The sequence below is a fragment of the Nocardioides pollutisoli genome, from assembly GCF_040045055.1.
Classification (GTDB): Bacteria; Actinomycetota; Actinomycetes; order Propionibacteriales; family Nocardioidaceae; genus Nocardioides; species Nocardioides tweenelious.
On the sequence record NZ_JBDZDU010000001.1, the window covers coordinates 2,042,956 to 2,154,619 of the forward strand.

Genomic DNA, 111,664 nt, shown 5'->3' on the forward strand with positions numbered 1-111,664 from the left:
GTGGCCATGCTGTCGATGATCCGCCGGCCCAGGTCCTCGTCGCCGGCGAGCGAGTGGGTGCCCGGCTCGGGCTGGCAGCGTCCGCCGGCCAGCCGGATGAACGCCTCGCGGTCCATCCGCAGGGTCACGGTCGAGTCGGTGGGCACGGACGTGAGGCGCTCGCCCCGGCCGGCGTCGTTGACCGTGAAGGCGGACGCCTCGCTGCCCTCGAGCTCGAGCACCACGACGGTCCCGGCAGGCGCCCCGACCTTCTTGGCGACCACGTAGCCCAGGCTCTCGGCGAGGTAGTCGGCCGTGTGCCGGGCCGCGGCCGAGTCCATGCCCCCGGGGCGGTCCACCGCGCGGCGGATGTCCTGCTCGTGCATCCAGACGTCGAGGGGCCGGTTGCGCAGCAACGTGCGCCAGTCCCACCCGACGCCCCCGAAGATCGGCTCGGGCTTGGCGGACGCATCGGTCGGCGGGTCCGCGAGCAGCGTCGTGTGGCGCGCGACGGCCGACGACCGGATCTCGTTGATGATCGCGTCGGGACTGGCGTCCCGGCGGGTCACGACACCGATCTCGGTGTAGAGGCCCATGAAGCCGGAGACGTGCGCCGGCTCGCCCACGTCGGCTGTCTCCTCCGGGTTGCCCGCGAGGATCGACTCGAGGTGTGCGACGTGGGACGCGACCGCCTTGACGTCCCATCCCGGGAGGTCGGTCGGCGTCGACCACTCGTCCTCCGACAGCTCCTCGAGGAGCTCGGTGAACTCGTTGATCGCCTGCCACCAGACCTCGACGTACGCGCTGAGCAGCTCCTGGTCCGTCATGGCCAGCACCCTAGAGGGTGCTCGGGATCAGGCGCGCAGGCGTACGACGAGCACGGCGACGTCGTCCGCGAGCTGCTCGCCGACCAGGTCGCCGAGCACGCCGTCGAGGAACTCCTCCACGCCGAGACCGCGGTGCTTCTGCACTGCCGAGGCCAGCCGGTCGAGGCCGGTGGCGAGGTCCTCACCGCGCCGCTCGACGAGCCCGTCGGTGTAGAGCAGGAGCATCGCCCCGGGGGCGATCTCGGTGCGGTGGTCGGTCCTCGTGCTCTGGGGGTCGACCCCCACGAGCAGGTCCGGCGGGCCGCCCTCGATGAAGTCGAGCGTGCCGTCAGCGGTCACCAGGATCGGCGGGGGATGACCGGCGTTGGTCCAGAGCAGGGTCCGGCTGGCGCCCTCGACGCTCGCGGGCTCGACCCGCGCGTAGACGAGGCTCGCGATGCCGTCCACGTCCAGGTCGCGCAACGCCCGGTCGAGCCGGTGCACGTGGGCCGCCGGGGTGTCGTCGACCGCCCACGCGATCGAGCGCAGCATGGTCCGGAGCTGGCCCATGACCGCCGCGGCCGCGATGTCGTGACCGACCACGTCGCCGATCATCAGACCGGTCGCGCCCGAGGGCATCGCCACCGCGTCGTACCAGTCCCCGCCCACCTGGTCGCGCGACGCCGCGGGACGGTAGCGGGCGGCGAGCTCCAGGCAGCCGGACTCGGGCAGGGTCGGCAGCAGCGCGCTCTGCAGGGTCACCAGCGCGTCGAGGCGCTCCTGCAGGAGCGAGGCTCGCTGCACGGCCTGGGCGGAGTACGACGCGAGCGCCTCGATGGTGACCCGGTCCTCGTCGGACAGGGCGTGCCTGCCATCCCAGATCAGGGCCAGCGTCCCGAGGACTGCGCCCCGGCTGATCAGCGGCTGGAAGGTGCGCGCGTCGCCGACCTGCTCGACCGTGTCGAGGTGCGGGTAGATCGCGTTCTGGATCTCCTTGCTGCTGAAGTACTCCGGGCTGCCGTGCACCGCGGCGCCACCCATGGGGTTGGTCGCGTCCAGGGGGAGCACGGCGTTGCGCAGGGCCGAGAGCCAGCGCGTCTCCGGCGGCGCGACGAAGGTCAGCACCTCGGTGTCGAGGCCCTGGCCGGTGAGGTCGTCGGAGCCGCGGAGCCAGATCCCGGCGTGGAGGCAGCCCAGCTGGTCGACGGCGATCTTCTCGACGGCCTGCGCGACGTCGCTCATGGTCCGGGTCGTCGAGAGGCCCTCGCTCAGGGCGAGCAGCACGCGGCTGCGGTGGGAGAGGTCCTGGGCGGCGCTCTCACCGAGCGCCGCGAGCTCGCGCAGCCCGCGCTGGGCGATCTCGGCCGAGCAGGCGGACGCCAGGTCCTCGAGCATCTCGATCTGGCTCTCGGTCCAGTCCTGGGGCTCGCCTCCGACCGCGCACAGCGAGCCGACGATCGCTCCCGTGTGGTCGGTGATCGGCCAGCCGGCGTAGGAGATCAGGCCGAGGTCGGGGATCGCGAGGTTGTCGCGGAGCCGGTCGTCCTCGCGGGCGTCGCGGACGATGAGCGGGCCCTGCTCGATGACCACGTGCTTGCAGAAGGAGTGCGAGAGCGGGCTCTCCCGGTCGCGCTGGAGGTCCTCCGGGAGTCCGCAGGCGCCGGGGAAGACGGCCCGGTCGGACTCGATGATCGTGACGGTTGCTGCGCCCACGCCCAGCACCCGGCACACCATGCGGGCGTACCGGTCGAACGACGGGTCACCGTGCCCCGCTCCTGCCACCGCCATCGACTCCCGCTCCTGTTGAGCCGACCCTAACGGTGTGCTGGGACCCCCGTTGCAGATCCTGCGATCCTCACCCCGCCGGGTGGCTCAGCCGCGGGCGAGCTTCACCGCGATGGCCAGCATGGTGAGGCCGATCAGGAGGTCGAGGACCTGCCACGCCCGAGGGCTCGAGAGGAAGCGGCTGGCATAGCGCGCGCCGAAGCCGAGACCGCAGAACCACAGCGTGCTCGCCACGCAGGCGCCGACCGCGAACCACCAGCGCCCGGTCGAGCCCTCGTGGTTGGCGATCGACCCGAGGAGCAGCACCGTGTCGAGGTAGACGTGCGGGTTCAACCAGGTCAGGGCGAGCGCCTTCCCGGCGACGCCACGGCGGCCCACAGTTCGCGCCTCGGCGGCGTGCAGCGACTCGCCGGACCGGGCGCGGAGCAGCGAGCTCACGCCGTACCAGCCGAGGAAGGCGACCCCCAGCCAGCGCACGACGTCGAGGACCCACGGTGCGTGCTCGACGATCGACCCGATGCCGCTGACGCCGGCGAAGATGAGCACGACGTCGGAGAGCGTGCAGATCGCGACCACGATCCCGACGTGCTCCCGGGCCAGTCCCTGGCGCAGCACGTAGGCGTTCTGGGCGCCGATGGCCACGATGAGGGTCAGGCCGGTGATGAGGCCGGCGAAGGTCGAGTCGAGCACCCGGCCACGCTAGGGGTCGCAGTGGAGTGAAGGCCAACGAAAGAATCTGTCGAACCATTAGCATCGCTTCATGGACCTCGCCCCGCAGCAGCTGGCCGCCCTGGTCGCGATCGCCGACCGCGGGACGTTCGAGGCGGCGGCGCGTCAGCTGCACGTCACGCCGTCTGCCGTCAGCCAGCGGATCCGCGCTCTCGAGTCCCAGGTCGGCCGGGTGGTCGTGCGGCGTACGACGCCGTGCACGCCGACGCCAGCGGGCGAGGTGCTGCTGCGGCTCGCCCGCCAGAGCCAGCTCCTGCACGACGAGGTGCAGTCGGCGCTGGCCGACGGGCACGGCCCGCGGGTGGACCTGCCGCTCGCCGTCAACGCCGACTCCCTCGCCACCTGGTTCCGCGCCGTCGTCGGCGAGGTGGCGGGCTGGCCGAACGTCGCGCTCCGGCTGCACGTGGAGGACCAGGCCTTCTCGGCGGGTCTGCTGCGCGGCGGTGACGTGCTGGCGGCCGTGACCTCCGACCCGACCGCGGTCCAGGGCTGCTCGGTGGAGCCGCTCGGCACCCTGCGCTACGTCCCGGCCGCGACCCCGGAGGTCGTCGCGCGTTGGCGACGCGGCCGCGGTCCCGACTGGGCGGCGATGCCGATGGTGGTCTTCAACGAGAAGGACTCGCTGCAGCACGACGTGCTGACGGCCCGCGGTGTCGGTGAGCCGCCCGTCGTGCACCGAGTGCCGACGTCGGCGGACTTCCTGGAGGCGGTGTGCCTCGGGCTCGGGTGGGGGATGGTGCCGGAACCCCAGCTGGACGACCGCCTGGTGCCGTTGGTGAGCCGGCTGCACGTCGACGTGGCGCTGCACTGGCAGCGCTGGCGGCTCGACTCACCCGTGCTCGACCGACTCACCGACGCCGTTCGTCGGGCGGCCCGGTCGAGCCTTCGCTGACGGCTCAGGTCACTGCGGCGGCGGACCCGGCTGCACGCGTCGCTCCTCGACGTACGTCGCCTTCTGCCGCTGCTTGTTGATCACCAGGGACAGCACGATGGCCAGGATCCCCACGAGCAGGAAGATCCAGCCCAGGGTGTCACCAGCGACGTTGTCCGAGATGCTGTCCGGCAGCGTGACCGCTCCGGTGATCCCGATCAGGCCGAGCACGATCAGGACGATGCCTACTCCGATTCCCATGCCGACCTTGTGCCCGGCACCGTCCGCGCTGAAACTGCCCCGAAATGCCGAGTCGGCGCAGTGTCAGGCTGACACTGCGCCGACTCGGCAAGCGGTGGATCAGAAAGCGGACTCGTCGAGGTCCATGATCGACAGGTCGACCGACTCGGCGAGAGCGCGCTCCGCGGTGATCTTCGGCAGCAGGTTCTGCGCGAAGAACTGCGCGGCCGCGACCTTGCCCTCGTAGAACGCCTTGTCCTTGCCCGGGTCGCCGCCGAGCTTCTCCAGGGCGACCTCGGCCTGGCGCAGCAGCAGCCACGAGCAGACGACGTCACCGAGGACCATCAGCAGGCGGCTGGTGTTGAGGCCGACCTTGTAGATGTTGCGGGTGTCCTCCTGCGACGACATGAGCGTCTCGATCATCGTCGCGACGATCGCCTGGGCGTCGTCGAGGGCCGTCGCGAGCAGCGCACGCTCGTTCTTGAGGCGACCGTTGCCGGCCTCGCTCTCGATGAACGCCGAGATCTCGCCCGCGAGGTGCCCGAGCGCGGTGCCCTGGTCCTTGACGATCTTGCGGAAGAAGAAGTCCTGGCCCTGGATCGCGGTCGTGCCCTCGTAGAGGGTGTCGATCTTGGCGTCGCGGACGTACTGCTCGATGGGGTACTCCTGCAGGAAGCCGGAGCCACCGAAGGTCTGCAGCGACTCGGTGCCGAGCAGCACCCACGAGCGCTCCGAGCCGTAGCCCTTCACGATCGGGAGCAGCAGGTCGTTGACCTTCTCGGCCAGCTCGTCCCGCTCGCCGTTGTGCTCGGCGATCTGGACCTTGTCCTGCCACGACGCCGTGTAGAGCACCAGGGCGCGCATCGCCTCGGCGAACGACTTCTGCGTCATCAGCGAGCGGCGTACGTCGGGGTGGTGGGTGATCGTGACCCGCGGTGCCGTCTTGTCGGCGGACTGCGCGAGGTCGGCGCCCTGGACGCGCTCCTTGGCGAACTCGAGCGCGTTGAGGTAGCCGGTCGAGAGGGTGGCGATGGCCTTGGTGCCGACCATCATCCGGGCGTTCTCGATGACCTGGAACATCTGTGCGATGCCGTTGTGGACCTCGCCGAGGAGGTAGCCGACGGCGGGCTCGCCGCCGCCGACCGACGGGTCGCCGAAGGTGACCTCGCAGGTGTTGGAGACCTTGATGCCCATCTTGTGCTCGACGTTGGTCACGTAGGCGCCGTTGCGCTCGCCCAGCTCGCCGGTCTCCACGTCGAAGTGGAACTTCGGCACGATGAAGAGGGAGAGGCCCTTGGTGCCGGGACCGCCGGCGCCCTCGACGCCGACCGGGCGGGCCAGCACCATGTGGATGATGTTGTCGCTCAGGTCGGACTCGGCCGAGGTGATGAAGCGCTTGACGCCCTCGATGTTCCAGGTGCCGTCGTCGTTGAGCGTGGCCTTGGTGCGGCCGGCGCCGACGTCGGACCCGGCGTCGGGCTCGGTCAGCACCATCGTGGTGACCCAGCCCTTGTCGACCATCAGCTGGGCGATCTTCTGGTCACGCTCGTTGCCGTTGCGCTGGACCACGCCCGCGAACATCGGCGCGGCGCCGTACATCCAGATGGCGGGGTTGGCGCCGAGGACGAGCTCGCCCATCGCCCAGCAGAAGCTGGACGGGGCCGGGGTGCCGCCGAGCTCGGCCATGGTGGTGAGGCGCCAGTACTCGGCGTCCATCCAGGCCTGGTAGCTCTTCTTGAAGGCGGCCGGCACGGGCGCGGTGTTGGTCTTCGGGTCGAAGACGGGCGGGTTCCGGTCGGAGTCGACGAACGACTCGGCCAGGTCCTCGCGGGCCAGGCGGTCGACCTCGGCGAGGATCGAGCGGGCGGTCTCGCCGTCGACCTCGCTGAACGGGCCGGTGCCGAGGATCTCGTCGCGCCCGAGGACCTCGAAGAGGTTGAACTCGATGTCGCGGATGTTGCTCTTGTAGTGGCTCACAGCCCCACCTTCGCGTTGCGTACTGGTCGGTAACTTCATGATACGTACCGACCGGTAACCCAGCAAGACGGGGTTGACAGCATCACGATCTCGATTGACTATCAAGTCACTAGAGTTTATCGACAGAAGGCTTCCCCATGCGCAAGCTCGTGCTCCTCGCCCTGGTCGGTCTGGCCGCCCAGCTCGTCGACGGATCGCTCGGGATGGGCTACGGCGTCACCTCGGCCACCCTGCTCGTGGCCGGCGGGCTCGGGCCGGCGGCCGCGTCAGCCGCGATCCACTTCTCCGAGATCGGGACCTCCCTGGTCTCGGGCATCTCGCACCAGGCGCTCGGCAACGTCGACTGGCGCACCGTCGGCATCCTCGCGGCGCCCGGCTTCGTCGGGGCCTTCGCCGGGGCGACGTTGCTGGTCCACCTCGACGTCGCCGTCTCGCGACCGGTGGTGGCCGCGATCCTCCTCGGCCTCGGGGTCTACGTGACCTGGCGGTTCCTCACGCTGCGGAAGCTCCGCTTCCAGACGCGACCCTCGGCCCGGTTCCTCGCGCCGATGGGGTTCGTCGCCGGCACGCTGGACGCGGTCGGCGGCGGTGGCTGGGGTCCGGTCGGCACCACCACGATGCTGTCCTCGGGGCGCCTCGAGCCGCGCAAGGTCGTCGGCTCGGTCGACACCGCCGAGTTCGTCGTGACCATCGGTGCCTCGCTGGGTTTCCTGACCGCGCTCGGCAGCCAGGGCATCGACTGGGCCTTCGCCGCGGCACTGCTGGTCGGCGGCGTGGTCGCCGCGCCGATCGCCGCGACGCTGGTCCGCTTCATGCCGCCCCGGGTCCTCGGTGTGGCGGCCGGCGGCGTGATCGTGCTGACCAACCTCAAGACCCTCGCCGAGGTCGCCGACGTCCCCGGCATGACCGTCGCACTGCTCGCGTCGATGGTCTTCACGCTCTGGGTGCTGTGGGTCGCCTACGCGATCAAGCTCGAGCAGGCCGAGCGCGAGGGGGGTGTCGGCCGGCCGCAGGACCGGGTCCGGGCGCACCTGGCGAGCTGACGCGCGACGCCCGCAAGGCGTGAAGGTCGACTGAACAAGTCAACACATCTGACACACTGGACGCATGCGAGTTTCCGCCAAGTCCGACTACGCCCTGCGTGCGCTGATCGAGATGGCGTCGCGCGAGGACGGTCGCGCGGTGAGCGCGGAGGAGCTCGGTCGGCGCCAGGAGATCCCGCACGGGTTCCTGCAGGCGATCCTGGCCGACCTCCGTCGGGCCGGCGTGGTGATGTCGCAGCGGGGTCAGTCCGGCGGGTGGCGGATGGGTCGTCCGGCCACCGAGGTCTCGGTCGCCGACGTCATCCGCGCCGTCGACGGGCCCCTGGTCTCCGTCTACGGCCTGCGGCCTGAGGCCGTCACCTACAACGAGACCGCCGACGTCCTCCAGCACGTCTGGATCGCGGCGCGCTACTCGCTGCGCGACGTCTTCGAGCAGGTCTCGATCCAGCAGCTCGCCGACGGTGCGCTGCCGGACGCCGTGACGTCGCGCACCGCCAGCGAAGACGCCTGGCAGCCGCACTAACCGTCACCGGCTCTCGGCCAGCCGGCGCTTGAGCTTCTTGCGCTTCTTCTCCAGCTTGGCGTTGCGCGACTGCAGCGCCTCGTTGTGCTCACGCAGCCGCGCGACCTCGACGAGCACGTCGGCCAGCACGTCGGTCGTCACCGAGAGACGCTCGTCGAGCGGGACGTCGTCAGGCAGGCTCGCCCCCGGGTCCGGAGGGCCCGGCAGCAGTGCGGTGGTGTCGCCCCGGACGTCGTACCCGCCCTCGGCGAGCTGCTTGCGCCAGCGCTCTCCGATCTCGAGCAGCTCGTCGTGGAGGTCCGCCGGCGTCGCCGGTCGGCCGACGTCCTGGACGGTCGCACCCTCCGAGAGGTAGCGACGCACGACGGTCCGCTGGGTGCGGGTGTCGAGCCGGCCGTCGACCGCGCGGTTGACGCTGCGCAGCACGGCGATGCCGGTGGTGTCCGGTCCCGCGGCGGCCGCGCTCGTGAGCGGCAAGCGGGTCGCGTCGAAGCCCACGATCTCGCCGAAGGCGGTCCACGCCGTCTCGTGCGGGTCCGGGTCGTCGGCCGACACCACGATCACGTGCACCCGCTGAGGTCGGCGTACGGCGTGGGCCCAGCGGGCCAGCACGTCGACGAGGTCCTGACCGGCCCAGAACCGCTGCGCCTGGTCGTGCGCGCGGGCAGGGTCCATCACCCGCTTGCGGAACTTCGCGAACGACGCCGACCGGCCGGCCTCGACCGAGCCCGCCCAGGCGGCGACGAGCTGGCTGCCGAGGTCGCGTGCGGTCACGACGACGTGCACCTCGAAACCGGAGAGGGTGTCGAGCAGCAGGTCGATCTGCGGCGGTGTGCAGGCGGCGAGCAGCTCGTGGCTGAAGACCACGTCACCCTTGCCCCTGTGGGCTTGGCGGCAGATCTCGGCCCACGCGCCCTCGACCTCGCGCCGCTGGTAGCCCCACGCCTCGTGGTCGCGGCGGATCTCGATGGCGGCCCGGAACATCTCCTCCGCGGAGATCGCCGGGTGCCGGATGCCGAGCTCCTCGAGGGTGTCGGCGTGCTCGGCCAGGGCCGAGTCGAGGAAGGCGCCTCCGGTGCGGGGGAGGCCGATGTGCAGGTAGGCCTTGCGTCGTCCCATGACCGCACGGTCGCAGCCCCGTGCGGACGGCCGGTGAACGACGCATGACGGCCGAGGGGTAGAACGTGTTCCAGTTCCGCGCCTAGGATGCGGTCATGATCACCTCCGACGCCATCACCTGGACGGCTGCGAACGACGAGCACCCGGCGCGGACCGCCTCCCAGCGGTCCTACTCGGCCGTCGCCAAGGGCGACCTCGCCGAGTGGCTCACGGTCTACGCCGAGGACGCGGTCCTCGAGGACCCGGTCGGTCCGTCGATGTTCGACCCCGACGGCAACGGCCATCGCGGGCACGACGGCATCTCGGCGTTCTGGAACCTGGCGATCGCGCCGATCGAGAAGTTCGAGTTCGAGATCTACGAGTCCTTCGCCAACCCCGGCAGCAACACGTGCGCCAACATCGGCCGGATCAAGACGTCGTTCCCCGACGGGAGCTACACCGTGACCGACCTGATCATGGTGTACGTCGTGCACGACGACGGCCGGGTCGCGTCGATGAAGGCCTTCTGGGAGCCCGAGCGGACGATGGCGAGCTTCACGAAGCCGTGACCGTCGCGGCCGGCCACTGCCGCAGGGTCGCGTCGAGCGCGTCGAGGATCCGCGACCAGCTCTCGGCCGCGGCGGGTGGGCTGTGGTCGAAGCTGCCGCTGAGCTCCAGGTCGGCGAAGCCGTGGAAGACACTGCCGAGCAGGCGTACGGCGTGCACGGTGTCGGTCTCGTCGAGCGCGTACCCGCGCAGGATCGAACGCGTCAGCGCGGCGTGCCGACGACCCGCTTCGACGGCGGGGGAGTCCGCGGACAACGGGACCCGGGTGGCGGCGTACCGCCCCGGATGGGCTCGCGCGTAGTCGCGGTAGGTGGCCGCGAACGCGACGAGGGCCTCCTTGCCGGAGCGCCCGGCGAGCGACTCGGCGGCGAGGTCGGCGAGCTCGGTGAGCGCGAGCGCGGCGATGCCCTCGCGGAGGTCGGCGGAGCCGGCGACGTGGGAGTAGAGGCTGGCGACCTTCACGTCGAAGCTGCGCGCGACCGCCGAGAGCGTGACGGCGCCGAGGCCGTCCTCGTCGGCGAGATCGGCCGCGGCGCGGACCACCCGGTCGGTCGTGAGTCCTGCTCGGGGCACGGGGCTCCTTGGTGCCATAGGGATTTGCCTAAAGCCTATAGGAACCGTACCGTCGGTGCACGTGGAACCCCTGACCGACACCGAGATCCGCGCCTCCTTCGTCAACTGCTCGAAGGGCGAGGCGAAGCGGCTGAACCTGCCGCGCGACCTGGGTGAGACGGCCTGGTCGGACCTGGACTACCTCGGGTGGCGCGACCCGCAGGCGCCGGCGCGCGGCTACCTCGTCGCCGAGCACGACGGCCGCCCGTGCGGGATCGTCCTGCGTGCCCCGGGCGTCGGTGTCGGGCGTCGGGCGTCGATGTGCTCGCTCTGCATGACGGTGCGCTCTGGCGGGGTCGCGCTGATGGTCGCGCCGCGCGCCGGGAAGGCGGGCCAGCACGGCCACTCGGTCGGGACGCCCATGTGCGCCGACCTGGCCTGCTCGCTCTACGTGCGCGGCAAGCTGTCGGCGTCGAGCCCCGTCCTGCAGGAGACGCTGACGACCGAGCAGCGGATCGACCGGCTCGTCGGCAACGTCGGCACGTTCGTCGCGCGGGTGCTGCGCGACGGGTAGCCGCTCAGACGGTCGTGTGTGCGGCGACCCACTCGACGAGCGGTCGCAGGGCACGCCAGTCGTCGCGGACGATGTCGAGCACCTCGGGCGTGTGGATCACCGGCTCGAAGCCGATCTGGTGACCGGCGACCAGCGACTTGTGGCGCAGCAGCTCGATCCGCGGGTGGTCCGCGTCGTACCCCCGCGGCGTGGTCTTGAGCCGGTCGCCACCGATCTCGAAACCCTTTCGCTGCACCGCCTTCAGGATCTTCTCGAGCTCGGGTCCGAACCGATCGTGGGCGACGGCCTCGCGGAACGCCGCAAGGCGCGGCCCGCTCGCCTCGTAGAAGCCGGCGCCCGTGCGCACCCCGCGCGGTGACAGCTCGACGTACCAACCGGTCGCCTCACCGACGCGGACGAACGCGCCCTGGTGGGTCTTGTACGGCGTCTTGTCCTTCGCGAAGCGGACGTCGCGGTAGGGGCGGAAGATCTTCCCGGCGCCGAACTCGGGCTCGAGCGCCGAGCAGAGGGCCGTCATCGGCGCCTTCACGGCCTCGGCGTAGACCTGCTTGTGCTTCTCCCAGAACGCCTTGGTGTTGTCGACCTCGAGGTCGTCGTAGAAGTCGAGTCCCGCGACGGGGAACCCGGCGAAGCCGTCAGTCACCCGATCAGCCTACGAGGGGCTGCGGGGCGAGGCGGCGGCGCCCGCTGCAACACCGCCGCCCCGCGGAGGGAGCCGGATCCCCGTGTTCCGGCTCCTCTCAGGTCCAACGCAGCACTGCGGCAGGAGTGACGGGTTGTGCTCAGGAGAGTGCGGCTGTCACCTGTTTGTCACCCTTTGAGGTGAAGGCGCTGACCGTGATCGCGCCTCCGCCGCAGCGCGGTTCGGCGAGGAACGCCTGACCGGACGGGGACTCGTAGGCGACCGTCAGGCCGTCGGCCGGGGTCCAGCGCATCAGCGCGGCAGGGTCGCCCTGGCGCTGCGGGTCCCGCACGAAGTACGACGCGCCGGCGCACCACGTCAGCGAGCCCGACGTACCGGGCCCGAGGTCGTAGTAGCCGTCGCCGGCGCGTGCGTAGAAGTGCGCGCGCTCGATCGCCTGCTCCTTCGGGACCACCGACCAGACCGCTCCGTCGTCGATGAGCAGGCCGTCCCACGCGGTGCAGTCGGGCACTCCCGTGAACGGTGTCGTGGTCGTGCCGTCGAGGGTCACCACCGTGCGGCACGACGGGCGCGAGTCGTCGAAGGTGAGCACCGAGTCTCCGGCGGGCGTGACGTGGGCGCCGTTGAAGCCGCTGCGCGCCGGCGCACACCAGCCCAGGGTCGACTTCTGGGTCGCGAGGTCGACGGTCGCGGTGCAGTACTTGCCGTCGGCGACGGTCGCATGGATGAGCCGACCCTCGCCGAGCGACCACGTGCCGCCGTTGGTCGTGGGCACGTCGGAGCGTCCGTCGATCGCGAAGCTCTTCCCGGTCGCGAGGTCCGTGACGCGGGCGATCGCGGGCTTCTGCTCGGCGCGGTCCTGGAGCACGACGACGGCGTAGTCGTCGTCGATCAGCGCGTCGGAGACCTTGCGGCCGCTGGTCGCGAAGCCGCTCGATCCGCTCGGCCCGTCGAGCGACGCCGCGCCGCCGCTGACCGTGAGGGTCCAGCCGTTGCCGGAGGTCGTCACCGTCTTGGCGGTCGGGCCGGGGACCGGCGTCCAGTCGAGCGGGGACGTCTCCGGCGTGAGCGGGGCGGGCTGGTCGGACGTGCCGCCGCTCGGGGTCGTCGACTCGGACGGCGTGGCGGTCGCCGAGGTCGCCGGAGCCGAGGGGGTCGACGATGCCGCGGTCGGGCTCGGCGACGGGGTCGGCGTGGGCTCGGCCTGCGGGGCGTCGCTGCCGCACGCGCCCAGCACGAGGGCGAGCGACGCGGCCACGGCGTACGGCGCGAGGCGGCGTACGCGCATCAGACGCCGACGTTGTGCTGGAAGTGAGCCTCGTTGCCGCGGTAGCTCTTGTAGGCCTGGCGCCACTGGACGCGGGCGATGTAGGGCTCCGAGGGGTCGAACCGCTGCTGGTTCCACGGCTCGAAGTAGCTCAGCGTCGTCGGTCCCTTGCCGTTCTTGTCGTAGCCGCGACCGACCTGGTAGTGCCCGGAGGCGTCGTCGTCGAGGTAGGGGTAGAAGCGCTTGAGCAGGACCGGGTGGAGGACGACCGGCGCCTTGTAGTCGTAGATGTGACGCATCATCAGCAACATCCACTGCTTGAACTTCCAGTCCCCGATGTCGAGGGTCACGTAGGGACCGGCGTGGTCCTTGTCGTCCCACCCGGTGCTCTGGTTGACGACGCGGACCATGTCCGTGATGCCGGTGCCGGCAGACGTGGTGTGCAGCTTCGCTGCCCAGTGGTCCTGGCTCTTGGCCGTGCCCTGCCAGCCCCACGCGATCATCTGCATCGAGGTCGGGCCGCACCAGTAGGTGCGGGTCTGCTCGGCGACGTGGGTCTTGTCGAGGATGGCGAACTTCTTCGGGTAGTCCGCGCGGGTCTTCACCGGCGGGGACACGGTGGTCGGCGTGCCGCTGGCCGTCGGGGTCGCGCTCGGCGCCTTGGTCGGGCTCTTCGTCGGCGTCGCGGTGGGGCTCTTGCTGGGGCTCTTCGTCGGGGACTTGGTCGGGGACTTGGTGGGGGTCGCCGATGCCGTCGCGGTGGCCTTCGGCTTCAGTCGCGTCGTGGTGGCGACCGGCACCCGGGCCTCGGGGTGGGTGGCGAGGAAGTCGGCGGGGAGCGGCACGCCCTGGATCTGGTGGCGGAGCAGCCAGACCTTGGCCACGGACTGCGCTGCCATCTCGAGCTCGGCGCGCTCGGCCTTGGCGCGGGCGGCGGGGTTCATCCGGGCTGCGTGCTCGAGGAGGGCGGCCGGGCCGAGGTCGCCGGTGTTGATGCGCGTCGAACCGGAGCGCTCGGCGACCCGGGCGGCCCGGGTCATCCGCTCGCGGACCTGCGCCTGGGTGGCGTCGGTCCAGCCGGTGCCGAGGCAGTAGCGCTGGCCGTCGAAGTCGGCGCACCGGACCAGCTGGTCGGCGAGGTCGACCGCCGAGGCCTTGCTGCCGATCCGGCCGACCGCGCGCCCCTCGCTGACGACTCGGTCGATCTCGGCCTGCATGGCCGGGGTGACCTTCGAGATCCCGGCGGTCAGTGCCGGCCGGTAGGCGTCCGCCTTGGACCCGTCCGAGGGTCGGATCGCGCCCTCGTCGTCATCCCCGCGGGGGATGAACGGGATGGCGGCGAGCATCAGGACCAGCGCCGCGCCGATCGCGATGGTGCGTGGACGGGGACGAGACATGCCAGAAACCTCGAGACGTGGGGAAGAGTCACTCCACTGTCCACAATCGTCACTCGCATAGTCAAGCGAAGCACCAGCCACACACGTAACAGATTTGTGACCTTGTCTGGACTGTGAACGACGAAGCCCCTAGCCATCGTGGCTAGGGGCTGTCAGGAGCATTGGAGCGGATGACGAGATTCGAACTCGCGACATCGACGTTGGGCCGAGCGTCGCGCTCGGGTGAGTGCGACTTCGGGGGAACTGGAGCGGATGACGAGATTCGAACTCGCGACATCGACCTTGGGAAGGTCGCGCTCTACCAGCTGAGCTACATCCGCAGGGATCGCGGAGATCCTAGTCGAGCCGGCCGAGCGTCGGGTACCTCGGGTCGAGGCCGTCGCCGGACGAGCGGCCGGTCAGCCGGCGGTGCACCCAGGGGAGGGCCATCTCGCGTGCCCAGGTGAGGTTCTCGCGGCGCCGTTCCGCTCCGGTCGGGACAGGGCGGTCGACCAGCGGCAGTGGTCGGAGGTCGTGCTCGACGCCGAGGACATCGAGCACCTCGGTCGCCATCCGCTGGTGACCGGCGGGTCCCATGTGCATCCGGTCCGGGTCCCAGTAGCGCCAGTCGCGGTACTCCCGCAGCTTCCAGAAGTCGACCACGCTCGCGCCGTGCCGGGCGGCGCTGTCGCGGACGAACTCGTTGTAGAGGGCGAACCGGCCGCGCAGGGGCCGGTAGATCGCCGAGCCGCCCGGGTCGAACGCCGTGAAGACGAGCAGCCGGGCGCCGGTGTCGGCGAGGCGACCGAGCGCGACGTCGTACCTCTCGGCCAGGGCGTCGATGTCGACCTTGGGCCGGAGGATGTCGTTGGCGCCGGCGTAGATCGTGATCAGGTCGGGCGCGAGGGCGAGGGCCGGCTCGAGCTGCTCGTCGAGGATCGGGCCGAGCTTGCGTCCGCGGATCGCCAGGTTGGCGTAGCCGAAGTCGTCGCTGGTCGAGCCCAGGACCTCGGCGACGCGGTCGGCCCAGCCGCGCAGGCCGTTGGGTCGGTCCGGGTCGGGGTCGCCGACGCCCTCGGTGAAGGAGTCGCCCAGCGCGACGTACCGGTGGAAGCTCACCGGCCCATTCTCACGGTCGGTCCAAGGCCCACCGCGGCCGGGGCAGGCCCGGTAGGTTGACCGCGTGCTGCTGTCAGACCGCGACATCCTGACCCAGATCGACGCCGGCCGCATCGCGATGGACCCCTGGGATCCGGCGATGCTGCAGCCGTCGTCCATCGACGTGCGTCTCGACCGGTTCTTCCGGGTCTTCGAGAACCACCGGTACCCCCACATCGACCCGGCGGCCGACCAGTCCGACCTGACCCGCGAGGTCGAGCCGGACGGTGACGAGCCTTTCATCCTGCACCCGGGTGAGTTCGTGCTGGGGTCGACGTACGAGGTCGTGTCGCTGCCCGACGACATCGCCGCGCGGGTCGAGGGCAAGTCGTCGCTGGGGCGGCTGGGCCTGCTCACCCACGCGACCGCAGGCTTCGTGGACCCGGGCTTCTCCGGCCACGTGACGCTCGAGCTCGCCAACGTCGCGACGCTGCCGATCAAGCTCTACCCCGGCATGAAGATCGGCCAGTTCTGCTTCTTCCAGCTGACCTCGCCGAGCGAGCACCCCTACGGCTCGGAGAAGTACGGGTCGCGCTACCAGGGTCAGCGCGGGCCGACCCCGTCGCGCTCGTTCCAGAACTTCCACCGCACCCAGATCTAGATCCTCACGAGGTTAGGCTAACCTAACTTCGTGACCACGACCCAGAGTGCGCTGCCGCTGATCCTCGACACCGTCGAGGTGGTGCGCGTCGACCGGCTGTCGCCGTCCTTCGTCCGGTTCGAGCTCGGCGGAGCGTGTCTCGCCGAGTTCGGCGTCGAGGGTCCGACGTACGACCAGCGCATCAAGCTGGTCTTCCCGGGCGTGCCCGGCGGTCCGCCGCCGTCCTTCGACGGCGTCGACGAGTCGTGGTGGGAGTCCTGGCAGTCCCGGCCCGAGGACGAGCGCGGTCACATGCGCACCTACACGGTCCGCGGCGTCGTCGGCGAGGGTGTGGAGACCCGGCTGGTCGTCGACATCGTCGTGCACCCCGACGACCACGGGGACGTCGGTCCCGGCTGCGCCTGGGCCGCTCGTGCGCGCGAGGGTGACCGGCTGGTGGTGCTCGCGCCCCGCCGCGGCCACGAGTACGGCGGCATCGAGTTCCGGCCGGGTACGGCGAACCGGCTGCTGCTCGCGGGTGACGAGACCGCGGTCCCTGCGATCTGCGCGGTGCTCGAGCAGCTGCCGGCCACCGCACGGGGGGCGGCGTTCCTGGAGGTGCCGGTCGGTGCGGACGTCCTGACCGTCCAGCACCCGGAAGGGGTCGAGGTGGTGTGGCTGCCCCGTGACGGCGAGCCCCACGGGAGCCGCCTGCACGCCGCCGTGCTCGACCACCTCGGGGCGCCGTTCGTGTCCGCGGTGGATGTCGACGAGGTCGACCCCGACCTGTGGGAGACCCCGACGTACTCCTCCTCCGGCGAGGACGTGGACTCCGCGATCAGCGTGGTGGGTCACGACCTCGACGACGTCTACGCGTGGATCGCGGGGGAGTCGGCCGTCGTGACCGGGTTGCGCCGCGCCCTGGTCAAGCAGCTCGAGATGGACCGCCGCCAGGTCGCCTTCATGGGCTACTGGCGCCGCGGTGTCTCGATGGCCTAGCCGGTCCTAGGTGTCGATCCGGTCGGCGATCCGGCGCAGCCGCTGCGCCAGCAGGTGCCGGTGGGCGGTGGCGGGGATCTTGGGGACCGAGGCGCGCGCCGCGCGCTCGGCGAGCAGCTGTCGGTTGATCTCGGCCTCGAGCATCGCGCTGGTGTAGTCCATGGCAGTTCTCCTTGGCTGGTGGTGGGGGTCAGACCTGGCTGAGGACGATGTCGCCGCTCACGGTGCGGGCGCGGACCTCGACGTGGTCGGCGCCGGCTGCGGGCTCTCCGACGCCGACCAGTGACGAGCGGACGTCGCCGGCGACGGTGGTGATGTCGGTCCAGACGGGGGTGCCGGCGGGTACGCCGACCCGCACGTCGCTGGAGGCTCCCTTGAAGGTGAGCCGACCGCGCTGCACGGACCGGACGACCAGGTCGCCGCTGCCCGTGGTCATCGAGACGTCGTGGGCCGAGCGGACGATCTCGACGTCGCCGGAGCCGGTCTTGATCACGGTGGCGCCCTGAGCGGCGCCGATCTTGACGTCGCCTGACCCGGTCGAGGCGGCCATCGTGGCGTCGGCCTGACCGATCTCGACGTCGCCGGACCCGCTCTTGACCCGGAGATCGGCGATCGCCGCCTCGACCGTGATGTCGCCGGACCCGGTCTCCACGGTCGCGGGTGCCGTCACCGTGTCGAGCGTGACGTTGCCCGATCCGCTCTTGAGACGGCCGCCGTTGACGCTGCCGGTGACGGAGATGTCCGCGCTCCCGGTCTTGATGGTGACGTCGCTGCCGGTGGGGACCGTGATGGTCACGTCGAGGCGGCTGTCGCCTCCCAGGAAGCCGCCCCGGTGCCGCGGTGCGACGACGGTGATCTGGTCTCCGGACTGGAGGACCGAGACCTGCTCGGCGTCGCGGCCGGCGATGTCGACGCGCGACTCGGTGGTGTCGGTCGCCGTGACTGCGACCGAGCCCTTGCCGATCTCGGTGAAGAGGTGGACGGGACGGTGGGTCTCGAAGTGGTGGGTCGTCATCTCTGCGCTCCGGTGTGAGGGTGTGGTCGTCCGCGGGGCCGGCCGGTGCCGGTCCCGTGTGCCGTACGTGGGGCGGGGTCGGGTCAGACCCAGCCGGTCATCCGCTTGCTGCCGCGCTTGGGGCCGCCGGACGGGAACGGGTCGTTGCCGCCGAAGAACGGGATGCTGGACAGGTCGATGTCGACGTTGATCGCCGAGTCACCGCGGGTCGCGGCGCGCACCAGGTTGACCAGCCAGGTGTTGAGCGAGTGCCCGGACCGGTTCGCCAGCTCCTCGGCCCGGGCCTTGACCGACTCGGGGATGCGGAGGGTGATCCGGGCGACGTTGCCGTCGTCGTCGGTCTCGTCCGCGGGCGGTGGGCCCGCCTGAGCCGCCGGCTCGGGGGCGAGGGGGGCGGTGTGGACCGCGAACTCGAGCTCGCGGCCGTTGAGCCGGACGTCGACGCCGCCGGACGGCATCTCGGCGGTGATCTCGGCCGCGGCCTGGGAGACCGCCTCCATCAGGGCCAGGCGGGCCGCCGGGTCGAGCGCGTAGCCGAGTCGCTCGGTGACCTCCTTGGCCTCGGGTCCCGCGGCCTCCGCTGCCGCGACCAGGTCGCGGCGGAGGCTCTCGACGTACGGCGTGATGTCCATGTGCACCACGATGACATCATCGTGACATCACGTCAAGCACGTTCTGACATCACGCTCGATCGAGGGTGTTTGTTGTGGATCACAACGGGGCACGAACACCGATGGTGCATCCGGGCCACGCCACCGGATCGGTGCATGAGAGGCGCACTAGATGTCGAGTCCGACAGTTCTCGCGAGCACGATCATCGATGCTCACTTCGTCGACTACCTGATCATCCTGATGTATTTCGCTGTCGTCCTCGGGATCGGAGTCCTGGCTCGACGGCAGGTCTCCGACTCCCTCGACTTCTTCCTCTCCGGCAGATCGCTGCCCGCGTGGGTGACCGGCCTGGCCTTCATCTCGGCCAACCTCGGCGCCGTCGAGATCATGGGCATGTCGGCCAACGGTGCGCAGTTCGGCATCCCGACCGTGCACTACTTCTGGGTCGGGGCGATCCCGGCGATGCTCTTCCTCGGCGTCGTGATGATGCCCTTCTACTACGGCTCGAAGGTGCGCTCGGTCCCCGAGTTCATGTTCAAGCGGTTCGGCACCGGCGCACACCTGGTCAACGCGATCTCCTTCGCGGTCGCCCAGCTCCTGATCGCCGGCATCAACCTCTTCCTGCTCGGCAGCATCGTGCACGCGCTGCTGGGCTGGCCGCTGTGGGTGGCGCTGATCGTCGCGGCGATCATCGTGCTCTCCTACATCACCCTCGGTGGCTTGAGCGCCGCGATCTACAACGAGGTCCTGCAGTTCTTCGTGATCGTCGCCGCCCTGCTCCCGCTGACCCTGATCGGCCTCCACCGCATCGGTGGATGGGACGGCCTGACCAACGGGATCACGGACGCCGCCGACAAGAACCCCGACACGATCGCGCCGGCCGCCGAGCAGCTCAACTCGTGGCCCGGCAACGCGTTGACCGGCTTCACCTCCGACTTCTGGTCGATCGTCGGCATCGTGTTCGGCCTCGGCTTCGTGCTCTCCTTCGGCTACTGGACCACGAACTTCGTCGAGGTCCAGCGAGCGATGGCCTCGGACTCGATCTCCTCGGCGCGCAAGACGCCGATCATCGGCGCCTTCCCGAAGATGTTCGTCCCCTTCATCACGATCGTGCCCGGCATGATCGCCGCCGTCATGGTCACCGAGATCGCTCAGGTGAAGACCGGTGCTTCCGTCCCAGGAGGGTCATCGGGCGACGGGGTCACCTACAACGACTCGTTGCTCTACCTGATGCGTGACGTGCTGCCCAACGGTCTGCTCGGGGTGGCGATCACCGGTCTGCTGGCGGCCTTCATGGCCGGCATGGCGGCCAACATCTCGGCGTTCAACACGGTGTGGAGCTATGACCTCTGGCAGCGCTACATCGTCAAGGAGCGCAGCGACAACTACTACCTCGTCGTCGGCCGCATCGCGACGGTCGCCGCGGTGGTCATCGCCATCTTCACCGCGACGCTCGCGTCCAACTACTCCAACATCATGACCTACCTGCAGACCCTGTTCGGGTTCTTCAACGCGCCGCTGTTCGCCACGTTCATCGTCGGCATGTTCTGGAAGCGGATGACGCCGACCGCAGGTTGGGTGGGTCTGGTGGCCGGAACCGTCGCTGCTGTCGTCGTCGGTGTCGCCAGCGAGGACGCGCTCGGCTCGCTGAGCCAGGGTTGGATCGGGATCAGCGGTCAGGGTGCATCGTTCGTCGCGGCCGGTGCTGCCTTCGTCGTCGACGTCGTGCTCAGCGTGCTCGTCTCGATGGTGACCCGACCGAAGCCGTACGCCGAGCTCCGCGGGCTCGTCTACTCGGAGACGCCGCGCGAGGACCTGGTCGACCCGAACGAGGCCAGCCGTCCGTGGTACCAACGAACCATCCCTCTCGCCGTCGTGGCGCTGGTCATGGTCGTCATCTTGAACGTGCTCTTCTGAGGAGGCTGACATGCCACGGAACCAACACACCGCAGGTGCCTTCGACATCCGCAACATCATCGGTGGGCTCATCGGGCTGTACGGCGTCGTCCTCACCGTCATGGGGATCTTCGGCGACGAGGAGGGCGACAAGACCGGCGACGTGAACGCCAACCTCTGGGCCGGACTGGTCATGCTCGCGATCGGAGCGGGGTTCCTCATCTGGGCGCGTGTGCGTCCGGTGATCGTGCCCCCCGAGACCTCGACGGGTCAGGACAGCGACGGGTAGAGCGTCACGGCGTCGATGACGTCACCGTGCCGGACCAGGTCGACCCGAAGCGGGCAGCTGGTCCGGCCGGCCGGCGCGGCGATCGTGAACGACAGCGCGTCGGCACCCGCCGCGGGCGCTGCCGGCCTCCCGCAGTCCGTCCCGCCGCGGCCGACCGACAGGACGGGCATCGCGTAGGTGAGCGGGTGCTCGCCCACCAGAGCCACCCGGTCGGTGGCCTTGCGCACCTGCGCCGGGACGCCCGTGTCGGCCCACTGCGACAGGTCGTCCGCGCCGGACAGCGAGGTCCCCGATCCGTCGCCGACGCGGACGACGACCTCGGATGAGAACGACGGCGCCGGACCGCGCCCGTTGAGGAAGTCCACGAACGCCCACGAGTCCTCGATGTCCCCGTAGTCGCTGAGGCAGGAGACGTCCGCCGGGATGGACGTGTAGACCGTGATCGCGTCCCCGGGGGCGTACGTCGCTCCGGTCGGTGGGTCGCTGGCGATGACACGGTCCTGGATCTCGCACGCACGGAACGGCTCGAGCTTCACCTTCAGCCCGCGGGCATCGAGCATGGCGCGGGCAGTGGTGCCGTCGTACCCGAACAGCGAGGGCACCTGGTCGGCCCGCAGCAGGTCGGCGGGCTGCTCGTCGTCGGGTGCCATCACGACCGCGGCCACCCCGACGGCGATCGCGACCACTGCTGCCGCGGCCACCAGCCAGGGCCACCGGGCGCGTGGGCTGTCCGCGGGTGGTCCGAGAGCTGCGACGCGCAACGCCTCGAGCACCACCGGATCGGGGTCCTCGGCCCGGCGGATCCGGCGCCGGTTGGCCTCCAGCACCTGGTGGACCAGGACCGGGGCCTCGTCCTCCGGCACGCCGAGGTCGTCGGCGGCACGCAGCAGCGCGTACCACCGCGCGTCGAGGTACTCGCGAGGATCCATGTCGTCTCCTGTTCGGAGCCAACGCTAGGACCGGATGGTGAGAACGACGAACGGGTCGTGCGCCTGCGCGCACGACCCGTCCGGTCGATCAGATGTCGAAGAGCGATCCGGTCTCGTGGATGTCCACGTCGGTCTTCGGCTGGTGGGCGTCGCCGCCGGCCTGCGGCTGCTCCTTCTTCGCCTCCGGCTCCTCGGCAGGCTCTGCCTCGGGCTCCGGCTCGGGCTCCGGCTCCGGTGCGGCGGCGGGCTCGTCACTCGCAGCCGCGGTGGCCGCGGCACTCAGGGCAGCCGGATCGGGCTTCCCGGAGTCGACGGGCTCCGGCTCGGGCGCCGGCTCAGCCTCCGGCTCGGCCTTGTCCTCCGGTTCGGGCTCGGGCTGGTCGGCAGCTGCCTCGGGCTCCGGCTCCTCGTCGGCGGCGGGAGTCTCGACGGGCTCGGCCGCCGGAGCCGGCTCGGGTGCGGCGATGTCGAAGAGGGAGCCGCCCTCGGGGATCTCGGTCGACGGCGTCGCCGCGGCAGCGGGTGCGGTCTCCGACTCCTCCTTCGCCTCAGGCTCAGGCTCGGGCTCGTCGGCAGCCGCCTCGGGCTCCGGGTCCTCGTCGGCGGCGGGAGTCTCGACGGGCTCGGCCGCCGGAGCGGGCTCGGGCGCGGCGATGTCGAACAGGGAGCCGCCCTCGGGGATCTCGGTCGACGGGGTCGCCGCGGCAGCGGGTGCGTCCTTCGGCTCCTCCTTCGGCTCTTCCTTCGCCTCGGGCTCCGGCTCCGCTTCGGGCTCCGGCTCCGCTTCGGGCTCGGCCTTGTCCTCCGGCTCGGGCTCCGGCTCGGCTTCCTCCGCGGCAGGTTCGTCGGCGGCGATGTCGAAGAGCGAACCGCCCGAGCCCAGGTCCGCAGCGGGCTTCGCCTCGGTCTTGTCCTCGGCCTCGGTCTTGGCCTCGGGTGCGGGTGCCTCGACCGGCTCGGACTTCGCCTCCTCGGCGGCAGGTTCGTCGGCGGAGATGTCGAAGAGCGACCCGCCCGACGAGGCGGGCTTCTCGTCCTTTGTGGGCTCCGCCTTCGGCTCTTCCTTCGCCGCGGGCTCGCTCGCAGGCTCGGTCTCCGGTTCGCCGACGTCGAAGAGCGAACCACCGGACGAGGCGGGCTTCGCGGCCTGCGCCTCCTCCTCGACGCTCTTGTCCTCGGCGGCGGTCTCCGGCTCCTCGGTGGGGGTGTCGAAGAGCGACGACCCACCGCTGGCCTTGGCAGCCGGTCCGGCATCGGCCGTCTCGGTGACGGTGTCCTCGGTGGGGGTGTCCTCGGTGGGGGTGTCCTCGGTCGCTGCCGGCTCGGGGTCCTTCGTTTTCGTGGCGGCGGCCGGGGCGGCAGCAGGTGCGGCCCCCGGCTTCACCTTGGTGGCGACCTCGCCCTTCACCGATGCGAGCAGCATCTGCGCGACGTCGAGGACCTCGACCTCCTCGCGGGCCTCGCCCTTCGCCTGCTCGGCGGTCAGCCCGTCGGAGAGCATCACGCGGCAGAAGGGGCAGCCGACGGCGATCTGGTCGGCGCCGGTGCCGACGGCCTCCTTGGTGCGGTTGACGTTGATCCGCTCGCCGAGGTTCTCCTCCATCCACATGCGCGCGCCGCCGGCGCCGCAGCAGAAGGACCGCTCGGAGTTGCGCTCCATCTCCACGAACTCAGCGCCGGGCAGCACCTGGAGCAGCTCGCGGGGCGGCGTGTAGACGCCGTTGTGGCGGCCGATGTAGCAGGGGTCGTGGTAGGTGATCGAGCGCTTGTGCGCGCCCTCACCGTCCTTGACCGGCGTCAGCTTGCCCTCGCGCACGAGGCGGTTGAGCAGCTGGGTGTGGTGCACGACCTCGAGCTCGACGCCGAAGTCCTTGTACTCGTTCTTGAGCGTGTTGAAGCAGTGGGCGCAGGTCGAGACGACCTTCTTGACCTTGAACTCCTTGAAGGTCTCGACGTTCTGCTGCGCGAGGCCCTGGAAGACGAACTCGTTGCCGGCGCGACGGGCGGGGTCACCGGTGCAGGTCTCCCCGTTGCCGAGCACCCCGAAGGAGACACCGGCGATGTCGAGCAGCTCGGCCACGGCGCGGGTGGTCTTCTTCGCGCGGTCCTCGTAGGCGCCGGCGCAGCCGACCCAGAAGAGCCAGTCGACCTCGTCGAGCGACTCGATCGTCTCGCCGACGACCTTGACCTCGAAGTCGAGTCCCTTCGCCCAGTCCATGCGCGCGTTCGGCGACATGTTCCAGGGGTTGCCCTTGTTCTCCAGGCCCTTGAAGAGGCCGTTGAGCTCGGCGGGGAAGTTCGACTCGACCAGGACCTGGTAGCGGCGCATGTCGATGATGTGGTCGACGTGCTCGATGTCGACGGGGCACTGCTGCACGCAGGCGCCGCACGACGTGCACGACCAGAGCACGTCCTCGTCGATGACGAACTCACCGCCGGGCGGGTTGTAGAACCAGTCGGTCACGTCGGTCCCGGCGCCGGCCGCAGCGTCGGCGTCCGTCTTGCCGATCAGGGTGCGCGCCATCGTCTGGTCGTTGCCCTCGGCGTCGTCGGCCGGCGCGCCCGCGGTGGTGTACGCCGCCTCGCGCAGGCCCATGATCAGCAGCTTGGGCGACAGCGGCTTCTCGGTGTTCCACGCGGGGCACTGCGACTGGCAGCGGCCGCACTCGGTGCAGGTCGTGAAGTCGAGGATGCCCTTCCAGCTGAAGTCCTGGATCGAACCGACCCCGAGCGTGGAGTCCTCGTCGAGGTCGTCGATGTCGTCGAGGGTGATCGGCTTGCCGTCGGACGTCAGCGGCTTGAGGGCGCCCAGCGCCGTACGGCCCGAGGAGTCGCGCTTGAACCAGATGTTGAACCACGCGGTGAACCGGTGCCAGGCGACGCCCATCGTGATGTTGCGGGCGATCACGAACAGCCACACCATCGCGAGCACGATCTTGAACATCGCGATGAAGAAGATGATGTTCTCGAGCGTGCTGACGGTGTCGGGGTAGAGCACGTCCCCGAAGAACGAGCTGATCGGGAAGTGGAACCGCGTGAAGTGGTCGAGGTGCTCGCCCTTGGCGTTGCCGAGGTTGTACTCCGCGCCGCGGATGAAGAGAATCGCCGAGCCCTCGAGCAGCGCCATCGCCTCGACGAAGTAGGCCTGCCAGAAGGTGGAGCCGTAGAAGCGGCTCTGGCGACCGAGCCGGCGCGGGTGGTTGATCTGCCGGTAGACGATCAGGAAGACGATGCCGACCGTGCTGAGGACGCCGAGCCCCTCGATGACCCACTCGTAGAGGAAGAAGTGGCCGATGAGCGGCAGCGCGAACTCGGGGTCGAAGAGCTGGAAGTACGCCGTGAACACCGACGCACTCAGCACGATGAAGCCGAGGTAGACGAACCAGTGCATGATCCCGACCCAGTGCCACTGCAGCATCCGGGTGTGGAGGAACGTCTCCTTGAGCATCGTGACCGTGCGCTTGCCGGGCCGGTCGCTGCGGTTCAACGCAGGCTGGCCCTGCCGGAGCACGCGCAGCATGCTCCGGACGGCCACGACGAGCGCGGCGACCGCGACGACCGTGACGGCGAGCGAGACGACGATGGCGAAGATCTGCATGGAGCGGGACTCCCTCGAGCGGCGGCAGTCGGGCGGGACGACGCCGTACGGCGCGCCGTGAGCCTAGTTCCCCACGGATCGCCGCGTCAGTCCCGGTCGGGCGTGAGAAGAATCCTACCGGCAGGTAACTTCAGGCTCGCTGGACCCCGGTGACCTGGCCGGACCGCGAGAACCTCACCGTCATCATCACCTTCGGCGACGAGCCGGTCTTGGCGCAGAAGGAGTACGTCGAGCCGAGCCGCTCGTAGGGCTGGCCGACCGCCTCCATCACGGCCTTCGTGGTCATCCCTCGATGGATCAGCGACGTCGCCTTCGAGACGGTCTTGCGGTTGCCCGGGTTGCGGCACGAGTCGGCCGCGATGCCCTCGGCGCGCTCCCACATCTGCAGGTAGGCCTCGGCCCCACGGGCCATGTCGTCCTGGATCTCGGCGCCGTCGCCGGAGTGCTGCTGGTCGGCGACCTCCGTCAGGTCCTGGATCCAGTCGGGGTAGAGGCCGTACTGCGCGACCCCGTCGGCGTTGATGTCGTAGACGCGCTCGCCGGCGTGCTGCTTCTCGATCGTGACGCCGTTGATGCCCCTGAAGGGGTAGGTCACCGGGTTGGCCACGTCGGTGCCGCGCGGGTCGCCCTGGGCGCCGAGACCGTTCATGTCGGCGCCGTAGCCGATGCCCCAGTAGTAGCGCTTGTCGGCCCAGCCGACGTGGGCGCGCCACTTCTCGACGAAGCCGGTCGAGTCGCCGGCGTACGGCGTGATGAACCCGCCCGCCTCGTAGATCCGCGGGTAGGCGTCAGGCGTCGACCAGGAGTGCGAGGAGACGATGCCGGGGTAGCCGAGCTGGTCGATCTCGTCGAGGGACGACTGCCGGGCCTTCACGCTCATGTGGTCGGGGTCGAAGATCATGTGCCGCTCGGCGAGGCCCTTGATCGTGTACTCGCCCAGGGTCGTCAGGCCGCGGCTGTTGCAGTGGTCCGGCGGCGGGTAGACGGGAGTCGCAGGCAGGTTGAGCGGGTCGAAGAGCTTGCCGATCGCGCCGAAGAGGGCGTCCTGCTGCCCGGCCGAGATGTCGGGCGCCGCCAGCTGGTTGTGGTCGTGGGCGGCCGGGTCGGCGGGCTCGCAGTGCTTCATGTCCCAGAAGGAGCCGGTCTCGAGGAAGTTCGCGGCGTTGACCGCCGCCCCCACCTCGCCGTTGTCGCCGGCGATGCCGGACAGCGCGTTGTCGAACTTGTTGACCAGCTCCATCTGCCGCACGCCCATCTTCTTCACGGCGTCGAGCTGGGTGTCGAGGTTCTCGGGCGTGCAGGCGGCTGCCGGGACGTCGCCACCGGGCAGCGCCTTGAAGGTGCAGCCGAAGGGCACGCTGGTCTCGATGCCCATGATCACGGCCATCTTCCCGGCGTTGATCACCTGGCGGGCCTGGAAGGGGTTCTTCACGATCCGGTAGAAGCCCTTGCCCGGACCGCCGAACTGGGCGTCGATGTAGTCCTGCATCTTGTACATGTCCTGCGCCTGCAGGCGGACGGAGTCCATGTCGTCGCACGAGTTGTGCTTGATCGGGTAGAGCTGGCACAGCTGGTTGTTCTCGACGAGCAGGTTGACGAAGATCCGCTGCCCACCGCGCCACGACCGCTCGAGCCAGCGGTAGTAGGTGCCCTCGTGGGTCAGCGAGTTGGGCGCCGGCCAGTCCTTGAAGGTCGGCCAGCCGACCGGGTCGTGGTGGGGCTCGCCGGAGAGCACCGACTCCAGCACGCCGCCGTACCCACCGGTGGCGGTGTGGTCGGGGCAGTCGACGAGGGCGTACGGCGCGCCGTACTGGTCCCACGGCTTGCCGCAGTGGACGTCGCCACCGAGGAACTCGAACGCCATTCCGTGGGTGTGGGCGTCGACGTAGCCCCGCACCTCCTGGTACGGCGTGATGCCCGCGTGCGGGTTGCCGACGACGTCGATCTGCGACTCGGGGTAGGCGGAGCAGCCGGTCGTGCGGGTCAGCGTGAAGCGGTCCGCGCCGTCGATGCTCAGCGCGCCGCTGTCGTTGGTGAACGCGAACGTGGAGCCGGTCTTCGTGGCCTCCCACACCGTGTCGGCGCCGGGGTCGTCGGCGCGCGCGCCGTCGGCGGTCACGAAGGTCCGGTCGACGTCGTAGAGGAGGTAGGTGCCCAGGTCGGTGGGCTTGAAGTAGATCGGGTCGCCTGCGAGCGAGTAGCAGCCGTTGGCCATCGCGTAGCGGTCCTGCGGGTGGAGCTGCCGGGGCTGCATGACCGGCACGGTCGTGAGCCGCGGGTCGGGGAGGTTGCGCTCCTGCTCGACGTACGCCGCACTCGCGGCCTTCTCGGCAGCGGTCGTCGGGTCGTGCGTGTCCTTGCCGAGGTCGCCCGCGCGGGACAGGGCGTTCTTGTCGGACGCGAGGTTGCCGAGGGCGTTCTGCGCGAACGCGTAGCGGGCGTTGAGGCTGCCCTCGCGGACCCCGGCGGCTCCGCCGAGGGCGATCGCGCCGGCGAGGACGGCGATCGCGGTGACGACGGCGACGGAGAGCCGCCGCCCGGATCGGGTGGAGGTGGGTTCCCTGCGCATCTGCGGCCCCTTCGCGGTCGAGCTCGCGGGTCCAACGACGAGCCGTGTCCGAAGTCACCGGAAGTAGAACAAGTTTCAGAAACGCCGGGTGACGTCCGTCACCATGCCCCAGACTTCAAGACGCAAACGATTGTCCAGACACCCGGAGGTCCCTCGTGCCCCGTCGTTCACGCATCCTCGCTGCGGCGCTCGCCGCCATCGCCGCCCTCGTGGTCGGCCTGCTCGCCGGCCAGGCCGGCGCGGCCCAGGTCAAGCCGCCCGCCAACGTCAAGGGTCTGAAGATCCTGCTCACCAACGACGACTCCGTGCAGGGGGTGAAGGCGGACGGCGAGGACGGCAAGGGCCTCTACGAGCTCCGCAAGGCGCTCTGCGCTGCGGGTGCGGACGTGATCGTCGTCGGCCCCTGGGGCCAGCAGAGCGGCCAGGGCGGCCGGATCACCACCAGCCGGACCGCCGGGCTCACGGTCACCAAGGCGACCGTCCCCGAGGCGTACGCCGGGGACTGCGCGTCGGCCGCGTCCGCTGGACCCGTCTACGGCGTCTGCAACAGCAACACCGCGTGCGTCGCGGACTCGCCCAGCGCCTCCCCGGCCGACACCGTGCGGATCGGCGTGAAGAACTTCCTCCCGGCCACCTACTGGCCGAAGGGTCCGGACGTGGTCCTCACGGGCATCAACTGGGGTCAGAACGTCGGCACCGTGGTCACCCACTCCGGCACCACCAACGCAGCGGTCACGGCGCACGAGCTCGGTGTGCCCGCCATCGCCTTCAGCGAGGCGCTGCCGAGCGACATCGGCGACCTGATCGCCTGCGCGACGCAGGGCATCGGCTGCCCCGAGTACACCGCGGCGGCCGCCTTCGGCGTCAAGCTCCTCGGCAAGGTCCGCGGGGCCGGCCTGCTCAAGCCCTCGACGCTGCTCAACGTCAACTACCCGCACCTCGCCGACGGTCAGAAGGTCGGCAAGCCGGTCCTGAACGTGCTCGGCAACGGGGACATGACCGAGCTCGCCTGGAGCGGCTCGGCGACCAAGGACGGCGCGACCTACTCGCTCGGCATCCCGACCGACCGGAAGTCGACCAACAAGAACGCCGACACCGAGGCGCTGCGTGCCGGGAAGATCTCGATCGTCCCGATGGACGGCGACTGGACGCTCTCCGCGGCGCCCAAGTCCCTGCAGGCGATCGTCAAGGCGCTGGGCTGACATCGAGGGTGGTGGCCGGCCTTCGACCGAGGCCGGCCACCGCTGCCAGGATCAGCACCCCACCGAGCACGCCGGCGAGGCCGAGCCGCTCGTCGAGGACCACCGCAGCGAGGACCGCTGCCGTGAGGGGCTCCAGCAGGGTCGCGATGACGGCCGAGCTGCCGGGCGCCGTGCGCAGCCCGGAGTAGAAGAGCAGGTAGGCCAGCGCCATCGTGAGCACGCCGAGGTAGACCAGCGTGCCGGCGACCACGGGGTCGCCCCACGCGCTCGCCCCCGACCCCGTCATCATCGCCAGCGGTGCCAGGGCGATCGCCCCGACCGTCGTGCTCGCCGTCGCGAGGCCGAGAGGCCCGGTCGACTGGGCGAGGCCGTGACCGACCAGGGTCGTCAGCGCGTACGCCGTACCGGACCCGATCGACGCGAGCACGCCCCAGACCGGGTGCGGGCCGCCGGCGGACCCCGCGGAGACGCTGACCAGCACCAGCCCGACCAGGGCGGCGCCGAGGACCAGGAGGTCGCCGGCACCCGGCGCCCGGCGTCGCCGGATGCTCTCGACGACCGTGACCAGCACCGGCGCCAGTCCGAGGCTGACCACGGTCGACACCGTCACGCCGACGGCGACGACGGCGGCGAAGTAGAGGGCTTGGTACGTCGCGGTGGCGACGCCGATCAGCAGCGCGCGGCCGGGGTGTCGGCGGACCAGGCCACGCAGGTCGCCGAGCTGGCGCAGCACCGCCGCGGCGACCAGCAGGGCGATCGCGCCGATGACCATCCGCCAGGCGCTGATCGCGACCACCGACATCGGCTCGGCGTCGCGGATGACGTGCACCGCGAGTCCGCCGGTGCCCCAGAGGACGCCCGCGAGGGAGATCTGGAGCAGGCCGATCCGAGCAGCCGCCCCGCTCACCCGCCGATCCTGCGGGTGAGGGCGACGGCCGTGTCGGAGACCGCCTTGCGCAGGCCGCCCGGGTCGACGGTGTCCGGGTAGGTGACCGCCACTGCAGCGACCGGGTGCTCGTTGTGGTCGAGCACGGCGACCGCGATGCTCGCCAGTCCCGGTGTGATCTCGCCGTCCTCGACGGCGTACCCCCGTTGCCGCGTGTCCGAGAGCACCGTGCGCAGCGCGCTCAGCGTCCGGGGCCCCTGCCCGTGCCGGTCGACGAAGTCGGACGCGCTCGAGTAGAGCGCTCGCACCTGGCTCGGAGGGAGCAGGGCGAGCACCGCACGACCGCTCGCGGTGAGGTGCGCGGGCAGCCGGACGCCCACGTCCGTGACGAGCGGCGGGCGGCCCGGCGCCCGCTCCTCGATCACGTAGAGCACCTCGCGACCGTGCAGCACCGCGAGGTGGGCGGACTGGCCCACCCGGTCGACCAGCAGCGCGAGCGGCCTCCGGGCCAGGCGCTGCAGCGGCTCCTGGCGGGCGTAGCCACTGCCCAGCTCGAACGCCGCGAGCCCGAGCCCGTAGCGGTGCTCGTCGACGAGGTGGACGACGAAGCCCTCCTCGATCATCGCGTTGAGGAGGTGGTACGTCGTGCTCCGCGGCAGGTCGCACGCGCGCATGATCCGGTCGAGCGGCACCGGGTCGGGCTGGCCGGCCAGGAACCGCAGCACCCGCAGCGTGCGGGTCGCGGCGGGCACCTGGCTCATGCCAAGAAGATTAGGGCTCCCGGGGCTGGGGCGGGATCGGGCGGTAGTCGTCGGACCGGTGGTCGACGTCGGGGTCGACCGCGTCGGCCTCGCGCACGACGTCCTCCCGCCGTGCGTCCTCGACCTGCAGCTCGTGCTCGGCCTCCGCGACCGCCTGCTCCGCTCGCTCGACCTCGGCCCGGGCCTCGTCGGCGCGCGCCTGCGCGGCCGCGGTCTTCTGGGCCTTCGCCTCGATGGCGGCGGCCTGGGCGGCTGCCTCGGCGCGGAGCTCCTCGGCGTGGGCTCGCCGACGCTCGTTGCGACGGCTGCTCAGGGTGACGGCGACGCCGACGACGACGAGCGCGACGACCGCGATGACGACGACGGTGATGGTGATGGTCATGGGTTCCCTCCCTGGGATCTCTGACGACCCGTACCCGCAAACGTGCGGGCGAACCCTAGGAGAGCTCGCGTTCCTCGCGAGCCGGGACCAGCGGCAGGGCCACCAGCGGGAAGAGCGCGCCGATCGCGAAGGCCGCGGCGTACCCGGCGTGGGTGACGGCGAGGCCGGCCAGCGGGGGTACGGCGGAGGCGGCGAGGAACTGGGCGGTGTTCTGGACGCCGAGCGCCCGGCCGGACCAGAACGGGCCGGCCCGTTCGGCGACGGCGGTGAACGCCAGTCCGTTGTCGGCCACGGTCACCAGCGTGGCGACGACGACCAGGAGCACCGCGACGCCGAGGTCCAGGGCAGCAGTCAGCCCGAGCAGGCCCATCGTGGCGGTCGCGGCGATCGCGACCCAGCGCAGCGGGCGCATCCGGCTGCCGACCACGTCGGAGAGGTGGCCGACCCCGATCCGGCCCAGTGCGCCGGCGACCTGGGCGATCGCGACCACGGCCCCCGCGGCCGCGGGGTGCCACCCGCGGTCCTGGACGAGCCAGACGAGCGCGAAGGTCCACACCAGGAACTGCGGCACCACGAGGAGCACCGACACCCCGTGGATGCGGGCCAGGTAGCTGTCCTGGCGGTAGGGGTTCGCGACGGACTCACCGGTCCGGGTGGTCGGTCGGGGCGGGTCGATCACCAGTGCGGCGACCAGCACGGCCGCCAGCGCACAGGCGATCGTCGGCACCCACAGCGCCGCGTGCACGCCGTACGCGTGGGCCACGACGGCGATCGAGATCGCGGCGACACCGACACCGACCGGCTGCGCCATCTGCCGGATGCCCATGGCCAGACCCCGACGCTCGGGCGGGAACCAGCCGACCACGACCCGGCCGCTCGCGGCGTTCGTGCTCGCGGCGGCCCCGCCGGCGAAGAACAAGGTGACGACGAGGAGTCCGGTGCCGGACGTGATGGCGCTGGCGGCCCCGAAAACGACGGTCGCGGTGAGTCCGGTCAGCAGCACGAACCGCTCACCACGCCGGTCGGTGACCGCGCCCCAGGCGACCAGCGTCAGCATCACGCCGATCGTCGGCGCGGCGGCGACCAGGCCTGCCCGGGCCAGGCTCATGCCCTGGGCGTGCAGGGTCGGGATCAAGAACGCCGGTCCGTGCATCATCACGGCCGCCGCGGCCTGCGCGAGCGTGCTCGCGCCCAGCATCGACCAGCGCCGGGCGGCGCTGACAGAAACAGGACGGGCGGCGGTGACGGTCACGTGGACCAGTCAACGCCGCCCGTCTCGTCGTACGACGCCGCGTCTTGCAGGGTGACCTGTGAGAAGGACGACCCCGGGCAGTGCGACGTGGGGATCAGTGCTTGCTGGGCTTGGCGATGCGCAGCTTGGCGGTCGCCAGGTCGATGACCCCGCCGCTGCCGTCGAGCAGGGTGATCCGGACGCCGACGACCTTGATCCCGCCCGGCGTCTTCGTGACGACACCGCGCTCGATCTTGGCCACGCCGGGGATCGTGATCGTGTCGGTGTCGGGGAAGGTCTGGTCCTGGCCGTTGGCAGTGATCGTGCCGACCTGGGTGCCCTTGATGGAGCGGTTCAGGCCTGCGGCGGTGCGCGTGACGTTGGCCTGTCCGACGATCGCCTTGATCGACAGCTGGTCGCCGAGCTTGAACGACGCGACGGTGCTGCGCTCGAAGCCCCACGCCTTCTTCTGGGTCTGCTCGGCGCGCTGCTCGTTGTGGAGTCCGGTCGCGGTGACCTGGTCCTGGCCGCTGGCACCGGCCAGGGTCTTCTGCTGCACCTTGCCGCCCGTGCCCTTGCAGGGCATCACCGACAGCGGGTTGCGACCGAGGTCCAGGGTCTCGCCGCCGAGCTTGCCGCTCAGGCCGGCTGCGGAGCCGCTGAAGAGGCCGCTGATGATGCCGTCGCTGATCTTGGCGAAGGCGTGGGCGATCCGCACGGTGGAGTGGCTGGCCGTGAGCTCGACCTTCAGGCCGTTGGCGTAGGCGCCCGCCGAGTGGCGGTGCTTGTGCACGTTGGAGTGGCCGATCGTGACGGTGCCGAAGCCGGGGATCTCGGTCGGGTTGCCGGGCGCCGGGATCGGAAGCGTCTGGGCGGGGCCCGCCGCGGGCTTGAACGTGAGGCCGCCGATGTCGGTGTTGGTCTCGGTGTGGAAGCCCTTCGCGTCGTGGAACGCGCGGGCGGTGGTGGTGACGGCGTCGATCAGCAGGGTGCCGAGCGGCGAGTCGCTCAGCCGGACGGCGCCGACCGAGTGGCGCGACCAGGACGAGGTGACGCCGGCCTTCTGGGTCGTCCAGACCTTGGTCGTGACGGCGGAGAGGGTGCCCAGGCCGGGCAGCTCGCTCTCGGCCTGGTGGTTGGTCTTCGCCTTGCCGGCGTCGTTGGTGCAGCTGATGACCTGGTAGGCGGAGGTGCCCGACTTGCCCGGGATGTCACCGCCCTGGACCCGGGTGCCGTAGCCGGACGTCTGCAGGGCGAAGGACGTCGGGGTGAGCTGCGGCTTCGCAGCCTGGTGACCGCTCGTGGTCGCGGCCGTCGCCTGGCCGGTGCCGAGTGCGGCGACGGTCAGACCGAGTGCCACGGCCACGGTGGTACTGGCGGTGATGAGAGTCGTTCGGGTGCTGCGCATGGTCCCTCCCTGGGATCTGATGAACCGGCGACGCCCCCACCCGCGGTCCGAGATGTGTTCCATTTGTCCCCCACTGCTAGAGGGACAAACGCGCCCCGAAGGGTGAGGTGACGCAGATGTGACGGTCGTCTCACGTGGTTCTCGGATCCCAGACAGATGCTGCTCGACCGGGGTGGTCGCCCTGCAGGAGGGCGGCGAGGATTGCGGCATGACTGCTGCGCCGCCCACCACTGTCGCCCTCGGCGTCGGCCCGGTGTCCTTCGACGACCTGCTCTCCGTCGCCCGTGACGGCGCTCCCGTCCGCCTCACCGAGGATGCGGTCGCCGCCGTCGAGCGGGCTCGCGGCGTGATCGACGAGCTGTCCGCCGGAGCCACCCCCGTGTACGGCGTCTCGACCGGGTTCGGCGCGCTCGCCACCCGCCACATCCCGACCGACATGCGCGCCCAGCTGCAGCGCTCGCTGGTGCGTTCGCACGCCGCCGGGTCGGGTCCGGAAGTCGAGCGCGAGGTGGTCCGCGGGCTGATGCTGCTGCGGCTCTCGACGCTGGCGACCGGCCACACCGGCGTGCGGGTCGAGACCGCGCAGCTGCTCGCCGGCCTCCTGTCGGCCGGCATCACGCCGGTGGTCCGGGAGTACGGCTCGCTCGGCTGCTCGGGCGATCTCGCCCCGCTGTCCCACTGCGCGTTGGCGCTGATGGGCGAGGGCGACGTACGGGATGCCAGCGGCACGCTGATGCCGGCTGCCCAGGCGCTCGAGGCCGCCGGTCTCGCGCCCGTCGAGCTGGCCGCCAAGGAGGGCCTGGCGCTGATCAACGGCACCGACGGCATGCTCGGCATGCTGGTCATGGCGATCGCCGACCTGCGGATGCTGCTGCGGACGGCCGACATCGCGGCGGCCATGTCGGTCGAGGGCCAGCTCGGCACCGACCGGGTCTTCGCCCCGGAGCTGCAGGCGATCCGGCCGCACCCCGGGCAGGCGCTGTCGGCCGCCAACCTCACCGCGCTGCTGAAGGACTCGGGCGTCGTCGCCTCCCACCGGGGCCCCGACTGCAACCGGGTCCAGGACGCCTACTCGCTGCGCTGCTCCCCGCAGGTGCACGGCGCCGCGCGCGACACCGTCGAGCACGCCGCCTCGGTCGCGTCGATCGAGCTCCGCTCCGCCGTCGACAACCCGGTGGTCCTCGGCGACACCGTCGAGTCCAACGGCAACTTCCACGGCGCGCCCCTCGCCTACGTGCTCGACTTCCTCGCGATCATCGCCGCCGACGTGGCGTCGATCAGCGAGCGTCGTACCGACCGCTTCCTGGACAAGGCACGCAACCACGGGTTGCCGCCGTTCCTCGCCGACGACCCGGGTGTCGACAGCGGCCACATGATCGCGCAGTACACCCAGGCCGCGATCGTCTCGGAGCTCAAGCGGCTGGCCGTGCCCGCGTCGGTCGACTCGATCCCGTCCAGCGCCATGCAGGAGGACCACGTGTCGATGGGCTGGTCGGCCGCCCGCAAGCTGCGCCGCTCCGTCGACGGCCTCACCCGCGTCGTCGCGATCGAGGTGCTCACCGCCGCCCGCGCGCTCGACCTGCGCCGGCCGCTCGAGCCGTCGCCGGCGACCGGAGCGGTCATCGACCTGCTGCGGTCCTCCGGCATCGAGGGTCCGGGCCCCGACCGTCACCTCTCGCCCGAGATCGAGGCCGCCGTCGCCCTGGTCGCGTCGGGCGCCGTCCTGTCCGCTGCTGAGTCCGTGATCGGAGAACTGCGATGAACGACCGTCTGCCCATCCACGCTGCCCATGGCACCGAGCTGACCGCGAAGTCGTGGCAGACCGAGGCGCCGCTGCGGATGCTGATGAACAACCTCGACCCCGAGAACGCCGAGCGTCCCGAGGACCTCGTCGTCTACGGCGGCACCGGCAAGGCGGCGCGCAACTGGGAGTCGTACGACGCCCTCGTGCGCACCCTGACCACGCTCGAGGACGACGAGACGATGCTCGTGCAGTCGGGCAAGCCGGTCGGCGTGATGCGCACCCATGAATGGGCACCTCGCGTCCTCATCGCCAACTCCAACCTCGTGGGCGACTGGGCCAACTGGGAGGAGTTCCGCCGGCTCGAGGACCTCGGCCTGACGATGTACGGCCAGATGACGGCCGGCTCGTGGATCTACATCGGCACCCAGGGCATCCTGCAGGGCACCTTCGAGACCTTCGCTGCCGTGGCCGACAAGCTAGCCCGAAGGGCGTCGGTCCCTGAGGAGGGCGCGCTAGCGCCCGTCTCGAAGGGCGCAGGGACGCTCGCGGGCACCATCACGGTGACCGCCGGGCTCGGTGGCATGGGTGGCGCGCAGCCGCTCGCCGTGACCATGAACGACGGCGTCGTGATCTGCATCGAGTGCGACCAGAGCCGGATCCAGCGCCGGATCGACCACCGCTACCTCGACGTCCAGGCGGCGTCGCTGGAGGAGGCCGTGGCGCTGGCGGTCGAGGCCCGCGACGAGCGCCGCCCGCTCTCGATCGGCGTGCTCGGCAATGCGGCCGAGATGCTGCCGGAGCTCCTCGACTCCGGTGCGCCGATCGACATCGTCACCGACCAGACCTCCGCGCACGACCCGCTCTTCTACCTGCCGATCGGCGTGCCGTTCGAGGAGTGGGAGGCCCGTCGTACGGCGGACCCGGCCGGCTTCACCAAGGAGGCACAGGCCGCGATGGCCGCGCACGTCCGCGCGATGGTGGAGTTCCAGGACAGGGGCGCCGAGGTCTTCGACTACGGCAACTCCATCCGCGACGAGGCGCGCAAGGGCGGCTACGACCGCGCCTTCGAGTTCCCGGGCTTCGTGCCGGCGTACATCCGACCGCTCTTCTGCGAGGGCAAGGGCCCCTTCCGCTGGGCCGCCCTGTCCGGCGACCCGGCCGACATCGCCGCGACCGACAAGGCGATCCTCGAGCTCTTCCCCGACAACGAGCGGCTGCACAAGTGGATCACCATGGCCGGTGAGCGGGTCGCCTTCCAGGGTCTGCCTGCTCGCATCTGCTGGCTGGGGTACGGCGAGCGCCACCTGGCCGGCCTGAAGTTCAACGAGATGGTGGCGTCCGGTGAGCTCAAGGCCCCGATCGTGATCGGTCGCGACCACCTCGACTGCGGCTCGGTCGCCTCGCCCTACCGCGAGACCGAGGCGATGCTCGACGGCTCCGACGCGATCGCCGACTGGGCGCTGCTCAACGCGCTGGTCAACACCGCGTCGGGTGCGTCGTGGGTGTCGATCCACCACGGCGGTGGCGTCGGCATGGGTCGCTCCATCCACGCCGGTCAGGTCTGCGTCGCCGACGGCACCGAGCTCGCCGCCCAGAAGATCGAGCGGGTGCTCACCAACGACCCAGGCATGGGCGTCATCCGCCACGTCGACGCGGGTTACGACCGCGCAGCCGAGGTGGCTGCTGAGCGAGGCGTCCGCATCCCGATGTCCGAGTCGTCTCGCGCCCAGCAGAGCTAGGTCATCGGCACGACCGCCCGGACGTGGCGCTGACGCAGGACCTCTGCGCGGCCGAGTGCCGTGCGGACGGGGTGCTGCTCAGCCCGTGGGCCAGGACGGTCACCGAACCGACTCCCGGCGTGCCGGACGTCGCGCTGCCACCGTTCGCGCCCGAGGTGCACCCGCCGGCGAGGGCGATCGTGTGGTCGCCGGGCTCGACGACGTCGTCGGTGACGCCGCTGAGGGCGATGGCCGGGAACCCGTTGTAGTCGAAGCTGATCGTGAGCGCCTCGCCGAGCTGGATCGAGCTGGACACGATCGGGGTCCCGTCGACCTGGATCCACCACCGCACGAAGCTCGCGGTCGGGCACTGGAGCTGACCGCTCCCGGTGAAGTCGACCAGCAGTCGGCCGGGCTGTGACGTGGTGAACGTCGTGCTGGAGGTGGTGACGCCGACCGGCGGGATCGTCGGCTCGGCCCCCAGTGCGACGACCTGGTTGACCTCGTCCTTCGTCAGGTAGGCCGCGGCCGGCCGCCCGTGGAGCTTCTTGGAGTCCGGCGCCCTGGCGATGATGTTGGTGGGCAGCTGCCCGGTGCGCTTGCTGGTCGCGACCAGCTTGCCTGCGCGGGAGTGCTTGCTGGCGCCTGCCCCCACGGCGTGCAAGTGGTCGACGGTGTCGGCATTCAGGGCCTTGGCGAGAGCGGGACCGCCGGCGAAGCCGACAGACATGGCGAGCGCGGCCACCGACAGCACGACGGTGACCCGGTTCCCCGTACGGGGTGCTGTGTTTGGCATGCGCTCAGGGTCCGTCCGCCGGCGGGTCTCCGGCATGGCCCAGGCGGGCCGTATCTGGTGGCACGTTCGGTGGCTGCAGCGTGTGTCACAGTGGCTTCGTGACCCAGCAGCCGGCCCGGTCCCGGGCGACCCTGACCGACATCAGCTCCCGCGCGTGGGAGCACCCGGCCGATCGTGGTGCGCTGGTCGCGCTGCGCAAGCTCAAGGGCTTCGACACCGTGCTCAAGGCGATGTCGGGGCTCTTCAACGAGCGCGCCGTACGCCTCGTGTTCCTCGGGTCGGCCATCCGCGTCGACGACCGGCAGTTCCCCGGCCTGCACCGGATCCTCGGCGAGGTCGGCCGCACGCTCGACGCCCCCGAGCTGCCCGAGCTCTACGTCGTGTCCAACCCGGTCCTGGGTGCGATGACGATCGGCATGAACAAGCCCTTCATCGTGATGAACTCCGGCCTCGTCGACCTCCTCGACGAGGACGAGCTGCGGTTCGTGGTCGCCCACGAGCTCGGCCACGCGATGAGCGGCCACGCGGTCTACCAGACGCTGCTGCAGCGGCTGCTGCAGTTCTCCGGCGTGCTGAGCGCGATCCCGCTGAGCGGCCTCGGCGTACGCGCGATCGTGGCCGCCCTCTACGAGTGGTCGCGCAAGTCGGAGCTGTCCGCGGACCGCGCCGGCCTGCTCGCCACGCAGGACCCGGCCACGGCGTTCCGCGTGCACATGAAGCTCGCCAGCGGCGGCCACCTCGAGGATCTCGACGCGACGTCGTTCTTCGCCCAGGGGCAGGAGTACGACGAGGCCGACCTGCGTGACTCGGTGCTGAAGATGCTGCTGGTCGAGAACCGGTCGCACCCGTTCGCCGTGGTCCGCGCCTCCGAGCTGCGCCGGTGGGTCGACTCGGGGGAGTACACCGCGGTCCTCGGTGGCGACTACCCCCGCCGTCAGGACGACGACGAGGCGAAGGTGTCCGACGCCGCGAAGGCCGCGGCCAAGAGCTACTCCGAGGCCTTCCAGCAGAGCCAGGACGCCGTCGGCAAGATGGTCCACGACATGGCGGGCCTCCTCGGCAGCGCCAAGCTCTGGCTGGACGAGCAGCTGCGGCGGGGCGAGCGCTGACGTCGCTCGCGGAGCTCGTCGAGAGGGTCCCGGTCGGCTGGTCGACCGCGACGTACGCCGGCCGTCGCTACGGCGTGACCAAGACGCTGCGCGCCGACGGACGTGCCGTGTCGGTCTACGCCGAGGAGCTCGGCGGCACCGACGTGGTCAGCACCAACGTCTACCTCGCCGACGCCGGACCGGAGCTGCGGCCCTGCGAGATGCCCGCCGAGAAGGTGCTCGCGTTCCTGCGGGACGCGGAGTTCGCCCCGGCTCAGGCGGACTGACGCGCGAGGAACGCCGAGAGCGGGCCCGGCATCTCGGCGGCCCGCTCGCCCCAGTCGTAGACCGAGCAGGTGCCGGCGACCAGGTCGTGCAGGGCGCGGTGCTCGCGCTGCACCAGGATCATCAGGAAGCCGATGCCGAACAGCAGCGCGCTGATCGGGAAGGCGAGCGTGCGGACGAAGGCCTGCCGGACGGTCAGCGGACTGCCGTCGGCGCCCACCACGCGGATGCCGACGATGCCCTTGCCCAGCGTGCGACCGGCGACGGCGTGCGACGTGAACGAGTAGATGAACGCCCAGACCGCCAGGGCGGCGATGGCCAGGGGCCCGCTGCCGTCGAGGTCGTCGACGGAGCGGTTGGTGAAGATGTTCAGGAGGAAGGTGAGCCCGGCGATGCCGAGGGTGTACGACGTGGTGATGATCGCGACGTCCAGGGCGGCGGACGACGCCCGCGTGACGGCTCCGGCGTAGTGGCCGCTGACGGAGAGCCGTGGCTGGTCGTCGGGTCCCGCCGGCGGCGCCAGCAGGAGAGGCGGCCCGACCGGCTGGGTGTCGGGGTCGCGACGCAGCAGCCGGCAGAGGAAGCGGTCGATGATCACGTCGAGCGCGACGAGCTGGCGGCGTACGAGGTCGATGGCGGAGCCGGCGAGCTGGTTGGTGCTCTCCGCGACCAGCTGCGGCACGCCTGACCGCCGGACGAGCCCCTCGAGGTCGACGTCGGCCAGCAGGGCCTCGATGTCGACCTTGCTGAGCAGGGCGTTGAGGTCGACGCGGTCGAGCAGCGCGTTCATGTCCACGCGGCCGATGAGCGCGTCGGGGTCGACGCGGGACATCAGCTCGTCGGGGTCGACCCGGGCCAGCAGAGCACCGACGTCGACGCGGGCCATCAAGTCGTTGGGGTCGATCCGCGCCAGGAGCGCGTCCACGTCGACGCGGGCGAGCAGGGCGTCCATGTCGACGCGGTCGAGCAGGACGTCCGGCTCGATCCGGCCGAGCAGCTCGTTGAGGTCGACCCGGGCCAGCAGCGCGTTCATGTCGATCCGCGCGAGGAGGGCGTCGGCGTCGATCCGGGAGATCAGCGCGTCGACGTCGACCTGGTCCAGCAGGATGTCGGGGTCGACGAGGTCGACCATCCGGCCGGTGACTCCGCCGGTGATCCGGTGGAGGAGCCCGCGGCCCTCCGATCCGGTGTCCGCCATGATCGGACGCTATCGGGTCGCGGGGCTTTCCAGGATCATCGTGATCGGCCCGTCGTTGACCGACGTGACGGCCATGTCCGCGCCGAAGACACCGGTCGCGACCTCGGCGCCGAGGGTGCGGAGCTCCGCGCAGACCGCGTCGTACATCGGCTCGCTCACCGGGCCGGGCGCCGCGGCCTGCCACGTGGGGCGCCGGCCCTTGCGGGCGTCGCCGTACAGCGTGAACTGGCTGACCACGAGGACGGGGGCGTGTACGTCGGACGCGGACTGCTCGTCGCGCAGGATGCGCAGGTCCCAGATCTTGCGCGCGATCCAGGTGACGTCGCCGGGGCCGTCGTCGTGGGTGACGCCGAGGTAGACCAGCAGCCCGGCACCCTCGATCGCGCCGACGGTCTCGCCGTCGACGACCACGCTGGCGCCGAGGACGCGCTGGACGACGGCTCTCATCAGCCCTGCAGGGCCTGGATCGCCTCGTGGATGTCGAGGGTGCGGCGGGCCGACTCGACGTGGAGGTTCTCGACCATCCGACCGTTGTAGGTCACGACGCCTGAGCCCTTCCCGTCCTCGAAGGCCTGGATGAGGCCGCGGGCGTCCTCGACCGCCTGCTCACTGGGAGCGAAGGCGGCGTTGGCGCCCTCGACCTGACCGGGGTGGATCAGCGTCTTGCCGTCGAAGCCCATCTGACGGCCCTGCTCGCACTCCGCCAGGAAGCCCTCGGTGTCCTTCACGTCGTTGTAGACGCCGTCGAGGATCGCGATGCCCGCCGCGCGGGCGGCGAGCAGTGCGGTGTGGAGGCTGGGCAGGATCGGCGCGCGGCCGGGCACGTGCTCGGCGTACAGCTCCTTGACGAGGTCGTTGGTGCCGAGCACGAACGCCGTGAGCCGCTCGCTCGCGCGGGCGATCGCGAGGGCGTCGAGGATCGCGACCGGGGTCTCGACCATCGCCCACAGCTTGGTGTGGTCGGGGGCTCCCGCCTTCTCGAGGGCGGCCACGAGCTGCTGCACCTCGGCGGCGCTGTTGACCTTCGGCACGACGACCGCGTCCGGCCCGGCCTGGGCCGCGGCGACGATGTCGGCGTCGTGCCACTCGGTGCCGATGCCGTTGGCGCGGATGGTGAGGGTGCGCCGGCCGTACTCACCGCTGCTCACCGCGGCGGCCGCGGCCTCGCGGGCGGCGGGCTTGGCGTCGGGGGCGACGGCGTCCTCGAGGTCGAAGATGACGGCGTCGATCGGCAGGGTCTTGGCCTTCTCCAGCGCCTTGGCGTTGGAGCTGGGCATGTAGAGGACGCTGCGCAGCGGGGTGAACTCGCTCATGCCTCGATCCCTTCGTACGCCGCCTTGAGGTCGGGGTCGATCGCGGCGAGCTGCTCGGCGAGCTCGACCATCACGAGGCACTGCTTGAGGGAGGCGTCGTCCTCCATCTTGCCGTCGAGCATCACCGCGCCGGTGCCGTCACCCATGGCCGCGACGACGCGGCGCGCGTGCGCGACGTCCTCGACGCTCGGGCTGAAGACCCGGTTGGCGATGGCGATCTGCTTGGGGTGCAGGCTCCAGGTGCCGACGCAGCCGAGCAGGAAGGCGTTGCGGAACTGGTCCTCGCAGGCGACCACGTCGGTGATGTCCCCGAACGGGCCGTAGTAGGGGTAGATGCCGTGCATTGCGCAGGCATCGACCATCCGGGCGATCGTGTAGTGCCAGAGGTCCTGCTGGTACGTCGTACGCGCGGCGTCGTAGTCGGCGACGCCGAGCTCGTTCTTGGGCGGGTCCTGGCGGACCAGGTAGCCGGGGTGGCCGCCACCGACGCGGGTGGTCTTCATCCGGCGGTCGGCCGCGAGGTCGGCCGGGCCGAGCGAGATGCCCTGCATGCGCGGGCTGGCGCCGCAGATCTCCTCGACGCTCGCGACGCCGCGGGCGGTCTCGAGGATCGCGTGGACGAGGATCGGCCGGTCCAGGCCGGCCTTGGCCTCGAGCTGGGCGAGCAGCCGGTCGACGTAGTGGATGTCCTCGGCGCCCTGCACCTTCGGCACCATGACGACGTCGAGCTTGTCGCCGATCTCGGTGACCAGGGTGGTCAGGTCGTCGAGCGCCCACGGGCTGTCGAGCGAGTTGATCCGGGTCCACAGCTGCGTGGGACCGAAGTCGGTGCTCTTGGCGATGTCGACCAGGCCCTGACGGGCGGCCAGCTTGTTGTCGGCCTTGATCGCGTCCTCGAGGTTGCCGAGCAGGACGTCGACGGTGCCGACCATGTCCGGGATCTTGGCGGCCATCTTCGCGTTGCTCGGGTCGAAGAAGTGGATCGCCCGGCTCGGGCGTGCCGGGATCTCCGTCAACGGTGTCGGCGCCCCCACCGCGAGGGGTCGGAAGAAGTCCTTGGCACTGCGCGATCCACTCATGGGCCGGAACGTAGCAGCGGATTGCTACTCGTCGGTATGACGGATCTGACAGCCGTGGCGCGCGTGAGACTCAGGAGTAGGTGTAGAAGCCGCGGCCGGACTTGCGACCGAGCAGACCCGCGTCGACCATCCGCTGGAGGAGCGGGGGAGCGGCGTACAGCGGCTCCTTGAACTCCTCGTAGAGCGACTCGGCGACGGCCTTGGTGGTGTCGAGGCCGATCAGGTCGGCCAGCGCGAGCGGCCCCTGCGGGTGGGCGGCGCCGAGCACGAGGCCGCGGTCGATGTCCTCGGCGGTGGCGAAGCCGGACTCCATCATCCGGATCGCGGAGAGGATGAAGGGGATCAGCAGCGCGTTGACGACGAAGCCCGCGCGGTCCTGGCAGTCGATCGCCTGCTTGCCCAGCGAGCCCTCGACCCAGGCGCGGGAACGGGCGGTCGTGTCGTCGGAGGTCAGCAGCGACGGGACGAGCTCGACGAGCTGCAGCACCGGCACCGGGTTGAAGAAGTGGATGCCGATGACCTGGGTCGGCCGCGACGTGACGACGCCGAGCTTCATGATCGGGATCGAGGAGGTGTTGGACGCCAGGATCGCGTCGGGCGCCTCGACGATCGTGTCGAGCGACTTGAAGAGCGAGACCTTGGCGGCCTCGTCCTCGACGATCGCCTCGACCACGACCTCGCGGTCGGCCACGGCATCCAGGTCGGTCTCGACCCGGATCAGGGAGAGCACGTCGGACGCCGATGCGATCTTGCCCTTGGACTCGGCCCGGACCAGCGACTTCTCCAGCCGGCCGAGCGCCACCTTCGCGGCGTCCTCGGTGGACTCGATCACGATCACGTCGTGCCCGGCGCGGGCGCTGACCTCGGCGATGCCCGACCCCATCAGGCCGCCGCCGACCACTGCCACGTTCTTCATGCTTCTCCCTCGTTCTTGGAGCGTCGATTCCACCAGTGCCGCTTCGGAGGCGGTGCGGCGGGTTCGGTCCGGCGTACGCGGCGGGCGGCTCGACGATCGGCCCAGGCGGCGATCGTGGCGTCGACGTCGCGGGGCATCGTGATCAGCGGCGGCCCCTGGCTGAGGGAGTAGCGCGCCTTGATCACGCGCTCGTTGAAGTCCTCGACCTCGCGGCGTACGTCGCGCTCGACGTTGATCTTGTCGAGGCGCTCGTCGAGCTCGGCGTCCTCCTTGCGCAGCGCGATGCTGGGCGGGAGCACGACGATCCGCTCGCGCTCGACCAGCTTCTTCACCCACCAGTCCGGGTCGTGCTCGGTCCCGAGCCCCTCGATCGGCTTGCCGGCGCCGGCCAGGTTGTCGAACGCCCCGCGCTCCTGCGCCTGCCGGATCTGCAGGTCGACCCAGGTGTTCTGATGCTGGATCCGGGCGGCGGCAGCTGCCCGGTCGGCCTCGCGGCTACGGGGCTGGTCCTGCTCGGGCTCATCGGGCATCGGGCACCACCTCCTGCCCGGTCCAGGTTACTGAACGAGCGGTACGGCGGGCTCCTCGGCGACGTTCTTCGGCAGCTTGAGCAGCGCCAGGGCGGCGAGCAGGGCCGCCACCGCGCAGACCGACCACACGGTGAGGTAGCCCGACAGCGGGGCGTGGCCCTCGGTCGGGTCGTCGATGGTGCCGGTCGCCGAGAGCGCGATCGCGAAGATCGCGGAGGCGATCGCGCCGCCGATGGTCTTGGTCGCGTTGGTCATGCCGGTCGCGAAGCCGGTGCGCTCGGGCGGGGCCGCGGCGGCGGCTGTGGCGGGCAGGGCGGCGACCAGCGCGCCCGACCCGAGTCCGGCGACCGCCATGTTGATCAGCGCCTGCCAGGTCTCGTGGTGGAAGGGCAGCCACAGGGCGTAGCCGAGGGCGACGAGCAGCGACGAGCAGACCAGCGCGTTGCGCGGGCCGACCAGGCGTGTCGTCAGCGGCAGCGTGAACGCGCCGATCGCCAGGAAGATGACGTAGACGCCGATCAGCGTCGACACGAAGCCGGCGCTCGCGCCGAGGCCGTAGCCCGCGACGTCGGGATCGGTGCGCGCGAACGTCGACAGCGGGATCTGCGCGCCGAGCACCGACATGCCGAAGAGGAACGCCGTGAGCTGCACCGGCCACTGACCCGGGGTGCGCAGCAGGCGGACGTCGATCAGCGGCTCCTCCTGGCCGAGCTCGTAGCGGGTGAACGGCAGCAGCGACAGCAGGCCGAGGGCCACCAGCAGCCAGGCGAGGAGGCTGTCCACGCCCTGCGCCCGCACCACGATCAGGCCGCCCATCACCAGGCCGATCGACGCCGTGATGAGAAGCAGGCCGCCGACGTCGATGCCGCCGGTGGCGGTGCCCTCCATGTCCTCGATGCCGAACCAGATCACCACGAGGACCGCCGTCACGACGATGGCCGGCAGGGCGAGCAGCACGGTCATCGAGGTCGCCTCGACGAGCGCTCCCGAGGTGACCGCGCCGATGATCACGGCGAGCTCCAGCGCGCCGACCAGGATGCCGGCGGCGCGACGGGTCAGCGCGTGCTGACGGCCGGTGCCCGCCGTACGCCGGTAGATGATGGCGACCTCGAGCGGCAGCCAGACGACGTACGCCCCCTGCAGGGCGGAGCCGACGAGGAAGGTCGAGAAGGACGGCGCGAAGGCCATCACCCAGGAGCCGAGGGCGGTGACGGCCGTCGAGAGCAGCAGGACCTTCTTGTGGCCGACCAGGTCGCCCATCCGCGCGAGCGGGGGTACGACGAGCGCCGACACGATCAGCTGCGCGGCCTCGAACCAGTTGACGTCGGCGTCCGCGATGCCGAGGTGGTCGGCGATGTCGCTGAAGATCGGCGTGTAGTAGCCCTGCAGGACACCGCTCGCGAGCTCGACGCAGACGAGGAAGCCGACGATCGCGAAGAGACTGCGGGCCCGGGGGTCGAGCGCACGGGGTGCGCCGCTCGGGGCACTGGTCATCGGGGACGTCCTCTCACAGGTCACAGCTGGGTCGGGGCCCCCGGAGCAGCGCCCGTGCGTCGTACCGCGCCAGGTGCGGGACCATCAGCCGCCCACCCTCGCGCTGGTAGATCTTCGCGCCCGCCTCGGCCACCGTCCAGAGGTCACCGTGCGGGTCGAACTCCAGGTCCTCGGTGCCCGGGGCGACGGCGACCCGACGACCGCTCGGCAGCCGCAGGATCCCACACCGTGTGTTGCTCTGCGTGAGGTAGAGGCCGCGGTCGGTCTGGGTGCCGCCCTGCAGCCAGCGGATCCCGCGCGAGCGGTGGTCGGCGTTGCTCGACGCGATCTCGATGACGCCCGGCTGCATGAGGTCGTCGATGCGGAACCACTCGACGTCGCCGCGCCGGCCGTCGAAGTTGAAGGACCCGATGCCGAGCTGCCCGTCGGCGTCGACGAGCGACGAACCGCGCAACGGCTTGACGATGCTCCAGACCCGCTCGACCGGGTTCTGGTCGGTGCCGACGAGGTCGGGGTCGAGCAGCCAGAGCCGCATCGTCTCCAGCACCCACAGGCCCTCGTCGGTGATGGCGAGACCGCCGCCGTGCCGGCAGTACGTCGTCTCGCGGCCGGGGACCGCACCCTCGATCGGGGTGATGCCGGTGATCCGCTTGCCGGTCCGCTTCGACACCTGCATCAGCACGCACTGGCGGTCGCCGACCTGGTTGTCGTAGCGGAAGCCGCTGACCCACACCGTGTCCCCGTCGAGCGCCAGGCCCTGCGGGGTGAAGCGGTTGTCGGCGCCGGCCAGCCAGTACGCCGCGCACAGGGTGTTGCTGCCCGGGTAGGTCGGCAGCACCGTCGGTCCGTAGTGGAGCCTGGCGCCGCGGACCTGGTCGTAGGTCACGCCGTGGCAGCCGGCGCGACCGGGCTCCCGATCGGCTGCCGGTGTCCCCTCGTCGGAGCCGCTCGTGCACCCGGCCGCCACGAGGACGAACACGAGCAGCAGGAGCAGGCGACGGATCATGCAGGCAGGCTCTCGATGAGGCGGCGGTACCAGCGGATCCCGTCGAGGAACGCGTCGACACCGAGGTGCTCGTCGTACGAGTGGATCGACTGGCGCTGCGCCTTGTCCATCCGGAACGGCGCGAACCGGTAGACGCGGTCGCAGATCCTCGTGAAGAAGCGGGAGTCGGTGGCGGCCATCATCACGTACGGCGCCGGGAACGAGTCCGGGAAGACCTCGGTGATGCAGCACTCGAGCAGGCGGAACGCCTCGTCGTCGTACGGCGAGACCGGGCTCGGCTCGTTCTGCTCGACGACCTCGATCTGCACCTGGTCGTCATCGATCGCCTTGCGCACGTGCTCGAGGACGCCGGCGACGGTGTCGCCGACCATGATCCGGATGTTGACGCCGGCGCGGGCGGTGCTCGCGATGACGTTGAGCGCGGGCGAGCCGGAGAGCGTGGTGATCGCGAACGTCGTGCGAGTCATCGCAGCCGGCTCGGGGCCGGCGGCGATCAGGACGCGGGTCACCAGCGGCTTCAGCTTGGTGGCGTTGCCGAGCAGCGGACGGAGCGCGGCCGAGGCGTGCGGACCCATCCGGCGGAAGAGCTCGAGCGTCGGGTCGGGGATGCTCGCCGGCATCGGCGACCGGTCGAGGCGGGTGATCGCCCGGGCGAGACGGGCGGTCGGGCCCATCTTCGCGGGCGTGGACGCGTGCCCGCCGCGTCCGTCGACGCGCAGCTGGACGGACGTCACGCCCTTCTCGGTCACGCCGACCACCCCGATCGGGGCGGCCACCCCGGGGAACGCCTCGGCGGCGATCGCGCCGCCCTCGTCGACCACGAACCACGGCTGCACGCCTCGGCGTACGAGCTCCTCGACCGCGAGCGTGGCCGCCGTCCCCGAGACCTCCTCGTTGCAGCCGAAGGAGAGCCAGACGTCCTGGGCGGGGGTGAAGCCCTCGGCGAGCAGGGCCTCGACGGCCTCGCAGATCCCGACGAGCGGTCCCTTGTCGTCGAGGGTGCCGCGGCCCCAGACCGCGCCGTCGTGGATCTCGGCGCCGAAGGGCGGGTGCTGCCACGGCGCGTCCGCCTCGACGGGGACGACGTCGAGGTGGGCCATCAGCACGGCCGGCCGCTCGCTGCTCCGCCCGGCCCAGCGGAAGAGGAGGCCGTGGGTGTCGACCCGGGTCAGCTCGAGGTGCTCGTGGACCAGGGGGTAGAGCCGCGCCAGCTCGGCGACGAACAGGTCGAACGCGTCGGTGTCGACCAGCGACCAGTCGCGGTCGGACACGGTCGGGATGCGGACCAGCGTCTGCAACCTGGTCACGGCGGGGTGGGTCACCGAGCGAGCCTAACCGGCACGCGGGTCTCGGATGCGAGACCCGGGTTGGGTGTCGCTCGTTGACCCCGGGACCTCACGCCGATGGACTGGACCCGTGTCCCCCGTCGTGTGTCCAGCGCCCGCGATGAACCAGGTCCGCGACCGGCTTGCGGCCTCGTCGCGTCGGCGAGCCGGCGGCCCCGTCGCCCTCGGTCTCCGGGTGGTGCCCGATCGTGACCACACCGACCGGGTCGAAGTCGTCGGGGATGCCGAAGGCCGCGCGCACCGCCGCGTCCTTGTCCGGCGGGATGCCGATGAAGCAGGACCCCAGGCCGGCGTCGGTCGCCGTCTGCAGGATCAGCAGCGCGGCCATCGCGGTGTCCATGTCCCAGAAGGGCTTGGGCCAGCGCGCCTCGTCCTGGTCGGTCCAGCCCTTGTCGGGCTCGGCGTAGCGCTGCAGGTAGGCCGCCTTGCTGGAGCACGGCAGGATCACCACGGGCGCGCGCATCATGCCGGTCAGCCACTGGTCGGGGTGCTCGATGTCGTCGGCGGTCGCCTCCCAGAAGCGCCGTACGTCGTCCGGGGTGTCGAGCACCAGGAACGCCCAGCCCTGGCTGAAGCCGGCGTTGGGTGCACGGGTCGCGTTGCGCAGCGCGAGGTCGATGATCGCCGGGTCGACGGGCGTGGTCGCGTAGTCGCGGATCATCCGGCGGCGGCGGACGACGTCTTGGAACTCCATGGAGCCCAGCGTGCCTGACGACTTCGAGCGGATGTGGAGCGACCTCGCTCCCGTGGGACGGGCGGCCGCTTCCGGCGGCTACTTCCGCCAGCCCTTCACCACTCCCGAGCGCGAGCTGTCGGCGTGGTTCGTCGAGCAGTGCGCCGCGCGCGGGCTGCGGATCGAGAGCGACGTCTTCGGCAACGTCGTGGGCTGGTGGGATGCCGGATCCGGCCCGGCGGTGCTCACCGGCTCGCACCTCGACTCCGTGCTCGACGGTGGGGCGTACGACGGCCCGCTCGGCGTGGTCTCGGCGCTGGCTGCGATCGACCTGATGCGCTCGCGCGGCGTCGTACCGTCGCGGCCGGTCGGGGTGTCGGTCTTCGTCGAGGAGGAGGGCTCGCGCTTCGGGCTGGCCTGCCTCGGCTCGCGGCTGGCGACCGGGTCGACCCCGTGGTCGACGGCGCGGGAGCTGGCGGATCGCGACGGCGTGCGTGTCGGCGACGTGATCGAGGGCGGCACCTCGACGCTGCTCTCCTCCGTGGGCACGTTCGTCGAGCTGCACGTGGAGCAGGGCCGGGACCTGGTCGACCGGGGCGCGGCGATCGGGGTGGGCAGCGAGATCTGGCCGCACGGGCGCTACCGCTTCGACTTCACGGGGGCGGCGAACCACGCCGGCACCACACGCATGGAGGACCGGCAGGACCCGATGCTGACCTACGCGATGACCGCGCTGGCGGCCAACAAGCAGGCGCGGCTGGCCGGCCAGCGCGCGACCTTCGGCCGGGTCTCGGTCGAGCCCAACGGCACCAACGCGGTGCCGTCGCGGGTGACTGCCTGGCTGGACGCCCGCTGCTCGTCGGAGGCAGCGCTGTCGTCGCTGGTCGACGAGATCACCCGGCAGGGTTCGGAGCGGGCCGGGCGCGACGGCACCTCGCTCGAGGTGACCGCGGAGTCGGTCTCGGGAGCCGTGGCCTTCTCGCCGACGCTCGCGGAGTCGATCGCTGCCGACCACGAGGGCGGCGACTGGCCGATCATCGCGACCCAGGCCGGCCACGACGCCGGCATCCTCTCGGCCGCGGGCATCCCCACCGCGATGCTCTTCGTGCGCAACCCGACCGGGGTGTCCCACTCACCGGTCGAGCACGCCGAGATGCCCGACTGCCTGGTCGGCGTCTCGGCCCTGGCGGACACGCTGGATCGGCTGACGCGGTGACGACGTACCTCTTGGAGCGGGCATGGGTGGACGGTGCCGTGCAGGACGACGTCCGCGTCGAGATCGAGGACGGTCGCTTCACCTCCGTGACTCCCGGCTCGGTCGACGGCACCTTCCTGGCGGGCCTCACCCTCCCCGGCTTCGCGAACTGCCACAGCCACGCCTTCCACCGGGCGCTGCGGGGTCGGACCCAGCGCGAGCTGGGAACGTTCTGGACCTGGCGCGAGCAGATGTATGCCGTGGCGGGGCGGCTCGACCCGGACAGCTACTTCGAGCTCGCCCGGGCGACCTACCGCGAGATGGCGGCGGCGGGGATCACGAGCGTGGGCGAGTTCCACTACCTCCACCACCAGCCGGACGGCACGCCGTACGCCGATGCCAACGCGATGGGCCACGCGCTGGTCATGGCCGCGCAGGAGGCCGGGATCCGGATCGCGCTGCTCGACACCTGCTACCTGAGCGCGGGGTTCGGCCGGTTCCCCGAGGGCGTCCAGGTCCGCTACTCCGACGGCAACGCCGCTCGCTGGGCCGAGCGGGTCGCGGCCATCGAGCACGACCACGTGGGAGCCGCCATCCACTCCGTCCGCGCCGTCCCGCGCGACCAGCTCGCGACCGTCGTCGAGGCGGCCGCAGGCAGACCGCTCCACGTCCACCTCTCCGAGCAGGTCGCCGAGAACGACGCCTGCCTCGCGACGTACGGCGTGACCCCGACCCAGCTGCTCCACCACGCCGGGGCGCTCGGTCCGATGACGACCGCCGTGCACGCCACCCACCTGACCGGGGCCGACATCACCCATCTCGGCCAGAGCCGGACCCGTTCCTGCTTCTGCCCGACGACCGAGCGCGACCTCGGCGACGGCATCGGCCCCGGCCGGGCGCTGCAGCTCGCGGGCAGCCCGATCACCTTGGGCTCGGACAGCCACGCGGTGATCGACCCGTTCGAGGAGATGCGCGCTCTCGAGATGGACGAGCGGCTCGCGACTCACCAGCGCGGGCACTGGACGGCGAGCGAGCTCATCTCCGCCGGCACGGCCCACGACAGCCTGGGCTTCGCCGACGCCGGCCGGATCGCCGTCGGCGAGCGCGCCGACCTGGTCACGATCGACACCGCGACGATCCGCACCGCCGGCACCGGGGCCGACGCGAACACCGCCGCGTTCGCGGCCACCGCCGCCGACGTCGTCCACGTGGTTGCCGACGGCCGCGTCGTCGCCACGCGCGACGACCACGAGGAGATCGGCCGCGAGCTGGCCGCCGCGATCGAGAGGGTCCTGCGATGACCAGCACCGTGATCACCAACATCGGCGAGCTCTTCACCAGCGACCCCGAGGGACCGCTGACCGTCGAGGGTGCCGCGCTCGTCGTCGACGGCGCCACCATCGCCTGGGTCGGCCCGGCTCACGAGGCTCCGGCCGCCGACGAGCTCGTCGACGCCGGCGGTCGGGCCGTGCTCCCCGGCTTCGTCGACTCCCACTCCCACCTGGTCTTCGCCGGCGAGCGGTCGCAGGAGTTCGCGGCTCGGATGACCGGCACGCCGTACGCCGCCGGCGGCATCCGCACCACCGTGGCGGCCACTCGAGCCGCCACCGACGAGCAGCTCACCAGCCACGTCGCCCGGCTGGTCGGCGAGATGCGCCGCCAGGGCACGACGACGGTCGAGATCAAGAGCGGCTACGGCCTGACCGTCCACGACGAGGCGCGCAGCCTCGCGGTCGCCCGCCAGTTCACGGAGGAGACGACGTTCCTCGGCGCCCATGTCGTGCCCGAGGGCGACGCGGGGGAGTACGTCGAGCTGGTGACCGGTCCGATGCTCGACGCCGCCCAGGAGCACGCTCGCTGGATCGACGTCTTCTGCGAGCAGGGTGCCTTCGACGGCGACCAGGCGCGCGCGATCCTGACCGCCGGCGCAGCTGCCGGGCTGAAGGGCCGTCTGCACGCCAACCAGCTCACTTTCGGCCCCGGCGTCCAGCTGGCAGCCGAGCTCGGCCTGGCCGCGGTCGACCACTGCACCTACCTGGCCGACGCGGACGTCGACGCCCTGCGGGACAGCGGCACCATCGCCACGCTGCTGCCCGGCGTCGAGTTCTCGACCAAGCAGCCCTACCCCGACGCCCGCCGGCTCCTCGACGCCGGCGTGACGGTCGCGCTGGCCTCCGACTGCAACCCCGGCTCCTGCTTCACCAGCAGCGTGCCCTTCTGCGTCGCCCTGGCCGTCCGCGAGATGGGGATGAGCCCGGCCGAGGCGGTCCACGCCGCGACGTACGTCGGCGCCCGAGCCCTCGACCGCGACGACGTCGGCGCGCTCACGGTCGGTCGCCGTGCGGACTTCGTTCTACTCGACGCCCCGAGCCACGTGCACCTGGCCTACCGCCCCGGCGTCCCCCTCGTCCTCGGCACCTGGATCGGTGGCCGGTCCGTCTAAGCCGGACGCCTACCTCAGATAAGGCAGTTGCCCGATGTGGGCGGCTACCTCAGACGGCGAATCTCTTCTCATCAACGAGGAGCTGAGGAGCCCACCATGTACGAGCACAGCAGCATGAGCCGCGACAACCTGAAGTCCGAGATGGACTTCCGCCTGGGTCGCATCCGGTCCGACATCGTGGGTCGGCGCGCCCGCCGCAGGCTCGGCGTACGCCGGGAGGTCGACGGACTCACCTGGACCAAGGTGCGCTGAGCAGGACGGCCCAGCAGATGGCACAGCAGATGGTCCAGCAAATGGTTCAGCAGACGACAACAGAAAACGGGATCATGGTCGGCGTGGCAGGACACACGAGCCAGACCCTGGTCGGGCGAGACGCCGAGCTGACGGAGATTGCTTCGTTGCTCGGCGTCCGTTCGTCCCCGGTGGTGCCGGGGGTCGTCCTGCTGTCCGGCGACGCAGGCGTCGGCAAGACCCGGCTCCTGGTCGAGCTGCGTGACCTCGCCAACACCTTGGGCTGGCAGGTCTTCGCCGGCCACTGCCTCGACTTCGGCGACAGTGCGCTGCCCTACCTGCCCTTCTCCGAGGTCCTTGGTCGGCTCGCCACCGACCTCCCGGACGTCGTCGACGCCGTCGCCACCCAGCACCCCGCGCTGGCCCGCCTCCAGCCCGGTCGCCGGGTCATGGGGTCGGAGGACCGGCGTACGGACGAGACCGCCATGGTCGACCGTGGAGACCTCTTCGAGGCCGTCCACACCCTCCTCGAGACCGTCGCCCAGCAGTCGCCACTCCTCCTCGTCATCGAGGACACCCACTGGGCCGACCAGTCGACCCGCGACATGCTCAGCTTCCTCTTCTCCCGCCCCTTCGTCGGTCCGGTGTCGATCGTGGCGTCCTACCGCGCCGACGACCTCCACCGCCGCCACCCGCTCCGCCGCCAGGTCGCCGAGTGGTCGCGGATCCGCGACGTCCAGCGGGTCGCCCTCTCGCCACTGCCCGAGGCCGCGGTCCGCGCCCTCATCGCCGAGCTCGTGCCCGAGGGCCTCGCCGAGGCCGAGCTCGCCGACATCGTCGGCCGCGCCGAGGGCAACGCGTTCTTCGTCGAGGAGCTCACGAGCGCCGCCGCCGGGCCGGGCAGCTGGATCCCCGCCGACCTCGCCGACGTGCTCCTCGTCCGCGTCGACCGGCTCGACGACACCGCGCGCCAGGTGGTCCGCGCAGCCAGCGTCTCCGGCCGCCGCGTCACCCACGACATGCTCGCGGCTGCGTCCGGCCTCGACGGCGCTGCTCTCGACGAGGGTCTGCGCAAGGCCGTCGAGATGAACATCCTCGTCGCCGGCGACGGCCACTACTCCTTCCGGCACGCACTCCTCGGCGAGGCGGTCTACGACGACCTGCTGCCCGGTGAGCGGGTCCGGCTGCACGCGCAGTACGTCGTCGCGCTCCAGTCCGGCGACGCCCGCGGCACCGCTGCCGAGCTGGCCCGGCACGCCCGGCTGGCGATGGACCTCGACACCGCGCTGACCGCGAGCGTCCAGGCCGGCACCGAGGCCAGCCAGGTCGGCGGCCCCGACGAGGCGGCCTACCACTACCAGCAGGCGCTCGAGCTGCTCGCCGACCCGCGACGCTGCGAGCAGGTCGACCTCGATCTCTCCAAGCTCGTCGTCAGTGCCGCCGACGCCCTGACGGCCAGCGGCGACCCGCAGCGCGCCGACGCCCTCCTGCAGGAGCAGCTCGGCCGGCTGCCCGCCGAGACCCCGCCGGCGTGGCGGGCCCGGATGCTCACCGCCCGCGCCCAGGTGATGATCGTGATCGACACCGACGAGGACCCGGTCGCGGTCTCCGCCGAGGCGGTCGCCCTCGCACCCGAGGGCGACAGCGGCCTGCGCGCGCGGGTCCTCACCAACCACGCCCGCGTGCTCGCCGGCATGGGCCGCTACGACGAGGCGCAGATCGTCGGCATGGACGCCCTCGCCCTCGCCGAGCGGCTCGACCTCCACGAGCTCGCCTCGGAGGCGATCACCACGCTCAGCGGCCTGAAGAAGGCCGGCCCCAAGGAGGGACTGCGCGCCGCCCTGATCGACGCGGTCGCGCGGGCCGAGGGGTCCGATGCGCTGCACGCCGAGCTGCGCGGTCGGTTCCTGCTGGGTCGCTCCTTCGAGGACTGGGCGGAGTTCGACGAGTCGGAGACGTGGTTCCGCAGCGCGATCGACCGGGCCATCGGCGGAGGAGTTCCGTGGGCGCCGTACGCCTTCGAGTCCCGGGTCCAGCTCACCTGGATCAAGGTGGTGCGCGGCGACTGGGACGAGGTCCTCGCGCTGACCGACCTCAGCCACGAGTCGGCGCCGCCGATCCCGAAGGCGATCGTCGACGTGCTCCGGATGACCGTGCTCCAGGCCCGTGGTGCCGACGTCGGGGTGGAGACGCGCAAGCTGCGCCGCTTCTGGGCGCGCGAGGGCGCGGTCGCCATCCACTCGGCCTCGGTCGAGATGGTGCAGGCGGGCCGCGCCGCTGACGCTGCTGGCGCCGTCGAGGTCTACGACGACGTGGTCGCCGTGCTCGGCCGCACCTGGCACCCGTGGTTCAGCGCCCGAATCCGGCTCGGTGCCGCCGCGGTCGCCGCCGTCGCTCGCGCCGTGCCCAGCCTGTCGGCCGCCGAGCGTGCGGCGTACGCCGCTCGCGTCAACCAGATCAACGTCGACGGCCACATCGTGCTCGAGCGCTACACCGACCCGTCCGGCCACTGGGGTCCGGAGGGCCAGGCGTGGATGAAGCGGCTGGACGCCGAGACGCTTCGGGTCCGCTGGCTGACCGGGATCGACGCGCCGCCGCTCGAGGACCTCGTGCGCGAGTGGCGCGACGCGGTCGTGCTCTTCGAGGACTTCGGGCACGTCTACGAGCTCGCCGAGGTGCGGACCGCCCTGGCCGGGATCCTGCGCGCCACCGGTGACCTCGCTGGCGCCCGGGAGGTCGCCGACCTGGCCCGGGACGCCGCGCACCGGCTCGGCGCCCGGCCGCTGCTCGACGAGCTGAAGGCCCTCGGGAGCACGCCCGTGCGCGAGGAGCAGGCCCCCGACTCGCTGACCCCCCGGGAGACCGAGATCCTCACGCTGGTGGCGGAAGGTCGCTCCAACGGCGAGATCGGCAAGCTGCTCTTCATCAGCGCCAAGACCGTGTCGGTCCACGTCTCCAACATCCTCGGCAAGCTCGACGCCTCGGGGCGCACCGAGGCTGCGGCGATCGCCCGTCGGCGAGGACTGATCGGCTGACCTGTGTACGTGCAACCACCGTGGGTACATGATTCGAGACATCAGACTTCCCGATCCCAGGAGGACGCATGACTCCCGAAGAGCCCCTCAGCGACGACGACATGACGACCACGCCCGCGGGCGGCGCCGACCTCGGCGGCGGCGGTGACGCGGACGGCACCGACGGTGGCGACGGCGATGGCACCGACGGCGGCGACGGCGACGGCACGGACGGCAACGACGGCGACGGCACCGATGGTGGCGACGGCGACGGCACGGACGGCGGCGACGGCGACGGCACCGATGGTGGCGACGGCGACGGCACCGACTCCTGAGTGTCCGCTCTCGACCTGCTGAGCGGTGACGCCCAGACCTTCCTCGCGAAGGTCTGGGCGTCCCGCGTGCACCTGCACCGCACCGACCCGGCCGACCTGGTCGGGCTGCTCTCGCTCGATGACGCCGACCACCTGCTGACCTCGACCGCGATCCGCACCCCCGCGATCCGGGTGGCGAAGGACGGCGCGGTCCTGCCGGAGTCGGCGTTCACCCGCAGCGCGACGATCGCCGGCAAGCCCCTCACCGGACTGGTCGACTCCCGCAAGGCGCTCGCGCTCTTCGACGAGGGCGCGACCATCGTCTTCCAGGGCCTGCACCGCTACTGGCCGCCGCTCACCCGGTTGATCGCCGAGCTGGAGCTCGAGCTCGGCCACCCCTGCCAGGCGAACGCGTACCTCACGCCTCCCGGGTCGCAGGGCTTCGCGGTCCACTCCGACTCGCACGACGTCTTCGTCTTCCAGACCGCGGGCTCCAAGCTGTGGGAGGTCCACGGCCAGGACGGCCCCGAGGAGGTCCTGCTGGAGCCGGGCCTCTCGATGTACCTCCCGACGGGCACGCCCCACGCCGCCCGCGCGCAGGAGACCGTGTCCCTCCACGTCACCCTCGGCATCAACCAGCTCACCTGGCGCGGCCTGGTCGAGCGCACGATGAAGCCGGTGCTGGCCGGCGTACCCGACGAGCACCTGCCGGCCGGCTACCTCGACGACCCGTCCTCGCTGGCCGGCGCGCTCGCCGACCGGCTCGAGCAGCTCGCCGCCGACGTACGACGTGTCGACACGACGGCCGCGGTCGAGACCGAGATCCGGCGCTTCCTGACCACTCGGCCGCCCCGGCTCGACGGCGGTCTCCACGACGTGCTCGGCCGCGCGGCCATCACCGATGCGACCCTCCTGCGTCGCCGGCCCGGGCATCCCTGCGTGCTGCTCGACCGAGGCGACCAGGTCGAGGTGCTGCTCGGCGATCGCACGCTCACCGTGCCGGCGCTGGTGCGCCCGGCCCTCGACGAGATCCGCGCGCGTGGCGAGGTGACGCCCGCGGACCTGCCGCTCGATCCCCAGAGCAACCTGGTCCTCTGCCGTCGCCTGGTCCGCGAAGGGCTCCTGGAGATCGCCTGATGTTCCGTTGCGCGGCCGAGAGCCTGCTGCGGGACGAGCCCGTCGCCGGTACCGCCACCCACGTCCGCACGTGGCTGCTCCTCGAGCACGTCGGCCCGTGGGGGGACAAGGCGCTGCGCGACGCCCGGCTGCCCGAGGGGCTGGGCCGCTCGATGCAGGGGCTTGCGCAGAAGGTCCTCCTGATCCGGCGCTTCAACAGCAAGCCCGACGGCGACGGCCTGCGCGTCTTCGCGGCGTACGCCGATCCCGTGGCGCCGCGTCTCGAGAGCGGCCGTCTGTCCGACCCCCGCGAGGTCCTCGACCTCGACCTCGGTGCCCTGCGCACCGGTGGCTCGACGGGGCTGGCGCCGCACGACGGGTCGGCGTTCTTCGTCTGCACCAACGGCCGCCACGACGTCTGCTGCGCCGAGCGCGGCCGGCCGGTCGCGAAGGCGTTGGCGGCTGCGCACCCCGACGAGACGTGGGAGGTCTCGCACGTCGGCGGCGACCGGTTCGCGGCCAACATGGTGGTGCTCCCGCACGGTCTCTACTACGGCCAGCTCGACCCGGTCTCCGCGATCTCCGTGGCGGGGTCGCACCTGGCCGGCGAGCTCGACCTCGACCACCTCCGGGGCCGATCGTCCCACCCCAACGCGGTCCAGGCCGCCGAGATCTTCCTCCGCCGCGACCTCGGCGAGACGCGCCAGGACGCCCTCGGGCTGGTCGGACGCACGAACGACGCCGGCATCACCACGGCCGAGTTCCGGGTCGCCGGCGCGACGTACGCCGTGCAGGTCCGAACCTCCCACGACCCGCGCGGCCCTGCCCGACTGACCTGCAAGTCCGCCACCGAGAGCCCGCTGCCGCGCCACGAGCTGGTCAGCGTGGTGCGTCGCACCTGACGCACATGCTCCGATTCTGGCGATATCGCGACGCAGACGTCAGGTGCGTGGCGCGCAGCCGGGGCAGACTGACGGTGTGACGACCCCGGACCTGGACGTCCTGGCGGGCTCCCTCCCCGAGGGTGCGCTCGTCTCCGACGTCGCACGGATGGACAAGTACCGCTGGGACCGAGCGCTCGACCCGGCGGCCGGGACGCCGCTCGCCGTGGTGCGTGCGACCTGCACCGACGACGTCGCGGTGGCGGTCAGGTTCGCGGCCGAGCACGGCATCGGCGTCGTCCCGCGTGGTGCCGGCACCGGCCTCTCCGGCGGTGCGACCGCGCAGGACGGCTGCCTGGTGATCTCGACCGAGCGAATGACCGCGATCGACGTCGACCCGGTGACGCGCATCGCGGTCGTCGAGCCCGGGGCGATGAACGCGGCGGTGAAGCAGGCCGCCGCGGAGCACGGCCTCTGGTACCCGCCCGACCCGTCGTCGTTCGAGATCTGCTCGATCGGCGGCAACGTCGCGACCAACGCCGGTGGCCTGTGCTGCGTGAAGTACGGCGTCACCACCGACTACGTCCTCGGGCTGACCGTGGTGCTCGCCGACGGCACGGTCGTCGAGCTAGGCGGGCCGCGCCTCAAGGACGTCGCCGGGCTGTCGCTCACCAAGCTCTTCGTCGGCAGCGAGGGGACGCTCGGGATCATCACCCGGGTCGTGCTCCGGCTGGTCCCGGGCCTGCGACCGCCGTCCACGCTGGTCGCGACGTACGCCTCGCTCGACGACGCGACCGCGACCGTGCTCGCGGTGACCCGTCAGATGCGGCCCTCGATGCTCGAGTTCATGGACAAGGCGTCCATCAACGCCGTCGAGGACCTGACCCGGATGGGCCTCGACCGCGATGCCGAGGCGATGCTCGTCATGCAGAGCGACGAGCCCGACGGCCGGGCCGGCGTGGAGATCGCCGAGATGGCCGAGGTGTGCCGGGCACACGGAGCCGCCGAGGTGCACACGACCGACGACCCCGACGAGGGCGCGCTGTTCGTGGCCGCCCGCCGCGGTGTCATCCCGGCGATGGAGCCGCACGGCTCGCTGCTGCTCGAGGACGTCGGCGTACCCCTGCCGCAGCTGGGCGCCCTGGTGCGCGGCATCGAGAAGATCGCCGCGGACCGCGACGTGCTGATCGCCGTCGTCGCGCACGCCGGCGACGGCAACACCCACCCGCTGATCGTCTTCGACCCGGCCGACGCCGACGAGACCGCTCGCGCCAACCAGGCGTACGCCGAGGTGATGGATCTCGGCATCGCGCTCGGCGGCACGATCACCGGCGAGCACGGCGTCGGCCGCCTCAAGCGGGCCTGGCTCGGCGACTACCTGGGCCCCGAGGCCCTCGCGCTCAACCAGCGGATCAAGGACGCCCTCGACCCGCAGGGCATCCTCAACCCGGGTGCGGTCTTCTAGCCGAAGAGCGCCATCACGTGCTTGTTGAGGTCCGGGTAGCGCATCAGGTGTGCCCCGCCGTTGATGTCGAGCACCTCACCGGTGACCCACGCGGCGTTGGCGAGGTAGACCGCGGCCTCGGCGATCTCCTCCGGCGTCCCCGCACGGCCCAGGGGGGTGTTGTCGATGTAGTCGTCCTCGATGCCCGGGATGTCCATCGCTGGCTGGGTGAGCGGCGTGACGACCAGGCCGGGAGCGATCGCGTTGACGCGCACGCCCTGCGCGCCGAGCTCGAGCGCGCCGACCTCGGTGAGCATCGAGAGGCCCGCCTTCGAGGCGCAGTACGGCGCCAGGCCGGCGCCCGGCTGACGGGCGTTGAGCGACGACAGCGAGATGATCGAGCCGCCGGCGGTGAGCCGCTGTCCGGCGTGCTTCATCACGATGAACGCACCGGTGAGGCAGACGTCGACGACACGGCGCCACTCGGCGACGTCGAGGTCGACCACGTTGCCCAGCGTCGAGACGCCGGCGCTGTTGACCACCAGGTCGAGGCGTCCCTGCGACTCCACGACGCGGTCCAGGAAGCCCGCGACAGACGTCTCGTCGGTCACGTCGGTGTCCGGCAGGTCGGCGACCTCGACGGTCCAGCCCTCGGCCGTGAACCGGTCGACGATCGCCGCCCCGATCCCTGACGCTCCACCGAACACGACCGCTACGCGGCCGGATGCTTCGCTCATGTCCCTCTCCCAGGGTTCACGGTGATTGTTGACGCGTGTCAACTTAGGGCCTAGCGTCCCCACCGTGCTACCTACCACGGCAGTTATCGGTGCAGGGATCAGCGGGCTGACCGCCAGCAAGATGCTCGGCGACTACGGCGTGCCCTACACGACGTTCGAGGCCTCCGACCGGGTCGGCGGCAACTGGGCCTTCGGCAACCCCAACGGCCACAGCAGCGCCTACCAGTCGCTGCACATCGACACGTCGAAGCACCAGCTGTCGTTCCGCGACTTCCCGATGCCGGACGACTACCCGGACTTCCCGCACCACACGCTGATCAAGGACTACCTCGACTCGTACGCCGACACCTTCGGCATCCGCGAGCACATCGAGTTCGAGAACGGCGTGGTGCACGCCGAGCGGCTGCCCGGCGGCGGCTGGGAGATCCTCGACCAGGCCGGCGACACCCGGCGCTTCGACCTGCTCGTGGTCGGCAACGGCCACCACTGGGACCCGCGGTTCGCGGACTTCCCCGGGACCTTCACCGGCGAGACCATCCACTCGCACCACTACATCGACCCGTGGACGCCGCTGCACCTGATGGACAAGCGGATCCTCGTGGTCGGCATCGGCAACAGCGCCGCCGACATCACGGTCGAGCTCTCGCAGCGGGCGATGCGCAACGAGGTCACGCTCTCCACCCGCAGCAGCGCGTGGATCGTGCCCAAGCTGGTGGCTGGCAAGGCCGCCGACATGAACTACCGGACCATCCCGCAGCTGCCCCTCAGCTGGCAGCGCAAGGCCGCCCAGTGGGGCCAGCGGTTCACCTACTCCGACCCGACGCTCTACGGCCTCCCGGCCCCGAACCACAAGTTCTTCGAGGCCCACCCGACCCAGTCGGGCGAGCTGCCGCTGCGACTGAAGTCCGGCGACGTCACCCCGAAGGGCAACGTCTCCCGTCTCGACGGCGAGACCGTCCACTTCGAGGACGGCACCTCCGCGGACTTCGACGTGATCATCTACGCGACCGGCTACAACGTGTCGTTCCCGTTCTTCGACCCCGAGTTCCTCAGCGCCCCGGGCAACCGGATCGACCTCTACAAGCGGATGATCAAGCCTGGCCTCGACGACCTGCTCTTCGTCGGGTTCGCGCAGTCGACGCCGACGCTCTTCCCGTTCGTGGAGGCGCAGGCCCGCCTGGTCGCGGCGTACGCCGTGGGGGAGTACCTCCCGCCGTCGGAGGCCGAGATGCACGACGTGATCAAGGCCGACGACAAGCTCTACATGGGCCACATGCTCGACCGTCCGCGGCACACCCACCAACTCGACTACTTCGTCTACGAGCACCAGATGCGCACCAAGGAGCTGCCGCAGGGCCGTGCCCGGGCGAAGGCCCAGGGGGCTCCCGCGCTCGCCGGTCGGTCCGCATGACCCGCTCGGCCACGAAGGGCGACGAGCGCCGCGGCGCCCTGCTCGAGGCACTGGAGACCTACCTCCAGGAGGACCACACCCTCGACGACATCAACATCGCCGACATCTCGCGGCGAGCCGGTGTCACCCGCTCGGCGTTCTACTTCTACTTCGAGAACAAGGCCGCCGCGGTCGCCGCCCTCCACGAGGAGATGTACGCCGAGGGCTTCGACGCCGCCGACGTGCTCGGCGGCGACGGCTCGGTCCGCGACCGGATCTCGACGGCGATCAGCGCGATCATCGCCGGCTGGGGGCAGCGCACCCACCTCTACCGCGCGATCCTCGAGGCCCGGGCGACCAGCCCGGCGGTCCGCGACCAGTGGGAGGCGTTCCAGCAGTCGTACGTCGAGGTCGTCGCCGAGCTGATCCTCGCCGAGCGGGCCGCGGGCGTCGCGCCGGACGGGCCGGACGCACGCGAGATCGCGATGGCGCTGCTCGACCTTAACGACCGCACGCTCGAGCGCGTCGTACGCGCTCCTGAGGGCTTCGACGCCGACGCCCACCTCGAGGCCGTCGTGCACGTCTGGCTGACCAGCATCTACGGGAGGACCGCATGAAGGCCGAGCGAATGAAGTTTGGCGAGGTCACGTTCACCTCGGGCGGCGTCGACTGCCACGCCTGGCACTTCACCGGCGAGGGTGACGCTCTCGCGACCGAGGCCGGCCGTCCCGTCGTCGTGATGGCCCACGGCCTGGCTGGCACCAAGGACTCCGGGCTGCAGCCCTTCGCGGAGGCGCTCGCCGCCGCCGGGCTCGACGCCTTCGCCTTCGACTACCGGGGCTTCGGCTCCTCGGGTGGCAGCCCGCGCCAGACGGTCTCGATGGTCGGGCAGCTCGAGGACTACCGGGCCGCGATGGCCGCGGCCGCGCGCCTCCCGGGCGTCGACCCGCAGCGGATCGTGCTCTGGGGCACCTCGCTCGCGGGCGGCCACGTGTTCTCGGCCGCTGCCGGCCGCGACGACGTCGCCGCGGTCGTCGCGCTCACCCCGCTCGTCGACGGCATGGCCGCCGGCCGGCACGCGCTGGCGAGCCACACCAAGGGCGAGATCCTGCGCTCCACGGTCGCCGGTTTCCGCAGCAAGTGGGGCAAGCCGGTGATGATGCCGGTCGTGGCTCCGCCCGGGCAGTTCGGCGCGATGACCATCGAGGGCTCGATGGACGACTACCTCTCGATCGCCGGACCGACCTGGGTCAACGAGATCGACGCGGCCGTCGGTCTGGAGCTCGGCGGCCACCGCCCGATCAAGAGCGCAGGCGACGTCACCGCGCCGACGCTCGTGCAGATCGCCGACTTCGACCGCAGTGCCCCTCCGCAGGCCTCCGCGAAGGCCGCCTTCGCCGCCCGCGCCGAGGTCCGCCATTACCCGTGCGACCACTTCGACGTCTATCCCGGCAAGGACTGGTACGACGCCGTCGTCGCCCACCAGCTGTCGTTCCTCACGAGAGTCCTCGCGCCGTAGTCGGTGGTTGAGGAAGTTGCGCAGCAACCTTCTCGACACCCCTGCAGCCTGCGCGCCCACGTTGGTCTCCGGGGTTTCGAGACAGGACTTCGTCCTTCCTCAACCACCGGCCCGCCACCGCTATTGACGGATATTCAATTCGGCGTACCCTCGTCAGGGTGACCACTCTCGACGACGTCAGCGCGCTCACCGACGAGCGGATGCGGCGGATGAGCCCGGGCAACCAGGGCAAGCTGCCGCCGGTCGACATGACCGGTCTGCCGCCGGGTCCGAAGTGGCCGGTGCTCGTCCAGACGGCCGGGCTGCTGCGCTTCCGGCACAGGTTCCACCCCTACCTGCGCAAGAAGTACGGCGACGTCTTCACGGTCCGGCTCGCGCCGGGCGGTCGGCCGCTGGTGTTCTTCACCCGGCCCGAGCACGCGAAGGAGATCTTCGCGGGCGACCCGGAGGTCTTCCACGCCGGCAAGGCCAACGGGATCCTCGGCCCGATCATGGGCGAGCACTCCCTGCTCCTCCAGGACTCGTCCGAGCACAAGCGCGCGCGCAAGCTGCTGATGCCGGCCTTCAACGGCCACGCGCTGCGGGAGTACCAGTCGCTCGTCACCGAGGTCGCCAGGGCCGAGGTCGCGACCTGGACGCCCGACGAGGAGTTCCGCTCGCTCGACCGGATGAACCGCCTGACCCTCGAGGTCATCCTCCGGGTCGTCTTCGGCGTCACCGACGAGCGTCGGCTGGCCGAGCTGCGTCCACGCGTCAACAAGACCGTCAACATCAGCCCGGCGATCCTGCTCGGCTGGGGCTACCCGTGGCTGCAGAAGTTCGGCCCGTGGAAGCGCACCGTCGACAACCAGCGCGAGCTCGACGAGCTGATGTACGCCGAGATCCGCGAGCGGCGCTCGGCCCCGGACCTCGCCGAGCGCACCGACGTGCTCTCCAAGCTGATCGTGCAGGGCGAGGACGGCGACGCCCTCAGCGACAACGAGCTGCGCGACCAGCTGGTGACGCTGCTGCTCGCCGGCCACGAGACCACGGCGACCGCGCTCGCGTGGGCGCTCTACGAGGCCGGGCGCGACCCCGAGCTGCTGGCCCGCTGCCGGACGGCCGCCGCCGAGGGCGACGACGACTTCCTCGAGGCGGTCGTCAAGGAGTCGATGCGGCTCCACCCGGTGATCCCGATGGTGGTGCGCACGCTCATGCAGCCCGCCACGATCGCCGGCTACCGCCTGCCGAAGGGCACCACGGTCGGGCCGTCGATCATCATCGCCCACCAGCGCGACGACAACCACGACGAGCCGGACGCCTTCCGCCCCGAGCGCTTCATCGGCCACAACCCGCCGACCAACACCTGGATCCCGTTCGGCGGCGGCGTCCGCCGCTGCATCGGCGCGGGCTTCGCCCAGATGGAGGGCGTGGCGGTGCTGCGCGAGGTGTTCGCGGCGTACGACGTGACCGCGATCGGCGACGACGAGCCCAAGGTCCGCAACATCACGAGCGTGCCGCGCCACGGAGCCCGCATCCGCGTCAGCCGTTAATCGACTCGCGGATCGGCCGATCCGCTGGGACGATCCTGCCTTGTGATCGACCGTCTCAAGGCCCTGCGGATGGACACCACGCCGCTGCGTGCGTCCCGCGACTTCCGCCTGCTCTTCCTCGCCGGCACGGTCTTCTACTTCGGCGCGATGGTCAGCTATGTCGCCATCCCCTACCAGATCTACACGATCACCGGCTCCAACTTCGCGGTCGGTGCGATCGGCCTGGTCGAGCTCGCGCCGATCATCGTCTTCGGCCTGTACGGCGGCGCGCTGGCCGACCACGTCGACCGGCGCAAGCTCCTGATCTGGACCGGCCTCGCCCAGGCGGTGTTCACCGCCGTGCTCGCCGTCAACGCCTTCCGCGACGACCCGCAGCTGTGGGTGATCTTCGTGGTCGCCGCCCTGCTGACGTCGTGCTCGGCGATGCAGCGCCCGTCCCGCGAGGCGCTGATGCCGCGGACCGTCGCCCACGACCAGATCGCGGCCGCCAACGCGCTCTCCAGCCTCGGCATCCAGATCGGCGTGCTCGCCGGCCCGGCCCTCGGCGGTCTGCTGGTCGCCTACGTCGGGATCGGCTGGTGCTTCGTCATCGACATCTGCGGCCTCCTCGTGGCGTCGTCGCTCTACGTGGTCATGCGCTCCTACCCGCACCGCGAGGAGACGACCCCGCCGAGCCTGAAGGCGATCAAGGAGGGCATGACCTACGCCCTCGGCCGCCGCGACCTCCTCGGCACCTACATCGTCGACATCGTCGCGATGCTCTTCGCGATGCCGGTCGTGCTCTTCCCGGCCCTCGCCGAGGAGGTCTTCGACCAGCCGCAGCTGCTGGGCCTCCTCTACTCCGCCGAGGTCGTCGGAGCGCTGATCGCGACCGCGCTCTCCGGCTGGACCTCGCGCTTCTTCCACCACGGCCGGGCGATCGTCGTCGCCGCCGCGGCGTACGGCGGCTTCATCGCCCTCGCCGGCCTGATGCCGAGCATCTGGCTGGTCGCGCTCTCGCTCGCCTTCGCCGGCGCGGCCGACATGATCTCCGGGATCTTCCGCTCGACGGTGTGGAGCCAGACGATCCCCGAGGGCATGCGCGGCCGCCTCGCCGGCATCGAGATGCTGTCCTACTCGCTCGGCCCGCTCGGCGGCCAGGTCCGCGCCGGCGTCACCGCCGACCTCTGGTCGGTCCGCGGCGCCATCACCAGCGGTGGCCTCGCCTGCGTCGCCGGCGTCACGGTCACGGCCGCCTGCCTGCGCGACTTCTGGGCGTACGACGCCCGCACGGACGAGTACGCCGTCGCCGAGCGGGCCACCCGGGCTGCGGCCGGGGAGAGCTGATCAGCGCTCGCCCATGAGGTGCGGCAGGTCGTCGAGGTGCGGCAGGAGCTCGACGCTCTCCTGCTCGTTGGGATCGGTCCGGGCGACCAGGGCGCGCGCCCAGGTGGTGGCACTGGTGTTGACCGGCACGTGCGGGACGCCGGGTGGGATGTAGACGAAGTCGCCGGCGTTCGCGACGGCGTGCTGCTGGAGGTCCTCGCCGTACCAGACCTCCGTCTCGCCCTCGATGACGTAGATCGCGGTCTCGTGACCGGAGTGCCGATGGGCCTTGGCCCGCGCACCCGGCGGGATCGCCAGCAGATGGGCACAGAGCCCGACGGACCCGACGCTCTGCGCCGAGACACCTTCGAACTGGTCGAGGCCCTGACGTGAGGTCGTGCGGCTCCCGGTCGGGATCACCCGGAGGGTTGGTCGTTCCACGACACCAAGGTCACCACGTCGCCGTCCAGCGCGCCACCGGTTCGTCCGCGAGCACCGAGAAAGGTTGGGAGCCTCCCGATACGGGTACTTTCCCACCACAGGCAACCGTCGAGTCCCTCTCGACCGGTGACCAGCAACCATCAGGTGCCTCGACCGAAGGCACCCCATGTCGCTTCGTCCACGCCACCTCTCCTCCCGGACCTGGGGCGCCCGGGCAGCCGTCGGGGCGTGCGCGCTCCTGGTGGTCAGCACGCTCGGCCAGCTCCCGCACGCCACGGCCGCCGCTCCGGGAGCCACCTTCGTGGACCTCGGCACCGCCGCGTCGTACTCCGTCCTCGCCGGCACCGGCGTCACCAACACCGGCTCCGCCACCGTGCTCGCCGGTGACCTCGGGCTGAGCCCCGCAGGCGTCATCACCGGCTTCCCGCCTGGGACGACGCTGGGCACGATCCACGACAAGGACGCTGCGGCCGAGCAGGCGCAGGAGGACCGGCAGACGGCGTACGACGACGCTGCCGGCCAGACCAGCACCGGCGCCTTCGCGGGCGACCAGGCCGGAGCGACCTTCAAGCCGGGCGTCTACACCAGCGCGGCGGCGGTCACGAACACCGGCACGATGACGCTCGACGCCGACGGCGACCCGAGCGCGGTGTTCGTCTTCCAGGTCGGCGCTGCGTTCAGCACCGCGGCCGCCAGCAAGATCGTGCTGACCGACGGCGCTCTCGCCAACAACGTGACCTGGCAGGTGCTCGGTGCGGTCTCCTTCGGCGCCAACGCCAAGGCCGTCGGCACGTTCCTCGGAGCGAGTGCCATCTCGTTCGGTGAAGGTGCGTCGATCAAGGGTCGTGCGCTCACGCCGAGCACGGTCGGGCTGGCGAACAGCCCCTTTGCGATCTCCAAGGACGACCTGACCGCTCCGGTCGTCACGATCGACGGTGGCGCGACCCGCTCGACCCACGACACGACACCTACCATTTCCGGCACCACCGACGAGCCGGCCGGCGCGTCCGTCACCGTCACCGTCGCCGACCAGACCCTGACCTCGACCATCGGGGCCGGCGGCACCTGGGCGGTCGGCGCGACCGCCCTCGCCGAGGGAGCTCACGACGTCGTCGCCTCGGTCAGCGACGCCTCGCAGAACACCGGCTCGGCGACGCAGGTCCTGACGGTCGACGTCACCGCGCCCGCCGTCACCGTCAACGGCGGCCAGCAGCGGGCCACGAAGGACCGGACACCGGCGATCTCCGGAACCACGGACGAGCCCGCGGGCACCACCGTCACCGTGCGCGTGGCCGGTCAGACGCTGACCACGACGTCCGCCGACGGCGGCGCCTGGCTGGTCACCGCTGGCAGCCTCTCGGAGAACTCCCACACCGTGAGGGCCACGGTCGACGACCCGGCCGGCAACCGCGGCACCGACACGCAGGTCCTCACCGTGGACGTGACCGTCCCGGTCGTCACGATCAACGGCGGCGCCACCCGGTCGACGAGCGACACCTCGCCCTGGACCTACGGCACGACGGCAGAGAAGGCCGGCACCACCGTCGAGGTCAGCATCGGCGGCCAGCACCTCACCGCGACCGTCCAGCCGGGCGGCACCTGGGGAGTCAGTGCGGCAGCCGTCGACCCGGGTCGCTACAAGGTGGTCGCATCGATCACCGATGCCGCCCACAACACCGGCTCGGCGACCCAGCTGCTCACGATCGGCGGCTCCGGTCCGGTCGACCCCGACCACCGCTACCAGCCCGACGCCTCGATCCGCCTCGTCAAGGGCAAGCACGCCCGGACGACGACGTTCCGGGTCCGGCTCACCAACCGCGGCGACTCCGCCGACGCACTGGTCGTGAAGGGCGCGCCGAGGACCGAGAAGTTCACGGTCCGCTACCTCGTGGCCGGTCGCAACGTCACCGCCGCGGTCGTCGCCGGCTCCTACAGGACCGGCAACCTGGCCGCCGGCACGTCGGTCGTCATGGTCGTGAAGATCAGCCGCACCCACGCCGCGAAGCCGGGCGACAAGCACGCGTTCACGGTCCGGGCCACGTCATCTCACGCAGCCAGCAAGCACGACGCGGTCGTCGCCGTCGTACGGCGGGCCCGCTAGCCCGCGTCGAGCACCCGCGAGAGGAACCGCTGCGTGCGCTCCTCCTGCGGGTCGGTGAGCACCTCGGCGCCACCGCGCTCGGCGACGACGCCGTTGTCGAGGAAGAGCACCTGGTCGGCGACGTCGCGGGCGAAGCGGACCTCGTGGGTGACGATGACGAGCGTCCAGTTCTCGGCCGCGAGGTCGCGGATGACGGCGAGCACCTCGCCGACGAGCTCGGGGTCGAGCGCCGACGTGGGCTCGTCGAGGAGCAGCACCTCGGGCTTGAGGGCGAGCGCGCGGGCGATGCCGACGCGCTGCTGCTGGCCGCCCGAGAGCTGCGACGGGTAGGCGTCCTCGCGGCCGGCGAGGCCGACCTGCTCGAGCAGCACCCGGGCGTCGGCGGCGGCCTCCTCGACGTTCCGGCCCTGCACCTGCACCGGCCCCTCGATCAGGTTGCCGAGCACGGTCTTGTGCGGGAAGAGGTTGTGGGACTGGAAGACCATGCCGCTGCGAGCGCGCAGCGCCTTGACGGCTCGGCGGTACGACGCCTTGTCGGCCGGCGGGGACGCGAAGTCGACCGATGCGTCGGAGATGCGGACCAGGCCGGCGTCCGGGGTCTCGAGCACGTTCATCGAGCGCAGGATGGTCGTCTTGCCCGAGCCCGAGGGACCGAGCAGGACGGAGACGCTGCCGGCGGGCGCGGTGAAGTCGACGCCCTGCAGCACCACCTGGTCGCCGAAGGACTTCGTGAGGCCGTGCACCTCGATCAGGTCGCTCATGCCACGTGCCTGCTCAGTCGTCGTTCGAGAGGACCCTGGGCCAGGGTCACGAGGTAGCAGACCACCCAGTAGTAGAGGGCGACCATGCCGTAGAGGGGGAGGTACTCCGTGGTCAGCGCCGCCTGCACCTCCGCCTGGCGGAAGAGCTCGGGCACCAGCACCAGCGAGGCCAACGAGGAGTCCTTGATCAGCGAGAGCAGCGTGTTGGACAAGGGCGGGACGGCGATGCGGGCCGCCTGCGGGAAGACGATCCGGCGCATCGACTGCCAGTAGTCCATGCCGATCACGGTCGCCGCCTCGTACTGCCCGCGCGGCACCGACAGCACCGAGGCGCGGACGATCTCGGCGGCGTACCCGCCCACGTTGAGGCTGAAGGCGATGATCGCGGCGACGTACGGGTCGAACTTGATGCCGATCTGCCCGAGCCCGAAGAAGATGATGAACAGCTGCACCAGCAGCGGGGTGCCGCGGATGATCGAGATGTAGACCCTCGCGATCCAGTCGAGGACCGTGAACGACGAGAGGCGGGCCAGGGCCGCGGCGATCGCGATGGCCAGGCCGATCAGGAAGCTGGCCACGGTGAGCGGGATCGTGCCCTTCACCAGGCCCTTGAACATCGGCCAGATGTTGTCCTGCACGACCTCCCAGGTCGAGCGCGAGTCGGACGCCTCGACCTTCACGTCCTCCCGGGCGCCCTCCTTGGTGGTGACGTCCGCCTTGAAGTACTTCTCGGAGATCTTCGCGAGGGTGCCGTCCTCGGTGAGCTTCTTCAGCGCTGCGTCGGCCTGCTGCTGCAGCTGCGGCTCGTCCTTGCGGAACGCCAGCGCCTGCTGGAGCGTGTCGTCGCCGGCGTCGCCCGCGATCTTGACCTGGTCGTTGCCGGAGGTCGCGAGGTAGTCGAGCACCGCGATGTTGTCGTTGACGATCGCGTCGACCCGGCCCTGGACGAGCAGCTGGACGCCGGGCCCGAAGTCCTGCACGTACTTCACGTCGGCGCCCGCGTCACGCGCGACCTGCGCCCAGTTGCTGCTGGCGGTCTGCGCCGTCGTACGCCCCTTCAGGTCCGCGAGCGTGGTGATGTCGTCGGTGTCCTTGGCGGTGACGATCACGCCGTGGGAGTAGGTGTACGGCGTGCTGAAGAGGTAGCGCGCCTTGCGCTCCGCGTCGATCGTGACCTGGTTGGCGATCACGTCGATCCGGCCGGCGTCGAGGGCCGGGAAGAGCGAGTCGAAGGGCGCCTCCGTGAACTGCACGTCCCAGCCGGCCTCCTCGCCGACCGCCTTCATCACCTCGATGTCGAACCCGGTCAGCTGGTCGGTGTCCGGGTCGCGGTAGGTGAAGGGCGGGTAGGTGCCCTCGGTCCCTACGCGGACGACCGGTCGGTCGTCGGCGTGCGCCGACGCGGCATACGGCGTCCCGAGCAGCACGCCGCACACGATCGCGAGCAACGCGAAGATCCGGAACGGGTGCACTCGCGGCAACTTACCCGTGCCCCTGCGGGTCGAACCATCGTGGATCATGATCGGTCGCAGCGACCAAGCTCGAGGACACGGGTGCTCGTGTGTGCGGGCGCCATGGCGGGTCTCTGGCTGACCGCGCTCGTCGTCGTGTGGAGCGGGCTCGTCTTCTTCGTCGGTACGCCGCTCGGGATGATCGTCAGCGGAGTGGCCTGGATCGGTCTGCTGGTCGTGGTCGCCGTCCTCGCAATGGTCAGCGGGCGGCGCTGGCTGCTGGTCACCGGCGCCGCCGTGACGCTCGTGCTCGCGGTCGCGACGTACAACTGGTCGGCGGTCGCGCCGCGGGCCTGGTTCGAGCTGCACCGACCGCTCTACGACCACGCCGTCCGCGTCACGGAGACCGACGACTCCTACTACGGCGTCCGGCTGCCGCTCCTGCTGCGACCCCTGAGCGCCAACGGCCGCGTGGCCGACCAGAACGGGATGCTGGTCTTCCCCCAGTGGCGGGCATCCCGGACGACGGTGGGGGCTACGTCTGGTCACCGGATCGGACGCCCGACGCCGACATGTTCGGTGAGCCCTGCGTCGAGCCTGACGACCTCGGCGACGGGTGGTGGATGTGCCTGATGACCGACTAGGTCAGGCCTGGTCCGCCAGCCACTCCTCGAAGCTCGGGCCGCGGACCAGCGCGCCGGGACCGGGCAGCATCGCTCCGTTCGCCAGGCTGGTCGGCGCCGGGACCGCCTCCACGATGACGTCGTCGCCGCGGGCGGCGACCAGGCGGCGCACCTGGTCGACGAGGTTCTCCTCCTGCGGTCCGGTCAGCTCGACGTCTCCCTCGACAGCACCGGTCGCGACGTCGAGCAGCAGGCGGACGATCTCGCCGGTCGCGACCGGCCGCGTCGGCACGTCGATGATGCGGGCCACGCCGTCCTGGGTGCTCCACTGGAGCATCTGGGCGGCGAACTCGAGGAACTGCGTCGCGCGCACGACGACGACACCCGGCGCGGTCGCGCGGTAGGCGCGCTCCTGGTCGAGCTTGGCGACGTAGTAGTCGTAGTCGGGGCTGCGGTCGACGCCCACGATCGAGAGCACGACGCTGCGGCGTACGCCGGCAGCGGTCGCGGCGGTGCCGATGTTGCGGGCGACCGTCGGGAAGAAGGTCGCCGCCTGGTCGAGCGGGCAGGCCGTCACGTCGACCGCGGTGTCGACCCCGCCGAGGGCGGCCTCGAGCTCGGGCCCGGGGGCGAGGAGGTCGAACCCGGTCTCGCGGGCGATCTCGACGACCTCGTGCCCTTCCTTGCGGGCCAGGGCGCTGAGCTGCGAGCCGATGTTGCCGGTGGCGCCGGCGATGGCGATCTTCATGTCGTTTTCCTGTTCGTTAACGCGGATAACTGATATCCGCGATTAGAGCACAGAACTCGGACAGTTGTCATCCACGAATTCGCTAGGATGACGCCATGAAGCTGTCCGGAGGCGTCGAGTGGGCCGTGCACTGCTGCGTGGTGCTCAGCCAGGCGGAGGGTCCCGTGCCGGCGCAGCGGCTCGCCGAGTTCCACGGCATCTCCCGCACCTATCTCGCCAAGCACCTCCAGCAGCTGTCGCGTGCCGGGTTGGTCAGCTCGACCGAGGGGCGGGTGGGCGGCTACGCACTCACCCGGCCCGGCGGCGAGATCACCTTGCTGGACGTCGTGCTGGCGATCGAGGGCCGCGAGCAGGCGTTCCGCTGCACCGAGATCCGGCAGAACGGCCCGCTCCCGGCGAGTCCGCAGGCCTGCAAGAAGGCGTGCGGGGTGGCGCGGGCGATGCACGCGGCCGAGCAGGCCTGGCGCGAGTCGCTGAAGGGCGTGACGATCGCCGACCTGGCCGTCAGTGTCGAGCAGGACGCCGGTCCCGACACGTTCGTCCGCGTGCGGGAGTGGCTAGGAACGTAGTGCCGCCCAGGCGAGGCAGCCGAGGGCCGCAGTCGAGGTGACGGTGCGGACGATGTTCCACCGCACCCACAGCGTCTCGAAGTCGGCCCGCGAGCCGCCCGCAGCCAATGCGTCGTTGAGCGGCACGTTGCCGACCGCCGTGACCACGACCGTGCCGAGCGCGAGCGCGAGGCCGGCGATCGCCCAGCCGCGTGCGCCCGACGTGGTGGTCAGGACCGCGGCGATCGCCAGGGCCGGGGCGCCGAGGAAGCTGAGCATGAAGACCGGGTTCACGATCGCGACGTTGATGTGGTTCATCGACGAGACGAACGTGTGGTCGTCGGTGCGGGCCAGGCCGGGCATCACGCCGCACGCCCACGTGTAGTAGGTCCCGGCCTGGAGGCCGGTGAGGACGGTGGCCGCCAGGAGGACCGGGCTGCGGAGGGTGTCGAGGAGATCGCTCATGGGACCAGCACATCGTGGATGAACGAGACGATCCATCGTCGTACGACGCTCTTCCATACGCGAGCGTCCAGGACTACCGTCGGCTCCATGGACGGACTCGCTGCCCTGCTGGACGGCCCCCGCGCTCGCGGGGCCTTCCTGCTCCGCTGCCTGATGGACGCGCCGTGGTCGGTGCGGCTGCAGGACGAGTCACCGCTGTCGCTGACGGCCGTGGTGCGCGGCGGCTTCTGGGCGATCCCGGACGGCGGGGAGCCCTTCCGGGTCGAGGCGGGTGACGTCGTCATCGGCCTGGGGCCTGACCACTGGACGATCGCCGACTCCCTCGAGACCGTGCCCCAGGTCGTCATCCATCCCGGTCAGCACTGCACGACGGTGGACGGGCAGTCGCTCGAGGAGGAGATGCACCAGGGCGTCCGCAGCTGGGGCAACAGCCAGGTGGGCGAGACCGTGATGCTGACGGGCGCCTACCTCTTCGAGGGCGAGGTCAGCCGTCGGCTGCTCCGGGCGCTGCCGCGCTTCGTCGTGCTGAGCGAACGTGAGCTCGGCTCACCGCTGGTCGCCCTGCTCGCCGACGAGATCGTCAAGGACGACCCCGGTCAGGACGCCGTGCTCGACCGGCTGCTCGACCTGCTGCTGATCGCCGTGCTGCGTGCGTGGTTCGCGCGCCCCGAGGCCTCGCCCCCGTCGTGGTACGCCGGGCAGGGCGACCCGGTCGTCGGCCCGGCGCTGCGCCTGATGCAGCACCACCCGTCGCACCCGTGGACGGTCGCCGAGCTCGCTGCCGCCGGGGGAGTGTCCCGCGCGGCCTTCGCCCGGCGCTTCACCGAGGTGGTCGGCGAGCCGCCCATGATGTTCCTCACCGGCTGGCGGCTCGCCCTCGCGGCCGACCTGCTGCGCGACCCGTCCGCCACCCTCGCCACGGTCGCCCGCCAGGTCGGCTACTCCACGCCGTTCGCGCTGAGCACCGCCTTCAAGCGGGCGTACGGCGTCAGCCCGCGCGACCACAGGGCCCTGGTCGCCTAACGGATGGTGCCGACCCCCGGGATCAGCGGGAGGTCGAGCGCGGTCACCCAGCCGGCGGGCAGGTCGTTGACGGCGGGTACGGCGTTGAGCGCGCGCAGGCCGGTGGCGAGGCAGCCCGCGACGGCCGGGGCGCGGCCGGAGCCGTCGGTGAAGCGGAACGCCGTCTCCTGGGTGATGGACGGCGAGCCGTGGATGTCGACCCGGTAGACGTCGTCGGCTGAACCGGCCGGCCAGTCGGGGGCGGCGTCGAGGCCGATCCGGTTGACGTGCTCGAGCGAGATGACGTCGCGGCCGTCGTACACGCCGTTGATCGTGAAGCGGATGGCCGCGACGTTGCCGGCCTCGATGACGCCCTTGGCCGTCTTGCGGTCGGTCGGCGTCACCCACTTCTCCCAGGTGGTGGTGATGTCGTCGAGCTCGATGCCGGCGGCGTGCGCGATCATCGGGACGGTCGCGCCCCAGGCCATGATGAGCAGCTCGGGGATCTCGAGGAGGGGGGTGAACTCCGGCGAGCGGCCGATACCCATCTCGTCCTCGTAGTCGCCCTCGTAGTCGGTGTAGTCGAGCAGCTCGGACGCGCGCACCGAGTCGACCCGGCCACACAACCCCATCAGGGTCAGGGGAAACAGGTCGTTGGCGAAGCCGGGGTCGATGCCGGTGGTGAAGCACGACGCGCCACCCTCTTCGCACGCCTCGGTGATCGGGTCGCGCCAGTTCGGCGGGATCTGGGTCATCGACGGCCAGACCCACGGCGTCATCGCGGTCGAGCAGACGTCGATGCCGGCGCGGAGGAACGCGGACATCACGCGGATGTTGTCGTCGGCGTACTGCGCCGTCGGTCCGTAGTGGACCAGCGCGTCCGGCTTCAGCGCGATCAGCTCCTCGACGGAGTCGGTCGCGATCACCCCGGTCGGCGCGATGCCGCAGATGGTGCCGGCGTCGACGCCGACCTTGGCCGGGTTGGAGACGCCGACGCCGACCAGCTCGAAGACCGGGTGGTCCACGATCTCGGCGATCACCATCGACCCGACGACGCCGGTGCCCCAGACGACGACCCGCTTCTTGTCCATCCATGTCTCCTGTGTGATGCCGGGGTTTCGAGACAGGCGCTGCGCGCCCTCCTCACCGCCGTCGGCGTTATCGATCGAAGGCAGCGCGGACCCGGTCCTCGGTGAGGCCGTAGTCCTTGAGCGTGTAGTGGTGCGAGGGCTTCGCCTTGCCCTGCTTGGACTCCTGGTCGATCTCCTCGATCGCCGTCTGCACCTCGGGGGTCCAGTCGAGCCCGAACTGGTCGTAGACCCGGCGGGTGACCGCGAGCGGGTCGGTCACCAGGTCCTTGAAGGCGATGTCGATGAACTGGTCCTGGTCGTACTTCGGCCGCGCGTCGTGGAAGGCGTGGAACGCCCGCGACCACAGGTCGAGCTGGGTGTGGCCGATGACGCCGCCGACGTACGTCGAGCTGTGGCCGACCGTCGTCTCCGCGGACAGCGAGCACGACGACGCGATGCAGGTGACCGGGTCGCGGTGCGTGTAGATGATCAGCGCATCGGGATAGACGGTCATCAGCGCGTCGAGTGCGGTCATGTGCGACGGGTTCTTGAGGATCCAGCGCTTCTCGGGGTCGTTGAGCCCGACCAGCTGGAGGTTCTCCTTGTGGCGCGCATAGGCGTCGGTCCAGTCCTGCTGCTGCAGCCACTCGGTGTAGCGCGGCAGGTTGGCCAACGACTCGTAGGAGTTGGACTTGCCGGTCTGCCGCAGCAGCCGCCAGCACTCCTCGACCGTGGTCGCGTCCATGTAGTGGATCCCCATGAAGTCGGGGCTCTCGACGTGGTGCGCGGTGAACGCCTGCTGCATGGCGTTGAAGATCGGGTCCGACTCCCAGGTGTCGCGCGGCGGCCGCGGCTGGGGGTACTGCGTCAGCCACATCTCCAGGCCCTGCGAGCCCGGGTCGGAGTGCAGGTAGCGGTGCAGCGCCGTCGTGCCGGTCCGCGGCAGGCCCATCAGGAAGATCGGCCGCTCGATCGGCACGTCGCGGTGCTCGGGGTGCGCGGCGAACTGCGCCTGGGTGAGGAGCACGCCGACCAGCGCCGACTTCACCTCGGAGCGCTGGAAGTAGTTGCCCCGCGGGGTGAGCCCGGCCTCGGGCGACGCCAGGTCCTCGGTGAGGACCCGCAGGCCCTCCTCGTGGGCGCCGTCCCCGAAGTCCGACATGCCCGTGGTGCGGACGGCGGCCGCGACGATGTCCTCGTAGGAACCGACGTCGGGCCGCTCCCGCACCATGATGTTGTCGCTCATGCGCTTCTTTCGGTGGTCGAGTGCCGCCGCGAGGGACGAGCGGCGGTGTGTCGAGACCTCAGTCGTGGAACTCGCCGCAGTCGACGGTCAGGATCTGGCCCGTGACGGCCGAGGCCAGGTCGCTGGCGAGGAAGAGCGTCGCGCGGGCAACCTCCTCGGAGGAGGCGAGCCGCTTGAGGTCGGTCGGGCCGGCCTTCTCGGCGTAGACCTGCTCGTGCGTCTTGTTCTCGACGGCGCCGAGGAAGTCGAAGTAGCCGCGGTTGACGTCCTCGTAGATGTACGACGGCGCGACGCTGTTGACCCGGATCCCGCGCGGACCGAGCTCGGTGGCCAGCGACGAGGCGAGGTGCTCGAGGGCGCCCTTCGACAGCTTGTAGCCGGCGTACTCCGGCTGCGAGCTGAAGACGACGCAGGAGTTCAGCATGATGATCGAGCCCTTCGCCTCCGACAGAGCGTCGGCGAAGAGGGCGGAGAGCCGCAGCGGCGCGAAGACGTTGGTCTCGTTGACCTTCGCGAGCTTGCGCGGCTCGATCTGGGTGATCGGGTCCATCGGCGGGATCGTGAAGGCGTTGTTGATGACGCAGTCGACCCGGCCGAACGCTTCGAGGGTCTTGTCGCGCAGGTTGACCCGCGAGTCCTCGTCGGTCACGTCGGTGACCACGCTGACGACCTTGACGCCGTAGCCCTCGAGCTCCGACTGGAGCTCGAGCAGGCGGGACTCGGTGCGGCTGGCGATCACCAGGTCGGCGCCCATCTTGGCGGCCTCCACGGCCAGCGAGCGGCCGAGGCCGGGGCCGATCCCGGAGACGACCACGACCTTGCCCTTCAGCAGGGGTGCGGGGGTGTAGCGCTCCTCGATCGAGGTGTCGTGGGCCTCGGCGTAGCCAAGCTCGGTCATCAGCTGATCATCCTTCGGGCAACGGAGCGCTGCCGGGCGGCGATCCGCGCGGCGTACTCCTCGGTGGTGATGGGGGTGAAGTGCGGGAGCTTGCTGGGTACGTCGGCGAGCTTGACGATCTCGATGACCGGGCCGTCCGCCTCCTGGGTGAGGTCGCGGGTCAGCCGCTGCCAGCGCAACATCATCGCGCCGGTGGCGTGGCCGGTGCACTCGAGCCAGTTGGCGATCCCCGGGTTGCCCTCGGAGATCACGAACCGCATCTTGCCATCGGGATCCGTGACCGCCTGCGCTTTCGTCAGAGACGTCTGGTGGGTCTCGTAGTCGGTCGAGGCGTACCAGTCCGAGCCGATCTGGATGCCCTGGTAGGAGCAGTCGGTGCACTCGGGCACGGTCACGATCATCGCCTCGTCGGGGGCGAGCTCGTAGTGGCCGATCGAGGAGCGCTGCGAGGCGAGGCCGCCCGGCGTCGACTGCGGCGCGGTCAGCGTGTTGACCGGCTCCTTGTACTGGAAGAACTGGGGGAAGGCGAACCACGTCTGGATCGAGCCGACCAGGGAGCGGGCCGCCACCTCGTACTTCTTGGCGAGCGTCCTCTGGCTGAGCGGTGCGGCCGGCTTGTCGACGGTGTCGGGGCGCTCGATCCAGATCGTGCCGCGCTCCTCGGTGTCCCAGTCGTTGAAGACCTCGCGCACGATCATCGTCTTCGCGCCCGGCTCGGCGACGTAGGTGAACTCGAAGTTGCCGTCGGCGTCCTTCTCGAGCTCGCGGTCGTCGAACGCCATCATCGAGGTCGCGGCCGAGGTGGCGCTGTAGGTGCCGCCCATGACCTGGAACGACAGGTCGGCAGACGTGCCGCGGCGACCGCGGACGACGTACTCGACACCCTCGCGGAGGTAGGCGTTGAAGTAGATCGCGTCCGGGTTGTCCAGGCCCTGCCGGGAGAACTGGTGGGTCGGGTTGATGAAGACCGGCCGGTCGAGGTCGTAGTCGAAGGCCATCTGCATCGCCATCCGGATCCGGCCCGACAGGTAGTCGTAGCCCTCCAGCCGGTCCTGCTCGGTCGTGATGAACGGCGCGTTGGCGATCAGCTCCTCGGCCTCCGCGATCGCGTCCTGGAGGACCTTGGTCAGCCCCAGCGACTCACTCATCGGTGACCCCCGTCGGTCGAGGAGGGACGAAGTCCCGTCTCGAGACCCCGGAAACTGGCGTGGCTACGTTGGCTGCGGGGGACAACGAGTGCGGTTGCCTGCGCAACCTCCTCAATCACCGGGCGGCCGCTCATCCGTTGACCTTGTGGATGACGTCCTCGGCGTAGCGCTCGAGGTGGGCGATCTTCTTGTCGAGCGGCTCGGTGTCGGGACCCTTGATGTAGGGCACCCGGAAGCCGACGATGCAGTCGGTGACGCCCTTGTCCTCGAGGCGCTTGATGCCGTCGGGGGTGTAGGCGTCGTACGAGATCACGTGCACCTCGAAGTCGTCGCGGGTGTCGCCCTCCTCCTTGCGGATCTCGGCGAGCCGGACCAGCAGGCGGTCGAGCTCCTCGCCGTCCCCGCCCGCGTGCATCCAGCCGTCTCCCTTGACCACGGAACGACGCAGCGCCGCGTCGACGTGGCCGCCGACCAGGAGCGGGATCTTCTCGGTGGCTCCGGGGCACTGCTTGAGCGCGTCGACGTCGTAGAACTCGCCGTGGTACTCGAAGAACTCGCCCGTCGTGAGCCCGCGCAGGATGTCCATGCACTCGTCCATGCGCTTGCCGCGCCGGGCCCAGTCGACGCCCATGGCGTCGAAGTCCTCGGGCCACGGCGAGATGCCGACGCCGAGGCCGAGCCGGTTGTTGGAGAGGAACGCCAGCGACGAGGCCTGCTTGGCGACCAGCACCGGGGGTCGGATCGGGAGCTTGAGGACGAACGGCGTGAGCCGCAGCGTCGTCGTCACCGCGAAGAGGTGCGCGCAGAGCACCATCGTCTCGATGAACTCCTTGCCGTCGAGGAACTCGCGGTCCCCCGTGTCGGTGTAGGGGTACTTCGAGTCTGAGTCCTGGGGGTAGATGACGCTGTCGGCCACGGTCATGCTCGTGTAGCCGGCCGCCTCGGCCGCTTGGGCCAGGGGGGCGTAGTAGGTCGCCTGCGTCATCGCCTCGGCGTAGCTGAATCGCATGGGCCACACACTAGAACGTGTTCCAGTTTTGTGCCAGAGTTCCGACGTGGACCTGCAACAGATCAGCGACCGGCTCGAGATCACCGACGTACTCACGCGCTACACGCGCGCGATCGACACCGGGGAGTGGGACAAGCTCGACACCGTCTTCACCCCCGACGCGACGATCAACTACGTCGAGTCGGGCGGGATCGAGGCGACGTACGCCGAGGTGAAGCCGTGGCTGGCCGAGATGCTCCCGGCGTTCTTCCCGGTGCGGATGCACACCCTGGGCCAGCTCGACATCGCCGTCGACGGTGACACCGCGACCTGCTCGGCGTACTTCCACAACCCGATGCCCGCTCCCGACGGCCAGGGTGGCGAGAAGATCGTCGAGATCGGCGGGATCTACCACCACACGCTCGTCCGGACGGCGGACGGCTGGCGCAGCCGCAACCTGCACGAGCAGGTCTGCTGGAAGAGGGGCATGTAGCAGTGGGTCTGCCCGAGGAGAAGCCCGAGGGCCTGGACTCGCCGATGACCGCCAGGGTCATCAAGTACATGGCGCGCGCCCAGGTCCGGGTCTTCAAGCTCACCAACGGGCGGGTCGGCTCGACGTGGCGGGTGGGCGCCGGCTGGAAGAAGCCCGTGCCGACGCTGCTGCTCGACCACGTCGGTCGCAGGTCGGGCAGGACGTTCACGACGCCGCTGCTCTACCTCGAGGACGGCGCGGATCTGGTCGTCGTCGCCTCGCAGGGCGGGCTGCCGAAGAACCCCCAGTGGTACCCCAACCTGGTCGCCAGCCCCGACACCACGGTCCGGGTCCGCAAGGAGGGCGTACGCCGGGTGCGCGCCCACACCGCCGACCCCGAGGAGCGCGCCGTCCTCTGGCCGCGCCTGGTCGAGCTCTACGCCGACTTCGCGAAGTACGCGCAGTGGACCGACCGCGAGATCCCGATCGTGGTTCTCGAGCCTCGCTGAGCAACAATGGCGCCATGTCCGACCAGCTGCCCGACCGACCTGATGAAGGCCACCCGATCATCGCCGGCCTCGTCGCGCTCGTCGGCGTCGGCCTGGTGGTCGGCCTGATCCTCGGTCTCGGAGTGCTCGTCGGCTCGAAGGTCCTCGGCCTCGGCGGCGGTGACGGCGCCGGCACCGCGAGCGACGTGCACTCGATGTACCTCCCCAAGCCCCAGAAGACACCGACGCCCACGGCCCCGGAGATCACGCTGGACCCGGGCGAGACCCCGACCGGGTCGGACGACTCGTCGCCGACCGACGAGCCGACCGAGAGCAAGTCGCCCGACAAGCAGATCTCGCTGTCGTCGTCGGTGACGTCGGTCGGACCGATGGAGCAGTTCACGCTCACCGGCGTCTATCCCGGCGGCGAGGGCGCGATCCTGCAGGTCCAGCGCTTCCAGGCCGGCCAGTGGACCGACTTCCAGGCCACCGGCTCGGTCAGCGACGAGACGTTCGCCATCCCGGTGCAGACCGGTCAGGTCGGCATGAACCGCTTCCGCGTCGTCGACACCGACAGCGGCCTCGAGTCCGACGAGGTCCGCATCACCATCGGCTGACGTCGCAGCCGCGCCGTCACGGCCGGCTGACCGGCCAGGATGCCGCCGAGCACGAGCAGCATGCCGAGGGCCTGGCTCGCTCCGAAGCTCTCGCCCGCGAGGGCGATGCCGACGACGGTGCCCGAGACCGGGTTGAGCAGGCCCACCAGGGACACCGCTCCCGCGGGCAGTCGGCGCAGGCCGCGGAACCACACGACGTAGGCCAGCAGCGTCCCGGCGAGCCCGATCCAGAGGAAGCCGCCGATGGCGGGCAGGTCGAGCTGGGGCGGCGTGCCCTCGACGACCAGCGCGATCGGCAGGAGGACCAGTCCGCCCGCGACCAGCTGCCACGCGGTGAAGGTGAGCAGGTCGACCGGAGGGGTCCAGCGCTTGACGAGCACGAACCCGAGCGACGACATCGCGACGGCGCCGAACGAGGCGGCGACTCCGATCGGGTCGACGGCCACGCTGGAGCGGAGCACGAGCAGCGCGACGCCGGCGACGCCGACCGCAGCGCCGACGAGGGCGGCCGCGCGCGGTCGCTCACCGATCACGGCCCAGGCGATCAGCATGATCACGATCGGAGCGGTCGCGGTGAGCGTGGCGGCCATGCCGCCGGGCAGCCGGTAGGCAGCGATGAAGATCAGCACGAAGAACGCGCCGATGTTGAGGGTGCCGAGCACCAGGGACCGCCACCACCAGATCCCCCGGGGCAGCGTGGGCCGGAAGGCCAGCAGCAGCAGGCCGAACGGGAGCGCCCGGACCATCGCGCCGAAGAGCGGGCGGTCGGGAGGCAGGTAGGTCTCGGTCACGTAGTAGCCCGAGCCCCAGGCGATCGGGGCCAGTGCCGCGAGGCCGAGGGTCCGCCAACTAGTTTCCATGGAAGCAATAATAGTTTCCGAGTGAGATATATTCCGCATCGTGGCAGCCTCAGGGGAGCGAGACCTCGATCACGTCAGCCGGATCATGGCGAAGTGGGCCGAGGCGCGGCCCGACCTCGACGTGTCGCCGCTGGGGATCATCGGCCGGCTGCACCGCCTGGGTGCCCGGCTCACCGAAGAGCTCGTCGCCGTCTACGCGGAGTTCGGCCTGGGCGAGGGGGAGTTCGACATCCTCGCGACGCTGCGCCGCGAAGGTGCGCCGTACGAGCTGACGCCCAGCGACCTCGCCGCCTGGACGATGGTCTCGTCGGGGGCCGTGACGAAGCGGGTGGACCGCTGCGTGGAGCAGGGCTGGGTCACCCGGCGGGTCAGCGAGGGTGATGGCCGCGGGCGCGTGGTGGCGCTGACCGACGCCGGCCTCGACGTGATCGACCGCGCCTTCACGGCCCACATGGCCAACGAGCACCGGCTGGTCTCGTCGCTGAACGAGATGGAGAGGGCCCGGCTCGCACATCTCCTGGAGACGTGGGGCCGGGCCCTCGACGCGTAGGTTTCGAGACGGGCGCGGAGCGCCCTCCTCAACCGCGGTGGTCGTCAGCTCGGGACGTAGTCGAACGTGTCCGGGTTGGGTCCGGTGCGGCCGGCCTCGCCCTGGTCGAGTGCGCTGATGGTGGCGACCTCGTCGGGCGTGAGCGTGAAGTCGAAGATCTCGAAGTTCTCGCGCATCCGCTCCTGGCGGCTCGACTTCGGGAAGACGATGTCGCCCCGCTCGATGTGCCAGCGCAGGGTGACCTGGGAAGGCGTCTTGCCGTGGGCGGCGGCGATCTTGCCGATCGCCGGGTCGTCGAGCACCTTGCCCTGGGCGATCGGCGACCAGGCCTCGACCTCGGCGCCGTGACGGATCGAGGCCGCGCGGGCGTCCTCGTTGGTGAAGTAGGGGTGCACCTCGATCTGGTTGACCGCGGGGACGACGCCGGTCTCGGCGACGATCCGGTCGAGGTGGGCCGGCTGGAAGTTCGAGACGCCGATCGAGCGGGCCCGGCCCTCGCTGACGAACTCGATCAGGGTGCGCCACGTCGAGACGTAGTCGCCGTCGTACAGCGTCGGCAGCGGCCAGTGGATGAGGAACAGGTCGATCTGCTCGAGCCCGAGCTTGTCCATCGTGGTGTCGAAGGCGCGACGGGCGTCGTCGGGCCGGTGGAAGCCGTTGTTGAGCTTGCTGGTGATCCAGAGCTCGTCGCGCGGGATGTCCGAGGCCTTGATCGCCTCGCCGACCTCCTGCTCGTTGCCGTACATCTGCGCGGTGTCGATGTGGCGGTAGCCGACCTCGAACGCCTTGGTCACCGCGTCCGCGGTCTGCTCCGGCGGGATCTGGAACACGCCGAAGCCGAGCTGGGGGATGGTCGTCTGGTTGTTCAGGGTGATGGTCGGAACAGTCATACCTAGTCCATCTCCTGAAGGGGGCAGGATCATTCCCATGGAGTTCACCGACTACGACACACGTCTGGGTGCCTACGCCGTCATCATCCGCGACGAGCACGTGCTGCTGGCGCTCTGGAACGAGCCCGAGGTGCCGACCTGGACGCTCCCCGGCGGGGGCGTCGAGCTGCACGAGTCCCCGGAGGAGGGTGCTGTCCGGGAGGTGCTCGAGGAGACCGGGTACGACGTCGAGCTGGGCGGCCTGCTGGGCGTGGACGCCTTCGTGATCGCGCCGGGCAAGCGGTTCGAGCCGGTCGGCGAGCGGCCGCAGAAGAACGTCCGGGTGTTCTACGCCGCGACCGTCACGGGCGGCGACCTGCGCGACGAGGTCGGCGGGTCGACCGACCAGGCACGGTGGATCCCCCTCGCCGACGTACCCGCCCTGGTGCGCGAGCCGATGGTCCGGAAATTCGTCGGCTGATCCGGGAATGGTCGGGGGCCGGGCCTGCGTTGAGCCAAGTGAGCAAAGTTGAGTTGATCCGACTCAACTAATTTGGAAGACTCACAGCAGCGGCGCAAGATGGCCGTCATCAGACTCAATCAGCGGAGGTAACACCCATGGCACGTGCGGTCGGCATCGACCTCGGGACGACGAACAGCGTCGTCGCGGTACTCGAAGGTGGCGAACCCACCGTCATCGCTAACGCGGAAGGCGCCCGCACGACCCCGTCGGTCGTCGCTTTCGCCAAGTCGGGTGAGGTCCTGGTCGGCGAGGTCGCCAAGCGCCAGGCCGTCACCAACGTCGACCGGACCATCCGCTCCGTCAAGCGCCACATGGGCACCGACTGGAAGCAGAAGGTCGACGACAAGGACTTCACTCCGCAGCAGATCAGCGCGTTCATCCTGCAGAAGCTCAAGCGCGACGCGGAGGCCTACCTCGGCGAGACCGTCACCGACGCGGTGATCACGGTCCCGGCGTACTTCTCCGACGCGCAGCGCCAGGCGACCAAGGAAGCCGGCGAGATCGCGGGCCTCAACGTGAGCCGGATCGTCAACGAGCCCACGGCGGCCGCGCTGGCCTACGGCCTCGACAAGGGCGACGACCAGACGATCCTCGTCTTCGACCTCGGTGGCGGCACGTTCGACGTGTCCCTCCTCGAGATCGGCGAGGGCGTGGTCGAGGTCAAGGCGACCTCCGGTGACAACCACCTCGGTGGTGACGACTGGGACTCCCGCGTCGTCGACTGGATGGTCAAGAAGTTCAAGGACAACAACGGTGTCGACCTCGCGGCCGACAAGATCGCCAAGCAGCGCCTCCAGGAGGCCGCCGAGAAGGCGAAGATCGAGCTGTCCTCGTCCGCCGAGACCACGATCCACCTGCCCTACATCACCCACGGCGAGTCCGGCCCGCTGCACTTCGAGGAGAAGCTCAGCCGCAGCGAGTTCCAGAAGCTGACGTCCGACCTGCTCGACCGCACCAAGAAGCCCTTCCAGCAGGTGCTCAAGGACGGTGGCGTCGCGGTCGACAAGATCGACCACGTCGTCCTCGTCGGTGGTTCGACCCGGATGCCGGCCGTCAGCGACCTCGTGAAGGAGCTGCTCGGCGGCAAGGAGCCCAACAAGGGCGTCAACCCGGACGAGGTCGTCGCCGTCGGCGCCGCCCTGCAGGCCGGTGTCCTCAAGGGCGAGGTCAAGGACGTGCTGCTCCTCGACGTCACCCCGCTGTCCCTCGGCATCGAGACCAAGGGCGGCGTGATGACCACGCTGATCGAGCGCAACACCACGATCCCGACCAAGCGGTCCGAGATCTTCACGACCGCCGACGACAACCAGCCGTCGGTCGAGATCAAGGTCGCCCAGGGCGAGCGCCAGATGTGGGGCCAGAACCAGCCGCTCGGCAACTTCGAGCTCACCGGCCTCCCGCCGGCTCCCCGCGGCATCCCGAAGATCGAGGTCACCTTCGACATCGACGCCAACGGCATCGTGCACGTCTCGGCGAAGGACCAGGGCTCCGGCAAGGAGCAGTCGATGACGATCTCCGGCGGCTCCGCGCTGTCGAAGGACGACATCGACCGGATGGTCAAGGACGCCGAGCAGTACGCCGAGGAGGACGCCAAGCGTCGCGCCGCGGTCGAGACCCGCAACCAGGCCGACCAGCTCGTCTACACGACCGAGAAGTTCCTGTCGGAGAACGCCGACAAGCTGCCCGAGGACGTCATGACCGAGGTCCAGGCCGACGTCGACGCCCTCAAGGCGACGCTCGAGAACCCCGACGCGAGCGCCGACGAGCTCCAGGCCGGCGTCACCAAGCTCGGTGAGTCCAGCCAGAAGATGGGCGCGGCCATGTACGCCGCCGCCGAGGCCGACGCGGCCGCTGCCGGTGGCAGCGACGGCTCGACGGGCGAGGCCGACGACGACGTCGTCGACGCCGAGATCGTCGACGAGGAGCCCACGGACACCGCGGACGGCGAGACCAAGTGACCGAGCCGTCCCAGGACGAGCAGGTCACGCCGCAGGCGGCTCAGGAGCCTGAGGAGCAGGAGACCCCTGCTCCTCAGGCCGACGAGCCGGCTGTGGTCGAGGACGAGCTCGTCGTCGCGCAGCGCAAGCTGGAGGAGCGCACCGCCGACCTCCAGCGGCTGCAGGCCGAGTTCGTCAACTACAAGCGCCGGGTCGACCGCGACCGCGAGCTGATCAAGGAGAACGCGACGTACACCGCGCTCGCGCCGATCACCGAGGTGCTCGACACCATCGACCGGGCTCGCGAGCACGCTCCGCTGGACGGTGGCTTCAAGGCCGTGGCCGACCAGCTCGAGCGGGTCGTCGCGGGCGTCGGGCTCACCAAGTTCGGCGCCGTCGGCGACGCCTTCGACCCCAACATCCACGAGGCCCTCTCCCACATCGGCGAGGATCCGGATGTCACGGTCACCACCTGCAAGGTGGTCGCCAAGGCCGGCTACCGGATCGGCGACCGCGTCGTTCGCGCGGCGCAGGTGCTGGTGGTCGATCCCCCGAGCGGTCCGACCGCTGAGTAAGGGTTTCGACACGCTCAACCACCGAAGGACGAGGAGGGAGGTGCGCGCATGAGTACCACTGACGGGATGCGGGCCGACTGGGCCCAGAAGGACTTCTACGCCGAGCTCGGCGTCAAGAAGGACGCGACGAGCGACGAGATCAAGAAGGCCTACCGCAAGCTGGCGCGCGCCAACCACCCGGACTCCAACCCCGGCGACACGGCCAAGCACGACAAGTTCAAGGCGGTCGCCGAGGCCTACGACGTCGTCGGTGACGCCGACAAGCGCAAGAAGTACGACGAGATGCGCTCGTCGTTCGGCTCGGGCGGCTTCGGCTTCCCGGGCGGCGGTGGTGGCCAGGGCGGGGTCGGGTTCGACATCAACGACCTGCTCCGTGACCGCGCCGCCGGCGGGGGTGGCGGCTTCGGCGACATGTTCGGCGACCTCTTCGGTCGCGGACAGCGTCGGGCCACCCGGCCCCAGAAGGGCGCGGACGTCGAGACGACGGCGACGATCAGCTTCACCGACGCGATCGAGGGTGTGACCGTCTCGCTGCGGCTCACCTCCGACGCGCCGTGCCCCGACTGCCGCGGCACCGGTGGCAAGCCCGGCACCAAGCCGCACGTCTGTCCCGAGTGCGAGGGCGCCGGCTTCGTGGTGTCCTCCGCCGGGGGCGCGTTCTCGATCAACGAGACCTGCCCGATGTGCGGCGGCCGCCAGCTCGTCTACGACGAGTCCTGCCCGACCTGCCACGGCAGTGGCCGCGGCCTGTCCGCCCGGACCATCCAGGCGCGGATCCCCGCCGGGGTGAAGGACGGCCAGAGGATCCGGCTGCGGGGCAAGGGTGCGGCGGGCGAGAACGGCGGACCCGCCGGCGACCTCTACGTCGTCGTGAAGGTGTCGGGCCACCGGCTCTTCGGCCGCAAGGACGACAACCTCACCCTCGACGTACCCGTCTCGTTCGACGAGCTCGCGCTCGGCGCCGACATCAAGATCCCGGTCCTGGGTGGGGCTCCGGTGACCCTCAAGGTCCCGGCGGGCACCCCCAACGGCCGCACCTTCCGGGTGCGCGGCAAGGGCGCGACCAAGTCCGACGGCACCAAGGGCGACCTGCTCGCGACCGTCGAGGTGCAGGTCCCGGCGGTGCTCGACGCGGCGGCCCGTGAGGCCGTCGAGGCCTACCGTGCGGCGACCGCGAGCAAGCCGCTCCGTTCGAAGCTCTTCGACGAGGCCTGAGCGCGATGGCCCGTTCTCCCTTCGAGGCGCCCGGACCCGACGCCGCTGTCTACGTCATCAGCATCGCGGCCGAGCTGAGCGGCCTGCACCCGCAGACCCTGCGCACCTACGAGCGGATGGGCCTGATCGTCCCGGCCCGCACCGGCGGCGGCGGTCGCCGCTACACCCATCGCGACGTCGAGCTGCTCCGCGAGATCAGCGAGCTGACCTCGTCGGGCATCGGCATCGAGGGCGTACGCCGGATCCTCGACCTCGAGAACCGGATGGCCGCGCTGGTCCAGCGCAACCAGGAGCTGGTCGCCGAGCTCGAGGCCACCCGCGACGCCCTGCGCCGCACCCTGGCCGCGCGCAGCGGCGACGGCCCGCCCAACAAGCTGCCGGTCCTGCGGCAGCCCGAGCCCGGCCAGTCGGTCGTGGTCTGGCGTAGAGGGCGCTGATCCGGGGAAGGATCCCGGCATGGTCATCGCGTGGGCAGTCCTCGTCGTGGCGCTCATCGTCCTGGCCTGGTCGGTCGTGAGCTACCGCTCGGTGGCGGTCGAGCTCGCCGCCCGACCCGAGCAGGAGTACCACGTCGCCGGGCTCGACAAGTCGGCTGAGGTCGGTCGGCACGCGACCTGGGGAGTCACCCCCTGGCGGATGCGCCGGCTGCGCCGCCGGCTCGACGAGGCCGCGGTGAAGATCGCGGCGTTCGAGGCCGAGGAGCGACGGCGGCGAAATCGTCAAAGTTGAGTGGAACAGACTCAACTCTGCGGGCGTTGAAACAGATGGCGGGCACACGGGGTGTCCGACCATCGACGTACGCAGGAGAATGACGCCATGAGTCAGTTCGGCGCCGAGAAGTTCACCACCCGGAGCCGCGCGGCCATCGAGGCCGCCCAGCTCGCCGCGACCACCGCCGGCAACACCCACACCGAGCCCTTGCACCTGCTGGTCGCGCTGCTGCGCCAGGAGGACGGCACCACCCGCAACCTGGTCACGAAGGCCGGCGTCGACGCCGCCGCGCTGACCTCCCGCGCCGAGGCCGCGATGGCCGCGCTGCCGACCGCGAGCGGGCAGACGGTCCAGCAGCCGTCCGCGTCCGCGGCCCTCACCCGCGTGCTCGCGGGTGCGCTCGACCTGGCCGCCGGGATGAAGGACGAGTACGTCGCGACCGAGCACCTGCTCATCGCGATCGCCGGCACCGAGAGCAGCGCCCAGACCCTGCTCCGCGACGTCGGCCTCACCGAGGAGGGGCTGCGCGAGGGTCTCACCGCCGTGCGCGGCAACCGGCGCGTGACGAGCCAGGAGGCGGAGTCGACGTACGAGGCCCTGGAGAAGTACTCCGTCGACCTCACGACCGCCGCCGAGGAGGGTCGTCTCGACCCCGTCATCGGCCGCGACGCCGAGATCCGCCGCGTCATCCAGGTGCTGTCGCGGCGTACCAAGAACAACCCGGTCCTCATCGGTGAGCCCGGCGTCGGCAAGACCGCCGTCGTCGAGGGGCTCGCCCAGCGCGTGGTCGCAGGCGACGTGCCCGACTCGCTCAAGGGACGTCGGGTGCTGAGCCTCGACCTGGCCGCGATGGTGGCCGGAGCGAAGTACCGCGGCGAGTTCGAGGAGCGGCTCAAGGCCGTCCTCGAGGAGATCAAGGACGCCGGCGGGCAGGTCATCACCTTCATCGACGAGCTGCACACGGTCGTCGGCGCGGGCGCCGGCGGCGACTCCGCGATGGACGCCGGCAACATGCTCAAGCCGATGCTGGCGCGCGGCGAGCTGCACATGATCGGCGCGACCACGCTCGACGAGTACCGCGAGCGGATCGAGAAGGACCCCGCGCTGGAGCGTCGCTTCCAGCAGGTCTTCGTCGGGGAGCCCAGCGTCGAGGACACCATCCAGATCCTGCGCGGCATCCAGGAGAAGTACGAGGCGCACCACGGCGTGCGGATCCTCGACTCGGCGCTGGTCGCGGCCGCGACGCTGTCCGACCGCTACATCAGCGGTCGCCAGCTGCCGGACAAGGCGATCGACCTCATCGACGAGGCCGCCTCTCGGCTGCGGATGGAGATCGAGTCCTCCCCGGAGGAGATCGACCAGCTCCGCCGCCAGGTCGAGCGGCTCAAGATGGAGGAGTTCGCGCTCCAGAAGGAGACCGACGACGGGTCGCGCGAGCGGCTCGAGCACCTGCGCGCCGACCTCGCCGACAAGGAGGAGTCGTTGCGCGCCCTCGAGACCCGCTGGGAGCAGGAGAAGTCCACGCTCGAGGGTGAGGGCGAGCTCCGCCGCCGCCTCGACGCCGTGCGCGTCCAGGCCGACCGGCTGATGCGCGAGGGCAAGCTCGACGAGGCCAGCGAGCTCCTCTACGGCAAGATCCCCGAGCTCGAGAAGGCGCTCCACGCCGCGGCCCAGACGGCCGAGTCGACCGTCGAGCCGCTCGTCGGCGAGCAGGTGGGCCCGGAGCAGATCGCCGAGGTCGTCGAGGCCTGGACCGGTATCCCGACCGGCCGGATGCTCGAGGGCGAGACCGCCAAGCTGCTGCGCATGGAGGACGTCATCGGCGAGCGGCTCGTCGGCCAGCGTGCCGCGGTGACCGCCGTGAGCGACGCCGTACGCCGGTCGCGGGCCGGCATCAGCGACCCCAACCGACCCGCCGGCTCGTTCCTCTTCCTCGGCCCGACCGGGACCGGCAAGACCGAGCTGGCCAAGGCGCTGGCCGACTTCCTCTTCGACGACGAGCGGGCGATCGTCCGCATCGACATGAGCGAGTACTCCGAGAAGCACGCGGTCGCTCGCCTCGTCGGTGCGCCGCCCGGCTACGTGGGCTACGACGAGGGCGGGCAGCTCACCGAGGCGGTGCGCCGGCGCCCCTACTCCGTGGTCCTCCTCGACGAGGTCGAGAAGGCCCACCCGGAGGTCTTCGACATCCTGCTGCAGGTGCTCGACGACGGCCGGCTGACCGACGGTCAGGGCCGCACCGTCGACTTCCGCAACACCCTGCTCATCCTGACGAGCAACCTCGGCTCGGCGTACCTCGTCGACCCGACGCTCGACCCGGACAAGAAGCGTGAGGCCGTGCTGGCCACCGTGCGCGCGTCGTTCAAGCCGGAGTTCCTCAACCGGCTCGACGAGATCGTGCAGTTCGACGCGCTCGGTCGCGACGAGCTGACCCACATCGTCGACCTGCAGCTCGCGCTGCTGGAGAAGCGGCTGGCGGTGCGCCGGATCTCGATCCAGGTCAGCGACGCCGCGAAGACGTGGCTCGCCGAGACGGGCTACGACCCGGCGTACGGCGCCCGCCCGCTGCGCCGCCTCATCCAGTCGTCGATCGGCGACCCGCTCGCCAAGATGCTGATCGGCGGCGAGGTCGGCGACGGCGGCAAGGTCGGGGTCGACCGGGTCGAGGGCGCGGAAGGTCTGGTCCTCACCACCGCGTGATGGAATGACGCCGTGACCGAGCCGACCCCCGAACGCCCCCGCCAGGTGACCCTGGCCGCGTGGCTGATCATGGTCGGCTCGGCCATCGTCGTCGCGATGGTGTTCGAGCGGATCTCGGGGCTCGGCACCCTGGAGACGCAGGAGTCCATCCAGGACTTCCTGTCGACGCCGCCCGGATCGGACCTCGGCATCGGCGTCGACGGCGTGGTCAGCCTGCTGCGCACCACCGCGATGGTCGCGGCGGGCTGCGCGACGGCGGCCGGGATCCTCGGCTACCAGGTCCTCCGTCGCAGCAAGAGCGCCCGGCTCGCCCTCACGGTGCTGGCGGCGCCGCTCTTCGTCACCGGGATGGTGACCGGCGGGTTCGTGTCGTCGCTGGTGGCCGCGTCCGCCGTGATGCTGTGGCTGCAGCCGGCCCGTGACTGGTTCCGCGACGGCACGATGCCGGCGCCGCGACCGGCGAGGCCCGCGGTCGCCGCACCTGCTCGGGGGCTCTCGACGAGCTCGACCGTCGGGTTCGGCTCGACCACCGTCCCCGTCGTCACCCGCCGGCCGCCGGCCGTCGTGTGGGCCTGCGTGCTGACCTGGATCCTCTGCGGTCTCGTGGCGTTCGGGGTGGTCGTCAGCGCGATCACGATCGCCCTCGACCCCGAGGTGATCCTCGACGAGGTGCACAGGCAGAACCCCGACCTGGCCGCCCGCGGCGTCACCGACTCGATGCTCGAGGTCGCGACGTACGTGATGGCCGCCGGCATCGTGCTCTGGTGCGTCGGCGCCGCCGCGATGGCCGTGCTGGTCTACCGGCGCGTGGCGTGGGCGCGGATCGTGCTCATCGTCTCGGCCTCGGTCGCGGCGGGCCTCAGCCTGATCGGCACCGCCGTGGGTGGTTTCGCCCTGGTCTTCCCGCTGGTCGGCGGCGCCGTCACGATCGCGCTGCTGCTCCGCCGGGACAGCCGGCCCTGGTTCGACCGTCCGTCGGGGTAGTCACGGACGTAGTGGTGGCAGATTTGCCCGCAGGACCACCACAACGTCCGTGACTACGCCGACAGGTCGACCCCCGCGAGCCGGCGCAACCCCTCCTCGATCACCCCGGGCTCCTTGCAGAACGCCCAGCGGACGAGCTGACGACCGGAGTCCGAGTCGTAGAAGCCCTGGGTCGGGATGGCGACGACGCCGGCGCGCTCGGGCAGCGCCCGGCAGAAGGAGAGGCCGTCGGCCCAGCCGAGCGAGCTGATGTCGGTGGTCGCGAAGTAGGTGCCCTCGGGGGCGCGTACGTCGAGGCCGACGTCCGCGAGTCCCGAGCAGAGCAGGTCGCGCTTCGCCTGCAGCTCCTTCGCCAGGGCGAGCGGGAAGTCGGGCTCCTCGTCGAGCGCGAAGGCGACCGCCGGTTGCAGCGGTGAGCCCGAGGTGAAGGTCAGCCACTGCTTCGCGGCCAGCACCGCACCGACCAGGGAGGCCGGGCCGGTCGCCCAGCCGACCTTCCAGCCCGTGAACGAGTAGGACTTCCCGGCGCTCGACAGCGTCAGGGTCCGCTCGAACATGCCGGGCAGGGTCGCGAGCGGCACGTGCTCGCTGTCGTCGTACGTCAGGTGCTCGTAGACCTCGTCGGTGATGACGACGAGGTCGTGCTCGATCGCCAGGTCCGCGACGGCCTGCAGCTCGGCCCGGGTGAGCACGGTGCCGGTCGGGTTGTGCGGTGAGTTGAGCAGCACGAAGCGGGTGCGCGGCGTGACCGCGGCGCGCAGCTCGTCGACGTCGAGCCGGAAGTCGGGGGAGCGCAGCGTGACGGGACGGCGTACGCCGCCGGCCATCTGGATCATCGCGGTGTAGGAGTCGTAGTAGGGCTCGAGCACGACGACCTCGTCGCCGGGATCGACCAGTCCGAGCAGCGCGGCTGCGATCGCCTCGGTGCAGCCGGTGGTCACCACGACCTCGGTGTCCGGGTCGAGCTCGATGCCGTAGTGGCGCGCCTGGTGACGAGCGATCGCCTGTCGGAGCGCGGGGACGCCGAGACCGGGGGCGTACTGGTTGAGCCCGCCCTCGAGGCTCGCGACGGCCCGGGCGATCACGTCGGGCGGGCCGTCGACGTCCGGGAAGCCCTGGCCGAGGTTGACCGCCTGGGTGCGGACGGCGAGCGCGGACATCTCCGAGAAGATCGTCGGGGGGATGCCCTCGAGGCGTTGAGCCAGCATGCGCCCGACCCTAACGCCGCCGATAAGGTGCTGGCGTGGACGAGACGCTTGCTGCCGACATCGACGCGATCTGCCGACTGACCGGGGAGTTCACGCTCCGCTCGGGCCAGCAGGCGACGGAGTACTTCGACAAGTACCTCTTCGAGGCCGACCCCGCCCTGCTCCTGCGGGTCGCCCGGGAGATGGTCGACCTGCTGCCGCCCGACACCGACCTGCTCGGAGGCCTGGAGCTCGGCGGTGTACCGATCGCGACCATGGTCAGCAGCCTGACCGGCCGTCCGGCGCTCTTCGTGCGCAAGAAGGCCAAGGAGTACGGCACCTGCAAGCTGGCCGAGGGGCCGGACGTCGCCGGCCGCCGGGTCACCCTGATCGAGGACGTGATCACCACCGGCGGGGCCGTCCGCGACGCGACGAACGCGCTGCGCGACGCCGGCGCCGTCGTCGAGGTCGTGGTGTGTGCGATCGACCGCAGCCCCGAAGGTCAGAACCCGCTCGAGGACGTCGGTCTCGAGGTGCGCCCCGTGCTCACCAAGGCCCAGCTCGACGCTGCTCGCGGGTAGGTCAGGGCTTGTCGGTCGCCTGGACCGGCTCGGGCAGCTCGAGGTCGGTGGTGATCTTCATGCGCGCAGCCGCGTTCTTGTGGCGCCGGTGCCGGAGCCACTCGATGCCGAGCGGCACCACGGTGAACGCCAGGATCGCGAGCGTGACGTAGTCGATGTTGTCGGCCAGCCACGGCACGGTCGTGCCCAGGAAGTAGCCGAGCAGGGTGATCGTGAAGACCCACAGCACGGCGCCGATCGCGCTCCACGTGAAGAAGACCCGCCGGTCCATCCGGGTCACGCCGGCGACCACGGTGATGAAGGTCCGCACGAACGGCACGAACCGGCCGATGACCAACGCCTTGGTGCCGTGCTTGTCGAAGAAGCCGCGCGTCTGGTCGAAGTACTTCCGCTTGAGGATCCGACCGTCGCGCTCGTAGAGCGGTGGGCCGATCTTGCGGCCGATCTCGTAGCCGACCACGTTGCCGAGGAAGGCTGCCGCCGAGAAGATGGCGAGCGCCACGACGAGGTCGATGGCGTGGTGGCCAGGGACGATGCTGACCCGGTCGGTGGCGATGAAGAGACCCATCGCGAAGAGCAGCGTGTCGCCCGGCAGGAACGGGAAGAACAGCCCGCACTCGATGAAGACGATCAGCACGCTGGCCCAGAAGAACCACGGCCCGAACCAGTCCAGCAGCTGCTGGGGGTCCATCCAGTCCATGCCGAGCAGCATCGGCTGCCCCAACAGGACCATGTTCACACCCCAACGGTACCTGCCGGCACCTGACGAGGTGGGAGGAAGGCCCGACCGATCCCCTACCGTTACCGACGTGCCCGACGCCGTTCACCCGGAAGGCCCCGACCCGGGGACCGCCGACGACGAGAGGGCGCCGTACGACCCGATGCCGCACGGCCCGCCGGAGGTGGGGGTCGGACCCTGGGAGGGACCCTGGCCGACCGGTCCGGAGTACGACGAGCGGCTGCTCGCCGAGGGCGACCGGCGCAACGTCGTCGACCGCTACCGCTACTGGACGGTCGAGGCGATCGTCGCCGACCTGGACACGCGACGGCACGACTTCCACGTCGCGATCGAGAACTGGCAGCACGACTTCAACATCGGGACGATCGTCCGGACCGCCAACGCGTTCCTGGCGGCCGAGGTCCACATCGTCGGCAACCGGCGGTGGAACCGGCGCGGGGCGATGGTGACCGACCGCTACCAGCACGTGCGGCACCACCCGAGCGTCGCGGACCTCGCGGCCTACCTCCACGAGCGCGACGTCGTGCTGCTCGGCGTCGACAACCTCCCGGGGTCGCTGCACCTGGAGACGACCGAGCTGCCGCGTCGGGTCTGCTTCCTCTTCGGGCAGGAGGGGCCGGGCCTCTCCGAGGGCGCGCGGGACGCGTGCGACGGGACCTTCTCGATCGCGCAGTTCGGGTCGACCCGCTCGATCAACGCCTCGTCGGCCGCCGCGATCGCGATGCACGGCTGGGTCCGGCAGTACGCCGACCTCTCCGGCGACGACGCGTGGCGGGGCTAGCGCTGCTCGGCGAGCACTGCGCGCAGCGACTCGATGCCTCGCGAGCTGTGGCTCTTCACGGTGCCCTGGCTGATCCGCAGCTCGTGGGCGGTCTCGGCGACCGACAGACCGAGCCAGTGCCGCAGCACCACGACCTTGCGCTGCATGGTGGGCAGCGCCTGGAGCGCCTCGAACAGCGCCGAGCGCTCCTCGACCGGCAGCGGCTCGCGGGCTGGGGTCTCGGCGTGCGGCAGGCCGACGGCCTCCCGACGCCACGGCCGGCGGTGCTCGTCGACGTCGGCGCGCACGAGGATCGTGCGGACGTAGGCCTCCTCACGCCCGTCGCGGACGATCCGCGGCCACGCGATGTACAGCTTCACCAACGCGGTCTGCACCAGGTCGTCGGCGCGGTGCCAGTCGCCGCACAGGGCGTAGGCGACCCGGCGCAGGTGGGTGCGCCGGGCGCCGACGAACTCCGAGAACGCCGCGTCCCGCTCTGCCGGGCTCACAACAGCCCACCCCCGCCCTCGGCGTACCGGCCCCGGGCGTAGTCGAGGAAGTCGGCGAGGGTCGACCCGCCCTCGGCGGCGCTCACCGCGATGTACTGCGGGGCGTCGCCCGGGAGGTGGCGGGCCAGCACGTAGTAGCGCTCGCCCTCGTAGCGGACCTCGGCCACAGCGCTCAGGTCGTCGGCCGCGGCGAAGCTGTCGCCCACCTGCGGGTGTGGCCGCTGCTGGAGCAGGGTGACCCCGTCCTGGGCCTCCAGCCGCGCGCTCTGGCCGGCGAAGCGCACCAGCTCCAGGTCGACCCGGCCCGGCCACTCGGCGGACGAGGTGCCCCCACCCGTGCCCCGGTCGGAGCCCTGGACGGCCTTCTGCTCGAGCACCCAGTCCCGGAACGACACGTCGTCGCGCGCCGGGGTCATCACTCCTCCGCCACCTTGGTCGGGCTCGTAGTAGCCGACGTACCAGTGCGGCTTGCCGTCGACGAGATAGATAACGGCAGCTGACGTCGACGGGGCGACCCGCTCGAACGGGTTGGGGATCGCGACGGTCACCTGGGCGTCCGGCCAGACGTGCACCGAGCCGTCGCGGGCGAGGACGACCGGGGTGGAGCGTCGCATGCTCGGGTCGGGCACGAGGACCACGCCGTCGACCTCGGTGTCCTGCGGGGTCTGGCTCGGCGACGAAGCCGGCGGGCCGAGAGGTACGCCGGTGCTCTCGCTCGGTCCGCTGTGGAGGACGGCGGAGGTCGAGATCGCCACGACCGCGACGGCGAGCGTCGCGGCCCCCGAGGCGAGCCGTCGGCGGCGCAGCGCCCGGTGGCCGCGGTCGAGCAGGACGGCGGTGTCGTCGATCGCCGGGCCGTCGCCGAAGGAACGGTCCAGCTCGTCGCGGAGGTCGGTGTCCATGTGAGTGATACGCAGGTCGAGGGCGATCGGTTGTCACGCTACGGCGAGGAGTGCTCCTCCGCGAGAGCCTGCCGCAGGGCCTCGAGGCCGCGGCTGGTGTGGCTCTTGACCGTGCCCTGGCTGATGCTGAGCTCCATCGCGGTCTCGGCGACCGAGAGGTCGAGCCAGTGACGGAGCAGGACCGTGCGGCGCTGCATCGGCGGCAGCTGCTGGAGCGCCGCGAACAGCGCCTCCCGCTCGTCGAGAGGCAGGTCTGCCCGGGCCTCGACCTCGGGTGTCTCGGCGGCCGGCTGCTCACGTCGCCACGGGCGTCGGTGCTCGTCGATGTTGGTGCGCACCAGGATCTGCCGGACGTACGCGTCCTCCCGACCGTCGCGGTGAACGCGCGGCCACGCGACGTAGAGCTTCGTGAGCGCCAACTGCAGCAGGTCGTCGGCCTGGTGCCAGTCGCCGCAGATCGCGTAGGCGATCCGGAGGAGATGGGCCTGCCGGGCCGAGACGTAGTCGACGTACTCCTCCTCCCGCGTCCGTCGCGGCGCCCACCAGCTCACGAGCGACCGCCCAGCACGCCCTCGGAGCGGACATGGTCGACGAACCCGTCGAGCGTGGCTGCGTCGCCCTCGAACGGATAGGTGACGATGAGCGCCTCGGTGGTCGAGCCGGATCCCGGACGCGTGACGACCCACCACTGCTCGTTGAACTCCTGGAGCTCCGCCACGGCGTAGTCCTCGCCGAGCTCCGGCGCCGGTCGCTGGTCGATGATCCGGGTGCCGTTGAGAAGGGTGAGGTGCGAGGGCGTGCCGGTGACGAGATCGGGGGTCCACGCTCCGGTCTTGCGAGCGACCTGGACGTCGAGCCAGGTGTCGAAGTCCGCGTATCCGCTGCCAGCGGCGGCGTTGCTGGTGGCGGCCGAGGATCCACCACTGCCTTCGTGCCAGTAGATCAGCTCCCACTCCACGTCCGTGCCGTCGGTGACGACGAGGCCGGCGGAGTCGGTCGGCGGGTCGAACTCCCCATCGGGAGCGACCGTGAGCGGGTCCTGGACGGTGCGCACGATCCGCCAACCGTCGCGGACCACCAGCGAGCCGTCGTCGAAGTCGTAGGCGGCGTCGACGTGACCCGGGATGTCCACGCTGCCGAGGATCATGTCGGCCTTGCTCAGCGGCGTTCCGGAGGTCGGCGCGCTCGGCTCGGTGGTGGCGCGTCCGGTCCCGGTGATCGGGGGCTCGGTCGACGTGGCGCCCTGCGGGAGTGCCCAGGCCACTGCGCCGACCACGGCCGCTGCCGCGACGCCCGCCACTCCTGCCGCCACCCGGCGTCGCCGCAGGGCACTCCTGCCGGCCTCGACGCGCTGCTGCACGGGCTGCTGGGTCGCGGGACTCGGCTCGATCGCGTCGTCGATGAGCTGCTGCCAGTCCATGGTGTTGCTCCTCCGGGTGGGCACGCTGTCACCAGGATTACGAGACGGGTCCGTGATCGGTTGTCACGCTACGCACTAGGGTCGGGGACAGACGTCCCGATCTTCCCGAGGAGCTCCACGATGCCCATCGCCACGCCCGAGAAGTACGCCGAGATGCTGGATGCCGCCAAGGCGAACGCCTTCGCGTTCCCGGCCATCAACGTCTCGTCGTCGCAGACCCTGAACGCCGCGCTGCAGGGCTTCGCCGAGGCCGGCGCCGACGGCATCATCCAGGTCTCGACCGGAGGCGCGGACTACCTCTCCGGGCCGACGATCAAGAACATGGTCACCGGCTCGGCCGCGTTCGCGGCGTACGCCGCCGAGGTCGCCAAGAACTACCCGGTCAACGTCGCGCTGCACACCGACCACTGCCCCAAGGACAAGCTCGACGGCTTCGTCCGGCCGCTGCTCGACATCTCCGTCGAGAGGGTCGCGCGCGGTGAGCTGCCGCTCTTCCAGTCGCACATGTGGGACGGGTCCGCCGTGCCTCTCGAGGAGAACCTGCAGATCGCCCAGGAGCTGCTGGCCAAGTGCGCTGCTGCCCACATCATCCTCGAGGTCGAGATCGGGGTCGTCGGCGGCGAGGAGGACGGTGTCGAGGGTGGCGGCGGCGAGCAGCTCTACAGCACGCCCGAGGACGCCCTGGCCACCGTCGAGGCGCTGGGGATCGGCGAGAAGGGCCGCTACCTGACCGCACTGACCTTCGGCAACGTGCACGGTGTCTACAAGCCCGGCAACGTCAAGCTGCGCCCCGAGATCCTCAAGACCGCCCAGGAGGCCGTGGTCGCCAAGCTCGGCCTCACGGCCGGCTCGAAGCCCTTCGACCTGGTCTTCCACGGCGGCTCGGGCTCGACGGCCGAGGAGATCGGCGCAGCGGTCGACTACGGCGTCGTGAAGATGAACGTCGACACCGACACGCAGTACGCCTTCACCCGGCCGGTCGCGGCCCACATGTTCACCAACTACGACGGCGTGCTGAAGGTCGACGGAGAGGTCGGCAACAAGAAGGCCTACGACCCGCGCGCCTGGGGCAAGGCCGCAGAGGCCGGCATGGCCGCCCGGGTCGTCGAGGCCTGCGAGAACCTGCGCTCGGCCGGCAAGTCCGTCGGCTGACGTCGCCGGACGTCATACGGTCGGTGCAAGGGGACACACCGTCCGTATGACGTCCGCGCGGTCACTCCGCGACGACCACCGGAGCCTCCCCGGCGAAGCCGGAGTGGTTGGGTCGCTCGTAGAACATGACCGCGACCAGCCCGACGGCGTAGAGAAGCGCAGGGAGCAGCAGCGAGTGCTGCATGGCCTGTGAGAACAGGGTGGCGACCGCTGGGTCCGCGATCTGGTCCGCTCCGGCATCGCCCTGCGCCGAGGCGCCGGGCAGGTAGTGCGCCAGCATGCTGTCCATGAGGACCGCGATCGCGGCCGAGCCGATCACGGCGCCGACCTGGCGCGTGGCGTTGTAGACGCCGGAGCCGGCACCCGCCAGCTGCATGGGCAGGTTGCGGGTGGCGGTCGCGGCCGTGGGTGCCCAGATGAACGCGTTGCCGATGCCGACGAGCACCTGGAAGACGCAGATCTCCCAGATCGCCGCGTCGGGAGTGAGGCGCCAGGTGATGAGCAGCATGCCGACGAGGCTGATCGCGAAGCCGAAGCCGAGGATGATCCGCGGGTGGATCCGGTCGGTGAGGTCACCGACGGGCTTGGCCAGCAGGATCGACATGATCGCCATCGGGAACAGCAGCAGTGCGGCATGGGTCGGGTCGAAGCCGCGCACCGCCTGGGCCCACAGCATCAGCGGGTAGCCGAACGAGGCGCCGATGAAGCCCATCACGCTGATCGCCACCGTCGAGACCGAGAAGTTGCGGTCGGTGAAGAGGCTGAGCGGCACCAGGGGCTCGCGCTTGTTGGCTCGCTGCCAGAGGACGAACGCGACCATGAGTGCCGCGCCCGCGACGATCATCGCGATGATCCAGGCGGCCCACTCCTGCTGGTGACCCTCCTGGATGCCGAAGGCGAGCAGGAAGAGCCCGAGGCCGGACAGGGCGACGCCGAGCCAGTCGAAGACGTGCTCGTGCGTCGGCAGGCTGGGCACCAGCCTCCACGCCATGACGAAGGCGAGGACGCCGATGGGCACGTTGACGAAGAAGATCCACTCCCAGCCGAGCCCGTCGGTGAGCACGCCGCCCAGGATCGGCCCGACGACCATGGCGACGCCGGCGGTCGCGCCCCAGACGGCCATCGCCTGGCCCCGGGTCTGTGCCGGGAAGATCCGCGTGATGATCGCCATCGTCTGCGGCGTCATCAGGGAGGCACCGAGACCCTGGACCACGCGGGCCAGGATGAGTGCGCCGACGGTGTCGGTCAGCCCGCACCACAGCGAGGCCAGGGTGAAGACGACCAGGCCGGCGAGGTAGAGCCGCTTGGACCCGAAGCGGTCGCCGAGGCGACCGGTGATCAGGACCGGGACGGCGTAGGCGAGCGTGTAGGCGCTGGTGACCCAGACGACGTCGTTCACGGACGCGTCGAGGTCCTCGATGATCGTCGGCGTCGCCACGGTCACGATCGTCAGATCCACCAGGATCATGAAGAAGCCGAGGACGAGCGCGAAGAGCGCGGGCCAGGGCTTCTTGCCGCCGACCAGCGCAGGGGCTGGAGTGGTCTCGGTGTCGGTCACGGGAGAAGTCAACACCCGACCATGGACAATCGGCCCATGAGTTCTTTCACAGGCAACGACCTGATGGCCGGCCCGCCCCCCACCCACCTTCCCGAGGACCCCGCGGCGGCCGATCTCGTCCCCGGCGCCGACGTCATGGAGGTGGTCGCCAAGCACCCCGACTCCCCGCTCGCCTGGTCGACGCTGGCGGCGCTGGCCGCCGACGACGGCGACGACGTCATCACGATCTACGCCTACGCGCGGGTCGGCTACCACCGCAGCCTCGACATGCTCCGCCGCAACGGCTGGAAGGGCCACGGCCCCGTCCCGTGGGAGCACGAGCCCAACCGCGGCTTCCTGACCTGCCTCGCCCTCCTCGCGCTGGCGGCGCGCACCATCGGCGAGACCGCCGAGTGGGAGCGGTGCTCGGAGTTCCTGCGCGACTCCAGCCCGACGGCGTACGACGAGCTGCTCGCCGGGGCCGAGGACGACGACTAGTCCCGAGCGAGCCTGACCAGGTCCGCCGCCGGCCCGCTCGGCCGGCGCGCGGGCAACCACACGGCCCTCAGCGCCCGTCCGAGGTCGAGGTCCCGCACGGCCACGACGACGAGCTGTCCGGTCGCGACCTCGGTCTCGACGGCGAGCTCGCTGAGCACGGCCGGGGCGGCGCCCTCGGCTGCAGCGGCCTTCACCGCCGCCGTGCTCGCCAGCTCCAGGAGCGTCGGCCCGAGCTCGAGACCCTCCCGTGCGAGGGCGCGGACCAGCGTCTCGCGGGTGCCGGAGCCCTCCTCGCGGAGCACGAGCCCGCCGTCCACCAGCTCGCCGGGCGAGACCGGCGTACGCCGTCGTGCCCACGGGTGGTCGCGCGCGACGACCACGACCAGGGAGTCGCGCGCGACCGTGGTCGACGCCACGGTGCGCGGCAGGGTCGGTGACTCGACGAACCCGAGCGGCACAGCGCCCGCGACGACCAGGTCGATGACCTCGTGGGAGTTGCCGACCTGGAGGCTGACCCGGAGGTCGGGGTGGGTGCGCCGGAACCGCGCGAGCCAGCGCGGCGCGAGGTACTCCGCCACCGTCAGGCTCGCCGCCACGCTCAGGTGCGCGGCGCGCGCCTCGGCCAGGGAGCGGGCGCCCATCGTCACGCGGTCGACGCCGGCGAGGGCCTCGCGCGCCCAGGCGACCACGACCTCGCCCTCGGTCGTGAGGGTGGACCCGCCCGGTGTGCGGACGAGCAGCGAGAGCCCGAGCTGACGTTCGAGACGGCTCAATGCCCTGCTGGCGTTGGGTTGCGCCATCCCAATGCCCCGGGCCGCAGCGCCGAGGGACCCGGACTCGGCCACCCGGACCAGCAGGTCCAGGGAGGTGAGATCGGGGCGGCTACTCATGCGCCGATGATATGCCCTGGTCTGTGCTCATATCACCAACGCATGGGTTGGGGCTCGATTGACGGCTACCGCGAAGCCGTCGTGGCGACCACCGTGGAGCCGTGGTCACCACACGCCTGCCCGGACTCGCGCTCGCCGCCCTCGGCGGTGGTGCCGCGCTGCTCGGTCATGCGTTCGTGCCGGTGCTGAGCCCGACCCTGATCGCGATCGTGCTCGGGATCGTCGTCGCCGCGACCGGACGTCTGGGCGACCCGTCGCGCCCCGGGCTGAAGGTGGCCTCGCGCCAGGTGCTCCGCGTCGGCGTCGCGCTCCTGGGGCTCCAGCTCCTGCTCCCTGAGATCGTCGCGCTCGGCTGGCCGATGCTGGTCGTCATCGGGGGCGTGGTGGTGGTCGGGATCGTGGGGACGCTCGGCCTGGGCCGGCTCCTCGGCGTACCCGCCGAACGGGCGCTGCTGGTCGCCTGCGGCTTCTCGATCTGCGGCGCGGCGGCGGTGGCCGCGGTCGAGGGCGTACGCCGGTCGAAGGACGAGGACGTGGCGACGGTGGTCTCGCTCGTGGTCGTCTTCGGCAGCGCGGCGATGCTCGGCCTCCCCCTGCTCGCGGTGGGTGTCGGGTTCGACCCGACCGCGGCGGGTGCCTGGTCGGGCGCGTCGATCCACGAGGTCGGCCAGGTGGTCGTCGCCGGCGGCCTGGTCGGGGGAGCGGCCCTCCAGGTGGCGGTCGCGGTCAAGCTCGGCCGGGTGCTGATGCTCGCGCCGGTGCTCGCGGTGATCTCCTACCGGTCGCGGCGTACGGCGGTGACGCGGCCGCCCCTGGTGCCGGCGTTCGTCCTGGCCTTCGTGGCCTGCGCGGCGGTGCGGACCTTCCTGCCGGTGCCAGCCGTGGTCCTCGATGCGGCCGGTTGGGTGCAGGCGGGTGCCCTCGCCACCGCGATGTTCGCGCTCGGCTGCGGTCTCGAGCCGGCCGCGCTGCGTCGTACCGGCCGACCGGTGCTGGTGCTGGCGGCAGGCGCGACGGCGCTCGTCGCCCTGCTCGGCCTGCCGGCCGCCTTCGTCGCCGGCTAGGCCGGCGGCGTCAACAGCAGCCGGACCTTGTCGGCACCCAGCGCGAGGAACAGCGTGGGCAGCCGCGGCCCGCGGTCGGCGTCGACGAGCAGGTTGTAGAGCAGCTTGAAGAAGGCCTTCTGGTCCTGCTTCACCTGGTCGGTCGGGGCGTCGTCGAGACCGAGGCCGCGCGCCAGCTTGGGCACGCCGTAGATGAGCGAGGTGGTCGACTCGAGCTCGAGGTGGTCGCCCATCCGGTCGAGCAGCTGGCGCAGCCAGAGCTCCTCGTCCTCGTTCAGCGCCGCGAGCCGGGCGGTGTCCGGGGTCTCCCGCACCGTGGTGCGGTCCTCGGCGGGCACGTAGTCGGCGGTCCACGTCATCGCCTTGCCGAGGCGCGGCTCGAGGTCGGCGACCGACGCGTGCTCGTGGCCGACGTCGCTCACGATCCGGCTGATCAGGTCGGCGCTGCCGGCGGTCACGTCGGCGACCGAGGACAGCAGGCGGAACGGCACGACGACCGCCGGGGTCGGCAGCGTGCCGGCCGAGGTGGTCGACGACGCGCGCTCGAAGGCGAGCACCTGGGCGTCGCGCTTCGACGCGTCGGCGGCCTTCTTGCCGAGGGCGTCCCACTCGTCGTAGAGCCGCACCACCTCGGCGCCGAAGTCGACGTTGAAGGCCTGCTTGGGCGCGCGGCGTACGTAGAGCCAGCGCAGGATCGGCGCCTCGAGGATCTGCAGCGCGTCGGCCGCGGTCGGGACGCCGCCGCGCGAGGACGACATCTTCACCTGGCCGCCAGCGCCCACGAAGGAGTAGCCGACGAAGGACGGCGCACGGCCGCCGTACAGCTTCACGAGCTCCTTGCCGACGGTGTACGACGAGCCGGGGCTCGCGTGGTCGACGCCGCCGGGCTCGAAGTCGACGCCCTCGAATTCCCAGCGCATCGGCCAGTCGACCTTCCAGACCAGCTTGCCCTCGTTGTCCGTCGACAGGTTGGTGACGCCGTCGTAGGAGCAGGCGGTGCAGGTGTAGGAGAGGTCGGTCGTGTCGTCGTCGTACGCCGTGATGATCGTGGTGTCACGGCCGCAGTCGCGGCAGTAGGGCTTGAAGGGGAAGCGCGCGAGGTCGTCGGTGGCGCCCATTCCGGTCAGCCCGGACTCGTCGTCGTTGGCGACGGAGTCGGCCATCGCGGCCGCCTCCTCCTCGCTCTCCGGGGCCGCGGCGGCGGCCTTGGTCCGGTAGCGCGCCATCACGGTCTCGATCTCGCCGCGTCGGCGTACGGCGGTGAGGATCTGCTCGCGGTAGGCGCCGGCGCGGTACATCTCCGTCTGGGAGATCTGCTCCATCTCGACGCCGAGCTCGCGCAGCGAGTCGACCAGCGGCTCCTTGTAGTGCTCGGCCCACGACACGTGGCAGCCCCACGGATCGGGTACGGCGGACAGCGGCCGCCCGATGTGCTCGGACCACGACGGGTCGATGCCGGCCGGCACCTTGCGGAAGCGGTCGTAGTCGTCCCAGCTGTGCAGGTGGCGGGCCGGGATCCCGCGACGCTTGATCTCCTCGGCCACGAAGTGGACGGTGAGGAACTCGCGCAGGTTGCCCAGGTGGACCGGCCCCGACGGGCTGGCCCCGGACGCGCAGGTGATGACGTGGTCGCCGAGGTCGTCGCCGTAGCGGTCGTGGGCGTGCCGGATGGCGTCGTCGGCGGCGCGCGTCACCCAGTCGGTGGGATCGCCCTGGTTGCCTCGTGCCATCGCTGCGCCTGCTCCTGTTCGCTGTCGGGACAGTCGAACGCTACCGGGCGAGGCAGGCGGGCCCGGCGGTGGAGGGTGCCGGGCCCGCCGCCCAGTGGCGGGCCCGGCACGCCTTGCGCTGCGCGTCCTTCACACACGACCGATCCCCCGATGTGGGTCGTGCGGCCGGGTCGCAGCCTGAGTCCCGCACCTCCGGCCCGCGCGAGGGGATCCTGGCACTGACCCTTCGTTGCCACCGGGGTAAAAACGGACGGTGGCACTAAGATGCCACGATGGCGCGAACCACACCGGCCACCGTGCTCACCGCCCTCGGCTTCTCCGCGGACCTCGACCGCACCTACCAGCGGCTCCGGTCCCAGTCCGGACGCGACCTCGCCCGGGTCGCCGCGTCGATGCTGCGTACGCCGGACGAGCTGCTCGAGGAGCTCGCTCCCCTCGTCTACGCCGGGGTGGTCCGGGTCGACGGTGCGACGGTCCAGGTCGCCACCCCGGTCGAGGTGCTCCGGATCATGCTCGCCGCCCAGTCCGCCCAGGCCGAGCGCGCGCACCGCGGGCTCGACGAGATCACGGCGGCGATGTCGGTGCTCGGCGCCGAGGAGATCGGATCCGTGCCGGGTGACCTCGACTCCAGCAGGCCGCTCGAGGGCGAGCTCGCGAGCGGGGGCGACATCTACGGCTTGGTCCGGTCGCTGGTGCTCCGGGGGACGGGCGACCTGCTGTGGATGCGCCCCGACCAGTGGCGGGGACCGCGGGAGGACCGGATGATCGCGCTGGTCGGCGAGGCGATCGCCCAGGGACGCCGTTCGCGGGCGATCTACCCGGTCCGCGCGCTGCACGACGCCCCCGCGGCACTGGCCGGCCGGATGGCCGTGGGCGAGGAGGTCCGGCTGCTGCCCGAGCTGCCCTCGCGACTGCTCGTGATCGGCGACTCCCACGCCGTCCTGCCCGAGCCGCTCGGCTTCGCCGACTCGCCTCTCTCGGTGGTCCGCCAGCAGGGCGTCGTCCAGGCGATGACGCTGTGGTTCGAGCTGCTCTGGGACCGCGCCGTCGTCCCCGACCTCGAGTCGGGTGAGCCGCGGCTCGACCTGCGGCGGTTCATGCTCGAGCAGATGGCGCAGGGCGTCCACGACGAGCAGATCGCCCGCCGGCTCGGGATCAGCCTGCGCACCGTGCGCCGCCGCGTCGCCGCCCTGATGAGCGAGCTGGGCGCCGACTCGCGGTTCCAGGCCGGCGTCGAGGCGGCCCGACGCGGGTGGGTCTGATCTCGATACGCCCGTCGCGACCTCCTGCGTCGGTCGCGGGGCTACTCGATCTGGCTGCTGGGTCCGGGCCTGGGCAAGCCCAGCCCTGGGCAGCTCACGGCAGTAGGAACTCGTACGCCGCCGGCTCGACGTGCCAGGTGCGCTGGCGCTCGGGCCCGTAGATCTCGCCGTCGGCGCTGCACCAGAACGGACCGCCCGACACCGAGACCGTGCTGCCGCGCAGGTAGGTGACGTCGTCGCGGTGGTGGTGGGTCGCGAAGCCGAGGCGCGCGGCGTAGAGGGTCCGGGCGAGCATCCCGGCGGAGCGGGCCACCATCACGTCGAGGTGCCCGTCGCCGGGGTCGGCGTCCGGGGTGAGCTCGGTGCCGCCGCCGACGGACGACCCGTTGCCGACCGCCACCTGGAGCACCGGCTCGTCGAGGTCCTGGACGACCTTGCCGTCGACCTCGACCCGGACCCGGACCATCGGCGGCTTCAGGGCCGTGAGCGCCGCGCCGATCGGGTAGCCGATCCGGCCGAACCGCTCCTTGAAGCTCGCACCCCGACGGCTGGCCTCCGCGCCGGCGCCGACGTGCACGCCGTTCACGACCACCTCGCCGACCTCGTCGACGACCAGGTCCATCGGGCGCGGACGGTTGCGCAGCACGACCTTGGCGGCCTCGGCGATGTCGAGGGGGATGCCGGTGCCGCGCGCGAAGTCGTTGCCGGTCCCGAGCGGGAGCAGGCCGACCACGGTGCCCTTGAGGTCGTGGCGGCGGTAGAGCGCCGCGATCACGGCGTGCAGGCTGCCGTCGCCGCCGGCGACGATGATGTGCCGGGACCCGGCACGGTGGAGGACCCCGTCCAGCTCACCGGGGTTCGACGTCGCGGCGACCTCCACGGAGGCACGCTTGCGCAGCACGCCGAGGGCGATGTCGAGGCTCTCCTCGTCCGAGCTGCCGGCGTCGCTGTTGGTGATGACGAGAAGTGGGTCCACCTCGCGGACAGTAGTCGAGGCTTCGTGGCGCAGGGTCACCCTTTGGTAGCCTCTGGTCGCAAGAGCTCCGGTGCTGTTGCGCCGGGGCTGTTTTGTTTGTCCGAAGGAGCGAGATGCCCGCGATCGCCATCATCGGTGCCCAGTGGGGCGACGAGGGGAAGGGCAAGGCCACCGATCTGCTCGGTGACCGTGTCGACTACGTCGTGAAGTTCAACGGCGGCAACAACGCAGGCCACACCGTGGTGATCGGTGACGAGAAGTACGCACTGCACCTGCTGCCGAGCGGCATCCTCAGCCCCGGCGTCGTCCCGGTGATCGGCAACGGCGTCGTGATCGACCTGGCCGTCCTCTTCGAGGAGCTCGACGCGCTCGTCGCCCGCGGCGTCGACGTGAGCAAGCTGAAGGTCAGCGCCAACGCGCACGTCATCGCGGACTACAACCGCACCCTCGACAAGATCACCGAGCGCTTCCTGGGCTCGCGCCGGATCGGCACGACCGGCCGCGGCATCGGCCCGACGTACGCCGACAAGATGAACCGCATCGGCATCCGCATCCAGGACATCTTCGACGAGAAGATCCTGCGCCAGAAGGTCGAGGGCGTCCTCGACCTCAAGGGCCAGGTCCTCACCAAGATCTACAACCGCCGACCGGCCACCGTCGACGAGACCGTCGAGGAGCTGCTCGCCTTCGCCGACCGGCTCGCGCCGATGGTCTGCGACACCGGCCTGCTGCTCAACCAGGCGCTCGACCGCGGCGAGACCGTGCTGCTCGAGGCCGGTCAGGCCACCCTGCTCGACGTCGACCACGGCACCTACCCGTTCGTGACGTCCTCGTCGGCCACGTCCGGCGGTGCCTGCACCGGCTCCGGCATCCCGCCGACCCGCCTCGACCAGGTCATCGCGATCGTCAAGGCCTACACGACCCGCGTCGGCGAGGGTCCGTTCCCGACCGAGCTCGACGACGAGTTCGGCGAGCACCTGCGCAAGATCGGCGCCGAGTTCGGCACCACCACCGGGCGCCCCCGGCGCTGCGGTTGGTACGACGCGGTCATCGCGCGCTACGCCGCACGGGTCAACGGCGTCACCGACTTCGTGCTCACCAAGCTCGACGTGCTCACCGGTCTGGAGCAGGTGCCGGTCTGCGTGGCGTACGACGTCGACGGCGTCCGCCACGACGAGATGCCGGTCAACCAGACCGACTTCCACCACGCCGTGCCGATCTACGAGTACTTCCCCGGCTGGTGGGAGGACATCTCCGACGCCCGCACCTTCGAGGAGCTGCCGGCCAACGCCCGGGCGTACGTCGAGGCCGTCGAGGCGATGTCGGGGGCGCGCATCTCGGTGGTCGGCGTCGGCCCCTCGCGGGCTGCGACGATCGTGCGGCACGAGCTGATCTGAACGCCGTGAAGACCCTCGTGATCGGCACCGGCGGCCGCGAGCACGCGCTCGCCCTCGCCCTGTCGCAGGACCCGAGCGTCACCGAGGTGCACGCGGCTCCCGGCAACCCGGGCATCGCCGCCGTCGCGACCCTGCACGAGGTCGACCCGATGTCGGGATCGTCCGTGGCCGACCTGGCCGTCGCGCTCGGGGTCGACCTCGTCGTGGTCGGACCCGAGGCCCCCCTGGTCGCGGGTGTCGCAGATGCCGTGCGGGATCAGGGGATCGCGGTCTTCGGGCCGTCTGGGGCGGCGGCCCGGCTCGAGGGGTCGAAGGCGTTCTCGAAGGGCGTGATGGAGGCGGCGGGCGTGCCGACCGCCGGGTCGCGCACGTGCACGACCCCCGACGAGGTCGCGGCCGCGCTGGACGAGTTCGGTGCGCCGTACGTCGTGAAGGACGACGCGCTCGCGGCGGGCAAGGGTGTCGTCGTCACGCGCGATCGCGACGAGGCGCTCGCGCATGCCGCCGGCTGCGACCGGGTCGTGGTCGAGGAGTTCCTCGACGGCCCGGAGGTCTCGGTCTTCGCGATCTGCGACGGGACCACGGCGTACGCCCTGCAGCCCGCCCAGGACTTCAAGCGGATCTTCGACGGCGGCCGCGGGCCGAACACCGGCGGCATGGGTTCCTACACGCCGCTCGCCTGGGCGCAGCCCGACCTGGCGGCCGTGACGTTGGAGCAGGTCGTCCGGCCGACGCTCGCGGAGATGGGCGACCGCGGCACGCCGTTCGTCGGCTGCCTGTACGTCGGGCTCGCGCTGACCGACAAGGGCCCGCGGGTCATCGAGTTCAACGTCCGCTTCGGCGACCCGGACATCCAGCCGGTCCTGGCGGTGCTCGACTCCCCGCTCGGTGAGCTGCTGGCGGCCGCGGCCGTCGGTCGGCTCTCGCACGTGCCCGCCCCGGTCTTCCGCGACGAGGCCGCCGTGACGGTGGTGCTCGCCTCGGCCGGCTATCCCGAGTCGTCGTCGAAGGGTGACGTCATCACCGGCGCCGACCTGGCCGAGCAGCGCGACGGCGTCGACGTCATCCACGCCGGGACGGCGCTGGCCGGCGACGACCTCGTCACGGCTGGTGGGCGCGTGCTCGCCGTACGCGCCGTCGGGGCCGACGTCGCGACCGCGCGCGCCACGGCGTACGCCGCCGCGGACCTGGTCACCTTCCCGGGCATGCAGCGCCGCAGCGACATCGCCGCCGAGCCGCTGGGTGTCGTCGAGGGCGCCTCCCTCCGTTGAGTCGAGACTTCTGACGGTTGAATCGAGACTTCCGTTGGTTGAGTCGCGACATTTCTCTCGACTCAACCAACGGAAGTCTCGATTCAACGGCGTGGGAGAATCGGGCACGTGACCGTGCCGAACATCCTCGCGACCCGCTACGCCTCCGCCGAGCTGGCCCAGATCTGGTCGCCCGAGCACAAGATCGTGCTCGAGCGGCAGCTGTGGATCGCGGTGCTCGAGGCCCAGCGCGACCTCGGCATCGAGGTGCCGGACGGCGTGATCGAGGCCTACCGTGACGTCGTCGAGAAGGTCGACCTCGAGTCGATCGCGGCGCGGGAGCGGGTCACCCGTCACGACGTGAAGGCGCGGATCGAGGAGTTCTCCGACCTCGCCGGCCACGAGCACATCCACAAGGGCATGACCAGCCGCGACCTGACGGAGAACGTCGAGCAGCTGCAGCTCAAGCAGTCCCTCGCGCTCATCCGCGACCGCGCGGTCGCGGCCCTGGCCCGGCTCGGTCGCCTGGCGGCCGAGCACGAGGCCACCGTGATGGCCGGCCGCTCCCACAACGTCGCCGCGCAGGCGACCACCCTCGGCAAGCGCTTCGCGACCGTCGCCGACGAGCTGCTGATCGCGATCGACCGGGTCGAGGACCTGCTCGCGCGCTACCCGCTGCGCGGCATCAAGGGCCCGATGGGCACCGCCCAGGACATGCTCGACCTGCTCGACGGTGACGCGTCCAAGCTCGCCGACCTCGAGCAGCGGGTGGCCGCCCACCTCGGCTTCGACCGGGTGCTGACCAGCGTCGGGCAGGTCTACCCGCGCTCGCTCGACTTCGACGTCGTCTCGTCCCTGGTCCAGCTGGTCGCGGCGCCGTCCAACCTCGCGACCACGATCCGCCTGATGGCCGGCAACGAGCTGGTCACCGAGGGCTTCAAGGAGGGCCAGGTCGGCTCGTCCGCGATGCCCCACAAGATGAACAGCCGCTCCGCCGAGCGGGTCAACGGCCTCTCGGTCGTGCTGCGGGGCTACCTCTCGATGATCGGCGAGCTCGCCGGCGACCAGTGGAACGAGGGCGACGTCTCCGACTCCGTCGTACGCCGCGTCGCGCTGCCGGACGCGTTCTTCGCCGCCGACGGCCTCTTCGAGACGTTCCTGACCGTGCTCGACGAGTTCGGCGCGTTCCCGGCCGTGATCCAGCGCGAGCTCGACCGCTACCTGCCCTTCCTGTCGACCACGAAGGTGCTGATGGCCGCCGTGCGCAACGGCGTCGGCCGCGAGGCCGCCCACGAGGCGATCAAGGAGGCCGCGGTCGGCACCGCCCTCGACATGCGGCAGGGCCAGGCCGACAACGACGTCTTCGCCCGGCTCGCCGCTGACCCGCGCCTCGGTCTGACCGAGGCGCAACTCGCGTCCCTGGTGGCCGAGCCGATCACGTTCACCGGCGCCGCGGTCGACCAGGTCGAGGCCGTCGTACGACGGGTCGCCGAGGTGACCGAGCGCCACCCCGACGCCGCGGCGTACTCGCCCGGCAGCATTCTCTAGAAGACCTGCAACGGTCGTGCCTCGGCCGGACATGAGGTAGGTATGAGCGAGAGTCGTGAGGACACGTTCCGTCGGCTCTACGCCTCCCACTTCGACGCGGTCCTCGGCTACGCCATCCGGCGCACCGACCGCCCCGAGGACGCCGCGGACGTCACCGCGGAGACCTTCCTGGTCGCGTGGCGCCGGCTCACGCACGTCCCGACCGACGCGGAGACGCGTCCCTGGCTCTACGGAGTCGCGCGGCGGGTGCTTGCCAACCACCGTCGCGGCGACCACCGCCGGACCGCCCTGGGCGACCGGTTGCGTCGCGAGCTCGCCGGCTCGATGCCCGACACCAGCGACGACGTCGTGCAGCGCGCCGACGTCGTCGCGGCGATGCGCCGACTCAGCGGCCGTGACCAGGAGGTGCTCGAGCTGCA

General features: G+C 71.0%; 110 protein-coding genes and 1 tRNA gene (2 of these 111 running past the window's edge). 54 read left to right on the forward strand and 57 right to left on the reverse strand.

All coding sequences use genetic code 11. The features are described from left to right. The 3 genes from ABLE68_RS09895 to ABLE68_RS09905 form a co-directional block, all read right to left on the reverse strand. Positions 1-806 carry the 5' portion of a maleylpyruvate isomerase family mycothiol-dependent enzyme gene (locus tag ABLE68_RS09895; protein WP_348871154.1) on the reverse strand. Its footprint begins 10 nt before the window's first position, so only the first 806 of its 816 coding nucleotides appear in the window; its start codon is at positions 804-806; its stop codon lies beyond the left edge, outside the window. Positions 807-833: 27 nt separating this feature from the next. Beyond that, a complete protein-coding gene (locus tag ABLE68_RS09900) occupies positions 834-2,573 on the reverse strand; it encodes a SpoIIE family protein phosphatase (RefSeq protein WP_348871155.1) in 1,740 nt (579 codons plus the stop codon). A gap of 84 nt (positions 2,574-2,657) precedes the next feature. Then, a complete protein-coding gene (locus ABLE68_RS09905) occupies positions 2,658-3,260 on the reverse strand; it encodes a LysE/ArgO family amino acid transporter (RefSeq protein WP_348871156.1) in 603 nt (200 codons plus the stop codon). A 70-nt stretch (positions 3,261-3,330) separates the two neighbouring features. Here ABLE68_RS09905 and ABLE68_RS09910 point away from each other — a divergent pair, with 70 nt between their 5' ends. After that, complete coding sequence (locus tag ABLE68_RS09910) at positions 3,331-4,191, forward strand: LysR family transcriptional regulator ArgP (RefSeq protein WP_348871157.1); 861 nt, start codon at positions 3,331-3,333, stop codon at positions 4,189-4,191. A gap of 9 nt (positions 4,192-4,200) precedes the next feature. On the opposite strand, the gene ABLE68_RS09915 is transcribed toward ABLE68_RS09910, so the two are convergent. After that, entirely contained in the window at positions 4,201-4,431 is a 231-nt protein-coding gene (locus tag ABLE68_RS09915; RefSeq protein ID WP_348871158.1) for a DUF6458 family protein, read from the reverse strand. Positions 4,432-4,530: 99 nt separating this feature from the next. Beyond that, positions 4,531-6,387, reverse strand: coding sequence for an acyl-CoA dehydrogenase (locus tag ABLE68_RS09920; protein ID WP_348871159.1), 1,857 nt, complete (start codon positions 6,385-6,387; stop codon positions 4,531-4,533). Between the two features lie 137 nt (positions 6,388-6,524). Between ABLE68_RS09920 and ABLE68_RS09925 the strand changes: the two genes are divergently transcribed. After that, positions 6,525-7,430, forward strand: coding sequence for a sulfite exporter TauE/SafE family protein (locus tag ABLE68_RS09925; RefSeq protein WP_348871160.1), 906 nt, complete (start codon positions 6,525-6,527; stop codon positions 7,428-7,430). Between the two features lie 64 nt (positions 7,431-7,494). After that, positions 7,495-7,953 (forward strand): RrF2 family transcriptional regulator, encoded by a 459-nt coding sequence (locus ABLE68_RS09930; protein WP_348871161.1) that lies wholly within the window; start codon positions 7,495-7,497, stop codon positions 7,951-7,953. A 3-nt stretch (positions 7,954-7,956) separates the two neighbouring features. Here the strand turns inward: ABLE68_RS09930 and ABLE68_RS09935 are convergent, their stop codons facing one another. After that, on the reverse strand, positions 7,957-9,072 hold the full coding sequence (locus ABLE68_RS09935) for a hypothetical protein (RefSeq protein ID WP_348871162.1): 1,116 nt from the start codon (positions 9,070-9,072) through the stop codon (positions 7,957-7,959). Positions 9,073-9,167: 95 nt separating this feature from the next. Here ABLE68_RS09935 and ABLE68_RS09940 point away from each other — a divergent pair, with 95 nt between their 5' ends. Beyond that, positions 9,168-9,620: a nuclear transport factor 2 family protein gene (locus ABLE68_RS09940; RefSeq protein WP_348871163.1), complete on the forward strand. Its 453-nt coding sequence runs from the start codon at positions 9,168-9,170 to the stop codon at positions 9,618-9,620. Here ABLE68_RS09940 and ABLE68_RS09945 read toward each other — a convergent pair. Beyond that, positions 9,607-10,191, reverse strand: coding sequence for a TetR/AcrR family transcriptional regulator (locus ABLE68_RS09945; protein WP_348871164.1), 585 nt, complete (start codon positions 10,189-10,191; stop codon positions 9,607-9,609). The two genes, ABLE68_RS09940 and ABLE68_RS09945, sit on opposite strands and share 14 nt — an antisense overlap. 61 nt (positions 10,192-10,252) lie before the next feature. Between ABLE68_RS09945 and ABLE68_RS09950 the strand changes: the two genes are divergently transcribed. Beyond that, positions 10,253-10,744, forward strand: coding sequence for an FBP domain-containing protein (locus ABLE68_RS09950; protein WP_348871165.1), 492 nt, complete (start codon positions 10,253-10,255; stop codon positions 10,742-10,744). Between the two features lie 4 nt (positions 10,745-10,748). Here ABLE68_RS09950 and ABLE68_RS09955 read toward each other — a convergent pair whose 3' ends face one another. The 5 genes from ABLE68_RS09955 to ABLE68_RS09975 all read right to left on the reverse strand — a co-directional run bounded on the left by ABLE68_RS09955 (position 10,749) and on the right by ABLE68_RS09975 (position 15,149). Then, positions 10,749-11,387 (reverse strand): DUF2461 domain-containing protein, encoded by a 639-nt coding sequence (locus ABLE68_RS09955; protein WP_348871166.1) that lies wholly within the window; start codon positions 11,385-11,387, stop codon positions 10,749-10,751. 139 nt (positions 11,388-11,526) lie between these two features. After that, complete coding sequence (locus ABLE68_RS09960) at positions 11,527-12,675, reverse strand: hypothetical protein (protein ID WP_348871167.1); 1,149 nt, start codon at positions 12,673-12,675, stop codon at positions 11,527-11,529. Beyond that, on the reverse strand, positions 12,675-14,051 hold the full coding sequence (locus tag ABLE68_RS09965) for a C39 family peptidase (protein WP_348871168.1): 1,377 nt from the start codon (positions 14,049-14,051) through the stop codon (positions 12,675-12,677). The genes ABLE68_RS09960 and ABLE68_RS09965 overlap by 1 nt, the downstream gene beginning before the upstream one ends. Before the next feature lie 244 nt (positions 14,052-14,295). Continuing rightward, positions 14,296-14,371 (reverse strand) — tRNA-Gly (locus tag ABLE68_RS09970). Positions 14,372-14,387: 16 nt separating this feature from the next. Continuing rightward, positions 14,388-15,149, reverse strand: coding sequence for an SGNH/GDSL hydrolase family protein (locus ABLE68_RS09975; protein WP_348871169.1), 762 nt, complete (start codon positions 15,147-15,149; stop codon positions 14,388-14,390). A gap of 64 nt (positions 15,150-15,213) precedes the next feature. On the opposite strand from ABLE68_RS09975, the gene dcd reads away from it, so the two are divergent. Continuing rightward, positions 15,214-15,789 (forward strand): dCTP deaminase, encoded by a 576-nt coding sequence (gene dcd, locus ABLE68_RS09980; RefSeq protein WP_348871170.1) that lies wholly within the window; start codon positions 15,214-15,216, stop codon positions 15,787-15,789. Between the two features lie 30 nt (positions 15,790-15,819). Further along, complete coding sequence (locus ABLE68_RS09985) at positions 15,820-16,767, forward strand: siderophore-interacting protein (protein WP_348871171.1); 948 nt, start codon at positions 15,820-15,822, stop codon at positions 16,765-16,767. Positions 16,768-16,773: 6 nt separating this feature from the next. On the opposite strand, the gene ABLE68_RS09990 is transcribed toward ABLE68_RS09985, so the two are convergent. The 3 genes from ABLE68_RS09990 to ABLE68_RS10000 all read right to left on the reverse strand — a co-directional run bounded on the left by ABLE68_RS09990 (position 16,774) and on the right by ABLE68_RS10000 (position 18,414). Beyond that, the gene (locus tag ABLE68_RS09990) at positions 16,774-16,929 is read right to left on the reverse strand and encodes a hypothetical protein (protein ID WP_348871172.1); all 156 of its coding nucleotides are present in this window, start codon (positions 16,927-16,929) and stop codon (positions 16,774-16,776) included. A gap of 28 nt (positions 16,930-16,957) precedes the next feature. Next, positions 16,958-17,782 (reverse strand): DUF4097 family beta strand repeat-containing protein, encoded by an 825-nt coding sequence (locus ABLE68_RS09995; RefSeq protein WP_348871173.1) that lies wholly within the window; start codon positions 17,780-17,782, stop codon positions 16,958-16,960. Between the two features lie 83 nt (positions 17,783-17,865). After that, positions 17,866-18,414 (reverse strand): pilus assembly protein HicB, encoded by a 549-nt coding sequence (locus tag ABLE68_RS10000; RefSeq protein ID WP_348873254.1) that lies wholly within the window; start codon positions 18,412-18,414, stop codon positions 17,866-17,868. 151 nt (positions 18,415-18,565) lie between these two features. Here ABLE68_RS10000 and ABLE68_RS10005 point away from each other — a divergent pair, with 151 nt between their 5' ends. Together ABLE68_RS10005 and ABLE68_RS10010 are read left to right on the forward strand one after the other, a co-directional pair. Next, positions 18,566-20,311 (forward strand): sodium:solute symporter family protein, encoded by a 1,746-nt coding sequence (locus ABLE68_RS10005; protein ID WP_348871174.1) that lies wholly within the window; start codon positions 18,566-18,568, stop codon positions 20,309-20,311. Positions 20,312-20,321: 10 nt separating this feature from the next. Further along, entirely contained in the window at positions 20,322-20,579 is a 258-nt protein-coding gene (locus ABLE68_RS10010; RefSeq protein ID WP_348871175.1) for a hypothetical protein, read from the forward strand. Here ABLE68_RS10010 and ABLE68_RS10015 read toward each other — a convergent pair. From ABLE68_RS10015 to ABLE68_RS10025, 3 genes are all read right to left on the reverse strand, one after another. Then, on the reverse strand, positions 20,561-21,508 hold the full coding sequence (locus ABLE68_RS10015) for a PASTA domain-containing protein (RefSeq protein ID WP_348871176.1): 948 nt from the start codon (positions 21,506-21,508) through the stop codon (positions 20,561-20,563). The two genes, ABLE68_RS10010 and ABLE68_RS10015, sit on opposite strands and share 19 nt — an antisense overlap. Before the next feature lie 88 nt (positions 21,509-21,596). After that, positions 21,597-25,106: a heterodisulfide reductase-related iron-sulfur binding cluster gene (locus ABLE68_RS10020; RefSeq protein ID WP_348871177.1), complete on the reverse strand. Its 3,510-nt coding sequence runs from the start codon at positions 25,104-25,106 to the stop codon at positions 21,597-21,599. Positions 25,107-25,236: 130 nt separating this feature from the next. Then, positions 25,237-27,675 carry a hypothetical protein gene (locus ABLE68_RS10025; RefSeq protein WP_348871178.1) on the reverse strand — a complete coding sequence of 813 codons (2,439 nt, stop codon included), beginning with the start codon at positions 27,673-27,675 and terminating at the stop codon, positions 25,237-25,239. A gap of 155 nt (positions 27,676-27,830) precedes the next feature. Here ABLE68_RS10025 and surE point away from each other — a divergent pair, with 155 nt between their 5' ends. After that, positions 27,831-28,877 (forward strand): 5'/3'-nucleotidase SurE, encoded by a 1,047-nt coding sequence (gene surE, locus ABLE68_RS10030; protein ID WP_348871179.1) that lies wholly within the window; start codon positions 27,831-27,833, stop codon positions 28,875-28,877. Here surE and ABLE68_RS10035 read toward each other — a convergent pair. The 5 genes from ABLE68_RS10035 to ABLE68_RS10055 all read right to left on the reverse strand — a co-directional run bounded on the left by ABLE68_RS10035 (position 28,861) and on the right by ABLE68_RS10055 (position 33,497). Further along, positions 28,861-29,784, reverse strand: a complete 924-nt coding sequence (locus tag ABLE68_RS10035) for a DMT family transporter (protein ID WP_348871180.1) — start codon at positions 29,782-29,784, stop codon at positions 28,861-28,863. The genes surE and ABLE68_RS10035 overlap by 17 nt on opposite strands. Then, a complete protein-coding gene (locus ABLE68_RS10040) occupies positions 29,781-30,524 on the reverse strand; it encodes an IclR family transcriptional regulator (protein WP_348871181.1) in 744 nt (247 codons plus the stop codon). The genes ABLE68_RS10035 and ABLE68_RS10040 overlap by 4 nt, the downstream gene beginning before the upstream one ends. Before the next feature lie 10 nt (positions 30,525-30,534). After that, positions 30,535-30,906, reverse strand: a complete 372-nt coding sequence (locus tag ABLE68_RS10045; RefSeq protein ID WP_348871182.1) for a hypothetical protein — start codon at positions 30,904-30,906, stop codon at positions 30,535-30,537. 55 nt (positions 30,907-30,961) lie between these two features. Continuing rightward, a complete protein-coding gene (locus ABLE68_RS10050) occupies positions 30,962-32,158 on the reverse strand; it encodes an MFS transporter (protein WP_348871183.1) in 1,197 nt (398 codons plus the stop codon). A gap of 94 nt (positions 32,159-32,252) precedes the next feature. After that, the gene (locus ABLE68_RS10055) at positions 32,253-33,497 is read right to left on the reverse strand and encodes a choice-of-anchor P family protein (protein WP_348871184.1); all 1,245 of its coding nucleotides are present in this window, start codon (positions 33,495-33,497) and stop codon (positions 32,253-32,255) included. Between the two features lie 256 nt (positions 33,498-33,753). Between ABLE68_RS10055 and hutH the strand changes: the two genes are divergently transcribed. Together hutH and hutU are read left to right on the forward strand one after the other, a co-directional pair. Continuing rightward, positions 33,754-35,307: a histidine ammonia-lyase gene (gene hutH / locus ABLE68_RS10060; RefSeq protein ID WP_348871185.1), complete on the forward strand. Its 1,554-nt coding sequence runs from the start codon at positions 33,754-33,756 to the stop codon at positions 35,305-35,307. Next, entirely contained in the window at positions 35,304-37,028 is a 1,725-nt protein-coding gene (hutU, locus tag ABLE68_RS10065) for a urocanate hydratase (protein ID WP_348871186.1), read from the forward strand. Before hutH ends, hutU begins: the two co-directional genes overlap by 4 nt. A gap of 1 nt (position 37,029) precedes the next feature. Here the strand turns inward: hutU and ABLE68_RS10070 are convergent, their stop codons facing one another. Beyond that, on the reverse strand, positions 37,030-37,803 hold the full coding sequence (locus ABLE68_RS10070) for a hypothetical protein (RefSeq protein ID WP_348871187.1): 774 nt from the start codon (positions 37,801-37,803) through the stop codon (positions 37,030-37,032). Positions 37,804-37,901: 98 nt separating this feature from the next. On the opposite strand from ABLE68_RS10070, the gene ABLE68_RS10075 reads away from it, so the two are divergent. Both ABLE68_RS10075 and ABLE68_RS10080 read left to right on the forward strand, forming a co-directional pair. Continuing rightward, positions 37,902-38,912 carry a M48 family metallopeptidase gene (locus ABLE68_RS10075; protein ID WP_348871188.1) on the forward strand — a complete coding sequence of 337 codons (1,011 nt, stop codon included), beginning with the start codon at positions 37,902-37,904 and terminating at the stop codon, positions 38,910-38,912. 74 nt (positions 38,913-38,986) lie between these two features. Continuing rightward, a complete protein-coding gene (locus ABLE68_RS10080) occupies positions 38,987-39,178 on the forward strand; it encodes a hypothetical protein (protein WP_348871189.1) in 192 nt (63 codons plus the stop codon). Here ABLE68_RS10080 and ABLE68_RS10085 read toward each other — a convergent pair. From ABLE68_RS10085 to ABLE68_RS10130, 10 genes are all read right to left on the reverse strand, one after another. Next, the gene (locus tag ABLE68_RS10085; protein ID WP_348871190.1) at positions 39,166-40,374 is read right to left on the reverse strand and encodes an RDD family protein; all 1,209 of its coding nucleotides are present in this window, start codon (positions 40,372-40,374) and stop codon (positions 39,166-39,168) included. The genes ABLE68_RS10080 and ABLE68_RS10085 overlap by 13 nt on opposite strands. Positions 40,375-40,383: 9 nt before the next feature. Continuing rightward, positions 40,384-40,821 carry a D-aminoacyl-tRNA deacylase gene (dtd, locus tag ABLE68_RS10090; RefSeq protein ID WP_348871191.1) on the reverse strand — a complete coding sequence of 146 codons (438 nt, stop codon included), beginning with the start codon at positions 40,819-40,821 and terminating at the stop codon, positions 40,384-40,386. After that, positions 40,821-41,687: an HpcH/HpaI aldolase/citrate lyase family protein gene (locus ABLE68_RS10095; protein ID WP_348871192.1), complete on the reverse strand. Its 867-nt coding sequence runs from the start codon at positions 41,685-41,687 to the stop codon at positions 40,821-40,823. The genes dtd and ABLE68_RS10095 overlap by 1 nt, the downstream gene beginning before the upstream one ends. Continuing rightward, positions 41,684-42,766: an HpcH/HpaI aldolase/citrate lyase family protein gene (locus ABLE68_RS10100; protein WP_348871193.1), complete on the reverse strand. Its 1,083-nt coding sequence runs from the start codon at positions 42,764-42,766 to the stop codon at positions 41,684-41,686. Before ABLE68_RS10100 ends, ABLE68_RS10095 begins: the two co-directional genes overlap by 4 nt. Before the next feature lie 70 nt (positions 42,767-42,836). After that, positions 42,837-43,682, reverse strand: a complete 846-nt coding sequence (locus ABLE68_RS10105) for a 3-hydroxybutyryl-CoA dehydrogenase (RefSeq protein WP_348871194.1) — start codon at positions 43,680-43,682, stop codon at positions 42,837-42,839. Next, entirely contained in the window at positions 43,679-44,212 is a 534-nt protein-coding gene (locus tag ABLE68_RS10110; RefSeq protein WP_348871195.1) for a DnaJ family domain-containing protein, read from the reverse strand. The genes ABLE68_RS10105 and ABLE68_RS10110 overlap by 4 nt, the downstream gene beginning before the upstream one ends. A gap of 27 nt (positions 44,213-44,239) precedes the next feature. Next, entirely contained in the window at positions 44,240-45,706 is a 1,467-nt protein-coding gene (locus ABLE68_RS10115; RefSeq protein ID WP_348871196.1) for an MFS transporter, read from the reverse strand. Between the two features lie 13 nt (positions 45,707-45,719). Continuing rightward, positions 45,720-46,712, reverse strand: a complete 993-nt coding sequence (locus ABLE68_RS10120) for a hypothetical protein (RefSeq protein WP_348871197.1) — start codon at positions 46,710-46,712, stop codon at positions 45,720-45,722. Then, the gene (locus tag ABLE68_RS10125) at positions 46,709-48,034 is read right to left on the reverse strand and encodes a M20 family peptidase (protein WP_348871198.1); all 1,326 of its coding nucleotides are present in this window, start codon (positions 48,032-48,034) and stop codon (positions 46,709-46,711) included. The genes ABLE68_RS10120 and ABLE68_RS10125 overlap by 4 nt, the downstream gene beginning before the upstream one ends. A 73-nt stretch (positions 48,035-48,107) precedes the next feature. Then, entirely contained in the window at positions 48,108-48,752 is a 645-nt protein-coding gene (locus ABLE68_RS10130) for a nitroreductase family protein (RefSeq protein WP_348871199.1), read from the reverse strand. Positions 48,753-48,762: 10 nt separating this feature from the next. Between ABLE68_RS10130 and ABLE68_RS10135 the strand changes: the two genes are divergently transcribed. The 9 genes from ABLE68_RS10135 (at position 48,763) to ABLE68_RS10175 (ending at position 59,390) form a co-directional block, all read left to right on the forward strand. Then, positions 48,763-49,947, forward strand: coding sequence for an allantoate amidohydrolase (locus tag ABLE68_RS10135; protein WP_348871200.1), 1,185 nt, complete (start codon positions 48,763-48,765; stop codon positions 49,945-49,947). Beyond that, positions 49,944-51,227 carry a formimidoylglutamate deiminase gene (locus ABLE68_RS10140; protein WP_348871201.1) on the forward strand — a complete coding sequence of 428 codons (1,284 nt, stop codon included), beginning with the start codon at positions 49,944-49,946 and terminating at the stop codon, positions 51,225-51,227. The genes ABLE68_RS10135 and ABLE68_RS10140 overlap by 4 nt, the downstream gene beginning before the upstream one ends. Continuing rightward, on the forward strand, positions 51,224-52,369 hold the full coding sequence (gene hutI, locus ABLE68_RS10145; protein ID WP_348871202.1) for an imidazolonepropionase: 1,146 nt from the start codon (positions 51,224-51,226) through the stop codon (positions 52,367-52,369). The genes ABLE68_RS10140 and hutI overlap by 4 nt, the downstream gene beginning before the upstream one ends. Positions 52,370-52,465: 96 nt before the next feature. Then, positions 52,466-52,621 carry a hypothetical protein gene (locus ABLE68_RS10150; RefSeq protein ID WP_348871203.1) on the forward strand — a complete coding sequence of 52 codons (156 nt, stop codon included), beginning with the start codon at positions 52,466-52,468 and terminating at the stop codon, positions 52,619-52,621. A gap of 83 nt (positions 52,622-52,704) precedes the next feature. Beyond that, positions 52,705-55,635 (forward strand): helix-turn-helix transcriptional regulator, encoded by a 2,931-nt coding sequence (locus ABLE68_RS10155; RefSeq protein ID WP_348871204.1) that lies wholly within the window; start codon positions 52,705-52,707, stop codon positions 55,633-55,635. A 68-nt stretch (positions 55,636-55,703) separates the two neighbouring features. Then, complete coding sequence (locus ABLE68_RS10160) at positions 55,704-55,949, forward strand: hypothetical protein (RefSeq protein ID WP_348871205.1); 246 nt, start codon at positions 55,704-55,706, stop codon at positions 55,947-55,949. Beyond that, entirely contained in the window at positions 55,950-57,065 is a 1,116-nt protein-coding gene (locus ABLE68_RS10165; RefSeq protein ID WP_348871206.1) for a cupin domain-containing protein, read from the forward strand. Next, positions 57,065-57,946 carry a ferredoxin family protein gene (locus ABLE68_RS10170; protein ID WP_348871207.1) on the forward strand — a complete coding sequence of 294 codons (882 nt, stop codon included), beginning with the start codon at positions 57,065-57,067 and terminating at the stop codon, positions 57,944-57,946. Before ABLE68_RS10165 ends, ABLE68_RS10170 begins: the two co-directional genes overlap by 1 nt. 76 nt (positions 57,947-58,022) lie before the next feature. Continuing rightward, a complete protein-coding gene (locus ABLE68_RS10175) occupies positions 58,023-59,390 on the forward strand; it encodes an FAD-binding oxidoreductase (protein ID WP_348871208.1) in 1,368 nt (455 codons plus the stop codon). Here ABLE68_RS10175 and ABLE68_RS10180 read toward each other — a convergent pair. Beyond that, a complete protein-coding gene (locus ABLE68_RS10180; RefSeq protein WP_348871209.1) occupies positions 59,387-60,106 on the reverse strand; it encodes an SDR family NAD(P)-dependent oxidoreductase in 720 nt (239 codons plus the stop codon). The genes ABLE68_RS10175 and ABLE68_RS10180 overlap by 4 nt on opposite strands. 64 nt (positions 60,107-60,170) lie before the next feature. Between ABLE68_RS10180 and ABLE68_RS10185 the strand changes: the two genes are divergently transcribed. The 5 genes from ABLE68_RS10185 (at position 60,171) to ABLE68_RS10205 (ending at position 65,873) form a co-directional block, all read left to right on the forward strand. Continuing rightward, a complete protein-coding gene (locus tag ABLE68_RS10185) occupies positions 60,171-61,517 on the forward strand; it encodes a flavin-containing monooxygenase (RefSeq protein WP_348871210.1) in 1,347 nt (448 codons plus the stop codon). Further along, positions 61,514-62,113 (forward strand): TetR/AcrR family transcriptional regulator, encoded by a 600-nt coding sequence (locus ABLE68_RS10190; RefSeq protein WP_348871211.1) that lies wholly within the window; start codon positions 61,514-61,516, stop codon positions 62,111-62,113. Before ABLE68_RS10185 ends, ABLE68_RS10190 begins: the two co-directional genes overlap by 4 nt. Next, positions 62,110-63,015 carry an alpha/beta hydrolase gene (locus tag ABLE68_RS10195; RefSeq protein ID WP_348871212.1) on the forward strand — a complete coding sequence of 302 codons (906 nt, stop codon included), beginning with the start codon at positions 62,110-62,112 and terminating at the stop codon, positions 63,013-63,015. Before ABLE68_RS10190 ends, ABLE68_RS10195 begins: the two co-directional genes overlap by 4 nt. Before the next feature lie 158 nt (positions 63,016-63,173). Next, positions 63,174-64,547 (forward strand): cytochrome P450, encoded by a 1,374-nt coding sequence (locus tag ABLE68_RS10200; protein ID WP_348871213.1) that lies wholly within the window; start codon positions 63,174-63,176, stop codon positions 64,545-64,547. Between the two features lie 42 nt (positions 64,548-64,589). Beyond that, positions 64,590-65,873, forward strand: a complete 1,284-nt coding sequence (locus tag ABLE68_RS10205) for an MFS transporter (RefSeq protein WP_348871214.1) — start codon at positions 64,590-64,592, stop codon at positions 65,871-65,873. On the opposite strand, the gene ABLE68_RS10210 is transcribed toward ABLE68_RS10205, so the two are convergent. Next, positions 65,874-66,293 (reverse strand): cupin domain-containing protein, encoded by a 420-nt coding sequence (locus ABLE68_RS10210; RefSeq protein ID WP_348871215.1) that lies wholly within the window; start codon positions 66,291-66,293, stop codon positions 65,874-65,876. A 166-nt stretch (positions 66,294-66,459) separates the two neighbouring features. Here ABLE68_RS10210 and ABLE68_RS10215 point away from each other — a divergent pair, with 166 nt between their 5' ends. Next, the gene (locus ABLE68_RS10215; protein WP_348871216.1) at positions 66,460-68,394 is read left to right on the forward strand and encodes an ice-binding family protein; all 1,935 of its coding nucleotides are present in this window, start codon (positions 66,460-66,462) and stop codon (positions 68,392-68,394) included. On the opposite strand, the gene ABLE68_RS10220 is transcribed toward ABLE68_RS10215, so the two are convergent. Then, on the reverse strand, positions 68,391-69,155 hold the full coding sequence (locus ABLE68_RS10220; RefSeq protein ID WP_348871217.1) for an amino acid ABC transporter ATP-binding protein: 765 nt from the start codon (positions 69,153-69,155) through the stop codon (positions 68,391-68,393). The two genes, ABLE68_RS10215 and ABLE68_RS10220, sit on opposite strands and share 4 nt — an antisense overlap. Then, on the reverse strand, positions 69,152-70,627 hold the full coding sequence (locus ABLE68_RS10225) for an ABC transporter substrate-binding protein/permease (protein ID WP_348871218.1): 1,476 nt from the start codon (positions 70,625-70,627) through the stop codon (positions 69,152-69,154). The genes ABLE68_RS10220 and ABLE68_RS10225 overlap by 4 nt, the downstream gene beginning before the upstream one ends. 102 nt (positions 70,628-70,729) lie before the next feature. On the opposite strand from ABLE68_RS10225, the gene ABLE68_RS10230 reads away from it, so the two are divergent. Further along, a complete protein-coding gene (locus ABLE68_RS10230; RefSeq protein ID WP_348871219.1) occupies positions 70,730-71,239 on the forward strand; it encodes a hypothetical protein in 510 nt (169 codons plus the stop codon). Positions 71,240-71,251: 12 nt separating this feature from the next. Here the strand turns inward: ABLE68_RS10230 and ABLE68_RS10235 are convergent, their stop codons facing one another. Continuing rightward, positions 71,252-71,977 (reverse strand): SDR family oxidoreductase, encoded by a 726-nt coding sequence (locus ABLE68_RS10235; RefSeq protein ID WP_348871220.1) that lies wholly within the window; start codon positions 71,975-71,977, stop codon positions 71,252-71,254. A gap of 95 nt (positions 71,978-72,072) precedes the next feature. Here ABLE68_RS10235 and ABLE68_RS10240 point away from each other — a divergent pair, with 95 nt between their 5' ends. Further along, positions 72,073-72,546 carry an RrF2 family transcriptional regulator gene (locus ABLE68_RS10240; RefSeq protein ID WP_348871221.1) on the forward strand — a complete coding sequence of 158 codons (474 nt, stop codon included), beginning with the start codon at positions 72,073-72,075 and terminating at the stop codon, positions 72,544-72,546. On the opposite strand, the gene ABLE68_RS10245 is transcribed toward ABLE68_RS10240, so the two are convergent. Beyond that, on the reverse strand, positions 72,535-72,990 hold the full coding sequence (locus ABLE68_RS10245) for an anthrone oxygenase family protein (protein ID WP_348871222.1): 456 nt from the start codon (positions 72,988-72,990) through the stop codon (positions 72,535-72,537). The two genes, ABLE68_RS10240 and ABLE68_RS10245, sit on opposite strands and share 12 nt — an antisense overlap. An 87-nt stretch (positions 72,991-73,077) precedes the next feature. Between ABLE68_RS10245 and ABLE68_RS10250 the strand changes: the two genes are divergently transcribed. Beyond that, positions 73,078-74,013: an AraC family transcriptional regulator gene (locus ABLE68_RS10250; protein ID WP_348871223.1), complete on the forward strand. Its 936-nt coding sequence runs from the start codon at positions 73,078-73,080 to the stop codon at positions 74,011-74,013. On the opposite strand, the gene ABLE68_RS10255 is transcribed toward ABLE68_RS10250, so the two are convergent. The 5 genes from ABLE68_RS10255 to ABLE68_RS10275 all read right to left on the reverse strand — a co-directional run bounded on the left by ABLE68_RS10255 (position 74,010) and on the right by ABLE68_RS10275 (position 79,363). Beyond that, complete coding sequence (locus ABLE68_RS10255) at positions 74,010-75,083, reverse strand: NAD(P)H-dependent amine dehydrogenase family protein (protein WP_348871224.1); 1,074 nt, start codon at positions 75,081-75,083, stop codon at positions 74,010-74,012. The genes ABLE68_RS10250 and ABLE68_RS10255 overlap by 4 nt on opposite strands. A gap of 67 nt (positions 75,084-75,150) precedes the next feature. Continuing rightward, positions 75,151-76,308: a sulfotransferase family protein gene (locus tag ABLE68_RS10260; RefSeq protein ID WP_348871225.1), complete on the reverse strand. Its 1,158-nt coding sequence runs from the start codon at positions 76,306-76,308 to the stop codon at positions 75,151-75,153. A gap of 58 nt (positions 76,309-76,366) precedes the next feature. Continuing rightward, positions 76,367-77,206, reverse strand: a complete 840-nt coding sequence (locus ABLE68_RS10265; protein ID WP_348871226.1) for an SDR family oxidoreductase — start codon at positions 77,204-77,206, stop codon at positions 76,367-76,369. Beyond that, positions 77,206-78,354 (reverse strand): hypothetical protein, encoded by a 1,149-nt coding sequence (locus tag ABLE68_RS10270; RefSeq protein WP_348871227.1) that lies wholly within the window; start codon positions 78,352-78,354, stop codon positions 77,206-77,208. Before ABLE68_RS10270 ends, ABLE68_RS10265 begins: the two co-directional genes overlap by 1 nt. A gap of 130 nt (positions 78,355-78,484) precedes the next feature. After that, entirely contained in the window at positions 78,485-79,363 is an 879-nt protein-coding gene (locus ABLE68_RS10275) for a TIGR03619 family F420-dependent LLM class oxidoreductase (RefSeq protein ID WP_348871228.1), read from the reverse strand. Between the two features lie 46 nt (positions 79,364-79,409). Between ABLE68_RS10275 and ABLE68_RS10280 the strand changes: the two genes are divergently transcribed. The 3 genes from ABLE68_RS10280 to ABLE68_RS10290 are packed head-to-tail and all read left to right on the forward strand — an operon-like array spanning position 79,410 to position 80,919. Continuing rightward, the gene (locus ABLE68_RS10280; RefSeq protein ID WP_348871229.1) at positions 79,410-79,835 is read left to right on the forward strand and encodes a nuclear transport factor 2 family protein; all 426 of its coding nucleotides are present in this window, start codon (positions 79,410-79,412) and stop codon (positions 79,833-79,835) included. 2 nt (positions 79,836-79,837) lie between these two features. Next, complete coding sequence (locus tag ABLE68_RS10285; RefSeq protein WP_348871230.1) at positions 79,838-80,323, forward strand: nitroreductase/quinone reductase family protein; 486 nt, start codon at positions 79,838-79,840, stop codon at positions 80,321-80,323. A gap of 14 nt (positions 80,324-80,337) precedes the next feature. After that, positions 80,338-80,919: a hypothetical protein gene (locus tag ABLE68_RS10290; protein ID WP_348871231.1), complete on the forward strand. Its 582-nt coding sequence runs from the start codon at positions 80,338-80,340 to the stop codon at positions 80,917-80,919. Here the strand turns inward: ABLE68_RS10290 and ABLE68_RS10295 are convergent. Next, positions 80,838-81,779 (reverse strand): EamA family transporter, encoded by a 942-nt coding sequence (locus ABLE68_RS10295; protein ID WP_348871232.1) that lies wholly within the window; start codon positions 81,777-81,779, stop codon positions 80,838-80,840. The genes ABLE68_RS10290 and ABLE68_RS10295 overlap by 82 nt on opposite strands. A gap of 40 nt (positions 81,780-81,819) precedes the next feature. Here ABLE68_RS10295 and ABLE68_RS10300 point away from each other — a divergent pair, with 40 nt between their 5' ends. After that, positions 81,820-82,329: a MarR family winged helix-turn-helix transcriptional regulator gene (locus ABLE68_RS10300; protein WP_348871233.1), complete on the forward strand. Its 510-nt coding sequence runs from the start codon at positions 81,820-81,822 to the stop codon at positions 82,327-82,329. 44 nt (positions 82,330-82,373) lie between these two features. On the opposite strand, the gene ABLE68_RS10305 is transcribed toward ABLE68_RS10300, so the two are convergent. Then, positions 82,374-83,219 (reverse strand): aldo/keto reductase, encoded by an 846-nt coding sequence (locus ABLE68_RS10305; RefSeq protein WP_348871234.1) that lies wholly within the window; start codon positions 83,217-83,219, stop codon positions 82,374-82,376. Between the two features lie 37 nt (positions 83,220-83,256). Between ABLE68_RS10305 and ABLE68_RS10310 the strand changes: the two genes are divergently transcribed. The 8 genes from ABLE68_RS10310 to ABLE68_RS10345 all read left to right on the forward strand — a co-directional run bounded on the left by ABLE68_RS10310 (position 83,257) and on the right by ABLE68_RS10345 (position 91,843). Next, positions 83,257-83,679 (forward strand): NUDIX hydrolase, encoded by a 423-nt coding sequence (locus ABLE68_RS10310; RefSeq protein ID WP_348871235.1) that lies wholly within the window; start codon positions 83,257-83,259, stop codon positions 83,677-83,679. A 137-nt stretch (positions 83,680-83,816) separates the two neighbouring features. Then, positions 83,817-85,679 (forward strand): molecular chaperone DnaK, encoded by a 1,863-nt coding sequence (gene dnaK / locus ABLE68_RS10315; RefSeq protein ID WP_348871236.1) that lies wholly within the window; start codon positions 83,817-83,819, stop codon positions 85,677-85,679. Then, the gene (gene grpE, locus ABLE68_RS10320) at positions 85,676-86,233 is read left to right on the forward strand and encodes a nucleotide exchange factor GrpE (protein WP_348871237.1); all 558 of its coding nucleotides are present in this window, start codon (positions 85,676-85,678) and stop codon (positions 86,231-86,233) included. Before dnaK ends, grpE begins: the two co-directional genes overlap by 4 nt. A 48-nt stretch (positions 86,234-86,281) precedes the next feature. Beyond that, entirely contained in the window at positions 86,282-87,448 is a 1,167-nt protein-coding gene (gene dnaJ, locus ABLE68_RS10325; RefSeq protein WP_348871238.1) for a molecular chaperone DnaJ, read from the forward strand. A gap of 5 nt (positions 87,449-87,453) precedes the next feature. Further along, the gene (locus ABLE68_RS10330) at positions 87,454-87,885 is read left to right on the forward strand and encodes a heat shock protein transcriptional repressor HspR (protein WP_348871239.1); all 432 of its coding nucleotides are present in this window, start codon (positions 87,454-87,456) and stop codon (positions 87,883-87,885) included. Positions 87,886-87,904: 19 nt separating this feature from the next. Further along, positions 87,905-88,177 carry a hypothetical protein gene (locus ABLE68_RS10335; RefSeq protein ID WP_348871240.1) on the forward strand — a complete coding sequence of 91 codons (273 nt, stop codon included), beginning with the start codon at positions 87,905-87,907 and terminating at the stop codon, positions 88,175-88,177. A gap of 87 nt (positions 88,178-88,264) precedes the next feature. Beyond that, on the forward strand, positions 88,265-90,859 hold the full coding sequence (clpB, locus tag ABLE68_RS10340) for an ATP-dependent chaperone ClpB (protein WP_348871241.1): 2,595 nt from the start codon (positions 88,265-88,267) through the stop codon (positions 90,857-90,859). Positions 90,860-90,871: 12 nt separating this feature from the next. Beyond that, the gene (locus ABLE68_RS10345; RefSeq protein WP_348871242.1) at positions 90,872-91,843 is read left to right on the forward strand and encodes a hypothetical protein; all 972 of its coding nucleotides are present in this window, start codon (positions 90,872-90,874) and stop codon (positions 91,841-91,843) included. Between the two features lie 53 nt (positions 91,844-91,896). On the opposite strand, the gene ABLE68_RS10350 is transcribed toward ABLE68_RS10345, so the two are convergent. Continuing rightward, a complete protein-coding gene (locus tag ABLE68_RS10350) occupies positions 91,897-93,051 on the reverse strand; it encodes a pyridoxal phosphate-dependent aminotransferase (RefSeq protein WP_348871243.1) in 1,155 nt (384 codons plus the stop codon). Between the two features lie 35 nt (positions 93,052-93,086). Here ABLE68_RS10350 and pyrE point away from each other — a divergent pair, with 35 nt between their 5' ends. After that, positions 93,087-93,611 carry an orotate phosphoribosyltransferase gene (gene pyrE, locus ABLE68_RS10355; RefSeq protein ID WP_348871244.1) on the forward strand — a complete coding sequence of 175 codons (525 nt, stop codon included), beginning with the start codon at positions 93,087-93,089 and terminating at the stop codon, positions 93,609-93,611. A 1-nt stretch (position 93,612) separates the two neighbouring features. Here pyrE and ABLE68_RS10360 read toward each other — a convergent pair whose 3' ends face one another. Next, positions 93,613-94,344 (reverse strand): DedA family protein, encoded by a 732-nt coding sequence (locus tag ABLE68_RS10360; RefSeq protein WP_348873255.1) that lies wholly within the window; start codon positions 94,342-94,344, stop codon positions 93,613-93,615. A 148-nt stretch (positions 94,345-94,492) separates the two neighbouring features. Between ABLE68_RS10360 and ABLE68_RS10365 the strand changes: the two genes are divergently transcribed. Then, entirely contained in the window at positions 94,493-95,131 is a 639-nt protein-coding gene (locus ABLE68_RS10365; protein WP_348873256.1) for a TrmH family RNA methyltransferase, read from the forward strand. On the opposite strand, the gene ABLE68_RS10370 is transcribed toward ABLE68_RS10365, so the two are convergent. Genes ABLE68_RS10370 through ABLE68_RS10385 form a run of 4 tightly spaced genes read right to left on the reverse strand, consistent with a single transcriptional unit; the run spans position 95,128 to position 97,941 of the window. Then, entirely contained in the window at positions 95,128-95,619 is a 492-nt protein-coding gene (locus ABLE68_RS10370; protein WP_348871245.1) for a SigE family RNA polymerase sigma factor, read from the reverse strand. The genes ABLE68_RS10365 and ABLE68_RS10370 overlap by 4 nt on opposite strands. After that, positions 95,616-96,521 (reverse strand): hypothetical protein, encoded by a 906-nt coding sequence (locus tag ABLE68_RS10375; RefSeq protein WP_348871246.1) that lies wholly within the window; start codon positions 96,519-96,521, stop codon positions 95,616-95,618. Before ABLE68_RS10375 ends, ABLE68_RS10370 begins: the two co-directional genes overlap by 4 nt. A 38-nt stretch (positions 96,522-96,559) precedes the next feature. Beyond that, positions 96,560-97,072 carry a SigE family RNA polymerase sigma factor gene (locus ABLE68_RS10380; RefSeq protein WP_348871247.1) on the reverse strand — a complete coding sequence of 171 codons (513 nt, stop codon included), beginning with the start codon at positions 97,070-97,072 and terminating at the stop codon, positions 96,560-96,562. Further along, complete coding sequence (locus tag ABLE68_RS10385) at positions 97,069-97,941, reverse strand: hypothetical protein (RefSeq protein ID WP_348871248.1); 873 nt, start codon at positions 97,939-97,941, stop codon at positions 97,069-97,071. The genes ABLE68_RS10380 and ABLE68_RS10385 overlap by 4 nt, the downstream gene beginning before the upstream one ends. A gap of 120 nt (positions 97,942-98,061) precedes the next feature. Between ABLE68_RS10385 and fbaA the strand changes: the two genes are divergently transcribed. Beyond that, entirely contained in the window at positions 98,062-99,093 is a 1,032-nt protein-coding gene (gene fbaA, locus ABLE68_RS10390) for a class II fructose-bisphosphate aldolase (RefSeq protein ID WP_348871249.1), read from the forward strand. Positions 99,094-99,154: 61 nt separating this feature from the next. On the opposite strand, the gene ABLE68_RS10395 is transcribed toward fbaA, so the two are convergent. Next, on the reverse strand, positions 99,155-100,651 hold the full coding sequence (locus ABLE68_RS10395) for a DHA2 family efflux MFS transporter permease subunit (RefSeq protein ID WP_348871250.1): 1,497 nt from the start codon (positions 100,649-100,651) through the stop codon (positions 99,155-99,157). A 36-nt stretch (positions 100,652-100,687) separates the two neighbouring features. Between ABLE68_RS10395 and ABLE68_RS10400 the strand changes: the two genes are divergently transcribed. Then, on the forward strand, positions 100,688-101,128 hold the full coding sequence (locus tag ABLE68_RS10400) for a DUF3151 domain-containing protein (protein ID WP_348871251.1): 441 nt from the start codon (positions 100,688-100,690) through the stop codon (positions 101,126-101,128). Here ABLE68_RS10400 and ABLE68_RS10405 read toward each other — a convergent pair. After that, a complete protein-coding gene (locus tag ABLE68_RS10405; RefSeq protein ID WP_348871252.1) occupies positions 101,125-102,018 on the reverse strand; it encodes a LysR substrate-binding domain-containing protein in 894 nt (297 codons plus the stop codon). The genes ABLE68_RS10400 and ABLE68_RS10405 overlap by 4 nt on opposite strands. 101 nt (positions 102,019-102,119) lie before the next feature. Here ABLE68_RS10405 and ABLE68_RS10410 point away from each other — a divergent pair, with 101 nt between their 5' ends. After that, complete coding sequence (locus ABLE68_RS10410; protein WP_348871253.1) at positions 102,120-103,082, forward strand: YeiH family protein; 963 nt, start codon at positions 102,120-102,122, stop codon at positions 103,080-103,082. Here the strand turns inward: ABLE68_RS10410 and lysS are convergent. Then, positions 103,079-104,812, reverse strand: a complete 1,734-nt coding sequence (gene lysS, locus ABLE68_RS10415) for a lysine--tRNA ligase (protein ID WP_348871254.1) — start codon at positions 104,810-104,812, stop codon at positions 103,079-103,081. The genes ABLE68_RS10410 and lysS overlap by 4 nt on opposite strands. Before the next feature lie 272 nt (positions 104,813-105,084). Between lysS and ABLE68_RS10420 the strand changes: the two genes are divergently transcribed. Next, entirely contained in the window at positions 105,085-106,074 is a 990-nt protein-coding gene (locus ABLE68_RS10420) for a helix-turn-helix transcriptional regulator (protein ID WP_348871255.1), read from the forward strand. Positions 106,075-106,168: 94 nt separating this feature from the next. Here ABLE68_RS10420 and ABLE68_RS10425 read toward each other — a convergent pair whose 3' ends face one another. Beyond that, entirely contained in the window at positions 106,169-107,050 is an 882-nt protein-coding gene (locus tag ABLE68_RS10425; RefSeq protein WP_348871256.1) for a diacylglycerol/lipid kinase family protein, read from the reverse strand. Between the two features lie 113 nt (positions 107,051-107,163). Between ABLE68_RS10425 and ABLE68_RS10430 the strand changes: the two genes are divergently transcribed. The 4 genes from ABLE68_RS10430 to ABLE68_RS10445 all read left to right on the forward strand — a co-directional run. Beyond that, positions 107,164-108,447 (forward strand): adenylosuccinate synthase, encoded by a 1,284-nt coding sequence (locus tag ABLE68_RS10430; RefSeq protein ID WP_348871257.1) that lies wholly within the window; start codon positions 107,164-107,166, stop codon positions 108,445-108,447. Further along, positions 108,444-109,718, forward strand: coding sequence for a phosphoribosylamine--glycine ligase (gene purD / locus ABLE68_RS10435; RefSeq protein WP_348873257.1), 1,275 nt, complete (start codon positions 108,444-108,446; stop codon positions 109,716-109,718). Before ABLE68_RS10430 ends, purD begins: the two co-directional genes overlap by 4 nt. A 108-nt stretch (positions 109,719-109,826) precedes the next feature. Further along, positions 109,827-111,245: an adenylosuccinate lyase gene (gene purB, locus ABLE68_RS10440; protein ID WP_348871258.1), complete on the forward strand. Its 1,419-nt coding sequence runs from the start codon at positions 109,827-109,829 to the stop codon at positions 111,243-111,245. Positions 111,246-111,287: 42 nt separating this feature from the next. Then, positions 111,288-111,664, forward strand: partial view of an RNA polymerase sigma factor gene (locus ABLE68_RS10445; RefSeq protein WP_348871259.1) — the 5' portion only. It continues 181 nt past the right edge of the window; 377 of the gene's 558 nt are visible here — the first part of the coding sequence; it begins with the start codon at positions 111,288-111,290; its stop codon lies beyond the right edge, outside the window.

What these genes read in the sequence shown, in the direction of transcription:
- ABLE68_RS10110 (WP_348871195.1), bottom strand. Translation starts at nt 44,212, where the DNA reads ATGCCCGATGAGCCCGAGCAGGACCAGCCCCGTAGCCGCGAGGCCGAC.
- ABLE68_RS09995 (WP_348871173.1), bottom strand. Translation starts at nt 17,782, where the DNA reads ATGACGACCCACCACTTCGAGACCCACCGTCCCGTCCACCTCTTCACC.
- ABLE68_RS10260 (WP_348871225.1), bottom strand. Translation starts at nt 76,308, where the DNA reads ATGAGCGACAACATCATGGTGCGGGAGCGGCCCGACGTCGGTTCCTAC.
- ABLE68_RS09960 (WP_348871167.1), bottom strand. Translation starts at nt 12,675, where the DNA reads ATGCGCGTACGCCGCCTCGCGCCGTACGCCGTGGCCGCGTCGCTCGCC.
- ABLE68_RS10180 (WP_348871209.1), bottom strand. Translation starts at nt 60,106, where the DNA reads ATGAGCGAAGCATCCGGCCGCGTAGCGGTCGTGTTCGGTGGAGCGTCA.
- ABLE68_RS10150 (WP_348871203.1), top strand. Translation starts at nt 52,466, where the DNA reads ATGTACGAGCACAGCAGCATGAGCCGCGACAACCTGAAGTCCGAGATG.
- ABLE68_RS10335 (WP_348871240.1), top strand. Translation starts at nt 87,905, where the DNA reads ATGGTCATCGCGTGGGCAGTCCTCGTCGTGGCGCTCATCGTCCTGGCC.
- lysS (WP_348871254.1), bottom strand. Translation starts at nt 104,812, where the DNA reads ATGGCACGAGGCAACCAGGGCGATCCCACCGACTGGGTGACGCGCGCC.
- dnaJ (WP_348871238.1), top strand. Translation starts at nt 86,282, where the DNA reads ATGAGTACCACTGACGGGATGCGGGCCGACTGGGCCCAGAAGGACTTC.
- fbaA (WP_348871249.1), top strand. Translation starts at nt 98,062, where the DNA reads ATGCCCATCGCCACGCCCGAGAAGTACGCCGAGATGCTGGATGCCGCC.
- ABLE68_RS09935 (WP_348871162.1), bottom strand. Translation starts at nt 9,072, where the DNA reads ATGGGACGACGCAAGGCCTACCTGCACATCGGCCTCCCCCGCACCGGA.
- clpB (WP_348871241.1), top strand. Translation starts at nt 88,265, where the DNA reads ATGAGTCAGTTCGGCGCCGAGAAGTTCACCACCCGGAGCCGCGCGGCC.
- ABLE68_RS10010 (WP_348871175.1), top strand. Translation starts at nt 20,322, where the DNA reads ATGCCACGGAACCAACACACCGCAGGTGCCTTCGACATCCGCAACATC.
- ABLE68_RS10015 (WP_348871176.1), bottom strand. Translation starts at nt 21,508, where the DNA reads ATGGATCCTCGCGAGTACCTCGACGCGCGGTGGTACGCGCTGCTGCGT.
- ABLE68_RS10230 (WP_348871219.1), top strand. Translation starts at nt 70,730, where the DNA reads ATGGCGGGTCTCTGGCTGACCGCGCTCGTCGTCGTGTGGAGCGGGCTC.
- ABLE68_RS10045 (WP_348871182.1), bottom strand. Translation starts at nt 30,906, where the DNA reads ATGACCATCACCATCACCGTCGTCGTCATCGCGGTCGTCGCGCTCGTC.
- ABLE68_RS10020 (WP_348871177.1), bottom strand. Translation starts at nt 25,106, where the DNA reads ATGCAGATCTTCGCCATCGTCGTCTCGCTCGCCGTCACGGTCGTCGCG.
- ABLE68_RS10275 (WP_348871228.1), bottom strand. Translation starts at nt 79,363, where the DNA reads ATGCGATTCAGCTACGCCGAGGCGATGACGCAGGCGACCTACTACGCC.
- ABLE68_RS10100 (WP_348871193.1), bottom strand. Translation starts at nt 42,766, where the DNA reads ATGAGTGGATCGCGCAGTGCCAAGGACTTCTTCCGACCCCTCGCGGTG.
- ABLE68_RS10170 (WP_348871207.1), top strand. Translation starts at nt 57,065, where the DNA reads ATGTTCCGTTGCGCGGCCGAGAGCCTGCTGCGGGACGAGCCCGTCGCC.
- ABLE68_RS10250 (WP_348871223.1), top strand. Translation starts at nt 73,078, where the DNA reads ATGGACGGACTCGCTGCCCTGCTGGACGGCCCCCGCGCTCGCGGGGCC.
- ABLE68_RS10295 (WP_348871232.1), bottom strand. Translation starts at nt 81,779, where the DNA reads ATGGAAACTAGTTGGCGGACCCTCGGCCTCGCGGCACTGGCCCCGATC.
- ABLE68_RS10245 (WP_348871222.1), bottom strand. Translation starts at nt 72,990, where the DNA reads ATGAGCGATCTCCTCGACACCCTCCGCAGCCCGGTCCTCCTGGCGGCC.
- ABLE68_RS10350 (WP_348871243.1), bottom strand. Translation starts at nt 93,051, where the DNA reads ATGCTGGCTCAACGCCTCGAGGGCATCCCCCCGACGATCTTCTCGGAG.
- ABLE68_RS10215 (WP_348871216.1), top strand. Translation starts at nt 66,460, where the DNA reads ATGTCGCTTCGTCCACGCCACCTCTCCTCCCGGACCTGGGGCGCCCGG.
- ABLE68_RS10195 (WP_348871212.1), top strand. Translation starts at nt 62,110, where the DNA reads ATGAAGGCCGAGCGAATGAAGTTTGGCGAGGTCACGTTCACCTCGGGC.
- hutU (WP_348871186.1), top strand. Translation starts at nt 35,304, where the DNA reads ATGAACGACCGTCTGCCCATCCACGCTGCCCATGGCACCGAGCTGACC.
- ABLE68_RS10420 (WP_348871255.1), top strand. Translation starts at nt 105,085, where the DNA reads ATGGCGCGAACCACACCGGCCACCGTGCTCACCGCCCTCGGCTTCTCC.
- ABLE68_RS10240 (WP_348871221.1), top strand. Translation starts at nt 72,073, where the DNA reads ATGAAGCTGTCCGGAGGCGTCGAGTGGGCCGTGCACTGCTGCGTGGTG.
- ABLE68_RS10025 (WP_348871178.1), bottom strand. Translation starts at nt 27,675, where the DNA reads ATGCGCAGGGAACCCACCTCCACCCGATCCGGGCGGCGGCTCTCCGTC.
- hutI (WP_348871202.1), top strand. Translation starts at nt 51,224, where the DNA reads ATGACCAGCACCGTGATCACCAACATCGGCGAGCTCTTCACCAGCGAC.
- ABLE68_RS10085 (WP_348871190.1), bottom strand. Translation starts at nt 40,374, where the DNA reads ATGGCGGACACCGGATCGGAGGGCCGCGGGCTCCTCCACCGGATCACC.
- ABLE68_RS09930 (WP_348871161.1), top strand. Translation starts at nt 7,495, where the DNA reads ATGCGAGTTTCCGCCAAGTCCGACTACGCCCTGCGTGCGCTGATCGAG.
- hutH (WP_348871185.1), top strand. Translation starts at nt 33,754, where the DNA reads ATGACTGCTGCGCCGCCCACCACTGTCGCCCTCGGCGTCGGCCCGGTG.
- ABLE68_RS10305 (WP_348871234.1), bottom strand. Translation starts at nt 83,219, where the DNA reads ATGACTGTTCCGACCATCACCCTGAACAACCAGACGACCATCCCCCAG.
- ABLE68_RS10190 (WP_348871211.1), top strand. Translation starts at nt 61,514, where the DNA reads ATGACCCGCTCGGCCACGAAGGGCGACGAGCGCCGCGGCGCCCTGCTC.
- ABLE68_RS10375 (WP_348871246.1), bottom strand. Translation starts at nt 96,521, where the DNA reads ATGGACACCGACCTCCGCGACGAGCTGGACCGTTCCTTCGGCGACGGC.
- ABLE68_RS09990 (WP_348871172.1), bottom strand. Translation starts at nt 16,929, where the DNA reads ATGGACTACACCAGCGCGATGCTCGAGGCCGAGATCAACCGACAGCTG.
- ABLE68_RS09900 (WP_348871155.1), bottom strand. Translation starts at nt 2,573, where the DNA reads ATGGCGGTGGCAGGAGCGGGGCACGGTGACCCGTCGTTCGACCGGTAC.
- ABLE68_RS10360 (WP_348873255.1), bottom strand. Translation starts at nt 94,344, where the DNA reads ATGGTCCTGTTGGGGCAGCCGATGCTGCTCGGCATGGACTGGATGGAC.
- ABLE68_RS10115 (WP_348871196.1), bottom strand. Translation starts at nt 45,706, where the DNA reads ATGACCAGTGCCCCGAGCGGCGCACCCCGTGCGCTCGACCCCCGGGCC.
- ABLE68_RS09940 (WP_348871163.1), top strand. Translation starts at nt 9,168, where the DNA reads ATGATCACCTCCGACGCCATCACCTGGACGGCTGCGAACGACGAGCAC.
- ABLE68_RS10255 (WP_348871224.1), bottom strand. Translation starts at nt 75,083, where the DNA reads ATGGACAAGAAGCGGGTCGTCGTCTGGGGCACCGGCGTCGTCGGGTCG.
- dtd (WP_348871191.1), bottom strand. Translation starts at nt 40,821, where the DNA reads ATGAGAGCCGTCGTCCAGCGCGTCCTCGGCGCCAGCGTGGTCGTCGAC.
- ABLE68_RS10160 (WP_348871205.1), top strand. Translation starts at nt 55,704, where the DNA reads ATGACTCCCGAAGAGCCCCTCAGCGACGACGACATGACGACCACGCCC.
- ABLE68_RS10105 (WP_348871194.1), bottom strand. Translation starts at nt 43,682, where the DNA reads ATGAAGAACGTGGCAGTGGTCGGCGGCGGCCTGATGGGGTCGGGCATC.
- ABLE68_RS10040 (WP_348871181.1), bottom strand. Translation starts at nt 30,524, where the DNA reads ATGAGCCAGGTGCCCGCCGCGACCCGCACGCTGCGGGTGCTGCGGTTC.
- ABLE68_RS10120 (WP_348871197.1), bottom strand. Translation starts at nt 46,712, where the DNA reads ATGATCCGTCGCCTGCTCCTGCTGCTCGTGTTCGTCCTCGTGGCGGCC.
- ABLE68_RS10310 (WP_348871235.1), top strand. Translation starts at nt 83,257, where the DNA reads ATGGAGTTCACCGACTACGACACACGTCTGGGTGCCTACGCCGTCATC.
- ABLE68_RS10265 (WP_348871226.1), bottom strand. Translation starts at nt 77,206, where the DNA reads ATGACCGAGCTTGGCTACGCCGAGGCCCACGACACCTCGATCGAGGAG.
- ABLE68_RS10220 (WP_348871217.1), bottom strand. Translation starts at nt 69,155, where the DNA reads ATGAGCGACCTGATCGAGGTGCACGGCCTCACGAAGTCCTTCGGCGAC.
- ABLE68_RS10400 (WP_348871251.1), top strand. Translation starts at nt 100,688, where the DNA reads ATGAGTTCTTTCACAGGCAACGACCTGATGGCCGGCCCGCCCCCCACC.
- ABLE68_RS10270 (WP_348871227.1), bottom strand. Translation starts at nt 78,354, where the DNA reads ATGAGTGAGTCGCTGGGGCTGACCAAGGTCCTCCAGGACGCGATCGCG.
- ABLE68_RS10290 (WP_348871231.1), top strand. Translation starts at nt 80,338, where the DNA reads ATGTCCGACCAGCTGCCCGACCGACCTGATGAAGGCCACCCGATCATC.
- ABLE68_RS10405 (WP_348871252.1), bottom strand. Translation starts at nt 102,018, where the DNA reads ATGAGTAGCCGCCCCGATCTCACCTCCCTGGACCTGCTGGTCCGGGTG.
- ABLE68_RS10365 (WP_348873256.1), top strand. Translation starts at nt 94,493, where the DNA reads ATGCCGCACGGCCCGCCGGAGGTGGGGGTCGGACCCTGGGAGGGACCC.
- ABLE68_RS09965 (WP_348871168.1), bottom strand. Translation starts at nt 14,051, where the DNA reads ATGTCTCGTCCCCGTCCACGCACCATCGCGATCGGCGCGGCGCTGGTC.
- dnaK (WP_348871236.1), top strand. Translation starts at nt 83,817, where the DNA reads ATGGCACGTGCGGTCGGCATCGACCTCGGGACGACGAACAGCGTCGTC.
- ABLE68_RS09910 (WP_348871157.1), top strand. Translation starts at nt 3,331, where the DNA reads ATGGACCTCGCCCCGCAGCAGCTGGCCGCCCTGGTCGCGATCGCCGAC.
- ABLE68_RS09915 (WP_348871158.1), bottom strand. Translation starts at nt 4,431, where the DNA reads ATGGGAATCGGAGTAGGCATCGTCCTGATCGTGCTCGGCCTGATCGGG.
- ABLE68_RS10235 (WP_348871220.1), bottom strand. Translation starts at nt 71,977, where the DNA reads ATGAAGATCGCCATCGCCGGCGCCACCGGCAACATCGGCTCGCAGCTC.
- ABLE68_RS10005 (WP_348871174.1), top strand. Translation starts at nt 18,566, where the DNA reads ATGTCGAGTCCGACAGTTCTCGCGAGCACGATCATCGATGCTCACTTC.
- ABLE68_RS10330 (WP_348871239.1), top strand. Translation starts at nt 87,454, where the DNA reads ATGGCCCGTTCTCCCTTCGAGGCGCCCGGACCCGACGCCGCTGTCTAC.
- ABLE68_RS10000 (WP_348873254.1), bottom strand. Translation starts at nt 18,414, where the DNA reads ATGGACATCACGCCGTACGTCGAGAGCCTCCGCCGCGACCTGGTCGCG.
- ABLE68_RS10070 (WP_348871187.1), bottom strand. Translation starts at nt 37,803, where the DNA reads ATGCCAAACACAGCACCCCGTACGGGGAACCGGGTCACCGTCGTGCTG.
- ABLE68_RS09925 (WP_348871160.1), top strand. Translation starts at nt 6,525, where the DNA reads ATGCGCAAGCTCGTGCTCCTCGCCCTGGTCGGTCTGGCCGCCCAGCTC.
- ABLE68_RS10430 (WP_348871257.1), top strand. Translation starts at nt 107,164, where the DNA reads ATGCCCGCGATCGCCATCATCGGTGCCCAGTGGGGCGACGAGGGGAAG.
- ABLE68_RS10095 (WP_348871192.1), bottom strand. Translation starts at nt 41,687, where the DNA reads ATGAGCGAGTTCACCCCGCTGCGCAGCGTCCTCTACATGCCCAGCTCC.
- ABLE68_RS10385 (WP_348871248.1), bottom strand. Translation starts at nt 97,941, where the DNA reads ATGGACTGGCAGCAGCTCATCGACGACGCGATCGAGCCGAGTCCCGCG.
- ABLE68_RS10130 (WP_348871199.1), bottom strand. Translation starts at nt 48,752, where the DNA reads ATGGAGTTCCAAGACGTCGTCCGCCGCCGCCGGATGATCCGCGACTAC.